At 49.9% G+C, this 115,343-nt stretch carries 104 protein-coding genes (2 of these 104 cut by a window edge); 43 read left to right on the top strand and 61 right to left on the bottom strand.

Features of this window, described 5'->3' with window-relative positions; translation table 11 throughout:
* The 5 genes from acnD to CWI70_RS01575 form a co-directional block, all read right to left on the bottom strand.
* A protein-coding gene (gene acnD, locus CWI70_RS01595) for a Fe/S-dependent 2-methylisocitrate dehydratase AcnD (RefSeq protein WP_126772631.1) crosses the window boundary here: on the bottom strand, positions 1 to 1,514 show its 5' portion. Its footprint begins 1,087 nt before the window's first position; only the first 1,514 of its 2,601 coding nucleotides appear in the window; it begins with the start codon at positions 1,512 to 1,514; its stop codon lies beyond the left edge, outside the window.
* Between the two features lie 23 nt (positions 1,515 to 1,537).
* Positions 1,538 to 2,662, bottom strand: coding sequence for a bifunctional 2-methylcitrate synthase/citrate synthase (prpC, locus tag CWI70_RS01590; protein ID WP_126769943.1), 1,125 nt, complete (start codon positions 2,660 to 2,662; stop codon positions 1,538 to 1,540).
* 140 nt (positions 2,663 to 2,802) lie between these two features.
* The gene (prpB, locus tag CWI70_RS01585) at positions 2,803 to 3,681 is read right to left on the bottom strand and encodes a methylisocitrate lyase (RefSeq protein ID WP_126769941.1); all 879 of its coding nucleotides are present in this window, start codon (positions 3,679 to 3,681) and stop codon (positions 2,803 to 2,805) included.
* Positions 3,678 to 4,379, bottom strand: a complete 702-nt coding sequence (locus tag CWI70_RS01580; RefSeq protein WP_126769940.1) for a GntR family transcriptional regulator — start codon at positions 4,377 to 4,379, stop codon at positions 3,678 to 3,680. The genes prpB and CWI70_RS01580 overlap by 4 nt, the downstream gene beginning before the upstream one ends.
* Positions 4,380 to 4,529: 150 nt before the next feature.
* Complete coding sequence (locus tag CWI70_RS01575; protein ID WP_126769938.1) at positions 4,530 to 5,042, bottom strand: fasciclin domain-containing protein; 513 nt, start codon at positions 5,040 to 5,042, stop codon at positions 4,530 to 4,532.
* Between the two features lie 224 nt (positions 5,043 to 5,266).
* Here CWI70_RS01575 and CWI70_RS01570 point away from each other — a divergent pair, with 224 nt between their 5' ends.
* The 3 genes from CWI70_RS01570 to CWI70_RS01560 all read left to right on the top strand — a co-directional run bounded on the left by CWI70_RS01570 (position 5,267) and on the right by CWI70_RS01560 (position 9,900).
* Positions 5,267 to 5,851 (top strand): YceI family protein, encoded by a 585-nt coding sequence (locus tag CWI70_RS01570; protein ID WP_157980844.1) that lies wholly within the window; start codon positions 5,267 to 5,269, stop codon positions 5,849 to 5,851.
* A complete protein-coding gene (locus CWI70_RS01565; protein WP_126769934.1) occupies positions 5,841 to 6,326 on the top strand; it encodes a GNAT family N-acetyltransferase in 486 nt (161 codons plus the stop codon). The genes CWI70_RS01570 and CWI70_RS01565 overlap by 11 nt, the downstream gene beginning before the upstream one ends.
* A gap of 70 nt (positions 6,327 to 6,396) precedes the next feature.
* Positions 6,397 to 9,900 (top strand): putative bifunctional diguanylate cyclase/phosphodiesterase, encoded by a 3,504-nt coding sequence (locus tag CWI70_RS01560; RefSeq protein ID WP_126769933.1) that lies wholly within the window; start codon positions 6,397 to 6,399, stop codon positions 9,898 to 9,900.
* A 9-nt stretch (positions 9,901 to 9,909) separates the two neighbouring features.
* On the opposite strand, the gene CWI70_RS01555 is transcribed toward CWI70_RS01560, so the two are convergent.
* Entirely contained in the window at positions 9,910 to 11,931 is a 2,022-nt protein-coding gene (locus CWI70_RS01555) for a BCCT family transporter (RefSeq protein ID WP_126769931.1), read from the bottom strand.
* A 71-nt stretch (positions 11,932 to 12,002) separates the two neighbouring features.
* Here CWI70_RS01555 and CWI70_RS01550 point away from each other — a divergent pair, with 71 nt between their 5' ends.
* Positions 12,003 to 13,373: an SLC13 family permease gene (locus CWI70_RS01550; RefSeq protein WP_126769929.1), complete on the top strand. Its 1,371-nt coding sequence runs from the start codon at positions 12,003 to 12,005 to the stop codon at positions 13,371 to 13,373.
* Here CWI70_RS01550 and CWI70_RS01545 read toward each other — a convergent pair.
* Genes CWI70_RS01545 through CWI70_RS01530 form a run of 4 tightly spaced genes read right to left on the bottom strand, consistent with a single transcriptional unit; the run spans position 13,370 to position 18,410 of the window.
* Positions 13,370 to 14,734, bottom strand: a complete 1,365-nt coding sequence (locus tag CWI70_RS01545) for an MBL fold metallo-hydrolase RNA specificity domain-containing protein (RefSeq protein ID WP_126769927.1) — start codon at positions 14,732 to 14,734, stop codon at positions 13,370 to 13,372. The two genes, CWI70_RS01550 and CWI70_RS01545, sit on opposite strands and share 4 nt — an antisense overlap.
* A gap of 11 nt (positions 14,735 to 14,745) precedes the next feature.
* On the bottom strand, positions 14,746 to 16,215 hold the full coding sequence (locus CWI70_RS01540) for a phospholipase D family protein (protein WP_198677633.1): 1,470 nt from the start codon (positions 16,213 to 16,215) through the stop codon (positions 14,746 to 14,748).
* 24 nt (positions 16,216 to 16,239) lie between these two features.
* Complete coding sequence (hemH, locus tag CWI70_RS01535; RefSeq protein ID WP_126769923.1) at positions 16,240 to 17,328, bottom strand: ferrochelatase; 1,089 nt, start codon at positions 17,326 to 17,328, stop codon at positions 16,240 to 16,242.
* A gap of 14 nt (positions 17,329 to 17,342) precedes the next feature.
* A complete protein-coding gene (locus CWI70_RS01530; RefSeq protein WP_126769921.1) occupies positions 17,343 to 18,410 on the bottom strand; it encodes an alpha/beta hydrolase in 1,068 nt (355 codons plus the stop codon).
* Between the two features lie 171 nt (positions 18,411 to 18,581).
* Here CWI70_RS01530 and xthA point away from each other — a divergent pair, with 171 nt between their 5' ends.
* Positions 18,582 to 19,391 (top strand): exodeoxyribonuclease III, encoded by an 810-nt coding sequence (xthA, locus tag CWI70_RS01525; RefSeq protein ID WP_126769919.1) that lies wholly within the window; start codon positions 18,582 to 18,584, stop codon positions 19,389 to 19,391.
* A gap of 9 nt (positions 19,392 to 19,400) precedes the next feature.
* Here xthA and yfbV read toward each other — a convergent pair whose 3' ends face one another.
* The gene (gene yfbV / locus CWI70_RS01520) at positions 19,401 to 19,814 is read right to left on the bottom strand and encodes a terminus macrodomain insulation protein YfbV (protein ID WP_126769917.1); all 414 of its coding nucleotides are present in this window, start codon (positions 19,812 to 19,814) and stop codon (positions 19,401 to 19,403) included.
* Positions 19,815 to 20,006: 192 nt separating this feature from the next.
* Here yfbV and CWI70_RS01515 point away from each other — a divergent pair, with 192 nt between their 5' ends.
* From CWI70_RS01515 to CWI70_RS01500, 4 genes are read left to right on the top strand one after another with little or no spacing between them, the layout of a single operon-like run.
* Positions 20,007 to 20,360 (top strand): arsenate reductase, encoded by a 354-nt coding sequence (locus CWI70_RS01515; RefSeq protein WP_126769915.1) that lies wholly within the window; start codon positions 20,007 to 20,009, stop codon positions 20,358 to 20,360.
* 2 nt (positions 20,361 to 20,362) lie between these two features.
* The gene (gene dapE / locus CWI70_RS01510) at positions 20,363 to 21,514 is read left to right on the top strand and encodes a succinyl-diaminopimelate desuccinylase (RefSeq protein WP_126772628.1); all 1,152 of its coding nucleotides are present in this window, start codon (positions 20,363 to 20,365) and stop codon (positions 21,512 to 21,514) included.
* Complete coding sequence (locus tag CWI70_RS01505; protein ID WP_126769913.1) at positions 21,508 to 22,230, top strand: M15 family metallopeptidase; 723 nt, start codon at positions 21,508 to 21,510, stop codon at positions 22,228 to 22,230. The genes dapE and CWI70_RS01505 overlap by 7 nt, the downstream gene beginning before the upstream one ends.
* Positions 22,215 to 22,373, top strand: a complete 159-nt coding sequence (locus CWI70_RS01500) for a DUF2897 family protein (RefSeq protein ID WP_126769911.1) — start codon at positions 22,215 to 22,217, stop codon at positions 22,371 to 22,373. Before CWI70_RS01505 ends, CWI70_RS01500 begins: the two co-directional genes overlap by 16 nt.
* Here the strand turns inward: CWI70_RS01500 and purC are convergent.
* The 3 genes from purC to dapA are packed head-to-tail and all read right to left on the bottom strand — an operon-like array spanning position 22,370 to position 25,062.
* Complete coding sequence (gene purC, locus CWI70_RS01495) at positions 22,370 to 23,083, bottom strand: phosphoribosylaminoimidazolesuccinocarboxamide synthase (protein WP_126769909.1); 714 nt, start codon at positions 23,081 to 23,083, stop codon at positions 22,370 to 22,372. The two genes, CWI70_RS01500 and purC, sit on opposite strands and share 4 nt — an antisense overlap.
* 30 nt (positions 23,084 to 23,113) lie before the next feature.
* Entirely contained in the window at positions 23,114 to 24,175 is a 1,062-nt protein-coding gene (bamC, locus tag CWI70_RS01490) for an outer membrane protein assembly factor BamC (protein WP_126769907.1), read from the bottom strand.
* A complete protein-coding gene (dapA, locus tag CWI70_RS01485; protein WP_126769905.1) occupies positions 24,175 to 25,062 on the bottom strand; it encodes a 4-hydroxy-tetrahydrodipicolinate synthase in 888 nt (295 codons plus the stop codon). The genes bamC and dapA overlap by 1 nt, the downstream gene beginning before the upstream one ends.
* 159 nt (positions 25,063 to 25,221) lie before the next feature.
* Between dapA and bcp the strand changes: the two genes are divergently transcribed.
* Positions 25,222 to 25,689, top strand: coding sequence for a thioredoxin-dependent thiol peroxidase (gene bcp / locus CWI70_RS01480; RefSeq protein ID WP_126769903.1), 468 nt, complete (start codon positions 25,222 to 25,224; stop codon positions 25,687 to 25,689).
* 12 nt (positions 25,690 to 25,701) lie between these two features.
* Here the strand turns inward: bcp and CWI70_RS01475 are convergent, their stop codons facing one another.
* Entirely contained in the window at positions 25,702 to 26,784 is a 1,083-nt protein-coding gene (locus CWI70_RS01475) for an AI-2E family transporter (protein WP_126769902.1), read from the bottom strand.
* A 149-nt stretch (positions 26,785 to 26,933) separates the two neighbouring features.
* Between CWI70_RS01475 and bepA the strand changes: the two genes are divergently transcribed.
* Positions 26,934 to 28,388 carry a beta-barrel assembly-enhancing protease gene (gene bepA, locus CWI70_RS01470; protein ID WP_126769900.1) on the top strand — a complete coding sequence of 485 codons (1,455 nt, stop codon included), beginning with the start codon at positions 26,934 to 26,936 and terminating at the stop codon, positions 28,386 to 28,388.
* On the opposite strand, the gene CWI70_RS01465 is transcribed toward bepA, so the two are convergent.
* A complete protein-coding gene (locus CWI70_RS01465) occupies positions 28,385 to 28,846 on the bottom strand; it encodes a TlpA family protein disulfide reductase (protein WP_126769898.1) in 462 nt (153 codons plus the stop codon). The genes bepA and CWI70_RS01465 overlap by 4 nt on opposite strands.
* A gap of 135 nt (positions 28,847 to 28,981) precedes the next feature.
* Between CWI70_RS01465 and arsC the strand changes: the two genes are divergently transcribed.
* Genes arsC through CWI70_RS01450 form a run of 3 tightly spaced genes read left to right on the top strand, consistent with a single transcriptional unit; the run spans position 28,982 to position 30,331 of the window.
* The gene (arsC, locus tag CWI70_RS01460) at positions 28,982 to 29,332 is read left to right on the top strand and encodes an arsenate reductase (glutaredoxin) (protein ID WP_126769896.1); all 351 of its coding nucleotides are present in this window, start codon (positions 28,982 to 28,984) and stop codon (positions 29,330 to 29,332) included.
* Positions 29,333 to 29,905: an NAD(P)H:quinone oxidoreductase gene (gene wrbA / locus CWI70_RS01455; RefSeq protein WP_126769894.1), complete on the top strand. Its 573-nt coding sequence runs from the start codon at positions 29,333 to 29,335 to the stop codon at positions 29,903 to 29,905.
* A 36-nt stretch (positions 29,906 to 29,941) separates the two neighbouring features.
* A complete protein-coding gene (locus CWI70_RS01450; RefSeq protein WP_126769892.1) occupies positions 29,942 to 30,331 on the top strand; it encodes a DUF2069 domain-containing protein in 390 nt (129 codons plus the stop codon).
* A gap of 7 nt (positions 30,332 to 30,338) precedes the next feature.
* On the opposite strand, the gene hda is transcribed toward CWI70_RS01450, so the two are convergent.
* Positions 30,339 to 31,019 (bottom strand): DnaA regulatory inactivator Hda, encoded by a 681-nt coding sequence (gene hda / locus CWI70_RS01445; protein ID WP_126769890.1) that lies wholly within the window; start codon positions 31,017 to 31,019, stop codon positions 30,339 to 30,341.
* A complete protein-coding gene (locus tag CWI70_RS01440; RefSeq protein ID WP_157980843.1) occupies positions 31,016 to 32,104 on the bottom strand; it encodes a DUF2066 domain-containing protein in 1,089 nt (362 codons plus the stop codon). The genes hda and CWI70_RS01440 overlap by 4 nt, the downstream gene beginning before the upstream one ends.
* 164 nt (positions 32,105 to 32,268) lie before the next feature.
* On the opposite strand from CWI70_RS01440, the gene CWI70_RS01435 reads away from it, so the two are divergent.
* Positions 32,269 to 33,591 carry an MFS transporter gene (locus CWI70_RS01435; protein WP_126769887.1) on the top strand — a complete coding sequence of 441 codons (1,323 nt, stop codon included), beginning with the start codon at positions 32,269 to 32,271 and terminating at the stop codon, positions 33,589 to 33,591.
* Between the two features lie 20 nt (positions 33,592 to 33,611).
* Here the strand turns inward: CWI70_RS01435 and pgm are convergent, their stop codons facing one another.
* Both pgm and CWI70_RS01425 read right to left on the bottom strand, forming a co-directional pair.
* Entirely contained in the window at positions 33,612 to 35,255 is a 1,644-nt protein-coding gene (pgm, locus tag CWI70_RS01430; protein ID WP_126769885.1) for a phosphoglucomutase (alpha-D-glucose-1,6-bisphosphate-dependent), read from the bottom strand.
* Entirely contained in the window at positions 35,255 to 35,755 is a 501-nt protein-coding gene (locus CWI70_RS01425) for a replication initiation regulator SeqA (protein ID WP_126769883.1), read from the bottom strand. The genes pgm and CWI70_RS01425 overlap by 1 nt, the downstream gene beginning before the upstream one ends.
* Positions 35,756 to 35,838: 83 nt before the next feature.
* On the opposite strand from CWI70_RS01425, the gene CWI70_RS01420 reads away from it, so the two are divergent.
* The 4 genes from CWI70_RS01420 (at position 35,839) to fur (ending at position 37,982) form a co-directional block, all read left to right on the top strand.
* Complete coding sequence (locus tag CWI70_RS01420; protein WP_126769881.1) at positions 35,839 to 36,630, top strand: alpha/beta fold hydrolase; 792 nt, start codon at positions 35,839 to 35,841, stop codon at positions 36,628 to 36,630.
* 54 nt (positions 36,631 to 36,684) lie between these two features.
* Positions 36,685 to 36,900 (top strand): DUF2788 domain-containing protein, encoded by a 216-nt coding sequence (locus tag CWI70_RS01415; RefSeq protein ID WP_126769879.1) that lies wholly within the window; start codon positions 36,685 to 36,687, stop codon positions 36,898 to 36,900.
* Positions 36,901 to 36,941: 41 nt separating this feature from the next.
* Positions 36,942 to 37,466, top strand: a complete 525-nt coding sequence (gene fldA / locus CWI70_RS01410) for a flavodoxin FldA (RefSeq protein ID WP_126769877.1) — start codon at positions 36,942 to 36,944, stop codon at positions 37,464 to 37,466.
* 69 nt (positions 37,467 to 37,535) lie between these two features.
* Positions 37,536 to 37,982, top strand: coding sequence for a ferric iron uptake transcriptional regulator (gene fur / locus CWI70_RS01405; RefSeq protein WP_126769875.1), 447 nt, complete (start codon positions 37,536 to 37,538; stop codon positions 37,980 to 37,982).
* Here the strand turns inward: fur and CWI70_RS01400 are convergent.
* Together CWI70_RS01400 and CWI70_RS01395 are read right to left on the bottom strand one after the other, a co-directional pair.
* Positions 37,979 to 38,233, bottom strand: coding sequence for a putative signal transducing protein (locus tag CWI70_RS01400; protein WP_126769874.1), 255 nt, complete (start codon positions 38,231 to 38,233; stop codon positions 37,979 to 37,981). The two genes, fur and CWI70_RS01400, sit on opposite strands and share 4 nt — an antisense overlap.
* Before the next feature lie 8 nt (positions 38,234 to 38,241).
* Complete coding sequence (locus CWI70_RS01395) at positions 38,242 to 38,892, bottom strand: Fe2+-dependent dioxygenase (RefSeq protein ID WP_126769873.1); 651 nt, start codon at positions 38,890 to 38,892, stop codon at positions 38,242 to 38,244.
* Positions 38,893 to 38,981: 89 nt separating this feature from the next.
* Between CWI70_RS01395 and CWI70_RS01390 the strand changes: the two genes are divergently transcribed.
* Positions 38,982 to 39,785, top strand: a complete 804-nt coding sequence (locus CWI70_RS01390; protein WP_126769872.1) for a hypothetical protein — start codon at positions 38,982 to 38,984, stop codon at positions 39,783 to 39,785.
* A gap of 40 nt (positions 39,786 to 39,825) precedes the next feature.
* Here CWI70_RS01390 and glnS read toward each other — a convergent pair whose 3' ends face one another.
* The 7 genes from glnS to CWI70_RS01355 all read right to left on the bottom strand — a co-directional run bounded on the left by glnS (position 39,826) and on the right by CWI70_RS01355 (position 44,762).
* The gene (glnS, locus tag CWI70_RS01385) at positions 39,826 to 41,487 is read right to left on the bottom strand and encodes a glutamine--tRNA ligase (RefSeq protein ID WP_126769871.1); all 1,662 of its coding nucleotides are present in this window, start codon (positions 41,485 to 41,487) and stop codon (positions 39,826 to 39,828) included.
* Between the two features lie 71 nt (positions 41,488 to 41,558).
* Positions 41,559 to 42,503 carry a 5-oxoprolinase subunit C family protein gene (locus CWI70_RS01380; protein WP_126769869.1) on the bottom strand — a complete coding sequence of 315 codons (945 nt, stop codon included), beginning with the start codon at positions 42,501 to 42,503 and terminating at the stop codon, positions 41,559 to 41,561.
* Positions 42,496 to 43,170 (bottom strand): 5-oxoprolinase subunit PxpB, encoded by a 675-nt coding sequence (gene pxpB, locus CWI70_RS01375; RefSeq protein WP_126769867.1) that lies wholly within the window; start codon positions 43,168 to 43,170, stop codon positions 42,496 to 42,498. The genes CWI70_RS01380 and pxpB overlap by 8 nt, the downstream gene beginning before the upstream one ends.
* A complete protein-coding gene (locus CWI70_RS01370; RefSeq protein WP_126769866.1) occupies positions 43,167 to 43,907 on the bottom strand; it encodes a 5-oxoprolinase subunit PxpA in 741 nt (246 codons plus the stop codon). Before CWI70_RS01370 ends, pxpB begins: the two co-directional genes overlap by 4 nt.
* A 1-nt stretch (position 43,908) precedes the next feature.
* Positions 43,909 to 44,316, bottom strand: coding sequence for a hypothetical protein (locus tag CWI70_RS01365; RefSeq protein ID WP_126769864.1), 408 nt, complete (start codon positions 44,314 to 44,316; stop codon positions 43,909 to 43,911).
* Positions 44,303 to 44,593, bottom strand: coding sequence for a hypothetical protein (locus tag CWI70_RS01360; protein WP_126769862.1), 291 nt, complete (start codon positions 44,591 to 44,593; stop codon positions 44,303 to 44,305). The genes CWI70_RS01365 and CWI70_RS01360 overlap by 14 nt, the downstream gene beginning before the upstream one ends.
* Positions 44,583 to 44,762: a hypothetical protein gene (locus CWI70_RS01355; RefSeq protein ID WP_126769860.1), complete on the bottom strand. Its 180-nt coding sequence runs from the start codon at positions 44,760 to 44,762 to the stop codon at positions 44,583 to 44,585. The genes CWI70_RS01360 and CWI70_RS01355 overlap by 11 nt, the downstream gene beginning before the upstream one ends.
* Positions 44,763 to 44,895: 133 nt before the next feature.
* On the opposite strand from CWI70_RS01355, the gene CWI70_RS01350 reads away from it, so the two are divergent.
* Positions 44,896 to 45,864, top strand: coding sequence for a pirin family protein (locus CWI70_RS01350; protein ID WP_126769859.1), 969 nt, complete (start codon positions 44,896 to 44,898; stop codon positions 45,862 to 45,864).
* Between the two features lie 11 nt (positions 45,865 to 45,875).
* Positions 45,876 to 46,334: a hypothetical protein gene (locus CWI70_RS01345; protein ID WP_126769857.1), complete on the top strand. Its 459-nt coding sequence runs from the start codon at positions 45,876 to 45,878 to the stop codon at positions 46,332 to 46,334.
* On the opposite strand, the gene CWI70_RS01340 is transcribed toward CWI70_RS01345, so the two are convergent.
* Genes CWI70_RS01340 through CWI70_RS01325 form a run of 4 tightly spaced genes read right to left on the bottom strand, consistent with a single transcriptional unit; the run spans position 46,331 to position 50,388 of the window.
* Positions 46,331 to 47,095 carry an SDR family oxidoreductase gene (locus CWI70_RS01340; protein WP_126769855.1) on the bottom strand — a complete coding sequence of 255 codons (765 nt, stop codon included), beginning with the start codon at positions 47,093 to 47,095 and terminating at the stop codon, positions 46,331 to 46,333. The two genes, CWI70_RS01345 and CWI70_RS01340, sit on opposite strands and share 4 nt — an antisense overlap.
* Positions 47,092 to 48,183, bottom strand: a complete 1,092-nt coding sequence (locus tag CWI70_RS01335; protein ID WP_126769854.1) for a phosphotransferase family protein — start codon at positions 48,181 to 48,183, stop codon at positions 47,092 to 47,094. The genes CWI70_RS01340 and CWI70_RS01335 overlap by 4 nt, the downstream gene beginning before the upstream one ends.
* Before the next feature lies 1 nt (position 48,184).
* Positions 48,185 to 49,411, bottom strand: a complete 1,227-nt coding sequence (locus tag CWI70_RS01330; protein ID WP_126769852.1) for an acyl-CoA dehydrogenase family protein — start codon at positions 49,409 to 49,411, stop codon at positions 48,185 to 48,187.
* Positions 49,412 to 49,464: 53 nt separating this feature from the next.
* Positions 49,465 to 50,388: a LysR family transcriptional regulator gene (locus CWI70_RS01325; RefSeq protein WP_126769850.1), complete on the bottom strand. Its 924-nt coding sequence runs from the start codon at positions 50,386 to 50,388 to the stop codon at positions 49,465 to 49,467.
* A 154-nt stretch (positions 50,389 to 50,542) separates the two neighbouring features.
* On the opposite strand from CWI70_RS01325, the gene CWI70_RS01320 reads away from it, so the two are divergent.
* On the top strand, positions 50,543 to 51,103 hold the full coding sequence (locus CWI70_RS01320; RefSeq protein ID WP_126772626.1) for an FMN-dependent NADH-azoreductase: 561 nt from the start codon (positions 50,543 to 50,545) through the stop codon (positions 51,101 to 51,103).
* 3 nt (positions 51,104 to 51,106) lie between these two features.
* On the opposite strand, the gene CWI70_RS01315 is transcribed toward CWI70_RS01320, so the two are convergent.
* The 12 genes from CWI70_RS01315 to sdhC all read right to left on the bottom strand — a co-directional run bounded on the left by CWI70_RS01315 (position 51,107) and on the right by sdhC (position 64,802).
* Positions 51,107 to 52,018 (bottom strand): MBL fold metallo-hydrolase, encoded by a 912-nt coding sequence (locus tag CWI70_RS01315; protein WP_126769848.1) that lies wholly within the window; start codon positions 52,016 to 52,018, stop codon positions 51,107 to 51,109.
* A 72-nt stretch (positions 52,019 to 52,090) separates the two neighbouring features.
* Complete coding sequence (locus CWI70_RS01310; protein WP_126769846.1) at positions 52,091 to 53,392, bottom strand: hypothetical protein; 1,302 nt, start codon at positions 53,390 to 53,392, stop codon at positions 52,091 to 52,093.
* 73 nt (positions 53,393 to 53,465) lie between these two features.
* Positions 53,466 to 53,777 carry an excalibur calcium-binding domain-containing protein gene (locus CWI70_RS01305; protein WP_126769844.1) on the bottom strand — a complete coding sequence of 104 codons (312 nt, stop codon included), beginning with the start codon at positions 53,775 to 53,777 and terminating at the stop codon, positions 53,466 to 53,468.
* Between the two features lie 120 nt (positions 53,778 to 53,897).
* Positions 53,898 to 54,767, bottom strand: coding sequence for a DMT family transporter (locus CWI70_RS01300; RefSeq protein ID WP_126769843.1), 870 nt, complete (start codon positions 54,765 to 54,767; stop codon positions 53,898 to 53,900).
* A gap of 128 nt (positions 54,768 to 54,895) precedes the next feature.
* On the bottom strand, positions 54,896 to 55,768 hold the full coding sequence (sucD, locus tag CWI70_RS01295; RefSeq protein ID WP_126769841.1) for a succinate--CoA ligase subunit alpha: 873 nt from the start codon (positions 55,766 to 55,768) through the stop codon (positions 54,896 to 54,898).
* Positions 55,768 to 56,934: an ADP-forming succinate--CoA ligase subunit beta gene (gene sucC, locus CWI70_RS01290; protein WP_126769839.1), complete on the bottom strand. Its 1,167-nt coding sequence runs from the start codon at positions 56,932 to 56,934 to the stop codon at positions 55,768 to 55,770. Before sucC ends, sucD begins: the two co-directional genes overlap by 1 nt.
* Positions 56,935 to 57,072: 138 nt before the next feature.
* On the bottom strand, positions 57,073 to 58,659 hold the full coding sequence (odhB, locus tag CWI70_RS01285) for a 2-oxoglutarate dehydrogenase complex dihydrolipoyllysine-residue succinyltransferase (protein WP_126769837.1): 1,587 nt from the start codon (positions 58,657 to 58,659) through the stop codon (positions 57,073 to 57,075).
* Between the two features lie 13 nt (positions 58,660 to 58,672).
* Positions 58,673 to 61,480 (bottom strand): 2-oxoglutarate dehydrogenase E1 component, encoded by a 2,808-nt coding sequence (locus CWI70_RS01280; RefSeq protein WP_126769835.1) that lies wholly within the window; start codon positions 61,478 to 61,480, stop codon positions 58,673 to 58,675.
* 101 nt (positions 61,481 to 61,581) lie between these two features.
* Positions 61,582 to 62,295, bottom strand: coding sequence for a succinate dehydrogenase iron-sulfur subunit (locus CWI70_RS01275; protein WP_126769833.1), 714 nt, complete (start codon positions 62,293 to 62,295; stop codon positions 61,582 to 61,584).
* A 15-nt stretch (positions 62,296 to 62,310) separates the two neighbouring features.
* Positions 62,311 to 64,077 (bottom strand): succinate dehydrogenase flavoprotein subunit, encoded by a 1,767-nt coding sequence (sdhA, locus tag CWI70_RS01270; RefSeq protein WP_126769831.1) that lies wholly within the window; start codon positions 64,075 to 64,077, stop codon positions 62,311 to 62,313.
* Complete coding sequence (sdhD, locus tag CWI70_RS01265; RefSeq protein WP_126769829.1) at positions 64,078 to 64,434, bottom strand: succinate dehydrogenase, hydrophobic membrane anchor protein; 357 nt, start codon at positions 64,432 to 64,434, stop codon at positions 64,078 to 64,080.
* The gene (gene sdhC, locus CWI70_RS01260; protein ID WP_126769827.1) at positions 64,428 to 64,802 is read right to left on the bottom strand and encodes a succinate dehydrogenase, cytochrome b556 subunit; all 375 of its coding nucleotides are present in this window, start codon (positions 64,800 to 64,802) and stop codon (positions 64,428 to 64,430) included. The genes sdhD and sdhC overlap by 7 nt, the downstream gene beginning before the upstream one ends.
* A 478-nt stretch (positions 64,803 to 65,280) precedes the next feature.
* Between sdhC and CWI70_RS01255 the strand changes: the two genes are divergently transcribed.
* The 4 genes from CWI70_RS01255 to CWI70_RS01240 all read left to right on the top strand — a co-directional run bounded on the left by CWI70_RS01255 (position 65,281) and on the right by CWI70_RS01240 (position 74,318).
* The gene (locus CWI70_RS01255; protein WP_126769825.1) at positions 65,281 to 66,561 is read left to right on the top strand and encodes a citrate synthase; all 1,281 of its coding nucleotides are present in this window, start codon (positions 65,281 to 65,283) and stop codon (positions 66,559 to 66,561) included.
* A 328-nt stretch (positions 66,562 to 66,889) separates the two neighbouring features.
* Positions 66,890 to 68,005, top strand: a complete 1,116-nt coding sequence (locus CWI70_RS01250) for an efflux RND transporter periplasmic adaptor subunit (protein ID WP_126769823.1) — start codon at positions 66,890 to 66,892, stop codon at positions 68,003 to 68,005.
* Complete coding sequence (locus tag CWI70_RS01245) at positions 68,002 to 71,259, top strand: efflux RND transporter permease subunit (RefSeq protein WP_126769821.1); 3,258 nt, start codon at positions 68,002 to 68,004, stop codon at positions 71,257 to 71,259. The genes CWI70_RS01250 and CWI70_RS01245 overlap by 4 nt, the downstream gene beginning before the upstream one ends.
* Positions 71,256 to 74,318: an efflux RND transporter permease subunit gene (locus CWI70_RS01240; RefSeq protein WP_126769819.1), complete on the top strand. Its 3,063-nt coding sequence runs from the start codon at positions 71,256 to 71,258 to the stop codon at positions 74,316 to 74,318. The genes CWI70_RS01245 and CWI70_RS01240 overlap by 4 nt, the downstream gene beginning before the upstream one ends.
* Here the strand turns inward: CWI70_RS01240 and kdsB are convergent.
* The 5 genes from kdsB to CWI70_RS01215 are packed head-to-tail and all read right to left on the bottom strand — an operon-like array spanning position 74,307 to position 80,350.
* Positions 74,307 to 75,059, bottom strand: coding sequence for a 3-deoxy-manno-octulosonate cytidylyltransferase (gene kdsB, locus CWI70_RS01235; protein ID WP_126769817.1), 753 nt, complete (start codon positions 75,057 to 75,059; stop codon positions 74,307 to 74,309). The two genes, CWI70_RS01240 and kdsB, sit on opposite strands and share 12 nt — an antisense overlap.
* Positions 75,056 to 75,253 carry a Trm112 family protein gene (locus tag CWI70_RS01230; protein ID WP_126769815.1) on the bottom strand — a complete coding sequence of 66 codons (198 nt, stop codon included), beginning with the start codon at positions 75,251 to 75,253 and terminating at the stop codon, positions 75,056 to 75,058. Before CWI70_RS01230 ends, kdsB begins: the two co-directional genes overlap by 4 nt.
* Positions 75,243 to 76,253 (bottom strand): tetraacyldisaccharide 4'-kinase, encoded by a 1,011-nt coding sequence (gene lpxK / locus CWI70_RS01225; RefSeq protein WP_126769813.1) that lies wholly within the window; start codon positions 76,251 to 76,253, stop codon positions 75,243 to 75,245. Before lpxK ends, CWI70_RS01230 begins: the two co-directional genes overlap by 11 nt.
* Positions 76,253 to 78,004 carry a lipid A export permease/ATP-binding protein MsbA gene (gene msbA / locus CWI70_RS01220; RefSeq protein ID WP_126769811.1) on the bottom strand — a complete coding sequence of 584 codons (1,752 nt, stop codon included), beginning with the start codon at positions 78,002 to 78,004 and terminating at the stop codon, positions 76,253 to 76,255. Before msbA ends, lpxK begins: the two co-directional genes overlap by 1 nt.
* A gap of 51 nt (positions 78,005 to 78,055) precedes the next feature.
* Positions 78,056 to 80,350, bottom strand: a complete 2,295-nt coding sequence (locus tag CWI70_RS01215; RefSeq protein WP_126769810.1) for a DNA internalization-related competence protein ComEC/Rec2 — start codon at positions 80,348 to 80,350, stop codon at positions 78,056 to 78,058.
* A 70-nt stretch (positions 80,351 to 80,420) separates the two neighbouring features.
* Between CWI70_RS01215 and CWI70_RS01210 the strand changes: the two genes are divergently transcribed.
* A complete protein-coding gene (locus tag CWI70_RS01210) occupies positions 80,421 to 80,942 on the top strand; it encodes a DUF2062 domain-containing protein (RefSeq protein ID WP_126769808.1) in 522 nt (173 codons plus the stop codon).
* On the opposite strand, the gene CWI70_RS01205 is transcribed toward CWI70_RS01210, so the two are convergent.
* From CWI70_RS01205 to CWI70_RS01195, 3 genes are read right to left on the bottom strand one after another with little or no spacing between them, the layout of a single operon-like run.
* Positions 80,929 to 82,155 carry a lipoprotein-releasing ABC transporter permease subunit gene (locus tag CWI70_RS01205; RefSeq protein WP_126769806.1) on the bottom strand — a complete coding sequence of 409 codons (1,227 nt, stop codon included), beginning with the start codon at positions 82,153 to 82,155 and terminating at the stop codon, positions 80,929 to 80,931. The two genes, CWI70_RS01210 and CWI70_RS01205, sit on opposite strands and share 14 nt — an antisense overlap.
* On the bottom strand, positions 82,155 to 82,847 hold the full coding sequence (lolD, locus tag CWI70_RS01200) for a lipoprotein-releasing ABC transporter ATP-binding protein LolD (protein ID WP_126769804.1): 693 nt from the start codon (positions 82,845 to 82,847) through the stop codon (positions 82,155 to 82,157). The genes CWI70_RS01205 and lolD overlap by 1 nt, the downstream gene beginning before the upstream one ends.
* Positions 82,848 to 82,853: 6 nt before the next feature.
* On the bottom strand, positions 82,854 to 84,086 hold the full coding sequence (locus CWI70_RS01195; RefSeq protein WP_157980842.1) for a lipoprotein-releasing ABC transporter permease subunit: 1,233 nt from the start codon (positions 84,084 to 84,086) through the stop codon (positions 82,854 to 82,856).
* 117 nt (positions 84,087 to 84,203) lie between these two features.
* On the opposite strand from CWI70_RS01195, the gene mfd reads away from it, so the two are divergent.
* The 7 genes from mfd to CWI70_RS01160 all read left to right on the top strand — a co-directional run bounded on the left by mfd (position 84,204) and on the right by CWI70_RS01160 (position 92,887).
* On the top strand, positions 84,204 to 87,683 hold the full coding sequence (mfd, locus tag CWI70_RS01190; protein ID WP_126769800.1) for a transcription-repair coupling factor: 3,480 nt from the start codon (positions 84,204 to 84,206) through the stop codon (positions 87,681 to 87,683).
* Positions 87,676 to 88,782 carry a CsiV family protein gene (locus CWI70_RS01185; protein ID WP_126769798.1) on the top strand — a complete coding sequence of 369 codons (1,107 nt, stop codon included), beginning with the start codon at positions 87,676 to 87,678 and terminating at the stop codon, positions 88,780 to 88,782. The genes mfd and CWI70_RS01185 overlap by 8 nt, the downstream gene beginning before the upstream one ends.
* A 2-nt stretch (positions 88,783 to 88,784) precedes the next feature.
* Positions 88,785 to 89,279: a MarR family winged helix-turn-helix transcriptional regulator gene (locus CWI70_RS01180; protein ID WP_126769796.1), complete on the top strand. Its 495-nt coding sequence runs from the start codon at positions 88,785 to 88,787 to the stop codon at positions 89,277 to 89,279.
* Positions 89,248 to 91,029: an ExeM/NucH family extracellular endonuclease gene (locus tag CWI70_RS01175; RefSeq protein WP_126769794.1), complete on the top strand. Its 1,782-nt coding sequence runs from the start codon at positions 89,248 to 89,250 to the stop codon at positions 91,027 to 91,029. Before CWI70_RS01180 ends, CWI70_RS01175 begins: the two co-directional genes overlap by 32 nt.
* Positions 91,030 to 91,110: 81 nt before the next feature.
* The gene (locus tag CWI70_RS01170) at positions 91,111 to 91,656 is read left to right on the top strand and encodes an RNA polymerase sigma factor (protein WP_126769792.1); all 546 of its coding nucleotides are present in this window, start codon (positions 91,111 to 91,113) and stop codon (positions 91,654 to 91,656) included.
* Positions 91,653 to 92,063 (top strand): hypothetical protein, encoded by a 411-nt coding sequence (locus CWI70_RS01165; protein WP_126769790.1) that lies wholly within the window; start codon positions 91,653 to 91,655, stop codon positions 92,061 to 92,063. The genes CWI70_RS01170 and CWI70_RS01165 overlap by 4 nt, the downstream gene beginning before the upstream one ends.
* On the top strand, positions 92,060 to 92,887 hold the full coding sequence (locus tag CWI70_RS01160; protein ID WP_126769788.1) for a PDZ domain-containing protein: 828 nt from the start codon (positions 92,060 to 92,062) through the stop codon (positions 92,885 to 92,887). Before CWI70_RS01165 ends, CWI70_RS01160 begins: the two co-directional genes overlap by 4 nt.
* A 23-nt stretch (positions 92,888 to 92,910) precedes the next feature.
* Here the strand turns inward: CWI70_RS01160 and CWI70_RS01155 are convergent, their stop codons facing one another.
* Positions 92,911 to 93,363 (bottom strand): Hsp20 family protein, encoded by a 453-nt coding sequence (locus CWI70_RS01155; RefSeq protein ID WP_126769786.1) that lies wholly within the window; start codon positions 93,361 to 93,363, stop codon positions 92,911 to 92,913.
* Between the two features lie 196 nt (positions 93,364 to 93,559).
* Here CWI70_RS01155 and CWI70_RS01150 point away from each other — a divergent pair, with 196 nt between their 5' ends.
* A complete protein-coding gene (locus CWI70_RS01150) occupies positions 93,560 to 94,945 on the top strand; it encodes an alkaline phosphatase (protein ID WP_241967800.1) in 1,386 nt (461 codons plus the stop codon).
* Positions 94,946 to 94,998: 53 nt separating this feature from the next.
* On the opposite strand, the gene asnB is transcribed toward CWI70_RS01150, so the two are convergent.
* The 4 genes from asnB to CWI70_RS01130 form a co-directional block, all read right to left on the bottom strand.
* On the bottom strand, positions 94,999 to 97,014 hold the full coding sequence (asnB, locus tag CWI70_RS01145) for an asparagine synthase (glutamine-hydrolyzing) (protein WP_126769784.1): 2,016 nt from the start codon (positions 97,012 to 97,014) through the stop codon (positions 94,999 to 95,001).
* Positions 97,015 to 97,038: 24 nt separating this feature from the next.
* Entirely contained in the window at positions 97,039 to 98,103 is a 1,065-nt protein-coding gene (locus tag CWI70_RS01140) for an aspartate/ornithine carbamoyltransferase family protein (protein ID WP_126769782.1), read from the bottom strand.
* A 125-nt stretch (positions 98,104 to 98,228) separates the two neighbouring features.
* On the bottom strand, positions 98,229 to 99,668 hold the full coding sequence (locus tag CWI70_RS01135) for a sodium:solute symporter family protein (RefSeq protein ID WP_126769780.1): 1,440 nt from the start codon (positions 99,666 to 99,668) through the stop codon (positions 98,229 to 98,231).
* A complete protein-coding gene (locus tag CWI70_RS01130; protein WP_126769779.1) occupies positions 99,665 to 100,150 on the bottom strand; it encodes a hypothetical protein in 486 nt (161 codons plus the stop codon). The genes CWI70_RS01135 and CWI70_RS01130 overlap by 4 nt, the downstream gene beginning before the upstream one ends.
* A gap of 129 nt (positions 100,151 to 100,279) precedes the next feature.
* On the opposite strand from CWI70_RS01130, the gene CWI70_RS01125 reads away from it, so the two are divergent.
* From CWI70_RS01125 to CWI70_RS01115, 3 genes are all read left to right on the top strand, one after another.
* Positions 100,280 to 100,702: a 2-amino-4-hydroxy-6-hydroxymethyldihydropteridine diphosphokinase gene (locus CWI70_RS01125; RefSeq protein WP_126769777.1), complete on the top strand. Its 423-nt coding sequence runs from the start codon at positions 100,280 to 100,282 to the stop codon at positions 100,700 to 100,702.
* Entirely contained in the window at positions 100,699 to 101,412 is a 714-nt protein-coding gene (locus CWI70_RS01120; protein ID WP_126769775.1) for an SDR family NAD(P)-dependent oxidoreductase, read from the top strand. Before CWI70_RS01125 ends, CWI70_RS01120 begins: the two co-directional genes overlap by 4 nt.
* An 82-nt stretch (positions 101,413 to 101,494) precedes the next feature.
* Positions 101,495 to 104,734, top strand: coding sequence for a S41 family peptidase (locus CWI70_RS01115; RefSeq protein ID WP_126769773.1), 3,240 nt, complete (start codon positions 101,495 to 101,497; stop codon positions 104,732 to 104,734).
* Positions 104,735 to 104,813: 79 nt separating this feature from the next.
* On the opposite strand, the gene acnA is transcribed toward CWI70_RS01115, so the two are convergent.
* The gene (gene acnA / locus CWI70_RS01110; RefSeq protein ID WP_126769771.1) at positions 104,814 to 107,495 is read right to left on the bottom strand and encodes an aconitate hydratase AcnA; all 2,682 of its coding nucleotides are present in this window, start codon (positions 107,493 to 107,495) and stop codon (positions 104,814 to 104,816) included.
* Between the two features lie 231 nt (positions 107,496 to 107,726).
* Between acnA and CWI70_RS01105 the strand changes: the two genes are divergently transcribed.
* Together CWI70_RS01105 and tesB are read left to right on the top strand one after the other, a co-directional pair.
* Positions 107,727 to 108,620, top strand: a complete 894-nt coding sequence (locus CWI70_RS01105; protein WP_241967799.1) for a sensor domain-containing diguanylate cyclase — start codon at positions 107,727 to 107,729, stop codon at positions 108,618 to 108,620.
* A 70-nt stretch (positions 108,621 to 108,690) separates the two neighbouring features.
* Positions 108,691 to 109,554 (top strand): acyl-CoA thioesterase II, encoded by an 864-nt coding sequence (gene tesB, locus CWI70_RS01100; RefSeq protein ID WP_126769769.1) that lies wholly within the window; start codon positions 108,691 to 108,693, stop codon positions 109,552 to 109,554.
* A 148-nt stretch (positions 109,555 to 109,702) separates the two neighbouring features.
* Here tesB and CWI70_RS01095 read toward each other — a convergent pair whose 3' ends face one another.
* Both CWI70_RS01095 and udk read right to left on the bottom strand, forming a co-directional pair.
* On the bottom strand, positions 109,703 to 110,947 hold the full coding sequence (locus CWI70_RS01095) for a NupC/NupG family nucleoside CNT transporter (RefSeq protein WP_126769767.1): 1,245 nt from the start codon (positions 110,945 to 110,947) through the stop codon (positions 109,703 to 109,705).
* 28 nt (positions 110,948 to 110,975) lie between these two features.
* Complete coding sequence (gene udk / locus CWI70_RS01090) at positions 110,976 to 111,608, bottom strand: uridine kinase (protein ID WP_126769765.1); 633 nt, start codon at positions 111,606 to 111,608, stop codon at positions 110,976 to 110,978.
* Positions 111,609 to 111,785: 177 nt separating this feature from the next.
* On the opposite strand from udk, the gene CWI70_RS01085 reads away from it, so the two are divergent.
* Positions 111,786 to 114,569 (top strand): M16 family metallopeptidase, encoded by a 2,784-nt coding sequence (locus CWI70_RS01085; RefSeq protein WP_126769763.1) that lies wholly within the window; start codon positions 111,786 to 111,788, stop codon positions 114,567 to 114,569.
* A 141-nt stretch (positions 114,570 to 114,710) separates the two neighbouring features.
* Positions 114,711 to 115,343, top strand: the 5' portion of a protein-coding gene (locus tag CWI70_RS01080) for an S-(hydroxymethyl)glutathione dehydrogenase/class III alcohol dehydrogenase (RefSeq protein ID WP_126769761.1). Its footprint extends 492 nt past the window's final position; the window shows 633 of its 1,125 coding nt (coding positions 1–633); its start codon is at positions 114,711 to 114,713; its stop codon lies off the right edge, out of view.

Raw genomic sequence — 115,343 nt, 5'->3', positions numbered from 1 at the left:
CCAGAGAGTACTGCAGTTGAGTACAAATCGCGGTCAATAATTTCTTGCTGGATCTTCGGATCCAAGGCTCCGCTCATCCCGTTACAAGTTGTACACGCGAAGGCCACTACGCCGAAACCAAGTTCTTCCAGCTCCGGCAATAAGTCAGCTTCTTCAAGGTACATTTTGACCGTTTTCGAACCTGGTGCCAGCGAGCTCTTCACCCATGGTTTACGGGTCAAGCCTAATTTATTTGCATTGCGTGCAATCAAACCTGCGGCAATCATATTGCGCGGGTTACTGGTATTGGTACAACTCGTGATCGCCGCAATGATACAAGCACCGTCTGGCATTAAACCGTCTTCCGGTGCATCGATATGCTTAGCGATACCGCGCTGCGCAAGCTCATTGGCTGGCAACAAAGCATGCGGATTGGACGGCCCAGCTAAGTTACGCTCAACTTTGCTCAAGTCAAAGGTCAGCACACGTTCGTATTCAGCAGTTTTAAGACTGTCGCTCCACAAACCGGTTTCTTTGGCGAACTTCTCGACCAACTTCACCTGCTCGTCGTCACGGCCCGTCAGCTTCAAGTAATCGATGGTTTGGTCATCGATGTAGAACATCGCGGCCGTTGCACCATATTCTGGCGTCATGTTCGAAATGGTGGCACGGTCACCCAGGGTCAAGGCATCAGCGCCTTCACCATAAAACTCAAGGTAGGCGCCAACCACACGTTCTTTACGTAAGAACTCGGTCAATGCCAAAACCAAATCGGTGCCGGTAATACCCGGACGCAATTTTCCTTTCAGCTCAACGCCGACAATATCAGGCAAACGCATATACGACGCACGACCTAGCATCACGCTTTCAGCTTCGAGACCACCTACGCCAACCGAGATAACGCCTAACGCATCAACCATTGGGGTATGGCTATCAGTCCCTACGCAGGTATCGGCAAACGCCACGCCGTCACGCACTTGCACCACTGGCGACATTTTCTCCAAATTAATTTGGTGCATAATGCCGTTGCCTGGAGGGATCACATCCACGTTTTTAAAGGCAGTTTTGGTCCAGTTAATAAAGTGGAAACGGTCATCGTTGCGACGGTCTTCAATGGCGCGGTTCTTTTCAAACGCGTCCTTTTCAAAACCCGCATGCTCCACTGCCAAAGAATGGTCAACGATCAACTGTGTTGGCACCACAGGATTTACTTTCGCTGGGTCTCCGCCCTTCTCCGCAATCGCGTCACGCAAACCGGCAAGGTCGACTAACGCTGTCTGTCCAAGAATGTCATGGCACACGACCCGCGCTGGGAACCAAGGAAAGTCGATGTCGCGTTTGCGATAAATCAGCTGACTGAGCGCGTCAGTGAGCTCAGCTGGCTCACAACGACGCACCAAGTTTTCAGCAAAGATCCGCGAACTGTATGGCAGTTTGTCGTAGGCACCTGGCTCGATGTCGTTGACCGCTTTACGCGTGTCATAGTACATCAGCGAGGTACCGGGCAACTGCGCCCGATAGCTCTCATTAAACATGTCATTAAACATCCAACAGCTCCTTAGCGTTCGTTCAGTGTTGGTACTGGACGTGGCTCTGGACCAATATAGTCAGCACTTGGACGAATAATACGGTTATTGGCACGTTGCTCTTTCACGTGTGCAGTCCAACCGGTAACGCGTGACATCACGAAAATTGGCGTGAACAGCTTGGTTGGAATGCCCATAAAGTGATAAGCAGAAGCGTGGAAAAAGTCCGCATTTGGGAACAATTTCTTCTCGCGCCACATGACGTCTTCGCAACGTACAGAGACGTCGTACAAACGGGTATCGCCGTTTTCTTTCGCCAGCTTTTCTGACCACGCTTTGATAATGTCGTTACGTGGATCGAATTCACGATAGACCGCATGACCGAAGCCCATGATTTTCTCTTTACGCTCCAGCATGCCCATCAAGGTTTGCTCAGCGTCATCCGCGTCTTTCATGTCTTCAATCAGTTCCATCGCAGCTTCGTTCGCACCGCCGTGCAATGGACCACGCAGTGAACCGATAGCGCCTGTTACACAAGAGAAAATGTCAGACAACGTCGACGCACAAACACGCGCTGTGAACGTCGAAGCATTAAATTCGTGCTCTGCATACAGAATCAGTGAAGTATTCATCACGTCAGCGTGCAGCTGAGTAGGCTTCTCACCGTGCAATAACTCCAAGAAGTGCGCACCAATAGAGTCAGCATCAGTCACAGTTTCAATACGTTTACCGTTGTGGCTGAAGTGATACCAATACAATAAGATGCTTGGGAACGCTGCTAACAAACGCTCAATTTTGTCGTCCGCTTGGCTAAAGTCTTCTTCCGGCTCAATGTTACCCAAGAAAGAACAACCGGTACGCATCACATCCATTGGGTGCGCATCAGCAGGAATACGCTCAAGCACGTCTTTCAATTCTTGTGGTAAACCACGTAACTTCGCCAAACGACCTTTGTAGGCTGCCAAGTCATCAGCTTTTGGTAACTCGCCATGCGCTAGCAAATACGCCACTTCTTCAAAGCTAACTTTTTCGGCCAGCTCTTTGATGTCGTAACCGTAGTAAGTTAAACCCGAGCCGCTTTTACCAACGGTACATAGTTTGGTTTCACCAGCTACTTGTCCGCGCAAACCTGCGCCACTTAATTTTTTATCAACCATAATTAACTCCTTAAAATCGTTGTTCGATGCTCGCTGTTCGTGAAAGGCGCTGTTTGCTATTTGCTGTTCGCTGTTTGTTTAGATCTTAAACAAAGAGCGAACGCAGTGAGCGTGCAAACAGCGAACAGCTAACAGCGGTTTTATTTTTTAAATAACTGATCGAGTTTTTGCTCGAATGCGTGATAATTCAAGAAATCGTACAACTCCGCACGCGTTTGCATGTCATCAACGACCGCTTTTTGGTCGCCATTCGCGAGAATGCTTTCATAGACATTTAATGCTGCTTTGTTCATGGCGCGGAAGGCACTTAGTGGATACAGCACCATTTCAACACCGACTTCGGCAAGTTCTTGTTTATTGAATAAGGGCGTGGCGCCAAATTCCGTAATGTTAGCAAGAACCGGCACGTTCAGCGCGTTGGTGAACGCTTGATACTGTTCAAGGGTGTGTACAGCTTCGGCAAAAATAGCATCGGCACCAGCGTCTACGCAGGCCTGAGCACGCTCAATTGCGGCTTCTAAGCCTTCTTGTTGTAAAGCGTCGGTACGCGCCATAATTAAGAACTGGTCGTCAATACGTGCGTCAACCGCGGCTTTTACCCGATCAACCATTTCTGCTTGGGTAACAATTTCTTTGTTTGGCCGATGGCCACAGCGCTTTTGCGCAACTTGGTCTTCAATATGGAAGCCGGCAGCGCCCGCACGCGTCATTTCTTTCACGGTACGCGCAATATTGAAGGCTCCGCCCCACCCCGTATCGGCATCAACCAACAAAGGTAAGTCACTCGCCCCAGTAATACGACGAATATCTTCACACACATCGTTTAACGACGTCATGCCAAGATCGGGTAAGCCGAATGAAGCATTGGCAACGCCAGCGCCTGACAAGTAAAGCGCTTTATGCCCTACTTTTTCGGCCATCATCGCCGTATAGGCGTTAATGGTGCCGACGATTTGCAGTGGATGTTCGTCTTTGATTGCTTGACGCAGTTTAGCGCCTGCACTTGGTATCTGGCTCATGCGGGTTCCTTTTTGGCTGGTTGCAATTCGTTTAACTGTTTTTCAATATTGCGGCGCGAAGCCGCGATGTGCCGACGCATCAATAAATCGGCAAGTTCGCCATCGCGGTTAGCGATGGCGTTTAGAATAGCTTTGTGCTCATCGAACGCACGCGATACACGTGGCCCGTTCATGCCCATTTGCACGCGATACATGCGCACTAAGTAATACAGCTCGTCACAAAGCATATTAATCAGGTAGGGATTTTTACTGCCTAAAATGACACGGTAATGAAAGTCGAGATCGCCCGCTTCTTGATAGTAACTCTCACCCTCGCGTACCCGCTGAGTACTTAGGTGCTGATCGAGTAACCCTGCGAGCTCGTCAATTTCAGTCTCAGGCATTTGCTCAGCCGCTAAGCGGCAGGCCAAACCTTCAAGTTCTTCGCGAATTTGGTAGAGCGAAATGAGACCTTGGGGAGTTAACGTTACCACTCGCGCGCCGGCATTCGGAATACGCTCAATAAGATGACACCTTTCCAGTCGTGCTAACGCCTCGCGCAGTGGCGCGCGACTAACGTCAAAACGGCGAGCAAGCTCAGGCTCACTAATTTTACTGCCTGCTGGAATCGTACCCTCGACAATGGCACGTTGGATTTCATACAGCACGCGGTCTGATGCTGTGATCGCTTGGCGTAGTAAACTAGGATGCTCAGTCATACAGATATGTCGACAGTTTCCAAAAGAGAAGCGCATTTTAATGGGTTTATGAGCTAATTTCAATCACCAAGAGCAATGGATTGTCGACAAACCATAAAAAAGCCCCGCAAAGCGGGGCCTACAACTTACCTACTTAGGGAGAACAACAGGTTAACGCATTGACGGCGGCAAGATCACCGCATCAATGACATGAATGACGCCGTTGCTTGTCATGATGTCAGCTTTGACAACATTAGCGCCGCCAACTTGAACACCATCAGTTGCGTCAATGGCAACTTCTTCACCTTGCACGGTCGCGGTTGATAACTCTTTACCCGCGATGGCTGAGCTAGGAACTTTGTCACCCAACACATGGTAAGTGAGTACAGCAACCAACTGGTCTTTATTTTCCGGCTTCAGCAAGCTATCCAAAGTACCCTCTGGTAGCGCTGCAAAAGCGTCATTGGTCGGTGCGAACACAGTGAAAGGACCGTCACCTTTCAAAGTATCAACTAAGCCGGCCGCTTTCACGGCTGTCACTAAGGTTGAGAACTGGCCATCGCTAGCAGCGATGTCGACGATGTCCTTTTTCTTGCCATGATTATGAGCAACCGCAGTGGTTGATACTGCTGCTACTAATAAAGCACCGGCAAGCCATTTAATTGATGAAGCTACGTTTAACATTATGGAACTCCTTGCTGTGAAAAAAACGAAAAGCGTTGTTTGCTATCCGCTGTTTGCTATTTGAAAATTCTTGGCGTCGTGGAGTTGTACGGAGGTGGACTCGGAAAAGGATTAATTTTTATACAATAATTTTTTGTAAAGGTCGTGACGCCCCATAAATACAAGTGATCAATCAATGGGATATGCTAGTATTACCTACTACATTGATTGCTAACGGAGGTTTTATGTTGAAGTCACTCCTAACAACTACTGCGGCAGCCGCGCTGCTGAGCACGTCGGTTTTTGCTGCTGACTGGACACTTGATAGCGAACGCTCAACCCTACATTTCGTTTCTGTCAAAAATGACACTATTGCCGAAATACACCGCTTTACTGAGCTGTCCGGCGAAATGAATGACGGTGAGTTGAAAGTGACAGTACCGGTGGCAAGCATCGACACTGCGATACCGATTCGCAATGAGCGTATGCTTGAGCATTTATTCAATGCCGATGAATACGCCTCGGTCACAGCAACAGCGACGATTCCAACCGAGATCTATGACATTGAAACAGCTACCGGTACCTTACCCGTGGTTGTTCCGATGACGGTTTTTATTGCCGGTGAAGCTGTTGAAGTAGATGCCGCGTTACAGGTAACAAAATTAGATGCTGACCATGTTGTCGCCACGACATCACAGCCGGTGTTGATTAATGCCAGCGAGTTTAAGTTAGTTGCAGGCATTAACAAGCTGCAAGAAATTGCTGGTTTACAGGCCATTGACCACGTTATTCCAGTAACGTTCACGGTGCAGTTCAGCCGTGAGAACTAAGGCCTCAGCGTCATCTTTGAGCGCGGCGACAGCAGATGATGTTGCCGCGCTTTGCCGTTTAGAAGCCAGTTATTACCCCCACGATGGCTACCCTGCCCCGCTTTTTTATCAAGCCATTCATCAGTGGCCCGATTTACTGCAAGTGGTCAAGGTCAAATCAGCCAACCAAACGTCCCTTGCCGGCTATTGCCTAGGCGCACCGGGACAAAATTCCCAACAGCTGTGGTTAATGTCATTACTTGTGGATCAAAGCTACCGCGGCATGGGATTAGGTAAACAACTTCTCCAGCATTGGTTAAACCGTGTCGAGCAGCTCGGTTTTTCACAGTTATGGTTAAGTGTCTCTCCTGCCAATACAGCAGCAGTAAAGCTCTATGAACAATATGGCTTTGCCTTGCAAACGACGGAAACAGATTATTTAGGTGCCGGTGAGGATCGCTACCTGATGCTACGTAATGTAAAGAGTAAGCATTGACCTCAGCTATGAATTAGCTCATATTGCAGTAAGGTTTATCATGCATTTCTCAAAAAAATAACAAAAAAACATGATCTATCGTCGTAGTCTTGCGTTATCTCTAGTGAACGTCACATTATTTGTCACGATCAGTGCCACTTTTATGTTTGGCTTGTTAGGCCTGTTGCTTAACAGTTATGCCGATCCAGCGAGTGCCTTCGAACGCGTGATCTCGAATACCTCTGGCGTGGTTGCCATTGCGGTAGCGTTTGCGCTATTTGGCCTCGCTGCCAAAAAACGCAAGATTCAAGTCGCTTTTGCCATCGTCATCATTCTTGCCGCATTGCATAGCTTATTGGTGAACCTCTCACTGACCTCCATTTTCTATCTTGAGTTTTTGCACGCCATCGATGCCTATTTCTATCCCCCGGTAGCACTCACGTTTTTACTGCTTGGCGTCACCTTATTACTGAACCCAAGACAAAAAATCCAGCGGCGCTGGATGCGAGCCTTCGCTGTTTTCTTGATCTTGTTAGCCAGCGCTGCAATCGGCCTGCACTTTTTTGAAGACGGCTTTGCTTTTCTCGGACCACACCCGCCGGTGACCAGCTTAGCTGCGCTGAGCATGTTCTTAATTGGCGTGTCACTACTACTGGCGAGTAATCACCGTATATTGTTATTCGATCTCAACCGCAACCCAGCAGCGTGGGTGACGTTTGTCTTCGTAATGACGATTTGCTCCATTTGGTTTTATCTCAGTTATACGCAGATTAAAGAAATTCGCGCCGAAGCCATCGACACCGTGCAAAAAGTCGCAAAAGTGCGGCAACAGACCATCCAAGTTAATCTGCAGGTACTCAACCGATTGCGTGAACGCTGGGCTGAGTTACAAGTTTCTCCTACCTCTGATTTTGCCCGTTTTGATGCATCGACCTATTTGCGTGACATCCCACATTATTTGGGCATTCACATTATTGATCAGCGGGGCGTACCGCAATGGCAACAACACCGCAACGGCAATCGTGATTATCTTGAGCATGTCAATCATCCGGGCGTGCAAGCTTGGCTTGGCTCCGACCCTGACGCGACAACCATGTATATTCCCGAAGATGAATTTAAGCTAAATAAAGAACCTTTAGGCTTACTTTTGGTGCCCGCTGGTCAACAGGCCGAACAGCGTTATTACATGCTAGTGGTGTTCGACCTAATGAAACTCATTAGCCCAGAAACACGTCTATTACCTGATTATCTAAAGATTTACGCCGCACTTAATGACGAACGAGTTTTAAGTTTTGACGATGACAAACCTTTTAGTCGCATCGAGCTATCGATCGCGCAAGCGCAACTAACGATCCCAAATGGTGCCCCACTCGCACTTTCGGTGAGCTTGTATGCGTTCGACGATCTCGTCACCGCATCCAACCTGCGCATGACGCTTGCACTACTGGGTTTCATGTTCTCCATCGCCTTTTTGGCGCTGGCGCAGCAAAACCGTATTTTACGCAAGCATAGCGATCGTTTGCGCACTACCCAAGAACGCTTACACGAGCAACAAGTGCAAATGCAGCTTAATGAGCAACAGTATCGGTCGTTATTTGCCTACCACCCAGACGCGGTCTTTTCGCTCGACACAGATGGCATTATGACCAGCGTCAACGATTCGGTGCTACGCATTTTAAATGCCGAGATGAACACCGTGTTAGGCAACCACTTTAGTGCCTTTGTCCATCCCGCCGAGCGCAGCAAAGCTGAAGAAAACTTTCAGCGCACCCTGCAAGGTGAACCACGCCAGTACCCGCTTACGGTTTTCAATAACCAGGCGGAAATGATGTACCTGCAGATAACCAACTTGCCAATTAAAATTAACGGTCACATCACTGGCGTATTTGGCATTGCGAAAGATGTCTCCACATCTCGTGCGAAGGACGAACAGCTCCATATTCTTGAACGTAGTATCAACGTAAGTACCAATGGCATTGTTATCTCTGACGCGAGTGAAGATAACAGCCCTATTATTTATACCAATGACGCCTTTCAAAAAATGTCGGGTTACAGCGCGAACGAAATTGTGGGCAAGTCATGTGACTTCTTAGTTGGACCGAAAACTGACCCTGAGATCATTCGCAAAGTGCGTTACGCACTCAAAGAACGCCGCGAATGTGCTGTTGAGGTTATGCATTATCGTAAAGATGGCACCGCATTTTGGGATGAACTACAGCTCGCCCCGGTTGCCGATACTGAGGGTAAAATCACCCATTTTATCGGCATTCACCAAGACATCACTGAACGCATGGAGCACAAACAACAATTGGCGTTCCAAGCCGAGCACGATGCGCTCACCAACCTCTATAACCGGCATGCTTTCGAAGCACGTTTTGCCAAGGTGTTGCAAGCCGCTGAGGCGAGTAAAGACAGTTGCCAATGGGCCGTATTATTTATTGACCTTGATGGCTTTAAGCCGATTAATGAAGCGATGGGGCTGGCCGCGGGTGACGAGGTTCTGAAACAAGTTGCCAAGCGCTTAGAACAAACCATCAAGACGCCTAACTTTGTCGCCCGTTTTGGTGGCGACGAATTCGTAGTGGCCCTTTCGGACGTATCGCTTCAGTCCATTGAAGCCATGGGCGAAGAGCTTTTGGCACAGCTCGCTGAACCCTATAAAATTAGGCAGCAAAAGCTTTACCTCACCGCAAGCATCGGCGTGGCTTGTAAGAGTGCCGAAGGGCAATCGGCGGTCGACTTGATTCAGCAAGCCGACACGGCAATGACGTTTGCGAAGCGGCAAGGTCGCAATCACTTGCACTTTTTTAAGCGTTCTGAAGAAAACAGCCAGCGTGTTGATGTGCATTTACGGAACCACTTTCAGCAAGCCATAGATAATGAAAAATTAGCACTGTATTACCAACCGATCATTGACCTGCAAAGCGGCGCAATTGTCGGTGCCGAAGCATTAATGCGCTGGCAGTTGGATGATGGCAGCTTCATCCCCCCGGATGAATTTATTCCAATGGCAGAAGCAACTGGTCAGATTATTCCGGCTAGTGAATGGGCTATCGAACAAGCCTGTCAGGATCTGAAACTGTTACTGGAGAAGCGTGAACACATGAGTGTTTCGGTGAATTTGTCAGCGCTACAATTTAGTCGTGCTAACTTTTTCGAGCAAATCATCGAGACCATCAAAACTCACAAGCTAAGCAATGAAAACCTTGAGCTGGAATTAACGGAAAGTATCTTAATGGACGACAGTAACCACGCCATTAAACTGATTGAGCGTTTCCGTAACGCTGGTGTGGCAATGTCGATTGATGACTTTGGTACTGGTTTTTCAAGTTTGAGTTATCTGAAAAAGCTTCCTGTGAACAAGCTCAAAATCGACCGTGCGTTTATTCAAGACATTGTCAGCAAGTCTAGCGACGAAGCGATCGTTCGCGGTATTTTGGCTATGGCGCGGCAATTGAATATGGATGTCGTTGCTGAGGGTATCGAAACCGCTGAGCAAGCGATTCGTTTAACAGAGTTGGGATGTGGTTATGGGCAAGGCTATTATTTTGCCAAGCCCAAACCACTGACTGAGTTGCTCAAAGACTTAGATTAGCGACCTCAACTAATTGAGGTCGTCATCATGTTTCTCGAGATCCCACGGCAGGCTTCCTGGTGAGATGTGCATGAACTGCAGGTAGTTCTCAAACTGATTAATCACATCGTTAATGATATCGCCAGGTTCATAGCCATAAAGGTCATAAGCTTGACCACCTTGGCGCAAGAACACCTCTGCACGGTAATACTTTTTATCCGAGTTTTTGGCGTTCACGACCGCAAAATCAGGTCGCTGATAAGCACGCAGACGGACCTCATAGTCAAACTCTACTTCGCCTTCTTTGCGTACCGTAAACACTGAGCGGACATGTTCGCTATCGAACGTTGCTTCGGTTTCCCAACCATGCTCTTTAAGCTCTTTAGCGACGTCGTTCAAACATTCGATGACGGTATGCTCGATAAACTCTCTGACTTCTTGTTGCTGTGGAAAGTCGACGACCCCAGCTAGGCGTTTCTTCCAATAACTTGGACCTGCATGAACCCCTCGCCGATGGGTACGCATCGCGCTTTTTAGACTTGCGTATTGATGCCCTTCAATGACTAACGCCCGCCACATGCCAAATGCGGAAATCAAAATAATGACTGCAAAGGGTAACGCGCTGGTAATCGATGCGGTTTGTAGCGCACCCAAGCCACCGGCCAGCAACAACACTCCTGCCACGATGCCTTCAGAACTGGCCCAAAAAATACGCTGCCAGACTGGCGTATCAGTACGACCACCAGAAGCCAGCGAATCAATAACAAGCGAGCCAGAATCCGACGACGTTACAAAAAAGGTAACAATCAAAACAACCGTAGCGAAACTCAAAATACTGGTGAGCGGTAACCGCTCATAGAGCTTGAACAAGGCAATTGCCTCGTCGTTTTGCACATCACTAATCAGCGTCGTGTAGCCCTCGTTCATGATCAGATTTAATGCGGTATCACCAAACACACTAAACCAAAAGAAAGTGAACAAGGTCGGCACAAACATAACGCCAAAGACGAATTGGCGAATCGTCCGGCCACGGCTGATTTTTGCAATAAACAAGCCAACGAATGGCGCCCACGCAATGGTCCAGCCAAAAATAAACAAGGTCCAGTTGCCAATCCAGTCACTGCGTGAATAAGCCTGTAAGTTAAAGGTCCGCTCGACGATGTTATTCAGGTAGGCGCCAGTATTCTGCAGGTAGGTCTCCAAAATATGTACCGTTGGCCCTGCAAAGAACACAAACAATAGGATGAACAACACCAACACCATGTTCACATACGACAGACGTTTAATACCTTTATCCAGGCCAGCCACCACCGACATAATTGCAAACACCGTAATCACAGCAATAGCGATAATTTGCACGGTGGTCCCGACTGGAATTTCTGGCCAAAGGTAATTTAAGCCCGCATTGATCTGAATGACGGATAACCCAAGGGTCGTGGCAATACCAAACATCGTGCCTAGAATGGCAAAAGTATCAACCGCATGCCCTGCTGGGCCGTGGATCTTTTCACCAATGATTGGATAAAGCGTCGAGCGCATTGACAGGGGTAGACCGTGGCGGAACGAGAAATAGGCGAGTACAAGTCCAACTAAGCCGTAAATTGCCCAAATATGGAAGCCCCAATGAAAGTACGCAATTTGCATCGCTTGCTTCGCGGAATCCACCGTTTCCGCCGCACCTACAGGCGGGCTAGAGTAGTGAAGCACCGGTTCCGCAACGCCGAAGAAAAGTAAAGCAATCCCGTAACCAGCCGAGAACAGCATCGCAAACCACGCTGGAAAGCTGTACTCCGGTTCAGCGTGATCCGGACCGAGTTTGATACGTCCCCATTTAGAAAGTGCAACACCAACGATAAAAACCAGAAAAATCGCTACTGCGAGCATGTAAAACCAACCAAAATCGGCAGTTATCCAAGCGAGTACATCACTGAATACTTCGCCGGCCAATTCAGGGTTTGCTAGGGTTCCTATCACTAGCAAGGAAATCACGGCAACAGCGGGAAAAAACACCGGTACCAGAATGGCTGAATTCCACTTCCTGCGTTCGGTCATAACCTACTCCTTTTGTTTATGGTTCTTTTACCCTATGTTGTATAGAACTAATTTTCAAATAAGACAATAACATGCAGAAATGGCACTTATTCTTAGCACCAGTGGCCGCGATTGCGGTCTACTTTCTCAGTTTATCGCTGTTCGCTTTTGCCCACCCTGCGGCTTGGACGCTGGCAGCTACCCTCTGGATCGCTTGGTGGTGGATCAGCGAAGCATTGCCATTACCTGTAACGTCGCTCCTTCCTTTCGTACTCCTACCGGTAGGCGGGATAACGCCTTTAAACGAAGTCTCAACGGCACTCGGTAACCCAATCATTTGGTTGTTCATGGCCGCTTTTATGTTAGCCAAAGCGGTCGAATTAAGCGGCGTGCATCGTCGTTTGGCGTTAGGCTTGGTGCACACTATTGGCAATGGCCACGGTAAACGCATGTTGTTTGCTTTTATGTTGGCTACGGCACTACTGTCGATGTGGATCTCGAATACCGCAGCAGTACTCGCCTTGTTGCCTGTGGCGTTGGCCCTAGCTGACGCGTGCGACGATGCGCCCTTTCAACGTGCGCTGTTGCTCGGGTTAGCCTATTCTGCCTCGGTTGGTGGTATTGCCACGCTGGTGGGGACGCCACCCAACCTGATCTTTGCCTCGGTCTATGAAACCACCACTGGGGAAGCATTCAGTTTTACCGATTGGATGCTTATTGGCGTGCCATTTGTGATCATTGCGGTACCCATCATGGCATGGTGGCTGGCTCGTAACGTCAATGACGCCATTACGCTTCGTATTGAGGCTCCCGGACCGATGCGTTCAGCGGAACGCCGAGTGCTTGTGGTGTTTGGATTGGTGGTGCTGTTGTGGATTACTCGAACGACGCCATTTGGCGGCTGGACCGCACTCACGGGTCTGAGTTATGTCGGTGATGCAACCATTGCTATAGCTGGCGTTCTAACCATGTTTGTGGTTCGCGATCGGGATGGCAAACCGTTATTAACCTGGAACGCGGCGGTCTCTATTCCATGGGGCATTCTCCTGCTCTTCGCTGGCGGTATTGCATTGGCACAAGGTTTTATCAGCAGTGGTCTGAGTGTTCGTATTGGTGATGCACTAACCGGACTCGGTGTACTGCCCGTTTGGTTGTTGGTGTTTTGCTTAACCTTGAGTGTGTCGTTTTTGACCGAAGTCACCTCGAACACCGCCACAGCGACTTTGCTCATGCCGATCATGGCCGCCGCAGCAGTTGCGCTCGAATTACCACCAGCGTTATTGATGATCCCGGCAACCATCGCCTGCAGCACGGCATTTTGTATGCCGGTGGCGACGCCACCAAACTCCATTGTGTTCTCTTCCGAACGCTTAACGGTGCGCGATATGGCGCGCGAAGGAGTGGTTCTTAACGTGATACTGGCGGTGGTTACCACCGCCGTTGTAATGCTTGTTGTGGCCTAGCTAGGAGTAAAATGGATCACCTGACGGTAAGCGGCCACGTGAACATCATAGGAGGTCGTTTGCTTCAGGTAGTCCGACATTGCTTCCAATGCATCCGGTTCGCCATGCACCAGAAAAATTTTGGTCTTTTCGGCGAGTGCTGACTGTTGCAACCAATCCCCTATTTCAGAGTAATCAGCATGCCCAGATAATCCCTCAAGCTGTCGAATTTTAGCTTTAACCGGCAACCATTCGCCATGCAGTTTAATGCGCTCATTGCCCTGCACCATTTTCGCGCCACGCGTACCGCCGGCCTGATGGCCACTGAAAAGTACAGTACTACGATGATCACTTAACCAATGCTTAAAGTGGTGCAAAATGCGGCCGCCGGTAGCCATGCCACTGCCCGCTATAATGATGTGCGGCGCGCCTTGATGCGCAATCGCCTTCGATTCCTCGACACTGTGGGTGTAAATCACTGCCTGTTCAGCCGCAGTGCATTGTTGTTGGCTTAAGCGATGATATTCATGCTGTTCACTGTAAACATCAGAAACGCTGATCGCCATTGGACTATCGAGAAATATCGGTAAGCGCGGAATGCGGCCGTCCGCCATCATACTCACCAACATATGCTGCAGGAGTTGCGCTCGACCGACGGCGAAACTCGGAATCATCAGTACACCACCGGCGGCTGCGGTTTCATTAACCACCTCGGCGAGCTCACCCCATGGATCGGACTCAGGATGGCGGCGATCACCGTACGTCGACTCAAGCAATAAATAATCCACCGCAGGAAGCGGTCGCGGTGGCTTCATTAAAATATCATTAGGTCGCCCGACATCTCCGCTAAAACCAATGCGCACGCCTTGATGCTCTGCAATCACGCTAGCGGCACCTAATATGTGGCCAACCGGTTGTAGCGTAAAATCAATATCACCAATACGAAATGGCTTATCAAAATCAATACCATGCAATAACTTCAACGCAGCTTCGGCAGTTGCTTCGTCATAGAGTGGACGCGGATCTTGATGCTTACTTAATTTGTGTTTTTTTAAAAACTTAGCATCTTCTTCCTGAATGCGCCCACTGTCTGGCCATAAGATCTGGCATAAACCGACCGTGCCATAATGGGTATACACAGGGCCTCTAAAGCCATGTTCATACAACACAGGTAAGAAACCAGAATGATCCAAGTGGGCATGGGTAAGCACCACCGCATCGACCTCATTAATACCTAACGGCAATGGCTGCCAATTGCGTTCTCGCAGCCATTTATAACCCTGAAATAAGCCACAATCGATAAGCACACGAGTTGTTTCGGTTTCCAACAAGTATTTAGAGCCGGTTACCGTTTCACTCGCGCCAAGAAAGGTCAAACGCATCACTGCACTCCTCAAAGAAAGCGTTCAATCGGTAAACGCTCTAAAATACGTACGGCTAGACGCCGCCAAATAGAAGCATTAGGTTCTGAATAGTAGTGAGTTTTATGCTTGCCTAAACGCTCTACCCAAACCACCTTGTGCTTAATTAAGCGTAGTTGATATGCGTAGTTCGGCAACGTTGTGATGATCGCCTGTTCGATCCGCCGCGCGAGCGCTTTGCTATGCATCACAAAACCGAGTTCGGTGTTGATCGCCGCTGAACGTGGGTCAAAGTTTAACGAACCAATAAACACACGGGCCATATCCACCATAAACGTCTTCGCATGCAAGCTCGAAGCCGAGGTACCAAAACGCTCTTTACCTTTCAGCCGTTGACGACGTTCTTTACGCTGCTCACGCCGCGCTAAGGGCCTTAACCGCTGCATCTCGAAGAGCTGAATACCGTGACGCAATAACTTCCGGCGCCACTTCGCATAGCCGGCATGGACAATTGCAACATCGGTAGCCTCGAGCGAATTGGTAAGCACAATGATTTGCACCCCGCGTTTCGCCATCGCAATGAGCTCATTAACGCCGGTCCGGGTCGGCACAAAATAAGGCGAAACTAGCGTGATATGCGATTGCGGCTCGCCAATGGTCTCTTGCAGTTGATGAGGAAGCATTTGTTGCGGCTTTGCTTGACCAAGCGCTTTCGCCGGTGAGTCACTGACCAACTGGGTCTTCGCCCAGTAAATTTCGACGTCCTGTTGTCGCAGTTTTTCGATAAAGGGCAACTTTTCGATGGCTTTAACGTAAGCCTGCGCACGCGGATCTTGCTCGTAACGTTTGGCGATTTTATGCAGTATGGCGAGGCTTTGAGGTTTGGTAAAGCTGTACAGCTTGTCTAATGCAATCGCCGATTCGCTCTGCCAATAGCGTTCGAAATCGTTTTGCACTGCGGTAACCACTTCACCAATTAACAGCACATCAAGATCGGCGAAAAGAACATCACTGGTGGCGCCAAAATATTCATCACCAATATTACGGCCACCGCTAATGACCACTTGCCCATCAACGACAAAGCTTTTGTTGTGCATACGCCGATTCAGACGACGAAATTCAACAAGGTAATTGAGGAAGCGTGGTCGGCGTAGTTTTAACGGATTAAAAAGCCGCACTTCAATGTTGGGGTGTTGATGCAGCCCTTTCAGCGTAGCATCCAGGCCGACGGTATTATGATCATCTAACAGTAATCGGACTTTGACACCGCGCTCGGCAGCTTCATGTAGCGCCTCAAACATCAATGTGCCGGTGATGTCATGGCGCCAAATGTAGTACTGAACGTCGAGCGTATGTTGTGCTTGGCGCGCTAGCAAAACCCGAGCGGCAAAGGCCTCACGCGCATCCACTAAAGGAATCACGCCGCTTTCATCAACATGCTCCTGCAGCAATGGTGAAATCGCAGCGCTAAGACTACCGACTTGTCCTGATTGCGGTACCACCCTTGTCAGCACTCCTTATGCAAGTTAAAACGTACCGTAGTTCTCCTCACGGTGTTTAGCAAGTTCAGCGGTTTGTTCTGGGTTGCGTTGTAACTCCCATCCCTGTATCTCACGTTGCACAATGGCATGCAAGGCGTCAATATGCGACGCACTTGCATTAAGTGCCGGAATATAGGCATAACCTTCACCACCAGCGCCAAGAAAGTAGTCGCGGTTCTCTTCACCGATTTCTTCGATCGTTTCCAAACAGTCCGCGCTAAAGCCCGGGCAAAAAACTTGCACGTTTTTAATGCCAAGCCCTGGTAACGCTTTTAAGGTTTCATCAGTGTAAGGCTTTAACCATTCTTCGCGGCCAAACCGCGACTGAAACGTCGTCAAGTACTGTTCTTTACTGAGACCTAATGCTTCCGCTATTAAGCGCGAAGTCTTATGACATTCGCAATGATACGGATCACCTTTTTGTAAGTACTTCAAAGGCACCCCGTGATACGAAAAAATCAATTTTTCCGCTTGCCCATGTTCAGCCCAAAATGCGCTAATTTGCTCAGCACACGCCCGAATATAGCCAGCATCATCATGATAATGGCTAATAAAACGAAAATCGGGAAGCCAACGGCGGGCGGTGAAATCTTTTGCTAAAGCGTCGAAGGTTGAACCATTCGTTGCCGCCGAATACTGGGGATAAAGCGGAAACAACACCAGTTTACGTACCCCGCTCGCCAACATCTCATCAGTGACTTGCGCCATACTTGGCGAGCCGTAACGCATGGCATAGCGCACGACAACATTGTCACCGTAGTGCTCGGCAAATCGCGCTTGTAACTCTCGCGCTTGATCTTCGGTGTGAAATAGCAGTGGCGACCCGCGATCAGTCCAAACCGTGCGATACGCCGCCGCTGAACGCTTAGGGCGAATGCGCAGAATGACACCGTTTAAAATAATCCACCACAGCGCACGTGGCACCTCGACCACCCGTGGGTCAGACAAGAACTCCTTGAGATAACGGCGTAGTGACGGCGTATCTGGGGCATCCGGTGTGCCAAGATTAGTGATGAGTACGCCAATTTTATCAGGTTGGTTATGTGCAAACGTCGGGTAACCACGGTAGTCCATCTTCTTACCTCGTATTAGGTCCAAAGCTCAACATGGTCGCGAATGCTATCTGTGGCAATCCATTCATGCAGTTGATCTGCCATACGGCGACCTTGATCAACAGCTTGCTGCCAGTATTTGATGCGTTCGTCCGCTGCCATGTTGGCAAAATCATTTCGATCAGGGATTTTTTGATACGGTAATGCGTCAATGAATTCTTGCGTTGGCGTTAAAAGGATCACATTCGGCCATAACGCTCCAGTGGTACGCCGCTTTTTTAAGCCTTTGTCAAACCAGCCAGGGATCACCTCTTGATGAAAATGCGGATACAGTACTAAACCCTTAACCCCACTAAAATCGAGATCAAAATGATAGTCGGTCACACCACCATCGCGATAAATGCCCGCAGGAGCCCCAGGAATATCACGCACACCCTCGAGTACCAACGGAATCGAGCCGGTAGCAAGCAGTGCTTGTTTAAAGTTTTCCTGGCTTAAGGTCGCATAGCGCGTTGGTAAGTCACGCCAATGCTCGGTAAAACTCGCTGCAGACGCTGGATGATGAAAAATAACACGTTCGTAAAACTTACCTAGCCATTGACGCTTTACTGAGTTGGCCGCTGCTGAAGCCAATAAACCAAACATTTGTCGCTTGCCTTCCGCGGCAGTAAGTCCGCGACAACGCACCACAATCCAATGATGGCGAAAGCGCTCTTGCCGCAAAATATCTTCAACCGCCTGATCGGGAATATACTCCGCCAATAATTTGCGTGCCTCGTCGGTAATTTCACGCACATCCGGCTTTTCGCTGTAGGTTTGCGTGCTGTACAAACGCGCAAACAACTCACTGGCGGCAACTGGGTCACGTTGCCCAAGCGCGGCAAAACGCCACGCACCTGCTGAAGTCCCAAGCAAATCTAATGGCGTTTTTCGTTGGCCGAAGAACTCACCAAATAAATAGCGATCGAGCCCCTGTAGGACGAACCATTTGGGGCCACCAGACGCGCCCACCAGTAGTTGAATATCTTGCTCTGAAAGTCCTTGTTCCTTAATCTGCAACCACGCACTCTTGCCCGCACGTAACTGCAACCACTGGGTTGCCATGTTGCTTTCTCCGCTGTTCTTTTCTGGTTTCTTATAATCTCGCCAGTATACCCAAATTTTGTCCTAGCGACAGCCTCGAGGTCGCACCCATGCAGACCTTCTGGTATCCTGAAAACCATTCACGATGCAGCCGCATTCTCCTTAACACTTGTGCAACGGAATAAAACTTCTATGAAAGTGATTTCTTTTAATATCAACGGAATTCGAGCACGCTTGCATCAATTGCAAGCGCTGATTGAAAAGCACCAGCCCGATGTGATTGGTTTGCAAGAAACCAAGGTTCATGATGACCAATTTCCACTGGCCGACGTTGAGGCATTGGGTTACCACGTGCTCTTTCACGGCCAAAAGGGGCACTACGGCGTCGCCTTGTTGAGTAAACAGCCACTGGAAAATCCACAGTTAGGCTTCCCCACTGATCCCGAAGATGCACAACGGCGGATGATTATGGGTGACTACGTGAACGCCGACGGTACTCGTGTACGCATTCTCAACGGTTACTTCCCGCAAGGCGAAAGTCGCGACCACCCGCTGAAATTTCCCGCTAAAGAAAAATTCTACGCCGATTTGATGAGCTACTTGAACACTGAGCTTGATGCCTCGCAGCCAGTAGTGGTCATGGGCGACATGAACATATCGCATCAAGATTGCGACATTGGTATTGGCGAAGATAACGCGAAACGATGGCTCCGCACCGGTAAATGCAGTTTCTTACCCGAGGAACGCGAATGGCTAAACACTCTCCTCGACTGGGGCTTGCTCGACACTTACCGTCTGCAGCACCAAGAAGTCACTGACCAATTTAGCTGGTTTGACTACCGCTCGCGCGGCTTTGACGATAATCGCGGCCTGCGCATCGACTTAATTTTAGCCACGCCTGGCTTAGCCGAAAAACTCGTGGATAGCGGCATTGACTACCAGCTGCGCGGTATTGAAAAGCCATCGGATCATGCGCCGATTTGGAGTGAGTTTAAGCTGTAACTTAAAGGCTTAATGCTCGTCAGGCGGTAATTCACGCAGCGCCTTATTCAGTAGCCGTGCCAAATCCATTCGTATGGGTTTGCTGCGCGGCTCAACTTGCAACTTTTGTGCGAGTTCTAAGTACCAATGGCGCAAACGCGGGTCTAATTCACTCAAGGCACGCCGCCCAAGCCAATACCACCCCTGTACCGGTACCGACAACAAAAACAACGAGCTCACCATCGCCTGCGGTAACAAGGTACTGCCTAACCATTGATACTGCACCCATAGGTTAATCACCGCCGCCGCCGGCATCCATTTCGCAGCAAACTTCACGCCAGGGACAACCCGCGTTTCGGTCATCGCAGCCACTACGGCGTGGTGCGGCCAAATCGCAGCGTACTCTTGCCCACTTTTAAAGACTTGCCATATCGAATGCTTCATTTTTGTCCGAAACCCACGCTTTTTGATCGATATGGTTAAGCATTAACCACATCACTAAAACTTTATAATTCAATACGTTAGTTAGTTCACAGCAGCTAACTCACAGACTTATCCACACAAACTGTGGAGAATCCACATGGCTTTTGTCACAATGCATAGCATGTGTTTCATGCCTGTCACAAAGAGTAAAAAATGACCGCAACAATTTATGGAATTCCAAACTGCGACACCGTTCGCAAAGCCCGCCGTTTTCTTGACCAACACCAAGTTGATTATGACTTTCATGATGTCCGTGAGCAACCATTGCCTGCCGAAACCCTCAATCAGTGGCTACAGCAGTTTGATCGTGACACCTTGGTCAACAAGCGCAGCACCAGCTGGCGTCAACTCAGTGACAAGGAACGTGCGCTCGCCGATGATGGCGTCGCCATTGAACTGCTGCAACGTTATCCCACGCTGATGAAGCGCCCAGTACTCACTGTGGACGAGCACATTGCCGTAGGTTTTAACGAGGCACAATGGCGTCAGGTAGTGGGACTCTCATAACGATGCACACCCCCAGTAACCCGACTGAGCACGAAGTCATCCAGCTTGCTCAAGCTCTCATCGCACGCATGTCGGTAACCCCAGAGGATGCGGGATGCCAGCAATTGATCGGTGAGCGCCTTGCTGCAGTCGGCTTTGATCTCGAGAGTATGGTCTTCGCTGATACCACCAATTTATGGGCGCGGCGCGGTCGCCAAGGCCCCGTGTTTTGTTTTGCGGGACACACCGATGTAGTCCCCGCTGGGGTTGAGCACGCGTGGCGTTTTCCGCCCTTCGAGCCGACCATCCACGAGGGAATGCTGTACGGCCGTGGCGCAGCTGACATGAAAGGTAGCCTTGCGGCCATGCTGGTCGCAACTGAGCGTTTTGTGCAACGCTTTCCCAACCACCGCGGAAGTATTGCTTTTTTAATTACCAGCGACGAAGAAGGACCTTTCATCAACGGCACACCGAAAGTTATTGAAACCCTTGAGGCTCGCGACGAAAAAATCACCTGGTGCGTGGTCGGCGAACCCTCCAGCACGAACCATATTGGCGATGTTGTGAAAAACGGTCGCCGCGGTTCACTGTCCGGTGAATTACGCGTATTCGGCATCCAGGGCCATGTCGCCTACCCCCACTTGGCTGACAATCCGGTGCACAAAGCCGCCCCCGCACTGGCGGTATTAGCAGCAACCGAATGGGATCACGGCAATAACTTCTTTCCGCCAACCAGCTTTCAAATTTCCAACGTGCACGCCGGTACTGGTGCGGGTAATGTTATTCCTGGTGAGTTTCACGTCAGTTTTAACTTCCGTTACAGCACTGAAAGCACCGCAGATGAGCTCAAACAACGTGTTTATGCCATACTTGACGCACATGAACTTGATTACGCTATCGACTGGAAGCTCAACGGCGAGCCTTTTTTAACTGCTGAAGGCGACTTGGTCCAGGCTACGGTTGCTGCAGTCCGACATCATACCGGTCGTGCACCGCAACTTTCCACGGCTGGCGGAACCTCGGATGGACGGTTTATTGCGCCAACGGGCGCTGAAGTTATTGAACTAGGCCCCGTCAACGCAACCATTCACAAAGTTGATGAATGTGTAAGCATCGAGGACTTGATCAAGCTTACTGACATGTACGAAGGCTTATTGGAGCAACTCTTATGCTGAGTTCAGAAGAGCTTACTGGACAAGTCGACAGCCATGTCGTTAATGACCCCTGTTGTCGCCCCACAGTGCGTCTACAGAACAGCGTATTTGGCGCCTTTAAAGCGATGCAGGCGGCTGCTCAGGAAGCCGGTTTAGCCCTCGATATTGCCTCAGGTTTTCGTGATTTTTCCCGGCAACAAGCTATTTGGAATCGCAAGTTTAGTGGCAACGCACCACTCTACGATAGTCACGGCGCCCTGCTCGACGCAAGTCAATTGTCCATTGGCGAGAAAGTTGAAGCCATTATGACGTGGTCTGCCTTGCCGGGAGCGAGCCGACACCATTGGGGCACCGACTTAGATGTCTTTGACCCACGCCCATTCGCCCATGGTGACTTAGATTTGCAGTTATTACCCGAAGAATATGAGGAAGGTGGTCCCTGCCATGAGCTGGCATTGTGGCTGTACCAACATGCGGCCGATTTCGGCTTCTTCTTTCCTTATCGTCAGTACCGTGGTGGTGTCGCTGCCGAACCTTGGCATTTAAGTCATTACACGCACGCTCAACAAGCGCAGCAACAATTGACCACCGATGTGCTCGTTGAAGCATTTGAGCTGCACGAGGTAGCGGGTAAGGACTACGTTCTTAGCCGCATTGCCGAGCTGAAAGAACGCTACATCGATAACATCTGCCCACCGTCGGCCAACACGGGAGATAATGAATGGCTTTTTGGTTGATTTTGCTGGTCGTCTTTGCCGTGGTTATTGGCAACATCATGTTGCTAAAGCATACCGCACATATGAAAATGCCGTCGCTTAAGCAACGGCATTCAGAAGATAAAAAGCATCACGATGCATGGGATGACGAAGACGATAGTTAAAGCGGAACACCCAAGCGTTGTGCAACCTCTTCGTAGGCTTCAACCACACCACCTAAGCCTTGACGGAAACGGTCTTTATCAAGTTTCTTGCGCGTCGCAGCATCCCACAGACGGCAGCCATCTGGGCTGAATTCATCGCCCAACACGATGGTGCCATGAGCATCCACACCGAACTCCAACTTGAAGTCCACGAGTAGCATACCCGCATCGGCAAATAACTTAAGCAACACGTCATTGACTTGGAAGGTAAGTTCTTTCATTTTCGCTAGCTGCTCGGCAGTCGCCCAGCCAAATGCCACGACATGACTTTCATTAATCATTGGGTCATGCAAAGCGTCGTTCTTCAAAAACAACTCAAAAGTTGCGGGCGAGAGAGCTTGGCCCTCTTCAACACCTAACCGACGCACCAAACTACCCGCGGCGTAATTACGCACAACACATTCGACCGGAATCATGTCGAGGCGTTTTACCAGCGTATCGGTATCACTCAAGACTTTATCGATCTGCGTTGGAATACCTGCTGCTTCAAGCTTCGCCATAATAAAGTTATTAAACTTATTATTGATCATGCCTTTGCGTTCGAGTTGTTCGACTTTCTCACCATCGAAAGCCGACGTATCGTTGCGAAAGTGCAAGACCAAACGCTCCGGATCATCAGTTGTAAAAACCGTTTTGGCTTTACCACGATAAAGTTCAGTACGTTTTTCCATGAGCAGCAGGTTCTCCAGCTAAATCACAAGTTACAGCGCGCTGCGCTGACGAATTTCCGCCGCAATTGGCCCGTACAGGCGATCAATATCGGCAGCAGTTAATGGGGTCTCACCACGATAAATCGTAATTGTTGTGCTGTCGTCATCACCCTTAACGTTTACTTGGTAGGAACCATCGGCAAGATCTAGCTTACCTTCTTGGTTATCGTTCCAGAACGCTAGGCTAAAGCCAGGGTCGCGCATGTACTCTAGATAGTACATTCCAGCGGATTGATTCAAGTCGTCAATTTCGAAACCAACGCCTTCGAGCACATCGGCCAGCAGCGGCCATGCAACATCGAAGCCGATATCAAGTTCATAGGCTGGATAACCCGCCTCATTAAAGCTTGGCTGTACGTTCACTGTTGCCGCAGCTTCAGCCGCAGCAAATACGCCTTGCTGTCGCACTGCAATTTCATTAATCATCGTGTTCAGAAGGTTAGCTTCTGCATTGGCATCGCTTACCCCACCTGGCACCATGTCGGCACCCGGACCACTAACTTTCTTGTCGGTCATAGCGACCGTAACTGTTGCCGTACGACGGTGATCAGGAACTTGCATCGTCACTCTGAACTGTCGCTCAACAGTAGCGGCGACTTCATCATCGCCCACTTCAAGTTGTTGCTGTTGCCATCCCGTAGTTAACGATTGTTCGGCGGTTTCCGCAACAATCGTCAAATTCTCCCGAGCAAGAGCTGCTTTGATGCCTTCCCATGTAAAACTCGGTAAGTCATCCATACCGTCGAGCTCAGAAAAGTCGACCGCGGTCACATCTGTATTTTCACTCGCTCGGCTGCCTGCCGCAGTCCCTCGAACAAGTACAGGAGGTAACACGTTGATTCCTTTGCCAGTAGCACCGGTTGCATTTACTTCAGGGATGTCATATTGCCCTGAGGCTTCTGGAAGTTGCTTACCAGGCGCAGGTTTTAACGGTTCAACTTGCTTGGCTTCTGTGTACTTAAAATCGCCTTCGGCCTGCTCGCGAGGTGTAAAGCTACAAGCTGTAACAGCAAGGCTTGAAAGGCAAATAATTGCTAGTGAGGAAACTTTCATTAGGACTCCGCGCTTATAATTCCGGCTTGTTTTAATGTTTGTTCGATATGTTGTTGTTGCGGAAGTTCCGGCTCCGTCATCGGTAACCGGTAATTCGGTGCTAATTTGCCCATACACGCCATTGCCCATTTTACTGGAATGGGATTCGCTTGCACGAACATTGCTTCATGAATAGCTTGCATTTGATCGTTAAACTGCCCTGCTTCATCCGCATTACCACGCAGTGCTGCATCGACCATCGCCTTCATCGTTTGCGGTACAACGTTGGCAGTGACGCTGATCACACCATCACCACCTTGCAAAATAAAATCACAACCGGTGGGGTCATCACCGCTCAGCAAAATGAAATTGCTGCCGCACAGTTTTCGTAACTCAGCCACTCGCGATACATCACCTGTCGCTTCTTTAATGCCAACAATATTTTGGATATCAGCCAGTTCAGCCACCTGCTCAGGGAGGATGTCGGCTCCGGTGCGGCCCGGAACGTTGTAAAGTAATTGCGGCAGATCACTGGCTGCGCAACAAGCTTGATAGTGCGCCAGCAAGCCACGCTGCGAAGGCTTATTGTAATAAGGATTAACGTTTAAAAAACCAGCAAGTGGTAAGTGAGCCATACGTTCAGTAAGGTGCACCGCTTCAGAAGTAGCATTCGAACCATTACCAGCAATGATGTTGATGCGCCCGTCGGCAAGTTCACAGGCTGCACTGACAACGAGTACGTGTTCGTCGTGGCTCATGGTGGCGGATTCGCCCGTGGTACCCATGATGACCAAACCGTCGCTGCCTTGCTCTACATGCCAATTGATCAAGTCTTCCAACGCCGCATAATCGACGTTACCTTGCTCGGTAAATGGCGTTACCAAGGCGACGATACTACCTGTTAACATTGCTACTCCTGATCTTTTTTAAGGCGACAATGGTACTTTCGAATACGGGTAAACACAAGGGCTGTCGCTTTGCGTTATGGCTTGCGTTTGCCTATCATTGACAACGGTTTTGGCAATTTTACTCAACCCAACTTTATCAGTAAAAGTTTAAGGATGATTATGAAGACTTTACAAGCGGGTGATAAAGCACCTGAGTTTACCCTACTTGACGCCAATGAACAGCAGGTAGCTCTCAACGATTTGCTAAAAGAAGGCAAAGTCTTGGTGTATTTTTACCCGAAAGCCATGACGCCGGGCTGTACTGTGCAAGCGCAACAGTTACGCGATCACCAAGAGGAACTGGCAAAGCGTAACGTGATCACCGTCGGAATTAGTCCAGATGCACCGAAACGTTTAGCGAAGTTCACCGAGCGTGATGAGCTTAATTTCACCTTATTAAGCGATGAAGACCACGCAATCGCCGAAGGTTTTGGCGTGTGGGGCCCGAAAAAGTTCATGGGCAAAGAGTATGATGGCATTCATCGCATCAGCTTTTTGATTGGCCAAGACGGCAAAGTAGAACAGGTCTTTGATAAATTCAAAACCAAAGACCATCATCAGGTTGTTCTTGATGCGCTTGATGCCTAATGCGGCATGACGTTACGAGCGTGCCGATTCCTCGCTCGCAGGGATCGGTACGTCACTCGATAAAGCAGTAATCACAGCTTTCACCAGACTCGCCAGCGGAATCGCGAAGAACACTCCCCAGAAGCCCCACAAGCCACCAAACACCAGTACCGCCGCTATAATATACACGGGGTTCAAATTGACCGCTTCAGAGAATAATAGCGGCACCAATAGATTGCCATCTAGGGCTTGAATAATCAGGTAGGCCAACATCACATAAGCAAACATGGCCGACCATCCAAACTGGAATAAAGCAACTAAGGCCACCGGTAAGGTAACTACTGCAGCTCCGATGTACGGAATCAACACCGACAAGCCAACTAATACACCTAAGAGTGCGGCGTAGCGAAGATCAAACAAGGCAAAGCAGATATAACTTACGCCACCGACAATCACTACTTCAATGGCTTTACCACGAATATAGTTCATGATCTGTAGATTCATCTCGTCGCTTACTTGCGAGATCAAACGGCGATTCGCCGGCAATGTACGGTTGATATGCCCAAGCAACTCACGCTTATCTTTCAGCATGAAAAACACTAGTAACGGCACCACAATCAAATAAATCAGCAATGCCATAAAGCCGACGATGCGACTTAGTGATTGACTGATGATAAGTTCACCAAGTGACAAGACCCGTTGGTTAATGTTCTCGATGAAATTGTGGATATAGGCTTCACTTACGTAGCCTGGGAACATTTCAGGCAAGCGATTTAACAGACTTTTCAACTCGGTGAACATTTGTGGAAGTTCACTGATCAGCGTAATGCTCTGCTGCCAAATCACCGGTACAAAGAACAATATCAGCAACACATTGAGAGCAATAAAGAGTGAGAACACCACTAAAACCGCTGCGAGACGGCTTAGTCCGACCGTTTGTAGGCGCTGAATCGGCCAGTCCAATAAATAAGCTAACGCAATAGCAACCAAGATTGGTGCCAACAAGTTACCGAAAAAGATAATCAGTAGAAACAGCACCGCCAACAGCAGGAATAGTGTGATAGCGTCTGGATCAGAGAATTTCCGTTGATACCAAGCCTTTAAGTAGTCCCACATAGCGCATGCTTCTCCTGATTTGGGCAGTGCTGCCGCCCATAATAGCCCCGTTTGCGGATTTTATACAGTTTAAACTATTCAAAACTGGGAACCTTTTCCCTATAGTGGACTCTATAACAACGCCGTACTCAGTGGGTTTCACAAACGTTATGTCGTACACCATCAAGGCGCGTATTGCGCCCCTCAGTTTTGCCTTTCTGCTCGCCTTTGGCGCATCGGGCGCAAGTGCTCAGCAAACGCGTTTGCCTGAGATCGGCACCGCTGGTGGTAGCGTTATGTCCATCGAGCGCGAGCAAGCTGTTGGCGACATGTACATACGTCAAATTCGTGCGTCCGCGCCGATTGTCGGCGACCCGGTACTAGAAGCCTATTTACACGATGTTGGCAGCCGCCTGGTGCGGAACGCCAATGACGTGCGCTTTCCGTTCACATTCTTTTGGGTTAACCAAGATCAAATCAATGCCTTTGCTTTTTTTGGTGGGCACATCGGAATTAATACCGGACTCATTGCCGAAACACGGAACGAGTCTGAACTGGCTTCGGTTATCGCCCACGAAATAGCGCACGTCTCACAGCGTCACATTGTCCGAAATATGGAGGCGATGGAAAGAAGTAGTTCACTATCTCTCGTCAGCTTACTTGGCGCTATTTTAGTAGGGATCGCCAATCCAGAAGCTGGTATAGCCGCCGCGCAAGCAAGTATGGCTGGAATGAAACAGCGTAGCATTAACTACACTCGGCTCTTCGAACAAGAAGCGGATCGCATCGGTTTAACTATTCTCACCGAAACCGGCTTTGATCCGATGGGGGCGCCGGACTTTTTTGGTCGCTTAGCCGAAAAATACCGTTATGTCAGCAAACCACCCGAAATGTTACTGACGCACCCGTTGAGTGAGTCGCGCATCGCTGATACCCGCGTCCGCGCCGAGCAACTTCGACAAAACCGTGACTTTAATCGGGACGAGAGTTCGTTTTGGCTCGCCAAGTATCGTGTACTTGTGCGTCATCTGCGTAATTACAATGCCGAAGCCGCACGGCGCGATATAAATAGCGACAACCCGGCCATCGCCAATGCAGCGCGTTACGGGCTAGCAATTGCGTTACTTGATAGTGACCAAGCGGAGGCTGCCGAACGCACACTTGCACCACTTTACCAACAAGAACCGTTGAATACCTTTTACTTGGATGTACAAACCGATATTTTACTCGCGCAAAAACGCTACGACGAAGTGCTGAGTATGTTGGCATTTGCCTACCAACGCATGCCCAATGAACAAACCGTCACCCTTAATTATGCCAACGCTGCGGTAAAAGCTGGAGAGCCCAAGTTGGCGATTCAATTATTACGCGAGTATTTAACCCGCGACAACGACAGCACGCTCGCTTACTCTCTACTCATTGACGCTCATCGTGAATTAGGTGACACCAGTGGTATGCACGAGGCAAATGCCGAACTGATGGCACTTTATGGTCAATTCGACCGCGCTATTGATCATCTCCACAATGCCCACAGTCGCAGTAGCAACCGCCTTGAGCAACGCCGCATTCAAGCCCGCATTGAACAACTCATGGCGCAGAAACAAGCAACCGAGACGATGCGTTAAGGTCGCGCATTAATTGCTCGTAACAACGAAGCTTCGGTCTGTTCCCCTAGTAACGGTCCTTTGACTTCCCCTTCTGGCGTCACAACGTAAGTTGCCGGTAGCATCTGCGGTGATGGAAACGGTAGCTGTGCCATTGGTTCATTGAGGATAAGCGGAAACTCAATGCCGTGTGCTTCCTGTAATGCCGAAAGTTCTTGATTATTTAAGCCATCAAAGCTCACACCAAATAGCTGCGCCTTGTCACTGTGCGCATGATAGAACTCGTTCAACTCTGGCAGCTCACGTAAGCAAGGTGCGCACCATTCGGCAAAATAATTAACGATGATGTACTGGCCTTCTAACTCGCTCCAGCGTAGCTGTTCGCCTTGATTGGTGTGAAAATCAGCAGCCGGTGCACAAGCACTGAGCAGACTGACGATGAGGGTGAGTTGTAACAGGCGTAGTAATCGACAATACATAGCAATTCCCGTAAGCTTCAACTAAATAACTGCGCTGTTTGCTATTCGCTGTTCGCTGTTTGTTTAAACCAAAAGCGAACGCAGTGAGCGTGCGAACAGCAAATAGCAAAAAACGTTTTTTCTTTAGGGGGTAGCATGTCTCAAGTTTCGATTTATCACAACCCACGGTGCTCTAAAAGTCGCCAAACCCTTGCACTTTTGCAAGAGCAAGGCATTGAACCTCAGGTTATTGAATACCTTAAAGATACGCCTGATGTCGCACAGCTAAAAGATTTGCTGAGTAAACTTGGTTTTGTTTCAGCGCGGGAATTAATGCGTTCTAAAGAGGACGTTTTCAAAGAGCTTGAACTCAAAAACGAAGATGACGAAGAAAAGTTGCTGGCGGCCATGGCGGAACATCCGAAGTTAATTGAGCGTCCGATTGTAGTGAAGGGTCAACAAGCTCGTTTAGGCCGTCCACCAGAAGCCGTATTGGAGATCCTCTAAATGAGCAGCGCGGTACGCATTATTATTCTTTACTACAGCCGTAACGGTGCCACTCAACAGTTAGCCGACGCCATCGCTAATGGTGTGAGTAAAACCGGTGCTGAACCGCTGCTGCGTACAGTCGCGTGTGAAGGTGATGCCGCGTGCCAACGTGATTTGGTCATTGATGCCGATGACTTAGCCGATTGTGCCGGTTTGATCATGGGCAGCCCGACTCGATTTGGTCACATGTACAGTGGCCTCCAGAAGTTTTGGGAACAGACATCGCGCGACTGGCTCAAAGGGGCTTTGGTCGACAAACCGGCCGCAGTTTTCACCTCAAGTAGTTCCATGCATGGTGGCCAAGAAAGTACCCTCCTCGCCATGGGGGTTCCCTTATTACATCATGGTATGGTCCTTATGGGGATTCCCTACACCGCTCCTGAATTACAACAAACTGACGCAGGTGGCTCCCCTTATGGCGCATCGCACGTTGAGCATGCTGCGGGTGCTAACCTAAACCACTACGAAAGCAAGCTAGCGGAACAACTTGGTGAACGTGTTGCGCGAGCGGCATTAAAGTTACAAGCTTAATTTCGAGAACCCTTATTTCGCAAAGGAAAGAAACCTATGAGTCCAAACATCTCCGGTTATCGTTGGCTGGCCTTGGTGAGCTATATTGGCTTGCTGAGCTGGGTACTGATTTGGCAGTTTGCAACCGACTTCAGTCAACAATCGGTACTTTTTAAATCTCTGGTTTACGTACTGCCATTACTATTCCCTTTACTGGGGATAATTCGAGGTAAACCTTACACGCACGCATGGGCCAACTTTATTCTGATGTGGTACTTCTTGCACAGCCTCACCATGCTCTACATTGCGCCTGAGCAACGTTGGTGGGCGGCTGTTGAATTACTACTCACTACCTTAGCTTTTGCAGGTTGCACATTGTTTGCCCGTAACCAAGGGCGAGCTTTAGGGCTTGGCTTGAAAAAATTAAAAGACGAGCAGGATGGTTGAGTCTGGGTTAGACACCTAAGACCGCTTTGACGAAGGGAATCGTCAATTTTCGTTGCGCGGCGATCGAAGCTTTATCGAGGCGCTCTAGGCGTTGCATAAGATCTTCTAAATCACGGCCAAGCCGCTGCACCATGAACTGCGCTGTATCACTGCGCAACTCTAACCCCATCGCGTGAGCGCGTTGCTGCAACGCCTGAACTTTTTCTTCGTCGGATAGCTTTTGCAGTTGTAACACGACTCCCCAACTCAAGCGCGACTGCACATCTGGATAAGCTGACTGTAATTGTGCTGGCGAGGTATTGGCAGTAACCAACAACCGCGTTGCGCCTTGGTCGCGGACGCGATTGAGTAATGCGAAAACTTCAAAACACCAATTTTGATCGGTCAGCACCGCGTCAATATCATCTAAGCAAATTAATGCGTAACTTTCTAAGCCACGTAAAATGCCCGCATCCATACTGTCCTTAAGCTCACTCAAGGGCAAATAGATGACATTTTCGGCTTGCTCGTTACAGACGGCATGGAGTAAATGACTCTTCCCGACGCCGGCGCTCCCCCACAAATACACTAAGGTGTCTTCACCGGCTCTGACCAAGGTATATGCCTCAGCATTTGGACCAGCAACCAAAGTCGCAAACGTTTGGTTGCTGGGCAGCTGCACGTTAAGCGGCAGTTGTTGTAGCGTCATCGCTGCTCAATCCACCGAAAAACGGCGTCGCCACTGTCGGTTTCACCACTAACAGCTTGTAGCTGCTTACTCAGGTCCATTGCTTGCCGAATACGCGCAGGATCAGCCTGCAAACGCAGCCTAAACTGGGCTGCTTGACCGTTGTAACGCACCATTTGCACATCAGTGACTGCGGGCATTGCACTCAGTAATTGTTCTGCCGCTATTGCTGACTCGAGGCGCCGTAAGTGATCAATGGTGACCGTCCACTCTTGGAGTGTGTCACTTGTACTGCCAATCCGATAACGCGCAGCGAGTTGATCGGTGACATCCCGAACAACCATGGCTCCAAGCTCACTGCGGTCCATGGCGCGGACACTTCCGCTCCAACGCAGTTCACCGATATGCAAGGTCCAATCACCAGACCAACGTTCCGGCTGTTGCTCAGTCACCTGACTTGGATCGGTACGATAAAACCGCGCCACGACAATGCCATCCGTCGAGTAACGTGCACTCGCAAAAGTGATGGTATCCATAAAACGTGCCCAAACATCAATAACCGAAACCGTCATGCTGTCGTTCAAATCAAGTAACGGGAGCTGTATCGGCAAGCCTCTGCGGGCAGCAGCATTACGCAATTGCTGAACCATGATCGCTTCGCTATCGGCACCTAACATTTCACGCTCTAAGTCATCGTTTTCAACCACTAACCAAACCAAAAGTCGTGGGCGTAAACTACTCCAAATGCCCGAACCTGCGGCTTGTATCAACTGATCGACTTGGCTTTGATCAAATTGCACCCACAGCCACAATTGCTCGTCTTGCTGGTAACCATACTGTACGACGTAGTCACGTACATTGCGCAGCGCTTGGTTAACCAATGGATGATCTTCTAACTGACTATCGCCGGAAAGTTTCAGCAACGTTGCTTGCAACGCCTCTTGTAACGCTTGCTGTCGCTCACTGGGAGACTGGCTGTTAACTTGCACACGAAATTGGTAAAGCTCTTTCAGCTCTACCGCAGCATGACCAACGCTAGGCGTAAGCAGCGTCATTCCACTTAAACCGACGATCGCCAACCAGAATAGCACTATGATCTGTCGCATATGTTTCCTATTAACCTCTTCTCTGCACATCATAAACAGCCCCTCCGCCGTGAGCAAGTAACAAGCTGTGGATAACCTCTTGACGTTTCCGAAAAAAAGCTTCCGTGTTACACTTTCCCTAATTTTCCGCTCTGTCGCTCACGCTTTCGCAAGGATCTGTTGGCATGCTCAAACAACAACTACGCGCCATTAGTTCATTACTCACCAGTATCACTCTCATTGGCATTTGCGTAGGCATGACCAGTACTTTACTGAGCTTGCGAGCAACCATCGAAAACTTTGGCACCTTAACCACTGGTGTCATCATGTCGGCCTACTTCATCGGCTTCTTGTTTGGTACCACTCGAGCGCCCAAGGATATTCGCCGCGTTGGCTATATTCGTGCGTTTGGTGGCTTGGCCGCACTTGCCGCAGCATCTATTTTGATCCAAGCCATTTGGATCGACCCGACAGTTTGGTTTGTCATGCGCTTTCTAACCGGCTTCGCCATCTCGGCGATTTTTGTCATTGTCGAAAGTTGGTTGAATACCATGGCTGATAATAAAAACCGAGGTACTTTACTCTCTGTTTACCTGGTTCTGATCTACGGTGGCTTGGTCGCCGGGCAGTTAATACTGGGTGTGGCTGACCCAGCTGGCTTCATGGCCTTTGCCATTATTGCGCTGTTGATCAATTTAGCGTTAATCCCAATTTTGATTAGCGTAACTGTTGAACCAACAACGCATGAACCTAAAAAAGTCCCTATTCGAAGCTTGTTCAAACTCGTACCACTGGGAATTGTGAACGCCTTTATCATGCAGGCTTGCTATGCCATGTTTTACGGTATTGGCCCGATGTACGCCACCTATATCGGCCTAAGCGTGTTGCAGGTTTCTTTGTTCATGGCCTCGTTCATTTTGGGCGGAATGCTCGCGCAAGCGCCTATCGGCTTATTGTCTGATCGCTTTGATCGACGCATCATCATGGCCGTTTGTGCCGGGTTAGGCGCAATTATGGCCTTTGTACTGGCGCAACTTGGCGCGTCAGTGGCTTGGCTTATCTACCTCTGTGTTGGACTCTTCGGTGCCTGTGTACTCCCGCTCTACTCGCTGGGGATGGCTCACACTAACGACTACCTTGAGAAAGACCAGATGGTTGGGGCAACCGGAGCCATCATTAAAATCGGTGGCGTAGGCTCCATTATTGGAGCCCCTGCCGTTGCCGCTTTGATGCAATTCGGTGCTGTCGACTACTTCTTCTTACTCATTATGGCACTCACCGCTGTCGTGTGCTGTTATTCGCTCTACCGCGTTACTCGGCGAGCGAAAGCCGACGACCAATTCAGTAGTAGCTACGCCATGTTGGCGCCCTCACAAACTTCAGACGAATTGCTGACGACTTTGGTGGATGAACATGAGTATCAAGTGGAGCTTGCCGAGCGCGAGGCTGAAGAGGAAGGCGATGAAGATGACGAGAAAGATAATGAAAAAGAGCGCTCAATTTCTTAAATCAAGCGCTCTTGGATACTTTACTCTGCTTTCAGCCAGCTACTAACGAGCGTCTGGGCTTCGTCAACAAGCTGAGCTAAATGCGCTTCACTGACAAAACTTTCGCAGTAAATCTTGTAAATCGGTTCGGTGCCCGATGGCCGCGCGGCAAACCAACCGTTTGCTGTAGTAACTTTCACCCCACCAATCAACGCATCGTTGCCTGGCGCTTTGGTCATAATAGCGAGCACATCATCGCCAGCCAACTCTTTAAGCTTGAGCTTGTAGCCGCGAATCGCTCCGAATGCCTTATTTTGCTCTGGGCTCGACGGCGCATCAACTCGGCGGTAGTAGCTCGTTCCGTGCTGTCCGCACAAGTGTTCGTAATAGTCACCCAGATCTTGTCCGGTAACCGCAACGATTTCAGCAGCCAACAACGCCAAAATGATACCGTCTTTGTCGGTACTCCACGGCTGCCCCTGCTTATCAAGAAACGTCGCACCCGCACTCTCTTCACCAGCAAAGGCGATGCTACCGTCGTGTAACGCTTGCGCAAACCATTTAAAGCCAACCGGCATTTCTTTTAATTCACGGCCATGTGCAGCAACGACGCGATCAATCATGGCACTCGACACGAGGGTCTTGCCGATAGCCGCTGAGGCTGGCCAATGACGATGCTTGCATAGATAGTCGATGGCAATAGCGAGGTAGTGGTTGGGATTCAATAAGCCATGGGTCGGACTTACGATTCCATGACGGTCATAGTCAGGATCGTTACCGACGGCCACGTCATAATCACCTTTCATGTGCAGAAGCGCCGCCATCGCGTAGGGTGACGAACAATCCATGCGAATTTTTCCGTCCTTATCGAGCGGCATAAAACGAAAGCTGGCGTCGACCTCATCGTGATAAATATCTATTTCAAGATCATAGTGTTCAGCAATCATCTGCCAATAACTGGCTCCCGCACCGCCCATGGCATCAACGCCAATGCGCAGATTTGCCTTACGAATTGCAGTGATGTCGATGACCTGCTCAAGATCGTTAATATAATCAGTGCGCCAATCCACTTGCTTCAGCAAATGACTCGCGCGCGTCTCGGCATAGCTCACCGCATTCACGCCCATTAAGTCTGACGACAATAACGCATTTGCATACTTTTCAATGATCTTGGTCACGGTACTGTCTGCTGGACCACCGTGTGGCGGATTGTATTTAAAACCACCATCGGTCGGCGGGTTATGCGATGGCGTGATCACGACGCCGTCAGCAAGCCCAGTCGAGCGCCCTTTGTTATAGCGCAAAATTGCGTGGCTGATCACCGGCGTCGGCGTGTAGCCATCATCACTTTGCACATGAACTTCAATACCATTGCCAATAAACACTTCCAAAGCAGTCATGTAGGCCGCCTCTGAGAGCGCATGGGTGTCGCGCCCCAGCATTAGTGGGCCAGTGATGCCCTGCTCTTCACGGTAGGCCACCAACGCCTGACTTACGGCTAAAATATGAGCCTCGTTGAACGAGCTATCGAATGCACAGCCGCGATGACCTGAAGTGCCAAACTGCACTTGCTGCGCACGTTGGCGTGGGTCCACTTCATTGACAAAATACGCACTTACTAACTTTGCGATATTGGTAAGATCTTCGGGGAGCGCTGGCTGTCCAGCGCGTTCATGCAAGGCCATTAGAGAAAATCCCTTATCCGTTCTGCTTGTGCTTGATCATACCCCAACTCTAATGCCACTTGGGTCAGCATCGATTTTTTGCGGGTGGTATTGTTGTTCGTTACCACATAAAATTCGGCATCTGGGATCTGCTTAGGATTGGTACTTGTGCCACTGGCTTCCAGCTCTGCAGCGCTGCGCGAAAAGTACTGCCGATCACGACCGCTAATTTGCAGCACCTTCGGAAAAGTTTGTGGGTGACATTTATGCAGCATGCTCAAAATATAGAGAAACCGCGCCACAACGCTCCGCTGTCCCGCCAAATCAGCACTGGTCATGGTGTCAAAAATGGTGCGCCCATGCGCTTGCTCAGCGACCGGTGGCTCGACTTCTGCACTCGTCGCTGTACCTTCAAGCCCCAACAGCCGACGTAAGATCGCCGAGGCACTCTCGCCAATGTTTTCTGTGTGACTTACCAAATAACGGTAGATGTCATCATCAATTTCAATTCGTTTGCTCATGCGCCTTCACTTCTTTTTAGGTTTATAGCTAGCACTATGCACGCTATTATACTCAACCGACCTCGAGGGTACAGGAATTCACTATGACTGATCAGCAAGAAAATATCGTTAATTACGAAATTATGGGCGACAAGGGCCCTGCCGTGCTACTTATTCATGGTCTCTTTGGCGATCTTGATAATCTTAAACGGCTCGGTCGTGATCTCGAACAGGACCATCAAGTGATCGTGATGGATTGTCGTAACCATGGGGACTCATTTCACAGCGAAACGATGAGCTATGCGGCTATGGCCGGGGATATTGAAGCTTTACTCAATCATCTTAACCTGGACAAAGTAAGCATTGTTGGTCATTCCATGGGCGGCAAACTCGCCATGGAGTTTGCGCTTAGCCACCCTCAACGCGTGCAAGCTCTGATCATCGCCGATGTCGCCCCTGCCGCTTATGATGCGCGACATCGCCACATCCTCGATGCCCTCGAAAATATTGACCTGAGTCAAGTAAAGACCCGACAAGATGCTGATCAACAGCTTGCCAAGGCAGTCGACGAACGCGGCGTGCGGCAATTTTTACTCAAAAATCTTAAGCGCGAAAACGAACAGTACCAATGGCGTCTGAATCTGCCCATTATTGATGCTTGCTACGCTGAAATATCTGGCGGGGTGCGCGAAGGCAGCTATGACGGCCCTGTCCTGTTCATCAAAGGCGGTGATTCAACCTACCTCACCGAAGAACACCGTGACGCCGTTAATTCGCGCTTTAGCGACGTTGATATCAAAATTATCGAAGGGACAGGCCATTGGTTACATGCCGAAAAACCTCGCATTTTTAACCGGCTAGCCCGTAGCTTTCTGGAGCAACATTCTCGCACCTAGGGGCCTAGCGTGTTATAATCGCCGAACATTTTTGGTCGAACTGGTAGCGCTGTTATGTTGTCAGAGCATTTTGAAACCATTGAGATTCTAGGTACCAATTTTGCTATCGCAATTTTGTTTGTACTCATCGGTTTGGCGATACAAGACGTATTAAAAAAAGGCGACGTGCCTAAGTTTGGCCGCTGGTTCGTCTGGTTGGTGCTCTTTCTTGGCTGTGCAGGTTTTATCGCTAAGGGCATCATTCAAGTTATCTGGGAGTCTGGCTTATAAGCCAGCGCCATTCATCATTTCGTTAGGGTAGTAACACGACTATGGCAAGTGTTGGAATTTTCTTCGGCAGTGATACTGGAAATACTGAAGCTGTCGCACAAATGATCCAAAAAGAATTAGGCAAACAGCTGATCGATGTATTCGATATTGCAAAGTCGAGTAAGGAAGACATCGCCAGCTACGATCTGCTCATGTTCGGTATTCCGACTTGGTACTACGGCGAAGCCCAGTGCGACTGGGACGACTTCTTCCCAGAACTCGAAGAAATCGACTTCAACAACAAGTTGATTGCGATTTTCGGCTGTGGTGATCAAGAGGACTATGCCGAATACTTCCTCGATGCGATGGGAACCGTACGCGACATCGTTGAAGCACGAGGTGGTATTATCATCGGTCATTGGCCGACGGCGGGTTACCACTTCGAAGCATCACGCGCTTTGGTCGATGACGATCACTTTATCGGCCTGGGTATCGACGAAGATCGCCAACCCGAACTCACCAAAGAACGTATCAAACAATGGTGTGATCAATTGCGCGAAGAGATGGCTCTTGACCAATTAGGTTAGAGGGTCATTCCCTTTCTGGTAAAACTTTGCCTATAATGGCGAAACGATTGACTAACTAAGTGAAGATAGATGAGCAGCAACGGCGAACAACAACTTAAAAAAGCAGGGCTGAAAGTCACCTCTCCTCGCGTCAAAATCCTCGAGATTTTGAAGAATCCAGACAATCAGCACATTAGCGCTGAAGACGTCTACAAGATCCTGTTAGAGAAAAACGAAGAAATTGGCTTAGCAACGGTCTACCGAGTGTTGAACCAGTTCGATGACGCTGGCATTGTGACCCGTCATCACTTCGAGGGTGGCCGCTCAGTATTTGAGCTAAGTGCCAAAGACCATCACGACCATTTAGTTTGTCTTACGTGTGGGCATGTGTTTGAGTTCGAGGACGACGTCATCGAAGACCGTCAATTGCAAGTTGCCCAGGCAAATAATATCAAGCTAACCAACCATAGCTTGTATCTGTACGGCGAGTGCAAAACCCCTGACACGTGTGAAAACAATCAAGCCGACGCTGACTAATCAGCGTCGTCGCTTGCCATACCATCGTCGCTAATTTTAAATTCGCCACGCTCATAGTCTTCAATGAGTGCCAACGCTTTGCCCGCATCCTCATCTGCAACCCACAATTTGGCAAAGCCACTTGCTGCGAGGTCACCTACCGCCCCCTGTAGGTAAAATCCGCCACTATGGCAAGCAATGTCGTGTGCTTCCAGAAGCCCTTTCACGAGCTCTGATTCAACCACATTATCGGCTTGAAAAACACATTGCATAAGCGTCCTTAGCGTTTCGCCCAGCGGCGAAGCAAATTGTTGTAGGTTTTGCTCAGTAAATCAAATTGCGCCGTTTTGCCATGCTGTTCAAACTCTTGGCGCATGGCGGTATACAGATCCAAACACATTTCACGCTGCTGTGGTTCACGCAAAACGCTTTCAATCCACCCTACCATAGCTATACGCGAGCCTTTGCTGACTGGGTTAACCCGATGCAGGAACTGGGTCGGATAAAGTAGCACATCGCCTTGTTCGAGTCGCCACGAACGTTCACCCGAGCTATCTTCGATAACCAATTCTCCGCCTTCATAGTCACTCAACGGTGTAATACCTAAGGTGAACGATAAATCCGTTCGCGTATCGCCCATCAACGCATCGTCCATATGGGTACCGTACGCTTGGCCTTGGTCATAGCGATTTATCATCACATTCACGAAGTTAGCCGGCCGAGCTGCAACTTTGACCAACTCGTGCTGTTCTAAGCGTTTATGTAATAAATCGATAAGCGGATGCGGCGCGCGGATCTGTTGATTATTTTTCACCTGTTTGGCCGCCCAGCCGGCACTTTCAAGGCCAGAAGTGAACTGCGCTTTGGCTAATTTGTCACGAATCACTGACAAGGTGCCACGGTCAATGACGTTTTCGATATGTAGGATCATAGGATGCGCTATTGAGAATGACTCTCATTTGTGGAATTATGTGCAGTATAACGAATCCCGTTAGAGACACGCAACCAAAGGGGTAAAGAATGTACGAGAAACGCAAAGTGTGGCTCGCCGTTGGCGCCGCAGTGCTAGGCAGCAGCGCCGCGCAAGCAAACAGCACTGACCTTGAGCCAATGCAACACCACAACATGACCATCGTCGCGCCGTTCGCTGGCGAGGGTGAAGGTGAAGGCGAAGGCGAAGGTTCGGGTATCGTCGATCTACGCGTAAACGATAGCGCCTACTTAGCACGTTTGGGCTTAATTCGCGGGCATTTGTACGTTGGTAAGAAGCTTTACGACCAAGGCCATTTAGAAATGGCGAAGACGCACATGAAACATCCCGAAGATGAGCTTTATGCAGCGCTAGTGCCGGCCTTTACCGCCCGCCGCGTTACGGGCTTTGGCGAGGAACTAAGCGCACTCGCTGACGCCGTCATTAAGGAACAAGGCGACGATGCGGTCAACACTGCCTATACCCACCTCGTCAATGCCATCACTGCAGCTGAGCAAGTTGAAAAGAAAGCCGTCAAAGACGTGTTGATGAGCCTCAGTACAATGTTACTGACAGCGGCCGAAGAATATGACATTGGGGTGAAGTCTGGAAACGTCGTCAACGTACACGAATTCCAAGATGCTTATGGTTTTACCACTATTGCCAAAGCTCGCATTGGTGAGTTAACTGAAGCGCAGCAAGATGCCCATGCGGCAGCGCTTGAAGAAGTCGAAGGTATTTTGGCAAACTTGCCAGAGCTGTGGCCGACCATTACGCCGGCAGGCACCGTCGAAGGGGACTCAAGTGAGTTGTATGGCGCCGCCGCTCGGATCGAGCTAGCGACGCTCAACTAATCGCTTACTTTCGACCATGAAAAACGGGGCTTAAGCGTGCTTAAGCCTCGTCATTCCATGTATCACGTAAACCTACCGTTTGATTGAACACTAAGTGCTCAGCTGAACTGTCTTTGCTGTCAGCACAGAAATAACCAATGCGCTCAAACTGGAACGGTTTTTCCGCTTCTGCTGCAGCCATGCTTGGCTCCACATAGCCCTGTTTAACTACCAAGGAATCCGGATTCAAGGTGCTAAAGAAGTCTTCCTCGGCGGCCGGATTTGGCACTTGGAACAGACGATCGTACAAACGGAATTCAGCCGGTTTCGCATGCTCTGCTGCAACCCAATGAATCACGCCTTTTACCTTACGGCCATCGGCTGGGTCTTTACCCAAGGTTTCTGGGTCGTAGCTACAGAAAATAGTAGTGATGTTACCATCAGCGTCTTTCTCGACCCGTTCGGCTTTAATCACATAAGCGTTACGCAGGCGCACTTCTTTATCGAGCACCAAGCGCTTGTATTTTTTGTTGGCAGACTCACGAAAATCTTCACGTTCAATAAAAATTTCGCGGGCGAATGGTACTTCACGGCTACCCATACTCTCATCATTTGGATGATTAGGCGCTTGTAACTGCTCTACTTCACCTGCTGGATAGTTCTCGATCACCAAGCGAACGGGGTCGATGACCGCCATGGCACGCGGTGCACCGTGATTTAATTCATCACGGATACAGGCTTCAAGCATGCTCATTTCAACTTGGTTATCCATCTTGGTAACACCAATGCGGTGACAGAATTCGCGTACTGAACTTGGTGTATAACCACGACGACGCATACCTGCAATGGTTGGCATACGCGGATCATCCCAACCACTCACCTTACCCTCTTCCACCAGCAAGTTCAGCTTACGCTTACTCATGACAGTGTACTGCAGGTTCAAGCGCGAGAATTCGATCTGCTGTGGATGGCAGTCAATGCTGATGTTATCCAACACCCAGTCGTACAAACGACGGTTATCTTGGAACTCTAGGGTACACAAAGAATGGGTGATGCCTTCCAATGCATCCGATATACAATGCGTAAAGTCGTACATTGGGTAAACGCACCACTTGTCACCGGTTTGGTGATGATGGGCAAAACGCACACGATAAATCACCGGATCACGTAACACCATAAAAGGTGAGCTCATGTCGATCTTCGCACGTAGGGCCGCCTTACCTTCTTCATATTTACCGGCAGTCATGTCGGCAAAATGCTGCAAGTTTTCTTCGACTGAGGTATCACGATAAGGACTATTTTTGCCTGGCTCTTTCAAAGTGCCACGCATTTCGCGCATTTCGTCTTGGCTGGAGAAGTCGACATAGGCCAGACCTTTCTCGATGAGCTCCACCGCATAGGCGTGCAACTGATCAAAATAGTTCGACGAATAACGTGGTTGACCTTCCCACGTGTAACCCAGCCACTTTACGTCTTCTTGAATCGAGTTAACGTAGTCGACTTTCTCTTTCAGTGGGTTGGTGTCGTCAAAGCGCAGGTTGCATTGGCCCTGGTAATCTTCAGCAATACCAAAGTTCAGCACGATCGACTTAGCGTGGCCAATGTGCAAAAAGCCATTCGGCTCAGGTGGGAACCGGGTATGCACCGACGAATGCTTACCACTGGCAAGATCTTTGTCGATGATCTGACGAATAAAGTTACTGCGAGGCGCATCTGCTGCCATGGACGTTACTTCTCCACTCTCGTTCCAAAAAAGAGCGCTATGATCGCAGTTTATTGGCCTGCTGGCAAGGCTCAGCGGCGGATATTAAAAAACCGGTAGACTTGGCGTAGTTCGCGCTGAGCCTCATCAAGCTCTTGCCAACGAAACTGCACTTTGCGCCCCGCCGGCAACTGCGCGAGGAGGCAACGTGCAGTCCACGTTAGAACTCCAATTTTTGGGTAACCACCGAGGGTTTGGTGATCATTCATCATCGCGATAGGTTGGCCATCAGCTGGTAGTTGAATACTCCCCAAAGGCAACGGCTCAGAAATCATCGACTGCGGTACATCGGTAAGCTTATGCATGCCTTTCAAGCGTACGCCCATGCGATCCTGTTGCGCCGTCACTTCATAGCTTTGGCCAACCAGTAATTCACGCGCTTTACGGGCGAATTTTGACCATTGCGCTGCTGGCACGACGTTGAGTAGCGGCTGTTGTGGAATGCTCAGATTCAACCGACTGCTCGGCCGACGACTTTCTAGAGTCTTGTGCTTGGCTTGGTGCGTGCCTAGTTTATCCCCTTGTTGCAGTGGCGTGCCATCCTGCCGCAAACCGCCTAAACCGTCACGTACGACGGTAGCTACACTACCGTGCACCGATGGCGCAGCAAAGCCGCCACTGACCGCGAAATAGCAACGTAAACCAAGATCGTTAACGCCAATGCTAAGCGTATCACCCGCCCGTGCTTGCAGCACCCGCCACGTTTTCACTATTTGGTCGTTAAGCCGCAGGGGAAATTCAGCCCCAGTTACGGCAAATAGCGTGTCGCGCAGAAACGTTGCCTTAAACTGCCCCAAGGTGACTTCAATTTGCGCAGCATTAAAATCATTCCCCAATAAGCGGTTGGCCCATAAAAAGGCCCGCTCGTCCATTGGTCCCCCGTGCGTGATTCCCTGTGCAAGATGGCCATAACGGCCATAATCTTGCAGCGTCGCTAACAGACCTGGTTGTTGAATTTGCACTACCTGATTAGCCATTGCTCGACTCCTGGTCGTTCATGCGGCGAAATTCAGCTAATGAAATCGGTTCGAAACGCACGCGATCGCCAGCTTGCAGTTCAGGCCATTGCACCGCGCGGCCAATCAACTGCCAACCACCGGGCGATGTTCGTGGATAAATGGCCGTTTGCTGCCCGGCTATGGCAACACTCCCTTTAGGAACTTTTTGCCGCGGCGTGCTATGCCGGGGCAAACGCAGTTGTTCTGGCACATCACCTAGGTAGGCGAAACCCGGTGCAAAACCTAAAGCATAAACATGGTAGGTGGTGCCACTGTGTAGCTCGGCCACCGCCTCTACTGACAAATCAGTCGCCGCGGCAACAGCTTCAAGATCTGCGGCAACCTCTGGGTGGTAACAAACTGCAATCGTATGCACGGATGATTGTTGTGGCGTGACTTCGTCGGGGGCAGCGAGCAACGCTTTTACGACCGGTTCCAGCAAGTGCCGTAATTGTTTTTCATTCACTTCCAGTACGTCGTAATAGATGAGTAACGTGTGGTAGCTCGGCACCACTTCTTGCACCGCAGTATGGTCCGCCAGCTCCCTCGCCAGACGCTGAATTGCGCGGTTTACCTGGAGATCAATACGTTCTTCGAGCACCAGCATGAGCGCGTCGGGTGCTGCGGTTTGAAATTGCCAATTCATAAAATTTCAGCGCGGATCGCTTTCACCACCGCGAGTGCGTGAGGATTGTCACCATGCACGCACAACGTATCAGCCGCTAACAACAGCGAACTCCCATCATGAGCGGTTATCGCTTCGCCCCGTGAGAACGCTAAAGCCTGTGCGACAATGGCATCTTGATCATCGAGCACTGCACCTTCGAAGCTACGGGCGCGAAGGTGACCGTTACTCTCATAGCAGCGGTCGGCAAAGGCTTCGAATAACAGTTCAACGTCATATTTTGCGGCGATTTCAAGCTCGCGTTCTCGCTGCACTTTCGCCAAGGTCATCAGCTGCAGTGGTTGCGCCCGACCGCGATTCAGCTCACCAAGGGTTTGCACCACTTGGGTGAACAGCGTGAGGTCGGTTTGCATGTCGTTATAAAGTGCACCGTGCGGCTTTACGTACCGCAATGGCACTTGCTCGGCATGGCATATTGCTTGCAAAGCACCAATTTGATAAAGCAATTGCGCCCGCAATTCATCGGCAGTGACCGACATTGAACGGCGACCGAAGCCATGGCGGTCAGGATAGCTCGGGTGCGCCCCCACTTTTACGCCATGCTCTTTAGCAAGGCGCACCGTGGTCTGCATGATGGCAAAGTCACCGGCATGAAACCCACAAGCGATGTTGGCACGATCAATAAACGGCATTACTGCTGCGTCGTCGCCCATCCGCCATACGCCATAACCTTCACCTAAATCACAGTTTAAGTCCATGTTACGACTCACCGTCCTTACGCTCTGCTGGCGCTTGCTTGTGTGCTGAAAACCGCGCAAAGCTATAGACGAATAAATACAGCCCAATGCCAATGGCGCTAATCATTAATGCCGGTAGCAGTAACCCTGCTTGCTGGTGCGCAGCATAAATCGCGGCCGCACCGGTCAACCCTAAAGTGGTTAATGATGCACTAATGAAGGTGAGCGGCTCCAACCATTTTTGCAGGCTACTAAGCCCGATTAGATTAACCAACGCACCTAAAATCAGACCCCAAGCTAAGGGCACACCTAGTTTATACCAACTCAATTGATAATCGACGATAGTGGCCCAAAGTTGCTCCGCCGTAGCGTTATAAAACATTAGGCCTACTAAGCCGGCCAAAATGACTAAACGTTTAGTTAGCGACATAGAATGACACCAAAGCAATAATCAGTGCGGCTACCGGAACCCAGAGAATGGGCGATTGATACCATTTAATCGGTGGCGTGATGTCCCGTTGTTGAGCGGCTTGTTCACGCTGTTCAGGACTGGCTTTTTGACTGACCAAAAAGTAAATCCCTGAAACCAGCAAAAATAACCCCATCCAGCGCACACTACCAGCGTCTTTCGACGCCAATACTGCGGTAACAACACCTGCCACGATCAAGGCGATGGCGAGAATTCGTTTTACGATACTACTTTTCATTGTTATCGAGTTGCCCCTGTTTTTTAGCGGATCGCCATTTCATAATAAACCAGCCCCAACCAATCAATTCAAGCAGTGCACCAAGCATAATGGTGAATAGATTTTGTTCCCATACACCGCTTAACGCTACTGCTATACCAATGACAATCAAAATCAGTGCATAGATCATGGTGGCTCCTAGGTTGTTGATTCACCTTAACCAATCTTAGTCGAAGAAGAAAGTCAGCGTATAGTCGAATATCGATCTTTCGTGACAACGCTGGCATACTCTGGGCAAGGTTTTGAAACAGGATGCATGGGTTATGACACGTACGCCAGCAGATAGTGAAAGCCAACCGACAACGTGTGAATCAGCACATACCCGCCGTGAGGCAAAAGTTTTACCCGCGTTAGCACGTCAACTCACCCCGAAAATGCGGGTCTTTCGCAGTGTTCCGCAACGCGATGTACGGATGATTGGTCCATGGTGCTTTCTTGACCACTTCGGCCCTGTCGCGCCTAGCGATTATCAACAGTTCGATGTGCCACCGCATCCACATATTGGCCTGCAAACCATCACCTGGTTGTTGTCAGGCCAGTTGCTCCACCAGGACAGCCTCGGCTATGATCAAGCGCTGCGAGCGAACGAATTAAACCTGATGACTGCCGGTAACGGTATTTCACATGCGGAGGTCGCGGCGCAACAGGTGACGGATCCGCTACACGGACTGCAATTGTGGGCGGCCTTACCAGCAGCAGCCGAAACGACCGCCCCCTGTTTTGACCATTACAAAAATTTACCCTCGTTTGCCGTCGGCGAGAGCCAGGCGACATTGATTATGGGTGAGTACACTGCCGGTGAACGTAACTACACCTCGCCCGCACGTCAGTTTCACCCTATTTTCGCAATGCAATTAAAGACCCCGCGCGTTGCGGTCAGTGAATTACGCTTAAATGAACAGCATGAATATGGCTTGTATGTGGTCGAAGGACGTCTTGATGCGCTGAGTAAAACTGTCGAAAGGCATGAACTGCTATTTCTTGGCGCGGGTCGTTCCGCAGTGACCCTTGAACTAGCTGCTGATACCATTGTTTTAGTGCTTGGCGGCGAAGCGTTTGGACGTCCCGTGCACATGTGGTGGAACTTTGTTAGTAGTGATGCCGAGCGCATTCGTCTAGCGCAACGAGAGTGGAATGCTGGGCATGAGCGCTTTGGTCACGTTCAACGGTACAATGGCGAGCGGTTACTGGCGCCCGATTTACCAGCGAAGTCTAAAACAAGAGACGAATAGGATTTGCCAACATGAAACGCATTGCTTTATGGTTTTTAGCAGCAATCATCACCTTGGCCGTGCTTTTTGTTGCGGTCCTTATCTATCAGTGGACCGTTTACGAGCCTGAGCCACCGACAGTGGCGAATTGCCAGTCCATCGAAACCTCCGTCACCGCAGACAGTGCAGCACAGTTGTATGTGTATCAGTGCAAACGCGGCGCAAATCCGAGTTGGGAAGGCTATGAAGTATGGGCACAAAAAGTGGTAAATCAAGAGTGGCAACGCCTCGCTACTTCGCCCAAAGCGGCCGGCTGCGTGGGCATTAGATTAGAAGATCGTCGCGTCGTGATTTTACATAAAGCCTCTCGCGGAGACCTCAGCGTCGCAGCAAGCTCATTCGTTTATGAACTAGCCGAAGGCGGAGCAACCACGCTCAGCATTGCCACCGAGCGGGTCAATGATTGTCGCCGCGATAGCAGCAAAGATTAGCCTAGCTTCATCACCATTTTCAGCGGCAGGCGCTTCATTAGAAAACCGATGAGCGCCCACGGCCATGTTGGTACATAAGCCTTCACTGGCTCTTTCTCTATCGCCTTGACCAATAACCGACAACCGGTTTCGTTGTCGATCATAAATGGGGTATTCTTCACCTTCTCATTGATTTCAGAGCGAATATAGCCAGGCATAATGCAGCTGGTTTTAATCGGTGAGCGTGACTTTATCAAGTCAGCACGAATACCTTCTGTCAAGGCTGACAAGCCAGCCTTAGTTGCAGCATAAACCGTCATAGCTCGCGGCATGCCACGCAATGCGCTAATTGAACTCATGGTCACAAGGTGCCCGTGATTTTGTTCGCGGAAGATTTCAAGCGCAGCTTCACACTGAGCAACAGCGGCCACAAAGTTCGTTTGTGCGGTTTGCACATTGGCATAAAAATACCCAGTGCCTAAGGAAGCGCCCTTACCCATACCGGCGTTAACGATCACGCGGTCAATGGTGCCAAACTCAGTTTTAAAGGCTTTGAAGACCTCAAACACTTTATCGTGATCGTTCACATCCAACGCTTTGATGCTAATGGTACTCTCAGGATGCTTTGCTTCGAGCTCACTTTTCAATTGCTCCAAGCGCTCGGTGCGTCGCGCACAAAGCGCTAAGTTACGCCCCTTAGCAGCGAACTCCCGGGCCATACCCTCACCTAATCCCGAACTCGCGCCAGTGATAAGAATCGTTTTTCGTACCGAATGCGTCATGACTTCCCCTTAGTGTTTTTGTTTGCTTGGCGCATGATTTTGCGGCAACGCCAGTGCAGGTAGTGCACCAAGAACCAAAAATTCTTGAAGGCTTTGTTGCGCGTTTGCTTGTGATGGTAACGGTAATAGATTTGCTGGGCGATGACGCTTAAACGGAACAACCCGAACACTTCATAAAAACTAAAATCGGCGACGTCCACGTTCATGCGTTCGCAGTAATAACGAATTACTTCGTCACGTGTCAGCATGCCTTGTAAATGCGTCGGTTGCCGGCGTGTTGAGCGGGCAATAGCATCATCATCAGCTTGGATCCAATAAGCCAGGCTATTGCCAACATCCATCAGCGGATTACCGATGGTAGCGAGCTCCCAATCCAACACACCGATGATGTGGGTCGGATCGTCGCTGTCTAATACCAAGTTATCAAAACGAAAATCATTATGAGTCATGCACAACCGCTCGTTCTGCGGCATATTTTGCTCAAGCCACTGCATGATTTTTTCGCTTTTGGGCACGTTCCAGGTTTTCGCCAGCCGATAACGTTTGTTCCAGCCCAACACTTGGCGCTCAGTATAGCCCTCACCTTTGGCAAGCTGGTCTAAACCATGCTCTTTAATATCAATACTGTGCAGCTCGATTAAGCAATCGAGCGCGTTTTCACAGAGCTTACGGGTTTGTGCTTCGCTGAGCTCAAGGCCGCGTGGCATATTCTTGCGCGGGATAATCCCGGCAACACGTTCCATAACGTAGAATTCAGCCCCAATAATGCTCTCGTCGTCAGTGTAGTGCAGCATTTTCGGTACATAACGAAACACCGGTTCAAGAGCTTTCTGCAGCCGGTATTCACGGCCCATATCATGGGCGGATTTGGCTTTCGTACCAGCAGGAGGTCGGCGAAGTATCCAGTCAGCATTGGCGAACTGCAAACGATAGGTCCAGTTCGATGCCCCACCCGCGTATTGGGTAATGCGCAAATCACCTTCGAGCTGTGGAAACTGTTCCTTCAAGTACGTAGCTAAGCGCTCGCGATGGATCTCTTCACCTTCACGCACCTTACCCGCTCGATCTTCAAGATCACTGCGACTCATATTAGCGCCCCCGGTATTTTGCCAGTTCAACTTTGGCGATCGTCGCGCGATGCACCGCATCCGGACCATCGGCGATACGCAGCGCACGTGCGACTGCAAAGAGCTGCGTCAGCGGCACGTCATGGCTAACACCTGAACCACCATAAAGCTGAATGGCTTCATCAACTACTTGTTGCAACACGTTCGGTGCCACCACTTTAATCGCAGAGATTTCAGCCAATGCCTTCATGGCGCCTACTTGGTCGATTTTCCAAGCAGCAAAGAACGTCAATAAGCGCGCTTGATCGATGGCAATGCGCATGTCTGCGACCCGTTCGAGATTACCGCCCAACTGCAACAAAGGCTTGCCAAACGCGATGCGGTCTTGGCCGCGCTTCATAAACAATTGCAACGCTTTTTCGGCAGCGCCCAAGGCGCGCATGCAATGGTGAATACGACCCGGACCAAGGCGTCCTTGCGCAATTTTAAAGCCGTCGCCCAAGTCACCAATCACATTCGCTTTTGGTACCCGCACCTGATCAAACACGACCTCGCCGTGGCCATAGGGCGCATCGTATTCGCCAAACGCAGGCAACATCCGTTCAATAGTTACGCCCGGCGTAGTCAGCGGTACCAGTACCATCGAATGGCGCTGATGCTTCGCCGCATCAGGATCAGTTAACCCCATGACAATAGCAAACCGAGCGTCCGGATGGCCTAATCCCGTCGACCACCATTTACGTCCACTAATCACGACGTCATCACCATCGGCAATAATTGAAGTTTGCATGTTGGTGGCATCCGACGAGGCGACGTCCGGTTCGGTCATGCAAAACACCGAACGGATCTCACCGTTAAGGAGAGGCGTTAACCATTCTTGTTTTTGCGCAGCAGAGCCAAAATGATAAAGCACTTCCATGTTGCCGGTATCTGGTGCATTACAATTGAAGACTTCAGGGGCAAGCAAACTATGGCCCATAACTTCGGCCAGTGGTGCATATTCTAGCGTGGTAAGGCCTGCGCCTAATTCCGCATCAGGTAAAAACAGGTTCCATAAACCCGCTGCTCGCGCTTTCGCTTTTAGTTCCGCTACAATCGGCGGTACTTCCCAGTTGCGCCAATTGGCATCTGGGTTCAGCCGTCGGCATTCTTTATGGTAATTCGATTCAATCGGCTCAATATTTTCTTTTATAAATTGAATCAGTCGCTTGCGATATTCTAAAGTTTTGGCACTAGGCTGAAAATCCATTGTTATTCTGCTCTTTTTCAAACAATCGTTTAAATGATTGTAGAGAGCATCGGCTATCCGATCAATAACGAACGTTGCGCAATCACAGGAATATGTTCGACAAGATAATCGATCAGTACCCGCACTGCCGGCAGCAGTCCGCGTCGGTGGGGATAAACCAAGTGCATAATGCCCACCGGCAATTGCCAAGCTGGCAATACTTGTTGCAAGTCGCCAGCTGCGAGCGCATCCGCACAAAGATAGTTCGGTAACGCGACAATCCCCTCACCTTGTATCGCTGCTTCACGCAATACGATCATGTCATCGGTAATCAAACGTGGCTGAAAGGTAATCGACAACTGATCACCATCTTCGGCAGTCAATGGATACGCATAACGACCGCTGGTGTAGTGCAACGACAAATGCGGAAAGTCGATGAGATCAAGTGGGTGTTTCGGCACCCCGCGGGCATCCAGTAACTTCGGTGCACCATAGAGTGTCAGTGGCGAATCGACCAAGGGACGCGCAATCAGTGAAGAATCCTCGATACTCGAACGCACGCGCAGCGCGACATCGATGCCCTCGTCGACAAGGTTCACCGGACGGTTGGTCACCATAAGTTGTACATTAACCTCAGGATAGGCTTGCATAAATGCTGGCAACAGCTCGGTCAACAAACTTTGGCTTAAGGCATAGGGCGCACTCAGGTGCACGGTACCGCGCGGTGTTTCGCGCACCAACTGAGTGACTTGTTGTGCCGCCTCGGCAGCACTTACCAAGGCCTCACAATGAATAAGAAAGGCTTGACCTACGTCAGTTAACTTAAGCCCACGCCGCGTACGATGAACTAAGCGAATCCCCTGCTCTTCTTCAAGTTCGGTCAGACGTCGGCTAACCGTAGACTTCGGCATGCCCAAATCACGCGCACCAGCACTGATACTGCCAGCTTGTACCACACGGGCGAAGATCAGGTAATTGGTGAGATCCGGAAGTGCCATGGCCACGTTTTCCTCTATAACTCGACGTCAATCCTAAGTGTGTTCCATAAATGGAACGATTGTTTCCATTATAACCGTCTACAACCATTTTTGGAACTTGATAAACTATCTGCAACTTAAAACCACAGCGCACATGATTTTGGAGAACGCAATGATGAACATTTTACATTTGGATTCAGGCCTTTTTGTCGAACAGTCGGTTAGCCGTAAGCTCAGCAACCAAATCGTTGAGCGCGTCAAAGGCGACACCGATACTGTCGTCTATCGTGATTTAGTTACCAATGCGGTTCCGCACCTCGACGCTGAAACATTGCTGGCCGAAGAAAACCCATTAACTGAAGAGCTTCTCACTGAACTGTTTGCCGCAGATGTACTCGTGATTGGTGCACCAATGTACAACTTCACTATTCCGACGCAGCTAAAAGCATGGTTAGACCGTGTACTAAAAGCAGGTGTAACCTTCAAATACACCGAAAACGGCGCTGAAGGTTTACTGAAAGGCAAAAAGGTTTACATTGCTTCAGGTCGTGGCGGTATCTACAGCGAAGGCGCTGCAAGCGCGATGGATCATCAAGAAAGTTATCTGCGAAACGCGTTAGCGTTTATCGGTATCACCGACGTGACCGTGATTCGTGCGGAAGGTGTGAACTTGGGCGAAGAGCCTCGCCAGCAAGCATTACAAGCTGCTGACGAAGCCATCGCTGAACTGGCCTAAAGCTTACTTAGGCTGTTCAATTCGAGTCGTGTAATTGGCGGGTACCCAACGGTAGCCGTCATTTTCTTTTTTCAGGCGACCGATCCCCGGAAAAGCAATATGTGCACCGGCGACCCAATACTCATTGTCGGCAATCATCTTAAACAGCTTTAAGCGTTGCGCTCGCGCTTGCTCGGGGACACTGTCGTACTGAATCGTCACCTCAGGGTGAGCAAATTGAACCCCAGCCACATGCAAGGTATCGCCCCACACCACCATGGTTTGCCCACCGCTCTCGACATGGTAAACGCTATGACCTGGTGTATGGCCAGGCGTTGGGTTGATGGTTATGCCGTCATGTGGGCTTTCGCCATCGGCAAAAGTGACAAACGCGTTGGCCGCTTTATAGGGAGCGTATTTTGCTTGCGCACTTTCGGCGTCGGCGTCACGCTCATGCACATAAACTTTAGCATTGGGGAACACCCGTTCACCGTCATTTACCAAGCCACTCACGTGGTCACCGTGAAAGTGAGTGATGTAAACGGCATCGACATCGGCCACGCTATAGCCCGCCGCCGCAAGATGGTCGGTGAGCTTACCAAGACTCGGGCGAACACCCTTCCCCATACCGGTATCAATGAGAATTTGCTGCTTGCCGGTATCAACCAAAAAACCATTAATTGAACCTTCGACTGGAGATTCCATAAAGTGTTCGGCTAACGCAGCCCGAATCTTGTCTTCGTCCCAATGCAATAGCTTGTGCGCGGCCATGTCGCTGGTGCCGTCGTTGAGCGCAGTAACCACAAAGTCACCAACGTTCATTCGATAATAGCCTGGCGCTTGCCCAAGCTGGTGATCATCAGCAACGGCGGAAGCCGAGGCGACGATGCCAGTGGCGGTGAGCACCGCCAGCAAACTTTTCTGGGTAACATTCATAAGTTGCTCCTAACAAAGCACTAAAAGACCTTGTTAGGTATGGCAGTTTCAGCCAAAAAGTTCAATTTTGAATTAGGGCGCCACTTGCTGACTTTCTAGGCGGGCAAAACGTTGTGCAATTTGGCCTTGCAGTTGCTGCGTGAACTCTTGATTGGTGAGCTGCGCCATCAACTCAAAATAAAGGTCCACAGGATCACTGCGCGGCTGCTCATCAAGTGCCTGGACGTACATGTACCATAAGAAAAACAAACCGTGCGGGTACTCTCGTTTGATCTGTTGGTCAATTTCGGCAGCCCAAAGCAGACCGCAAGCATAATGTAATTCGAATTTGTCATTACTCGCCAAACACTGCTCGCTCGCCTTTTTCATACGGTGATTCAAATACACCGAATTCGCGCCAATTGACCGCAGGTATTCCAAGGCCATGTACTCCGCAGCACCCTCATGAATCCATGCCGAGTCATTGCTAAATTGCCCAGCTTGGTAGAGATGCGCGAACTCATGGGCAACAAACCAGATGGTGTCTTCAACAAAATAAGGTGCCGTAATTCGTTCGGCCATACTGTGCCCGTACCAGTGCAGGACCATCTGATTACCAATCACGCCACCTTGATAACCATAGCGACCGTTGTCGGTGGAGCTAAACGAAGCCAGCAACATAGGGCGCTCAGCGAGGTGGGGCATACGTTGATTAAAGTATTGAGTTAGCGGTGGTACATCGCTTAATAAGCGCCGCTTTAAGGACACTGGCAGAATAGGATCAATGATTGTTTCGAAGCCGTGCTCGACAGCGGGTCCTGGTTGTTGCGGACCAACATAGATCACCTGACCGTCGCTAGCTGACTCACGCCAAACGAGTTGCCCGCGTTCACTATGTTCGGGTAAACGCACAAAATCGCTTAACGGCGCTTCCATTGTAAAAGCGTAATCAAACCGCAACGCACTGCTACAACTCTGTGGACAAACTTTAAAACGCCCCGAGTACCACGAAACACCACCGTCACTAAACGGTGAAAATGGCGCATAGTCTTTGCGCAGCGTCACATAGGTAGGTTCGAGTTGAAACGCCACGCTGTTAAATGCTCGCCCATCTATGCGAGCGATAAATTCGTGACCGCTTTCGGCATCGACGCCGATGTAATAATCATTGTCGATTGGCTGCCAACGCTCAATGCGGCTATGGTCGGGGTTACGCACGAAAGTAGCTTGGGTAACGCTGTCAGCAAAAATGTAGGAAACAAACCACTCGTCCTGTGTGGTTTTGGTCATTCTAATTTGCACTTCAGTGCTGGCGTTTTCTTTTAGCCATGCGGCGGCAAACCATATGCCTATCGCGCACGCCAACAACCCTAACAACACCAACTTTTTGTGCATGACTTACACCTGAATCTACGACCGTTATCGCTTAAGCATACAACTGTTAGCAGCGATTGAGCAAACGCCAACGTTAGTTTTGTGTGTCAGAATTTGTCGATGAGGGAAAGTCTTCTTCGCAAGGAATACCATTGGCATTGTCATCAAGCTGAGTCTCAGGGCAATTGGTCAAAAAGAAACGTGCTTCTTCGGGGGAATGCATTTCATGGCAAAAGCGTCGGCCATCACAACGGAATTTGGGATCGCGTTTAAATACGGCACCCTGCACGCCCTGCACAATCTCCTTGATTAAACCGCGCTCCTCACCACGCTCTTCCGCCTGTTTGTTTAAATGATAATTCCACGCGGCAAGCGCCAGTATGCCCAGCAAAATCCACTTTTTCATTGATGTGTCCCCGTTGTGACAGCTTTAGTGTGGTGTGTCACTACTACGGATTTAGACTAGCCTATTATCAAAAATAGTAAAACCATGTAAGTTAGTTTATTAGTTTGTTTTATTCTTGTTCTATTTACTCTGGGTACGATGACTAATGACCAACGCAATACCCCCTAACGTGACGGCACTAGCGATAAAGAATCGAAGTGACAGCGTTTCGTCGACAAGAAAAAAGCCGCCGAGCGCGGCAATCAGCGGGACCGAGAGCTGGCCCACTGCGGCGCTGCTGACCCGCAAATGTGGTAAAACTTTGAACCAAAGTGCGTAGCCGATAGCCGATGTCACCACCCCCGACAGCACCGCGAGTAGAACGGGCGGCCACAGCAGATTGCTATAGACAAAACCCATGACCAACAACGGCGAACTTAACCAGCTCGCACGAACGAAATGCGTTTTTGTATCGCTGAGGGGCGCACGCGAACCACGACCTACAGTGCTATAAGCGCCCCATGCAGTGCCCGCTAAGCTCATTAGCACTACTGCAAAAGCGGTGAATGGCTCGGCAAACTGCGGCCACACCAGATACAAAAAACCCGCCAATGCCAGCACAATACCAACGATTTCGATGACGCCATAACGTGTCCCACGCCATGCACCGATCGCTAACATACTCAGTTGCACCGCGGTAAACAGAATCAACGCCCCAACACCTGTGGCAAGTCCTACATAAGCATAGGCAAAGCAATAAGCGTATGCCGTGAGCCACAACGCGCCCCACCAACTGGCTTTTCTTGTCCGCTCGAATTCCCCGCGCGGACTTCGTTGTTGCCCTACGAATACCATTACAGCAAGCGCTACCGCTCCCGAAACAAGACGCAGCAACGTAAATTGCGCCGGCTCCATCGCAAACTCGGCCAGCGCCCAGCGGCATAACACCGAATTACCGGCAAAAGCGCAGAGTGCCAATAACGTCAGCAGTACTTTCACACCTTGGTTCACTGGTTAACCTTTCGTAGTTCGGTTCATTGTGTGTTGATGATACAAGAATGGATACAAGAGCGGGTACAAAAAAGGCACCAACGTTGCCGAAGGTGCCTCTCTATTAGCTTGTTGCTAAAAAACGTGGCTTACCAGCCAGTTTTCTCGCGCAATGCTTTACCGATGTCAGCCAAGCTGCGTACGGTTTTAACGCCAGCGGCTTCAAGCGCTGCGAACTTCTCGTCTGCAGTACCTTTACCACCAGAGATGATCGCGCCTGCGTGACCCATACGTTTACCCGGAGGAGCAGTCACACCAGCGATGTAAGATACCACTGGTTTGGTCACGTTGTGCTTGATGTACTCAGCTGCTTCTTCTTCAGCAGTACCACCGATCTCACCGATCATGACGATAGCTTCGGTCGCTGGATCTTTTTCGAACATTTCGAGAATGTCGATGAAGTTAGAACCAGGGATAGGGTCACCACCGATACCAACACAGGTTGACTGGCCGAAGCCTTCGTCTGTGGTTTGCTTCACGGCTTCATAGGTCAACGTACCTGAACGTGAAACGATGCCCACTTTACCTGCTTTGTGGATGTGACCTGGCATGATACCAATCTTACACTCGTCAGGAGTGATAACGCCTGGGCAGTTTGGACCGATCATGCGCACACCTTTGTGCGTCAAGTATTCTTTCACATACAGCATATCCAACGTAGGGATACCTTCAGTGATACAGACGATCAACTCGATACCTGCGTCAGCAGCTTCGATGATAGAGTCTTTACAGAAAGGTGCTGGTACGTAGATAACAGATGCAGTTGCGCCTGTTTGCTCTACTGCTTCACGCACAGTGTTGAATACTGGCAAACCAAGGTGCGTTTGACCGCCTTTACCTGGGGTTACACCGCCAACCATTTGTGTGCCATAAGCAATTGCTTGCTCAGAGTGGAACGTACCCTGACCACCAGTGAAACCCTGGCAGATAACTTTGGTGTTTTTATCGATCAAGATAGACATTATTGACCTCCTGCCGCAGCAACCACTTTATCAGCAGCGTCAGACAAGCTTTCGGCTGCGATGATGTTCAGGCCACTTTCTGCTAATTTCTGACGACCTAGTTCTGCGTTGTTACCTTCAAGACGAACAACAACAGGAACTTTAACGCCAACTTCTTCAACTGCGCCCATGATACCTTCTGCGATCATGTCACAACGTACGATACCACCGAAGATGTTAACCAGTACGGCTTGTACTGCGTCGTCAGACAAGATGATCTTGAATGCTTCAGTTACGCGCTCTTTAGTTGCGCCGCCACCAACATCCAAAAAGTTTGCAGGCTGGCCGCCAGCAAGCTTAACGATGTCCATGGTACCCATCGCCAAACCAGCGCCGTTGACCATACAACCGATGTTGCCATCAAGCGCTACGTAGTTTAGTTCCCACTTCGCTGCTTGTGCTTCACGCTCGTCTTCTTGCGAAGGATCGTGCATTTCACGGATCTTCGGCTGACGATACAACGCGTTGCTGTCGATGTTGATCTTGCCGTCCAAGCAATGCAGGTTGCCTTGGTCAGTAATCACCAATGGGTTGATTTCTAGCAATGCGAAGTCGTACTGTTCGAACATTGCCGCAAGGCCCAAGAAGATTTTGGTGAACTGCTTCACTTGGTCTGGGTTAAGGCCCAGTTTGAAGCCCAGCTCACGACCTTGGTAAGGCTGTGCGCCGACAGTTGGGTCGATCACAGCTTTCAAGATTTTTTCAGGTGTTTCTTCTGCAACTTTCTCGATTTCAACACCACCTTCAGTTGACGCCATGAACACGATTTTACGTGTTGCGCGGTCAACTACTGCGCCTAAGTACAGTTCTGAAGCGATATCAGTAAGGCTCTCAACCAAGATTTTCGCAACCGGCTGACCGTTCGCGTCTGTTTGGTAGGTGACCAAGTTTTTGCCTAACCAGTTGTTAGCAAAGTCACGTACTTCGTCATGGCTAGAAACAAGCTTTACACCGCCCGCTTTACCACGGCCACCGGCGTGCACTTGTGCTTTAACTACCCAACGCTCACCGCCAATTTTCTTGGCAGCTTCAACGGCTTCTTCTGCAGTATCAACTGCGAAGCCTTCAGATACTGGCAAACCGAACTCTTTGAAGAGTTGTTTGGCCTGATACTCATGCAAATTCATGATGATCTTCCGATTCGTTTGAACAACAAAAGCAGCTTAGTGCTGCTTACCCGAAAATTTCGCGCGTATTTTACAGTTTTGCGCGCAAAAAAGACAGCCGCATGTGCAAATGGCATGCTACATGCGGCTTTACTTCTGTTAGATGTCCAACAACAGACGTTGTGGATCTTCCAGTAACTCTTTGATAGTGACCAAGAAGCCTACCGATTCTTTACCATCGATAATGCGGTGGTCATACGACAATGCTAAGTACATCATCGGCAAGATTTCGACTTTACCGTCGACCGCCATTGGGCGATCTTGGATTTTATGCATACCCAAGATAGCGCTTTGCGGTGGATTCAGGATTGGCGTCGACAACAGTGAACCGAACACACCACCGTTGGTGATAGTGAAGTTACCGCCTTGCATGTCGTCCATGGTCAACTTACCGTCACGACCTTTGATAGCGAGGTCACGGATGCCATTTTCGATTTCCGCAATGCTCATTTTGTCGGTATCACGCAGAACTGGGGTTACCAAGCCACGTGGTGTTGACACGGCAATGCTGATGTCAAAGTAGTTGTGATAAACAATGTCATCACCATCAATTGACGCATTCACTTCTGGGAAGCGCTTCAACGCTTCGGTCACGGCCTTCACGTAGAAGCCCATGAAGCCTAGACGCGTGTCATGACGCTTCTCGAATTCGTCTTTGTACTTCTTACGCAAGTCCATGATCGGCTTCATGTTGACTTCGTTAAAGGTGGTCAACATAGCCGTTGCGTTCTTCGCTTCAAGCAAGCGCTTGGCGATGGTTTTACGCAGACGGGTCATAGGAACACGCTTCTGATCACGGTCGCCAGCTGCTGCTGGTGCGCTGCTTTCGCTCTTCGCAGCTGCAGGCGCTGCTTTCTTACCGCCTTCTTTGACGTGCTTCTCAACGTCTTCTTTGGTGACGCGACCGCCTTTACCAGTGCCTTTTACGTCAGACGCTTTCAGGTCGTGCTCAGCCAGTAAGCGACGTACGGCTGGGCCAGCGACTTCGCTGTCGCTGTCGTCGTCGCTTGCCGAATCAGCTTTATCTGTAGATTCGTCATTCCCCGTAGTAGAACTACGGGCTACGTCGTCACCACCTGCGCCGGCTTCAACGATACCGATGACGTCATCAGCACCCACAGTCGCGCCTTCGTCTTGCTTGATTTCCGCAAGGACGCCGTCGGCCGGGGCCACAACTTCAAGCACAACTTTGTCGGTTTCGATATCAACAAGGTTTTGGTCACGGGTAACTTTTTCACCCGCTTTCACGTGCCATGCAGCGATGGTTGCGTCAGCTACTGACTCTGGCAACTGTGGTACTTTGACTTCGAGTTTTTCACCGCTGCCCGATTTGGCTGCTGGTTTCTCGTCTTTCTTGTCATCAGATTTTTTGTCTTCTGACTTTTTGTCGTCCGACTTATCTGCAGACTCTGACTTTTTCGAGTCGTCGGCATCCCCCGCAGTAGAACTGCCGGCTACGATTTTGCCGATCACTTCTTCAGCGCCAACGGTTGCGCCTTCTTCGGCGATGATTTCACCGATTTCGCCGTCTTCTGGCGCGACAACTTCAAGGACTACCTTGTCGGTTTCGATATCGACCAGATTTTGATCGCGCGACACTTTGTCACCTGGCTTAACGTGCCAAGTAGCAACTGTTGCATCAGCAACAGATTCAGGGAGTTGTGGAACTTTAATATCAATAGCCATGGTCAATTATCACCTATTTAATGGTTAGCGCGTCATCGACTAATTTTTGCTGCTGTTTGTTATGCTCAGACAAATAACCTACTGCCGGTGCAGCCGAGGCTTCACGTCCTGCGTACGTTAAGTCTGCGCCTTTCGGAATTGCCGCTCTAAAGTGATGCTGGCTGCTATACCAGGCACCTTGGTTTTGCGGTTCTTCTTGGCACCAAACAAAATCTTTCACATGCTTGTATTCTTTCAAGATCTCAGCCACTTCTTCGGCTGGGAACGGATACAATTGCTCAATTCGAATAATAGCAATGTCTGTTTGTTCGCGCTCACGGCGCTCTTTCAACAGATCGTAGTAAACTTTGCCCGAGCAGAATATCACGCGTTTGACTTTCTTCGCGTCCAATTTATCGATTTCACCAATCGCATTTTGGAACACGCCATCGGTCATTTCATCTATGTCAGATACGGCCAACGGATGGCGCAATAGCGACTTAGGTGTCATCACGATCAGCGGGCGACGTACTGGACGTAACTGCTGACGACGTAACATATGGAACACCTGCGCCGGCGTTGTCGGTACACAGACAGACCAGTTGTGATCAGCTGACAGTTGCAAGAAACGTTCAAGGCGTGCTGAGCTATGCTCTGGGCCCTGACCTTCATAGCCGTGCGGCAACAACATGGTCAAACCGCATAAACGGCCCCACTTTTGTTCGCCCGAGCTTAAGAACTGGTCAATCACCACTTGCGCGCCGTTCACGAAGTCACCGAACTGGGCTTCCCAAAGTACGAGCGCTTTAGGCTCTGCAGTTGCGTAACCATACTCAAAGGCAACGACTGCTGCTTCAGACAATACCGAGTCGTAAATTTCGATCGGGCCTTGGCCTTCACGGATGTTATTCAACGGCATGTAGGTAGATGCATCTTTTTGGTTATGCAGTACCGCATGACGGTGGAAGAACGTACCGCGGCCGCTGTCTTGGCCTGTTAGACGAATATGAATACCTTCGTCGACAAGTGTCGCGTAAGCTAAGGTTTCAGCGAAGCCCCAATCGGCTTTCTTCTCGCCTTTGGCCATTTTCAGACGCTCGTCGTAGACTTTTTTCACGCGCGAATGTAGCTTGTGGTCTTCTGGTACAGTGCTCATCGCAATACCAATTTCTTCAAGCTGAGCTTTACTAATCTTCGCGTCGTACTCGACATCCCATTCGTTACCAACGTATTGCGACCAATCACTCGAGTGCGCTTTCATTTCACGCCATTCATCGACAACGATTTCGCCCTTATCAAGCTGATCTCGATAATCGCTCACGAAGCTGTCTTCGGCATCAGCGTTAATCACGCCAGCTTCGGCTAAGCGTTTCGCGTAGATGCTACGGGCTACAGGATGCTTTTTAACTTTTGCATACATAACTGGCTGCGTAGCGCTTGGCTCATCAGCTTCGTTGTGGCCGTGGCGACGATAGCACACCAGGTCGATCATCACGTCGCGTTTGAATTCGTTGCGGAAATCAATCGCGAGTTGCGTCACGAAAACCACGGCTTCTGGATCGTCGGCATTCACGTGGAAGATCGGCGCCTGCACCATTTTAGCGATGTCGGTACAGTATTGCGTGGAACGCGTATCTTCGCGTTTCGACGTGGTAAAGCCGACTTGGTTATTCACCACAATACGAATCGAGCCGCCGCACTGGAAGCCACGCGTTTGTGACATATTAAAGGTTTCTTGCACGATACCTTGACCGGCGATAGCGGAGTCGCCGTGAATCGTAATAGGCAACACTTTCGAACCGTCTTTGTCACCCAAGCGGTCCATACGCGCTCGCACTGAGCCCATAACCACGGGGTTTACAATTTCGAGGTGCGACGGGTTGAATGCTAGCGCAAGGTGCACATCACCGCCTGGCGTAGCGAAGTCAGATGAGAAGCCCATGTGGTACTTCACGTCACCTGAGCCTTTACTGGCTGCATGCTTACCGGCGAACTCGTCGAACAGGTCTTGTGGCTTCTTACCAAGCACGTTGACCAAAACGTTCAAACGGCCACGGTGCGCCATACCAATCACGGCTTCTTTAGTGCCCTGCTCGCCCGCGCGGCTGATTAAGGCTTTCAACATTGGAATAAGGCTATCGCCACCTTCCAATGAGAAACGCTTAGCGCCTGGAAATTTCGAGCCTAAGTATTTTTCTAGGCCGTCGGCGGCAATCATTTCTTTCAGAATTTTCTTTTGCTGCTCAGATTTGAACTCAGGGCGTCCACGCACACCTTCAAGACGTTGTTGAATCCAACGTTTCTCTTCAGTCGAGACAATATGCATATATTCAGCGCCGATGGAGCCGCAATAAATCTGCTCGAGCAACTGGTGAATTTCACCAAGCTTCATGGTCTCTTGACCAACCGCCAGCGAACCCACATTGAATTCTTTATCGAAATCGTCTTTAGACAGGTCGTGATGCTCTAATGATAGGTCTGGAACCTGTTCCTGCTTCCATAAATCGAGCGGATCAAGGTTCGCATGTTGATGACCACGGAATCGATAAGCATTGATCAGTTGCAGTACTCGCACCTGCTTTTGATCTGGAGCACCAGCAACAACAGTACCTGCTTGCTTCAATTTATTTTTGGCAAGGGTACGGAATTGCTCACGAATTTCACTGTGCTTGGTGTCATGGCCGCTACCTTCACGCGGCAACTGGTCGAAGAAGCTTCGCCATTCATCACCAACAGCAGTAGGATCGTCAAGGTACAACTCAAAGAGTTCCTCAACGTATGCCATGTTACCACCAGCTAGGTGGGAGGATTCAAGCCAGGCTTGCATTACGCCATCTTGCATCGCTGTTCCTTCACACTCGTTTTATAAAAAAATAGCCATCCAAGCTGGATGGCTATTTCGATACAGCTCGGCCATTACTATAGCAAATCAACACGATAGTATTAAATCGCGCGACTTAATAGCATGGATTTGATGTGTCCAATAGCCTTTGTTGGGTTCAAACCTTTCGGGCAAACGTTCACGCAGTTCATGATGCCGTGACAACGGAAAACACTAAATGCGTCGTCTAAGTCATCAAGGCGCTCTTCGGTAGCCGTGTCGCGACTATCAATCAAGAAACGATAGGCATGCAACAAGCCAGCTGGGCCGATGAATTTGTCTGGGTTCCACCAGAATGATGGGCACGAAGTTGAACAGCACGCACAGAGAATACACTCGTACAAACCATCAAGCTTGGCACGCTCTTCTGGCGATTGCAGACGCTCACGCGCTGGTGGCGTTTTGTCGTCATTAATCAAATAAGGTTTGATCTTTTCGTACTGCTTGTAGAACTGCGTCATGTCTACAATTAAGTCACGAATAACCGGCAAACCTGGCAATGGACGAATCACAATCTTGCTGCCTTTAAGAGCAGACATTGGCGTGATACAAGCCAAGCCATTCTTACCGTTCATGTTCAAACCGTCAGAACCACACACACCTTCACGGCATGAGCGACGGAATGCTAACGTTGGATCTTGCTCTTTCAATTTCAACAGCAAGTCCAGCACCATCATGTCCTGATTATCCTCGATTTCGAGGGTGTAATCCTTCATATAAGGTGCGTTATCAACATCCGGGTTGTAACGATAAACTGAAATACTCAACTTCTTCATCGTTGTCACCTAACCTTAGTAAGTCCGCGCTTTTGGCGGGAATGCTTCACGTAGCTTCGGCTGCATGTTCACTTCGCGCTTCAGCATCTCTTCCGTTTCCGGACGATAAACACTGTGTACCAACCAGTTTTCGTCATCACGATCTGGGTAGTCAGCACGGCTGTGTGCGCCACGACTTTCCGTACGGAAGTTCGCTGAAACTGCGGTTGAATAAGCGGTTTCCATCAGGTTATCAAGTTCTAAGCACTCGATACGCTGGGTATTAAACTCAGCACTGGTGTCATCAAGACGAGCGTTCTTAAGGCGCTCACGGATCTCTTTAAGCTCCGCCAAGCCTTCTTTCATCGCTTCGCCTTCACGGAAGACCGAGAAGTTCAACTGCATACACTTCTGCAAGTCTTTCTTAATTTGTACTGGGTCTTCACCGTCTTTATTGCTTTCCCAACGGTTAACGCGCGCTAATGCTGCGTCGATGTCGCTTTGACTTGCTTCACGTGCTTCGGTATTGGCTGCCAAAGCATCGCCCAAGTGCAAGCCGGTCGCACGACCGAACACCACCAAGTCAAGCAGCGAGTTACCGCCCAAGCGGTTCGCACCGTGCACAGATACACAAGCAATTTCACCACAAGCGAACAAGCCTTGAATCGGCGACGTTTTACCGTCAGCATCGATTTGTAATGCTTGGCCGTTCACGTCAGTTGGGATACCGCCCATCATGTAGTGACAGGTTGGAATAACTGGAATTGGCTCTTCCGCTGGGTCAACGTGCGCGAAGGTCTTCGCCAAGTCACATACGCCTGGCAAGCGACTCTCGAGAACTTCACGACCCAAGTGATCAAGTTTCAGTTTCAAGTGTGGACCTAAAGGACCATCACAGCCGCGGCCTTCGCGGATTTCAGTCATCATTGAGCGCGCAACAACGTCACGCGACGCCAAGTCTTTAGCATTCGGCGCGTAACGCTCCATAAAGCGCTCACCATCTTTGTTCAAGAGGTAACCACCTTCACCACGGCAACCCTCGGTCACCAGGGTACCTGCACCGGCAATACCGGTTGGGTGGAACTGCCACATTTCCATATCTTGCACCGGAACGCCTGCACGCAACGCCATACCAACGCCGTCACCAGTGTTGATGTGAGCGTTGGTCGTTGAGGCGTAGATACGACCTGCACCACCCGTTGCAAGCACTACGGCTTTGGCTTTTACGTAGAAGATTTCACCGGTTTCGATGTTCAGGGTCGTTACACCAACCACTGCACCGTCTTGGTTCTTCACAAGGTCAAGCGCATACCACTCCGAGAATACAGTGGTCTTGTTCTTGACGTTTTGTTGGTACAACAAGTGCAATAATGCGTGGCCGGTACGGTCTGCAGCAGCCGCTGTACGTGCAGCTTGCTCGCCACCGAAGGCTTTCGACTGACCACCGAATGGACGCTGATAAACTTTACCGTTCTCAAAACGTGAGAATGGCAAGCCCATGTTTTCCAGTTCCAAAATCGCTTCTGGACCGGTTTTACACATGTACTCGATAGCGTCTTGGTCACCGATGTAGTCCGAACCTTTCACGGTATCGAACATGTGCCATTCCCAGTTATCTTCGTGCGCGTTACCCAATGCAACGGTGATACCACCTTGCGCAGATACGGTGTGCGAACGCGTTGGGAAGACTTTCGACATCAGTGCACAGGTCATGCCTGACTGAGAAATTTGTAGTGCTGCGCGCATACCTGCGCCGCCGGCACCAATGACTACTGCATCAAATTCAAGAGTTTGTACGCTCACTTACACACCCTCCACAGGCCACACTACGAGTAGGCCAGCTAGCCAGTACACGATAAGTGCAACACTTACTACGAATTGAATGAAAGCTCGTAAGCCAGAATTTTTGACGTAATCAGTCAATACCTGCCAGATACCAATCCAGCCATGGATAAGAACTGAGGTTAACGCCAACATAGTGAAGATCTTCATACCTAAGTTTGCGAACAAGTTTGTCCACACGGCATAGTTCACAGTTTCTGCTGAAACCAAGAAGCTCACCATGAAGATGGCGTACAAAGCCATGATGATGGCTGATGCGCGTAGCAGGATAAAGTCATGGGTTCCGCTACGGCCAAATGTTGAAGCTACTTTTACCATAACCACACCCCTGCTAAAGCTGAAAGTACGATAGCGAGTACAAATACGATGTACGCACTGATACGGCCAGAGTTGAGCTCTTCAAAGTAGCCCATATCCATAAACATATGGCGTACGCCAGCCAGCAAGTGATAACCAAGTGCGGTTAAAATACCCCAGGCGATAAACTTAGCAATGAAGCTGGTGAACAGGTCGTGCACCATTGCAAAGCCCTCGGCTGATTGCAGTGAAGTTGCCAATGCCCACACCAGTAAACCAATCGAGATCAGCATGATCACGCCAGAAACACGGTGCAAGATGGAACTAAGTCCCGCAGCGGGGAGACTAATAGTTGTAAGGTCTAAATTTACAGGTCTTTGTTTTTTCACGATTGTTGTGCCTTTCAGAAAAGCATTGTTAACATGCTCGGAACTTCAAACATCCTCGCCCTGTTACTTGTTATGATTACTGTAAAGTATACGGTAAGAGGACCCTGTGAGATCGCCGCCAAAGTATATAAGCCATAGCAATGAATTACAATTCTCTAGCGCCGACTTTCCAAGAAAAACGTGATTTTTTTCGCTTTAGATCAACAGACAAGAAACCAGCTCTTGCCGCAACCCTACCTTAGTCGTATACACAGAAGTTACGATTCAACGTATAACCGTTTCGATTGAATTGACGAAAGCGCGCAACATTGTCATCCAAATGCCATACTGATGCGTAACAATGACACTTTTACTTGACGCTGTTCGGGGTTTTGCCCAGAACTAAACAGCCGTTTGAATTGACAATGGCGGTTAAGATCAAGTAAATTCTAGCGCTCTTTTTTAGTGATGAAGCAGATTAAAACAAGGAGATTTCCTTATGGCTGATCGTAAAGCCACCCTGCAGATTGACGGCCAATCCATTGAATTACCAGTGTTATCTGGTACAGCCGGCTATGATGTAGTTGACGTGCGTACTCTCGGAAAACACGGGTTCTTCACTTTCGACCCAGGCTTTCTAGCAACGGGTTCATGTGAATCAAAGATCACCTACATTGATGGTGAAAACGGCATCCTTCTGCACCGCGGATATCCGATTGATCAGCTCGCTACGCAAGCGGATTATCTCGAAGTATGTTACATGCTGCTCCACGGTGAAGCTCCTACAGCTGAGCAATATGATAATTTTAAAGCCACGATCACCAAGCACACTATGGTGCATCAAGGTTTACACAATTTCTTTAATGGTTTCCGTCGCGACGCGCATCCAATGGCGATGCTCTGTGCGGTTACCGGTGCCCTTTCTTCTTTTTATCATGATGACCTTGATATCCATGATGAAAAACAACGTTTACGTAGTGCGTACCGCTTAATTGCGAAAATGCCTACCATTGCTGCCATGGCTTATAAATTTAGCATTGGTCAGCCGTTTGTTTATCCACAAAACGATCTGTCGTACTCAGAAAACTTCTTAAATATGATGTTCTCTGTTCCGGCTGAAGATTACAAAGTGAATCCTATCATCGCCAAAGCGATGGACCGTATTTTCACGTTGCACGCTGATCATGAGCAGAATGCTTCAACGTCTACTGTTCGTTTGGCAGGTTCATCCGGCGCAAACCCTTATGCGTGTATTGCAGCGGGTGTTGCATCACTTTGGGGCCCTGCCCATGGCGGCGCGAACGAAGCTTGTTTGCGCATGTTGAAAGAAATCGGCTCGGTCGACAATATTCCTAAGTACATCGAAAAAGCGAAAGACAAGAACGACCCGTTCCGTCTGATGGGCTTTGGTCACCGTGTTTACAAAAACTTTGACCCGCGTGCGACTGTTATGCGTGAAAGTGCACACGAAGTACTCAAAGAGTTGAACATTGACGATCCGTTGCTTGACGTGGCTATGGAACTCGAACGCATTGCGTTAGAAGACCCGTACTTCGTTGAGAAGAAACTGTACCCGAACGTCGACTTCTACTCAGGTATCATTCTGAAAGCCATTGGCATTCCGACCAACATGTTTACCGTGATCTTTGCTTTATCACGTACTGTTGGCTGGATTTCACACTGGCACGAAATGATGGGTGAAGCGAACCAGAAAATCGGTCGTCCACGTCAGCTTTACACTGGTGAAGCGAAACGTGACTTCACACCGATCAAGCGTTAAGATTTCCACCACTTTGGTGAGTTTCGCTAAAGATTCGTAAAAAGCACGCTACGGCGTGCTTTTTTTATGTCTATTTCTTAGCCAACCGAAAATTAATAGTAAACAAGAACCTCCTCTACAGACCATTAAAAACAATGGCTTTCGATAAAAATTAAACTCCAATTAGAAATTTGGCACGCAACCTGCATAAACCTTACCAAAGAAACAAACGTCTTAACTTGCATTCGTTGTATCGGCAGGTTTGACCCGTACTAGAAGTACGGGCTACCACCAACGAACAGCGAACAGCAAATAGCGAACAACGAAGTAAAAAACGGGGGTAATTCACATGAGTTCCAATTCACGCAGTAAATCAATGAATACAGCAAGCTTTGCCGGCTTGACTGCTTTAATTCTGACTTCAAGTCTGTTGCTAAACGGTTGCGGTCAGGCCGGCGCCTCAAATCAAACAAAAGCAGAAGAAGAGGTTGTGGTGCGCATCCCTGTTGCGACCGAAGTGGTCGAACGCCAAGCCATCACTTCGAGTTTCCGCACCACTGCAACCCTTGAGGCTCGTGAAGAGACCGACATCATCAGCAAGGCTAATGGTATTGTTGAAGAAATTCTTGTTGAAGAAGGCGATTGGGTTGAAAAAGGTCAGCTGCTCGCCAACCTACGCGATGATGAATACCGTATTCAGGTGGCACAAGCCAAGGCTGAGCTGAACAGCATCCAGCAAGAACTGAAGCGCGTAAAAGACATGGCAGAGCGTGACATGATCAGTGCCGATGCTTATGACAAACTCCGCTTTCAAGCAGATACTCTGCAAGCACGCTACGATATGGCAGCACTCAATTTGGCGGAAACTGAAATTCGTGCGCCTATTTCGGGTTTCATCGCCGCGCGTTATGCCAAGACCGGCAACATGATCAGCCAATATCAGCCGCAAAAGTTGTTTCATATCGTCGCACTAGATGAGCTGCAAGGTAATGTATACCTGCCAGAACGCGAACTGCAATTCATCGAAGTTGGCCAAACTGCTGAACTACAAGTCAGTGCGATGCCAGGTAAAACCTTAATGGCTAAGGTTGACCGCATCAGTCCTGTGGTCGACACCCAGTCTGGAACATTCAAAGTTGTTTTGAGTGTCGCCAACCCTGACAGTGCGCTAAAAGCGGGTATGTTTGCCCATGTAAAATTACATTATGCGACACACAACGATGCTGTAACTGTCCCCCGCTATGCTGTGCAAAGCCTTGATGGCAAACACAGTGTCTTTACCGTTGATGCAGAAGGCGTTGCGCACAAAGTTGACGTAGTGCTTGGTTTTGAAGACGAAACCCATGTTGAGATTCTCGACGGTATAGAAGCTGGCGAACAATTGGTCGTTAGCGGTCAAGCCAATCTTAAAGATGCCGCCTTGGTAGAAGTTATCGATAATATCAAGAGCGAGCAACAATCATGAGTCTAGCCAAATTAGCAGTACGGCGACCGGTCACGGTCGCCATGTTTACCCTCGCAGTATTGCTGTTTGGCATGGTCTCGTTAGGCCGCATCCCGGTCACTTTACTGCCTGATCTTTCTTACCCAACGCTTACCGTGCGCACCGACTACCCCGGCGGTGCTCCTGGTGAAGTAGAACAGTTAGTAAGTAAGCCCATTGAAGAAGCCCTCGGCACTGTAAAAGGCGTGCGCCGCATCGAGTCAATCTCGCGTGCAGGACAAAGTGATGTGCTGCTTGAGTTTGCCTGGGGCAGTGACATGGACATGGCCAGTCTCGATGTTCGCGAGAAAATGGACCTTGTGCCCTTGCCTTTAGATCTCGAAAAACCAACGCTACTGCGCTTTAATCCCGCGGAAGAGCCTATTTTCCGTTTAGCATTAGGTTATGCGGATATCAGCGACCCTAACGTTGATGAACTCAAGCGCTTACGTACCTTTGCCGAGGAAGAACTAAAACGCCATCTTGAAGCCGTTGAAGGTGTTGCTTCTGTTCGCCTTGGTGGCGGTCTCGAAGACGAAATTCAAGTGCTCGTCAATGAACAGCAGGCCACACAACTGCAAATTCCAATGAGCTTGATTATGCAACGGCTCAAGGAAGAAAATATTAATTTGTCAGGTGGTCGCTTAGAAGCGCAGCGCGCAGAATACTTGGTGCGCACGCTAAACCAATTTGAAGATTTAGATGACATCCGTAGCATTTACATTGCAACCCGCAACGACCGCCCTATTCTCTTGCGCGACATTGCAGATGTCAGCAACAGCTATAAAGAGCGAGACTCGATTAGCCGCATTGCAGGTCGCGAAGCTGTCGAAGTTTCACTGTATAAAGAAGGCGATGCCAATACCGTTCAAGTTTCGAAAGCCATTCAAAGCCACTTAGCCTATTTACAAGAACGCGACGTTGTTCCGAACCAGTACCAAGTTACGCCTATTTCTGACCAAGCTGTATTCATCCAAGCGGCCATTGCAGAAGTGCGTGACGCGGCGATTTTTGGTGGTTTGTTGGCCATGGTGATTATCTATTTGTTCTTGCAGCGCCTATGGCCGACGGTCATTATTTCGATGGCAATACCGGTGTCGATTATTGCCACCTTCAACCTCATGCATGGCTATCAAATTTCGCTAAATATGATGTCGCTGGGCGGTATCGCTTTAGCTGTGGGGATGCTCGTTGATAACGCCATTGTGGTGCTCGAAAATATCGCCCGCCATAATGAAGAAACCGACGTTGCCACCGCCGCCGAAAAAGGCACCAGCGAAGTAACTGGCGCCATCATTGCCTCGACGCTAACAACCATGGCCGTATTCTTCCCATTGGTGTTTGTCGAAGGCCTTGCCGGCCAACTCTTTGCTGACCAAGCATTGACCGTCACATTCTCGTTGTTAGCCTCATTACTGGTGGCACTTACCCTGATTCCAATGTTATCGGCCAAGCAAAAGAGTGCTGATGCAGCAATTACCGCACAACAGCACTTTGCCCCCGCGCAGCAGCGCCAAGGCTGGCGTTTTTGGGTTATGACGCCATTATTTTTGGTGTTCCGCTGGCTGCCATTAGCTATTGCAACAGTGCTAGTCGCACTATGGCGTGGCCTTGCTAAGTTGCTGGGTGTGGCCGTACGGCCCTTGCTGCGCAGCTTCGATTGGAGCTACCAACATCTAGCTGCCGCTTACCAAAAGCTACTTGCAAAAGCACTTGCCAATGCCAAAGCCACGCTGGCTGTGATTGTGTTAATGGCTGCCGGCTGTTATGCACTACTTCCGCAGTTGCCGGTAAGCCTCTTACCTAGCATGGCGCAAGGCGAATTCTACGTTGAAATCGAGTTACAACCCGGTGCGACCATCGACGAAACCGACGCTGTTCTAACCGGACTCGCTCAGCATCTTGAGGGCAACGCGGAGCTTGCGCAAAGTGTTGAGAAAGCCTACAGCATTGCTGGTACAGGTAGCTTGCTCAACGCCTCGCCAGGACAAAACGGTAACCAGTGGGGACGTTTTAACGTTGTCATGAAGGACGCGAGCGATGTTTTCGCCGAAGAACGCGTGCAGAACTACCTACGTGACTACGTACAACGTATCCCTGGCGTCAGTGTCAAACTCGGTCGTCCAGAGCTGTTTAGTTTTAGTAGCCCAATGGCCATTGAGATTACTGGCTATGATATTGAACTATTACAGCAAGCTGCTGACACCGTTGCCGCTGCTTTGGCTGAAGATAATCGCTTCACGGATATCCGCACCAATATGTCGGACGGTCAACCGGAAATCGCGATCTTCTTCGACCATGCGCGTTTGGCTCAATACGGCCTAACGAGTGCCACGGTTTCTGAGTTGCTAGCGACAAAAATCGGTGGTCGTGTGGCGACTCAATTCAGCCTCGAAGATCGCAAAATTGATATCTTGGTGCGCAGCCAAGAGCAAGACCGTGACTCGTTACGCGACTTGCAACTGATGGTGATTAATCCAGGTGCAGCACGCGAAATTCCATTACAGGCAGTAGCTGACATTCAGCAAATCATGGGACCCAGCGAGATCACCCGCTTGGATCAAGAGCGTACTGCGATTGTGAACGCGAATCTTGCCTTTGGCGACTTGGGAACAGCCGTGCAAGCTGCCGAAAAGGTCCTCGCCGAAACGCAACTTCCGCTCACTGTTGAAGCTCGCATCGCTGGTCAAAACGAAGAAATGCAACAGTCATTTAAGTCACTGCAAATGGCTTTAATGCTGGCTGTGTTCTTGGTTTATTTGATTATGGCGTCGCAGTTTGAGTCATTACTGCATCCGTTTTTCATACTCTTCAGTGTGCCTCTAGCCGGCGCAGGTTCAGTATTAGGCTTGTATTTGCTGAATACCGAGCTGAGTGTGATTGTTTTCATTGGTCTCATCATGCTTGCCGGGATTGTGGTCAACAACGCGATTGTTTTGGTGGATCGTATCAACCAACTACGTGAACAAGGCGCCAGTCGTTACGATGCCGTGTATCAAGCGGCGCAGCAGCGCTTACGGCCAATTCTCATGACCATGTTTACCACCGTGCTCGGTCTCCTGCCATTAGCGCTAGGGCTTGGTGAAGGTGCCGAGATCCGCGCGCCAATGGCGATTAGTGTTATTGCCGGATTGCTCTTTTCTACGCTACTGACCTTACTGTTTATTCCATGCTTGTATTTGTTGGTGGACCGCAAGAACGTCAAGGTCGTGCCAGCAGAGGAGGCGCAATCATGACCGCAGCAGAGATCGGTGCTAGCTTGGCACGGCTTGCATTGCGCCGCCCAGTCACGATTTGTATGTTGTTCTTGTCGATGTTGCTGCTAGGTGCGATTAGTTCACGCTTGTTGCCGCTGGAAAAGTTTCCGGGTATCGAAATCCCAGAAATGGTGGTTACCGTGCCCTACCCGAACTCGACACCTGCAGAGGTTGAGCGGCTGATAACTCGGCCGCTCGAAGAAGCATTGGCAACCATTACCAACATCAAGCGCATGCGATCGTTCTCAACAGGCGACAATGCCCAGGTGGTGTTGCAGTTTGAATGGGGCGAGGACGTTAATGCGAAGAGCATTGAAGCGCGGGAAAAAGTTGATGGTATAAAACACTTACTTCCGGATGACGTTGAGCGCATTCAAGTCATGCAATTTAACACCGAAGATATGCCGGTATTTCAGTTGCGGATTTCGAGTCAGCGTGATCTCAACAATGCTTATGACCTGTTAGACCGCAGCCTGCGACGTCCGATTGAGCGCGTTGAAGGCGTGTCGCAAGTGACCCTCTATGGCGTCGAAAAGCAGCAAATTGTGATTCGTTTAGACCAAGAGCGATTACTCCAACATCGCCTATCGGCAGCTGATATTGCCTCACGCTTGCGAGCGGCTAACTTTTCGCTTACCGCGGGTTACATCGAGAATGACGACGAGCGTATTTTAGTCAATCCAGTGGGTGAGTTTCAGTCGGAATACGAAATTCGCCAGTTTCCCATCACAGCCCAGTTGAAGCTGGGGGACGTTGCGACAGTGCAGCGCGAAATGCCACGCAAAACTGACGGTCGCCACCTCGACCAGGTTTATGCAATTGGCATGGACGTTTTTAAAGAGTCGTCACAGAACTTGGTGGATGTATCGGACCGCGTCCGCGCGGTGGTCGAAGAAATTCGTAACGATCCGCAATTCAACGGCATTAACTTGTTCGTGATGGATGATACGGCAAAAAGCGTCAAAACTTCGCTACATGACTTGTTAATTGCAGGCCTCATCGGTGCTGGTTTATCGTTTATTGTCTTATTCTTATTTTTGCGCAACATTGTCACCACGTTGGTTGTCGTTCTCTCGGTGCCCATTGCCATCTGTATCGCTTTAGGCGGTATGTACTTTCTCGGTTACTCGCTCAACGTGCTGTCACTCATGGGCTTGATGCTGGCCATTGGTATGCTGGTTGATAACGCCGTCGTTATCACCGAAAGCATTCAATACGAGGTCGAGCAAGGCCTGAAAGCTGAGCAAGCAACACTACAAGGTGTTGGCAATGTATCGCTGGCGGTACTGGCGGGCACATTGACCACAGCAATAGTCTTCTTGCCCAATATTTTTGGTAAGAAAATCGACATTACGATTTTCTTAGAACACACAGCAATCGCGATTTGTTTATCACTGTTAGCTTCGTTGCTCATCGCACAAACCCTGATCCCATTATTGGCGAGCAAACTGACCAAAGTGATGGGCAGTAAAAAGCCACAGCAGCGGCCTTCACGTTATCGCAAGGCGTTGCAATGGAGCTGGCGTCATCCACGTTGGACCGGCTTGTTTGCGCTGCTGATTCTCGCCAGTATTGTGATTCCACTCGGCGCGGTTTCTGGTGACCAACAAGATGAGGGCTTTAACGATCGTTTATTCCTCAACTATAACCTGCACCAACAATACAGCTTGGCCGAAGTTGAAGCTGAAGTCGCGCGCATGGAGGAATTTCTCTACGCCAACCAAGACGACTTCTACATTGATGCGGTCTATAGCTATTACACGCCAAACTACGCCATTTCTACCTTATTGATGAAACCTGATCGACCGGTAAAAATGAGCGAATTGATGGCAAAAATGCGCGAGCAATTTCCCAAAATGCTGCGCAGCGAACCGCAGTTTGGCAGGGGGGGCGGCGGTGAAGGTGTTCGCATTACCTTGAACGGCCAGTCTACCGAGGTACTGCAAGACTTAAGCGCGCGCTTTATTCCGTTATTAGCCTCGATCGAGGGGCTTAACGATTTACGCAGTGAAACGGACGCAGGTCAATTCGAATACCTCGTCACTATCGATCGTGAACGTGCCCACAATCTGGGACTAAGTTCGGGGGCCGTCGCCCAACAGATCGCTACCGCCTTACGCGGTAACCGTCTCCGCTCATTCCGAGGCGACCCTAATGGTGAAGTACCCTTGCGTATCGCTTTTGACAAAGATCTTGAAACCTCGCTTGAAGCTTTGCAAAACTTACCCATTAGCCAGGTCGATGGGCGTACGGTTCCGTTAGCTGCCGTCGCCGATTTTCGCATTGAACCGCGGTTAGGCGCTATCCGTCGTCTCGATCGCCGCACTTCACTCGCGATTCAAGCCAACCTTAACAGTGACGAGTTAACCCTTGACCAAGCGCGTGAGCAAATTACCACACTGCTCAATAAAGTCAGTCTTCCCGACGGCTATACATGGTCGCTTGACGGTAGTTTTCAGCGTCAACAAGAAGCTGAGAACGTCATGCTCACCAATACCTTATTAGCGGTAGTCATGATTTATATCGTTATGGCTGCACTATTTGAGTCGGTATTGTTACCAACCTCGGTGATCACGTCATTGCTATTTTCAATTGTCGGCGTATTTTGGGCGCTGATGTTGACCGGTCAGAGCATGGACATCATGGCCATGATTGGCATCCTGATCTTGATGGGGATTGTGGTGAATAACGGTATTGTCCTCGTCGACCGGATCAATCAGTTGCTGGCAGCCGGACATACGTTGGAAGAAGCGGTTATTGAGGGAAGTGTCAGTCGCCTAAGACCGATTTTGATGACTGTCGCCACCACCGTATTGGGTTTGGTACCTCTCGCTTTTGGTACCACGCAAATCGGTGGTGATGGTCCGCCGTATGCGCCGATGGCAATTGCCATTATCGGCGGTCTGCTGCTATCGACCATCACCAGTCTATTTCTGGTACCTTACGTGTACGCACGATTGCTGTGGTGGCGCGAGCGCTGGCACGCACTCAAGGCGCGTGCCGTAAACACCGTCGATGGAGTCAAATTACTCAAGTAATTGCTGATTTGCCCGATCTAAGTCGGCTGGCGTATCAATGCCAGCCGGCGGATTGGCAATCGCCTCGGCAACATGAATACGTTCGCCGTACCATAACACGCGTAATTGCTCCAACGACTCAATGGTTTCCAATGGACTCGGATCCCATTCCACGTATCGCCAAACAAATCCTGCGCGATACGCATAAATGCCAATATGCCGCATATATGCGGCCTGGTCACCCAACTTGTCATGGTTTAACGCATCGCGTTCATAAGGAATGGGGGCACGTGAAAAGTACAACGCATAACCATTCGCATCGGTGACCACTTTCACTGCGTTTGGATTTTTTACTTCTTCCAAATTAGTGATTGGCACGGCCAATGTCGCCATCTGCGCAGCACGCTGGTTCATTAGGTTATCGGCCACTTGGCGAATAATCTCGGGCGGTATAAACGGCTCATCACCTTGCACATTAACAACCACTTGATCATCGGCAATGGCCAAATAATCAATCACCTCGGCAATGCGTTCAGTCCCAGACTGATGATGGCTAGCTGTGAGCATTGCTCGTCCGCCAAAGGCTTCTACGGCATCTACAATACGTTGATCGTCGGTGGCCACAATCACTTCGGCGGCGCCGGCTGCAGCTGCCCGTTCATAGACCCTTTGGATCATGGATTTATTGCCAATCATCGCCAACGGCTTACCTGGCAAGCGGGTTGAGGCATAACGTGCTGGAATAATTACAGTAAAACTCATTTGGGAAGTTGCTCCAAGTCAGCAGCGCTTAACTCGCGCGCTTCGCTACGCAGTAAATAAGGAATGTCATCACGGACTGGGTAAGCAAGACGTTCGCCACGGCAGATGAGCTCTGACGTCGTGGCGTTCCACACCAAACGACCCTTGCATAAAGGGCATGCCAAGAGCGCTAACGTGCGTTCATCAAGAGCCATGCTTAAACCTCTTTAGTTCCGTATCGAGTCGCTGCCAAAAGACCTCGTCGAGCTGTGCAGCTACCGGTAAATAATAGCAATTTTCGGTGGCCAACGAGCGCCATTTCATCGCGTCTTTTTCCGTCATCAAAATGACGTCGTAACTTTGCAATTGCTCAGCATCCTGACGCTGAAAAGCATAATGGTCTGGGTACGCCTTACAGTCAAATTCGCGCGGCTCCAGAGCTTTGACTGTTGCAAAAAAACGTTGTGGATGACCGATGCCGGCAAGCGCAACGGTGCGCCCTACCGGTAATTCGTCACAAGGGCTATCGTCACGCACGTGGCGCCACCCCCGGCTTTGCAACTGCATGGTAAAACAACGCTTTGCTGAGGGCATTTGGTGCGCTGCACGCGCGTTGAGCTGGCCATTGACGACCACCGCATCGACGCTTGCTAAGCGTTTAGCGTTTTCGCGCAAAGGTCCAATCGGCAAACACCAACCGTTACCAAGTCCGCGTTCACCATCCACCACAGCGATTTCGAATTGCCGTGGCAAACGGTAATGTTGCAAGCCATCGTCGCTAATAATCACCGTAGTTGTTGGGGCATGGGCCAAGACGTGCTCGGCTGCAGCCATTCGATTCGGCGCGACAACCACAGGCACCTGCGCCCGGCGCGCTAATAATAGGGGTTCGTCGCCGCAGGCCTGAGCTGAGGTCGTGGCGGTAACCACTAGCGGAAACGGACCTTTCCCCCCATAACCGCGTGACACGATAGCAGGATGTTCGCCTTGCGCTTGTAAGTGCTTAACCAGTGCTAACGTCATTGGCGTCTTACCCGTACCACCGACACTAATATTGCCAACGACAATCACCGGTACCGGCAGCGGCTTTGGTGGATTTGCCAGCGCTACGCGACGCCGCCAGCGACTCACTAGCACAAACAACGCATGCAGCGGCAGCAATAGCCATAGCCACCAACGAACCTGCGGGCGATACCAAGCGTCACTCAGCGACATCAGCCAAGCTCACCGCTAAATTGCAAGCTATAGAGCTGATAGTAAGCCCCCTCCTGCTCCAGCAGTTCTTGATGGCTTCCGCGCTCGACTACGCCACCGTCTTCAAGCACTAAAATTTCGTCGGCTTTTTCAATCGTCGACAGGCGATGAGCAATAACTATCGAGGTGCGGTCTTTCTGTAAATTTTGCAGCGCGGTTTGGATGTGACGTTCAGATTCAGTGTCCAGCGCTGACGTTGCTTCATCAAGAATTAAAATCGGCGCGTCGCGCAATAAAGCACGCGCAATCGCAATACGTTGCCGCTGTCCACCAGAAAGCATAACGCCATTTTCACCGACCATCGTATCTAAGCCGTTTGGCAGGTTATCAGTAAATTCAGTTACATAAGCCAGCTCAGCAACCTCGCGTAAACGCTCTGCTGACACTTCACCACGCGCACCATAGGCAATGTTGTTAGCGATACTGTCATTGAACAAGGTTACATGTTGCGAGACCAATGCGAACTGCCGCCGCAATGACTTAAGCTTGTAGTCGTAAATGTCCACGCCATCGAGCTTAATCACCCCATCTTGCGGTGTATAAAAGCGCGCCAGCAAATTCGAAATGGTCGATTTACCGCTTCCGGAACGGCCCACCAATGCCAACGTTTTACCAGGTGCGACATGAAAACTAACATCGTTCAAAGCTGGTGAGTCGGTATCATCGTAACTGAAGGTCACATGTTCAAAGCGAATGTCGCCCTGCGCCCGATCAAGCTGCTTTTTACCCGAATCATTCTCGGCTTTTTCATCCAGAATACTAAAGATACTTTGCGCCGCCGCAATCCCGCGCTGAAAGTCACTATTCACCGTCGTCAGTTGCTTTAATGGTCGCAACAGCATAATCATTGCTGTCAACATGGTGGTAAACGCACCGGCGGTGAGCTGTTCAAGCATTTCTGGATAACTTGCTAACACCAAAACCATCGACAAACTGAACGAGGCAATCAGCTGAATCACCGAGGTACTCAAGGTTTGCGCGTTGATCAGCTTCATGTGTTGATTACGAGTGAAATCGGTCACTTTTTCAAAGCGTTTTGATTCGCGCTTCTGCCCCTCATACATCACCACGACTTTATGGCCATTCAACATCTGTTCAGCGGTAGTCGTCACGTCACCCATCGCATTTTGGATTCGATTCGAAACCTTGCGGAAACGTTTGGAGACAACCGAGACAATTTTTGCAATCAACGGTCCAATCAGCAGGAATACCAGTGACAAAAGCCAACTGTGGTAGAACATCAACGCCAGCAAACCGATAACATATGCGCCTTCACGAATAAGTACGATAACCGCGCGGCTGCTTGCTTCTGCTACCTGTTGTGTGGTGTAGGTTAATTTGGAAAGTAAATCCCCCGTCGAATGCCGGTCATGAAAAGCTACGGGCAGCTTTACTAAGTGATCAAACAACTGCTGACGCAACGACGTAACAACGCGGAAGCCCACCCAATTAAGAAAATAGGTCGAAATAAAATTAAACAACCCGCGCAGAATAAAAATGACGGGCACAAAAATCGCACCGTAGAGCAGTATTTTAGGATCGCTTTCAGTCAAGCCGTCATCGATCAACGTCTGAATTTGCGAGAGAAAAAACGTGTCGACCGCAGCGTAGCCGATCATGCCAAAAATAGAAAAGAAGAACGCCGCTCGATAGGGTTTGATGTAGCCCAGCAGGCGTCGAAATGTTTTTTGTTTTACTGTCTCTGCACTCATGCAATTGCTTCTAGTGACAAATCGTTCGGTCATTCTAACCGTTTTCTGCTGTTACTGGCTAGTTTCCACATCAAACCAATAACCTAAAGCAGCCGAGAGTGGTTGCTCGAGTGACCAGTGCACGCCATCACTGTGCACCGTTATCTGCCCACCACGAGCGGTATCAATAATCGGAACTCTCAGTGCTTGATAAGTGGCCATTACCTCGCGGTGTGGATGTCCGTAGGCTGAGTTACGGCCCCGACTTAACAGCGCTGCAGCGGGCTTTACGTGGCGCACAAAATAAGTTTCTGACGAGCTTTTACTGCCATGGTGCGGTATCACCAATAGATCAGCTTGCACCGGCGCAAGTTCGGCCAGCAGCTTTCGTTCACTTTGCTTTTCAATGTCGCCGGTCACCAATACTTTAACTTGCCCCAGCCGTAACACGATGACGCACGAGTCATTATTACTATGATTACCTCGTTGCGCCGCGTGGCGCGGATGCAACACCCGCCACGTGACCCCTCGCCAAGTACCACTTTGTCCAGCTAAACAGGGCGCGCCGTGCCGCCCTCCGTACCATCGAACGGCGGCATACTGTTCGGACAGTACCTTGTAGCCGCCTTCGTGATCACGGTCAGTGTGGGTAATAAAACCAAGTTCAGGTCGTAACCGGCGTTCTTGTAAAAACGGCACAATGACGCGTTCCGCCATCGAACCAAAGCCGTCCCAGCTTGCCCCAGTGTCAATAAGCATGGCATGTCCCTGACGTTCAACAACCAATGCGCTCCCCTGTTCGACATCCAATACATGAAGCTGGAATGCCGAATTCGGTGGTACTGCTTGGACAACGAAATAAGTAAACGTCAGCACAGCAACGCCAAGCAGGCGCCAGCGCCAGACCACCGGAACGATAATCACAGTGACGCCAACCACCAACCACGGCCACGGCGGCAACTGCGCGGCGACAAGCCACTGCCAAGGCTGCTCTGCCAGTCGATCTAAATAGGGCCATAGTTTATTCAATGGCCAGATCGCCAGTTGCAGCCACCACTGTCCCCATGCCAGTTGGTTTGCAGTAGCACAAACGAGTCCGATCAGGCCGACAGGCAATACCCACAAGCTTACCAATGGCACCACGACTAAGTTAGTGAGCGCTGCGGCACTGGCCACCCCACCGAAAGCGGCAGCCATTACCGGCACAAACAGCAAGGTGATGAGCCACTCAAACCGCCACAATGATTTTAACTTCGCCGCTCGCCCACGGTAAGGAAGCCAGCGCCAATTCATAAGAAAGATACTGGCGACTGCACCTACCGATAACCAAAAACCCATACTTAAGGGGGCAAGCGGTTGCAGCAAAATAACGACGATAACGGCACGCAATACCACACGAAACGAACTGACACGACAGGCATAAGCCTTGTGCCACCAGATCACCAACAGCATTAACAAAGCTCTTAATGTGGCAATGGCAAAGCCTGCGAGCCATGCGTATAGTAACGCCACTGGTAAAGCGCACCACGGGGTGAGTTGCCATAAATTCATCTGCTCACGTTGCCTACGTGTTCGCGGCCAGCGCATTAAAATGTGCCACGCTAGGGCAAAAACAAAACCGGTAACCAGTGATAGGTGCATACCGGAAATTGCTAATAGATGTGCCAATCCAGTACGTTGCACGACTTGCCATTCATCGGCACTTAATGCGAAACGCTCACCAACCAATAGCGCGAGTAGCACCCCTGCCTGCGGTACATCGGTAAGCGCACGCTGGAGCCGCGCCACTACTCGTTGCCTTGTACTGCTGGTTGGAGCTAGTCGCACACCACTGCGGATTGTGCCCAGCGCTTGAATGCCTTGTGCCAATAAATGGCGGTGGTAGCGCATACCTCCTTCATTACGGGTGCCCTGCGGTGGCTTCAACCGCACCACCATGCGCCAACGCTCCCCAGCTCTTGGTATACGTTGTGCGCCATTGGCGTGAGGATCATACCAGTGCAGACGGACTCGCTGTGGTAACGGTAGCGAGAGGTCTTTAGCGGCTTCGGCAACTATGGCGGTAATCCGCCACGCGTTCTCTTGCCGCGCAGTGATGGTATCGATAGCGAGTGTTAAAGCGATGTCGCCTTGAAACCAATCGTTAGCAACATGCTGTTGGGTAACGAAATAAGCATTGCCAGCGCCCCATAGAATACCGCACAATACGCACCCTAAAAAAATGCTCTGAAGGCGTGTACAATAACCGAGCACGAAACAAATGCTGGCCAGCACTGCAATCAGTGTCAGCAGAGCCAGACTAGCCGTCTGGTGAAAGCAGAAGCTTAAGGCGTAACCGCCAAGAAATGCGCACAACCACCGATCCATGGATGTTGTACCTTATTTTTTTGAGTGAAACCGTGTTAGGTAAAACAGTAAAGTAACGAGCCAGCGAATTATGCCGAGAAAGTTTTTTCAGCGCATCATGCCCAATCATGACGCCATTAAAAGCAGTCGTAGCTTAAAAATCTTCGGCAGATTACTGCACGATGCCAACCTTTGGCATTTGAACCGCCGGTCTGCCTCAGGTGCTTTTGCTATTGGTTTATTCTGTGCGTTTATTCCAGTGCCCTTTCAAATGGTGCTGGCTGCGGCATTAGCTATCCCGTTTCGCGTAAACCTACCGTTGTCCGTAGCCTTAGTGTGGGTATCCAACCCCATCACTATGCCGCCGTTATTCTATTTCTGTTATGTGGTAGGCACATGGATTATTGGCGCGCCATCACAACCGTTTCACTTTGAGTTGTCGTGGCAATGGCTTGGTGACAGCATTAGTACTCTAGGCCCAGCGTTTCTGCTTGGTTGTCTCGTGCTGGGCACCCTCGCAAGCATTATCGGCTACTTTGTGATTCGTCTACTCTGGCGTCAATCCGTAGTCAGTGCTTGGCGCGCTCGCGCTCACCGCTTTAAGCGGAAATAGCGGCAACCACCTCAACACGTGAAGCTCGCCAAGCGGGATAAAGCGTTGCGACGAGACTCATCAAAAACGCTACTGCCGCCACCAACATTACGTCCGACAGCTGAATCAGCACAGGAATACTATCCACAAAATAGACATCGCTGGCGAGGATGGAGCTGCCACTCATAGATTCCAGCAACTGCAAAAAGCTCGGTAGCCCCAAACTAAGCGCAACACCAGCGATCCCACCCAAGACAACCCCAACAGCGCCGTTTTGTAGTCCTTGCAACATAAAAACCTTTACCAAACCGCCTCGGCGCAGCCCCATCGTGCGCAGGATGCCAATATGCCGACGCTTTTCTTGCACTGTCATGACTAAGGTTGAGACGATATTGAAGCAAGCTACGGCCAAGACCAGTACCAACACTAAGAACATCACCACCCTCACCATTTGAATGTCACGGTACAAGTGGCCTTGCGCTCGCATCCAGTGATCCAGGTAAACATAGTCACGCAGTTGGTAACCGATGTCGTTGGCAATGCGTTCTGCAGCAAAGAGATCGGTTACCTCCAGCTCGACGCCCGTATAGCCTTCGTCTAAGCCAATTAAATTACGCGCTGTTGCGAGGTTAACGTACGCCATTTGGTGGTCGACTTGGCCGCCAAAACGGAATATGCCGACCACCTTTAGGCTCACCCGTTTAGGCGCTTGAAAGCCACGTTCCGCAGCGACCACCAAACGCACCGAATCGCCCTTATCCACGCCAAGCTGCGTTGCTAAACCTCTGCCAAGCACCACCGTGTTGTCACCTGCCAACTGTTGCCATGCCGTAGTTGACATATAGTCGGCAATCGCTTGTGACTGGCGTGGATCTATGCCATTCACTTGCACGCCAATAAACTCTCGACCTTGTTGTACCAATGCTTGCGTTTTAATGCTGGCACGTGCCGCTTTAACTTCGGGGTGCTGGTGCGCCAGATCGAGGATCATTTCTGGATACTGAAGCGCGCCTTCAACGGCACGAAACTCCACATGTGGCACGAGCTTCAAAAAACGCTCCTCAAGCACTTGCCCGAAGCCGTTCATCACACTCAAGCCGACAATGAACACCATACAACCCAAAGCAATACCAAAAGTTGACGAGGCGGAGATAAACGAAAGAAACCGACTGCGCTCGCGCCCACGTCGAAAACGACGTGCCAACAACCAAGCCAGTCGCCATTGCGCTAGCATTACTTCGTTACCTTATTCGGTTGTAACTGTCCTTGCTGAAGGCTGACTTGTCGTGGCAGGCTCGCCGCCAACGCTTGGTCGTGAGTTACGATGACAAAGCAGGTTTGCATTTCAGCATTAAGGTCCAGCATTAATTGCATCACTTGTTGTGCACTTTCATCGTCGAGATTACCGGTGGGTTCATCAGCCAAAATCAGCGCTGGCTTATTCGCTAAAGCTCGAGCGATCGCGACACGCTGTCGTTCACCGCCGGACAGTTCCGCAGGTCGGTGAGAGCCGCGCTCGGCCAGTCCAACCCGTTCTAACAAATCCGCCGCCCGTGCACGCGCTTGTTGCGCCGACGTGCCTTGTATCAACATGGGCATGGCGACGTTCTCAAGGGCAGTAAATTCAGGCAACAAATGATGAAATTGATAAATAAAACCAAGCTGTTGATTGCGCCAATCCGCCAACGCCCGTGGCGACCATTTGGCGATGTTTTGACCGCGAAAGAAAATCTGGCCACTCGTCGGCTGATCAAGCCCCCCCATACAGTGTAGTAAGGTACTTTTTCCTGAACCTGAGCTGCCGACAATCGCCAACAATTCGCCGTCTTGCAGCGCTAGATTCACGTCTTGTAATACCTGCAAGTCATGGTTGCCGTCCCAGTAACTCTTGCTTACATGCTCACAGCGGAGTAGTTCCTGTGTCATTATTCCTCACTCATATCGCAATGCTTGTGCGGGCAATAAACGGCTTGCTTGCCAAGCTGGAAACAAGGTTGCCAAAAAAGTTAAGGTGAGCGCTGCCAAGACGGTTGCGGTAACTTGCATCGCGTCCACAATCACCGGTAAACCAGCTGGTCCAGCAAAACTTAAATCGACACCTAAGGCCTGCAGTAACGGGTTCATATTTAACGCCAACACCAGTCCCAATAGTAAGCCGATAAAGCTTCCCACACCGCCAGTCACGAGGCCTTGCAACACCACCATCCGCCGCACACGATAAGGGGCAAGTCCCATTGTTTGTAATACTGCAATATCGGCACGCTTATCCTGTACCACCATCATCAGCGACGAGATGATATTAAACGCCGCAACAGCAATGATGAGACCAAGCATCAGATTAACCATGCGCTTTTCCATACTGACAGCGTCGAACAAATGTCCGTAACTTTCACGCCAGCTTTTTAACGTAAGTCCATCAGCTAATTTCGGTTCAAGTTGCGCGACGGCGTCAAGTGCCTGAAAGGGATCTGCAAAGTAATAGCGTAACCCAGAAACTTGTTCAGGCGCCATCCGCAAAATGCGTGCGAGATCGGCACCATGCATGACTAAAAGGTGCTTATCTGCTTCGGACTGCATACGTACAATCGCAGCAACCGTCACTAAGCGTTGCGCCGGCAACAAACCTAGCGGCGTATAAATACCGCCTCCGGCAGCGATTAAACGAAGCTGTTGGCCCGGCCAAGCATTGAGTTGTTGCGCTAGGGCATACCCCAATACCACATTAAACTCACCTTCGTTGAGTGCAAGCTGACCGGCACTCAGATGGGTTTGCAACGGTTCTAATTGTACTTCGGCGCCCTTCGCTGCAGGAAAAATGCCCTGCACTTGTACCGCTTGTAACTGTTGCTGACCTTGCAATACTCCGGCCGTCGTCACTTCGGGCACCAAGGCTCGCTGCCCATTAGCTGGAGGGAGCGAATCAGCAAGCTCGCGCCAATTATCGAGGCCGTCATCGGCCTGAATTTCTAATTGCGGCACCACCGTCAGTATGCGCTGTTTAAGCTCGCCCTCGAAACCGTTCATGACCGAACCGACAATGATCAAGGCGGCGACACCCACCACAATCCCAATTAAAGAGACGCGTTGAATAAAGCGTGTAAAGCCCTGCCCATGTTGAGCACGGCTATAGCGCAGGCCTAAAAATAGCGTTAACGGCTGGTACATGTGTTCTCTAATTGATAATGGAGGTCGCGCTGCAAGCATAAAGAAATCTGCGCACTGATCCAAGTCAGAGTTTCAGGTATACTTTCAGCCACTTGAGATGTAACCAAAGCAGGACCTATGAGCAAGGCATCGATCCTAACGCCACCTAAACCACCATCGGCACGAACAGACATTACTTGGCAAGGACTTGCGGGCAGTAGCGTGGCCTATGCCCTTGCCGAGCTCATCGATCAACACGACAAGCCGGTGTTGATTGTCACACCTGATGCGCCGCAGGCTCATCGCCTAGAGCATGAGATTCAATACCTCAGCACTAAAGGCGAGCAGGTGATGGTTTTTCCGGATTGGGAAACGCTACCCTACGATAGCTTTTCGCCGCATCAAGATATTATCTCGGAGCGCTTAAGCGTGTTGGCACAGTTGCCTACCATGCAAACCGGCGCACTTATTGTCTCGTTAAATACCTTGATCCAGCGTATTGCGCCGGTCGATTATGTCAGCGGTCAAGCACTTCAGCTTAGTAAAGGTCAGCAACTCGACGGCTATCGGCTGCGCCAACGACTTGAACGCGCTGGCTACCGCCACGTGAATCAAGTTATGGAGCACGGTGAGTTTTGTGCGCGCGGATCGTTACTCGACTTATTCCCGATGGGCAGCACTACCCCGTTTCGGATTGATTTCTTCGACGACGAAGTCGATTCCATCCGCACCTTTGACCCTGATACCCAGCTGTCAGCCGATGAAGTCGCCGCGATTGACTTGCTCCCTGCGCACGAGTTTCCAACCACGCCAACCGCAATCGAAGGGTTTCGCGCTCGCTATCGAGAGCTGTTTGATGCATCGAACGAGCGGGATTCAGTTTACTATCAAGTTTCACAGGGACAGTTACCCGGCGGGGTAGAGTATTATTTGCCACTCTTTTTTGACGCAACCGCAACCCTTTTTGACTATTTGCCCGAAGACGTACTCCTCGTTACTTTTGGTGACCTGCAAGGCAGCCTTGATCAACTTTGGCATGACATTGAACAGCGTTATGAACAGCGGCGTTACGATCGCTTACGCCCGCTGTTACCGCCACAGCACGTATTTATGGCAGTGGACCAGCTGCACGGCCAATTTAAACAGTTGCCGCGCATTCGAGCCTTCGTCCCCGATGATAAACCACAACCGGGCTTACAAAAATTTGTCACGCAAAGCATTGGCGAGGTCGCGCTAAACCACCAGCTGAAAGACCCGTTACAGGCTTTACGTAAGAAACTCGACGAGCTCTTCAAAGCCGACTATCGCGTCGTGTTTGCCGCTGAATCTGCTGGTCGGCGCGAGTCCTTGCGTGATTTGCTGGCACCGTTGCAACTTGAGCTTGCTGAGTTACCACATCTACGTGACATGCAAAGCCATGTTGGCCGCACAGCGATTACCGTTGCCCCGCTGGTGAACTCCTTTGTTCTAAATGACGCAAAGCTGGCGGTGATTACCGAAACTGAGCTACTTGGTAACCGTATTGCACAACGCCGACGTCGTGACCAAAAGGCAACCGTCACCAGCGAACAAATGGTTCGCAACTTAGCCGAGTTACGTGTCGGGCAACCGTTGGTGCATATTGATCATGGCGTCGGCCGTTACCACGGCTTACAAACGATTGAAGCCGGCGGCATGACCACCGAGTTTGTTACCATCACGTATGCCAACGACAGCAAATTGTACGTCCCAGTCGCTTCGCTGCATGTGTTGCAACGCTACAGTGGTGGCGAAGAAGCCCATGCCCCGCTACATAAACTCGGCAACGACACGTGGGAGCGCGCGAAACGTAAAGCCGCCGAAAAAATTCGTGACGTTGCGGCAGAACTGCTCGATGTTTACGCACAACGCGAAGCTAAACCGGGCTATCAATACCAACTGGAGCAAAGCGAGTATCAGCGTTTCGCCAACAGCTTCCCGTTCGAAGAAACCGATGATCAGCAGCAGGCTATTGCCGCAGTTCTTGATGATATGCAGTCCACACGAGCGATGGACCGCTTGGTCTGTGGCGATGTCGGTTTTGGTAAAACGGAAGTCGCCATGCGCGCTGCTTTTGTTGCGGTAAATGACAATAAACAAGTGGCTGTGTTGGTGCCAACCACTCTGCTCGCACAGCAACATTATGAAAACTTCAAAGACCGCTTTGCGGATTGGCCGGTACGTATTGAAGTGCTGTCACGATTCAAAACAGCGAAACAAACACAAACTATTCTTGAAGACATCGCAGCAGGTAAGGTTGATATCGTTATTGGCACCCATAAGCTGTTGCAAGGCAGCATTAAGTTTAACGATCTTGGCTTGTTGATTGTCGATGAAGAACATCGATTTGGCGTTCGCCAAAAAGAGGCGATTAAACGCCTCCGCGCCGATGTTGATATCTTAACCCTCACCGCTACGCCTATTCCGCGCACACTAAACATGGCGATGAATGGCGTGCGTGACTTGTCCATTATTGCAACCCCGCCAGCGAAGCGTTTAGCGGTAAAAACCTTTGTGCGTGAATACGACGCACCAACGATTCGGGAAGCAATTCTGCGTGAAATTTTGCGGGGCGGACAAGTCTACTTTTTACACAACAACGTCGAAACGATTGAGAAAACAGCGCGCGATTTAACTGAATTGGTACCTGAAGCTCGCATCACCATCGCTCACGGACAAATGCGTGAACGTGAACTTGAGCGCATCATGTCGGACTTTTATCATCAGCGCTTTAATGTCTTGGTATGTACCACCATCGTCGAGACCGGCATTGATGTACCAACCGCCAACACCATCATTATGGATCGTGCCGACCATCTTGGCTTGGCGCAAATGCACCAGTTACGTGGTCGCGTTGGACGCTCACATCATCAAGCCTATGCCTATTTGCTGACACCGCACCCGAAACGCATGACCAAAGATGCCTTAAAACGTCTTGAGGCCATCGCCCAACTCGAGGATCTTGGTGCCGGCTTTATGTTGGCAACCCATGATCTCGAGATTCGTGGCGCCGGTGAACTCCTTGGCGATGAGCAAAGTGGGCAAATTGAAACCATTGGTTTCACGTTGTACATGGACATGCTGGAACAAGCAGTTACGGCACTTCAACAAGGCAAGGAACCCGCACTCGATACCCTGTTAAAAACCCAAAGCGAAGTCGACTTGCGCGTGCCGGCACTGCTACCAGAAAGTTACATAGCTGACGTCACCCTGCGCTTAAGCATGTACAAGCGCATCGCCAGTGCCACAACCGCAGACGAACTGCGCGCGCTGCAAGTAGAAATGATCGACCGCTTCGGGTTGCTGCCAGATGCAGCAAAGAATCTTGTGCGCATCACCGAGTTGCGGAATCGCGCTGGCCAACTGGGCATCCGCAAAATTGATGGCGGACCGCAAGGGATCAGTCTCGAATTTGCCGAAGACACCAAGGTTAATCCCAGCTATTTGATTGAACTTATTCAAACTTATCCGCAGGATTATAAATTGGAAGGGCCAACCCGTTTACGCATTCTTGCCAAAATCAGCGATACTCAAGAGCGCATGAAACTGGTAGAGTCTGTGGTTAATGAGTTAGCCGAAAAAAGTGACAAAAATGCATAAAGTAGGTACATCTCAACTATTACAACGGTGCATTGCGGCTTTAGTGTTGGCCGTGACGGTGCCAAGTGTTGCCGCATCGGTAACCTTGCCAAATCAATCTCAAGATAAATGGCGATGGTTCGAGATAGAAGTACTGGTATTTAAACACAGCCCGACCGAGACAGTTGCCGAGCAATTTCCATGGCAAGCGCCGAGCTCGTTCACTGATGCCGCTTATAACCCACTGGTGGATTATTACGTCCCAGAAATCACCGGTGCCTTAGCTGGCTTACCGCCTTGTGCACCACCGTCGCTCGATGAATCATTTTCTCCCGCTACGCTTTGGTGTGTGCAGCCTGCTGAACTCGATCCTTTATTACCGCAGAACTGGCAACGCCGTGAGCGTATGCTGGCATCGCTAGCGCAAGCGCCTGCGCAGATCATCGATGGTCTCGGTGGCGACGTAACCAAGGCAAAGCAGCCTTATATTGCGCCCGCCGAACAATTTGAACTCGCCGAAATGCGCCAACAAATCACCCGCCGTGGTGTTGGTACCCCGCTACTACATATGAGCTGGTATCAACCCGTTTTTGGCTTAGAGGACGGATTTAAGGTGCGTTTGTTTGGCGGGCAAAACTATGGTGAGCGATTCGCTCCATCGGGCTACTTGTATAGCAACGACGACCACGAGTTGACTCCTAATGAATTGGCGCAGCGTCTGGAACTTCTGCTAGCACAACAACAAGATACGCAATTACAGTTCAGTGCACGCAGCGAAGACCAACCGTTGGCACCACCGCCATTTTTAATACGCGAAGCTGATGCCCCTGCGGTCTGGGAGCTTGACGGTACCTTGCACGTGTACCTTGTAGGAAACTACCTGCACATTGCGAGCGATTTAGAGCTACGCGAACCTCATGCCGTCAATTGGCAGCCAGCCGCCCTCGCCGCGCAGGCTGAGCGAGCGCTACAACCACGTAGCGACGGCGAGTTTTTACGCAGCTTTAAACTTGAGCAGTTACGCCGCGTGATCAGTCACGAAACCCATTATTTTGATCATCCGAAACTAGGCATTGCTGTACAAATACGCCGCACGGATCTGTCCGCTAGACGCTATTAGTTATGGAAAAATACGAAGAACTTTTATTGGCATTGCGCAAGGTTATCCGCGCCACCGACCTTTATTCAAAACAGTTGAATAAGCTCACTGGATTAACTGCGCCGCAGTTGCTGATCTTACGTGAAGTCGCCGCAGCCCCTAATGGCATTACTGCCAGTGCTGTCGCGCAGAACATTACGCTTAGCCCAGCCACGGTGAGTAATGTCATTGATCGCTTGGAGCATCGTGAACTTATTCATCGCGAGCGCAGTACGCAAGATCGCCGGCGCGTCGTATTATCGTTGACGCCTCGGGGTGCAGAACGACTTAACGCTGCTCCCAAACCCTTACAAGAAGACTTTATCCGTAAGTTCCAGGCGCTGGCCGACTGGGAACAATCACAACTGCTCTCGTCGATGCAGCGCATTGCCGCAATGATGGACGCTGAACGGCTTGATGCCGCCGATGTACTCGAAGTAGGAACCTATGCACAACAACACTTTAAGCAAAACAATTAAACTGCTTGTCGCTACTGCTCTTGGTCTTAGCCTTGCCGCCTGTGCGAGCTCACCAAATGCCGGTTGGCAAACAGCTGCCAGCGACTGCGCTACGGCTGAGCACACTATCGCCGCCGTCCAAGGCGAGCAAATGCAGTCGCCAATGGTCGGCCAATTAGTGAGTGTCAGTGGTGTTGTGACCGCAAGTTGGCAAGCGGAGGACGAGCTGGGCGGGTTCTTCCTGCAAGATGACTCTGCTGGTATCTATGTCAATTCAGTGACACCGGTGGCTATTGGTGATCGCATTGCCGTAGAGGGTGTCGTCGCCGAGAAACAGCAACTCACCCAATTAACCGATGTGCTAAAAATCACGACCTGTGGTACTGGTGAACTTCCTGCAGCCAAAGAATTGCGTTTGCCGGTCGCCAAGCTCGCTGACTTTGAGGCCCTCGAAGGTCAGTTGGTACACCTGCCACAAGAACTTGTCGTTAATGGTACCTACCTGCTTGGTCGGCATGGCAGTTTTGATGTCGCGCCAGAGCGCCTCTATACCCCAACCCAGATTGCGACACCAGGTACTGCGGCACAGCAATTAGCCGCAAGCTACCAACTCAAACGCTTAGTTATCGATGACAATAAGGCGCCACAACCAGCACAAGTTGACTACCCTGCCCCAGCATTAAGTGCAGAGAACACGCTACGGACAGGCGATACCGTGCAGCCGATGCGCGGTATTTTAAGCGAATACAACGGTCGCTATCGGCTGCAACCAACATCTGCGGTCACCTTTCAAAAAAGTAATCCTCGACCAGAAGCGCCGGCGCGAGTGGACGATGACCGCGTGATTCGGATCGCCACGTTTAATGTGCTGAATTACTTCAATGGTAATGGCCCAAGTCAACAGTTCCCGACTGATCGTGGGGCCAAGACACGCGCAGATTTTCTTCGCCAAGAAGCCAAAATAATTGCCGCTCTGATTGCCATTGACGCCGATATCATCGGCTTAATGGAACTTGAAAACGACGGTTACCAAAATCACAGCGCTGTAGTTCGTTTAGTTAATCGCATGCGGACGACGACGAACCACGACTGGCGTTTTATTCAAGCAGCCGACGATACTTTTGGTGGCGCCTCGATTACCAACGGTTTGATTTACCGCGGTGACCGCGTAACCGCCGTCGGCGAGCCGCTAACGGTAACAACGGGGCCGTTCAGTAACCGCAGTCGCTACCCCTTGATTCAGCGTTTTCAACCGTCATACAGCGCCGAAAGCTTCGCTGTCGCGGTAAACCATTTCAAATCAAAAGGTTCGTGTCCGCGCGATGACGCTGACCCCAACGCGAATCAAGGCGACGGACAAGCCTGTTGGAACGCGGCGCGCACGGAGTCGGCGCGTTTGTTAGTTGAGTTTATGTCCACGGAGTCGACGCTCGCACAAACGCCAGCGCAAGTACTACTTGGTGACTTCAACGCCTATGCCCAAGAAGACCCGTTGCAGCTTTTTGCCCAAGCGGGTTATCACAACCGTATCGAGCATTTCGAACCACAAGGTTATTCCTATGTTTATGATGCGCAAGCCGGCAGTTTAGATCACATTTTGGTTTCCGATGCGCTGCATGGTCGCGTCCTGCAACAGCAACATTGGTTGGTCAATGCCGATGAACCCACCGCGTTAGGCTACGACAACTTTGCTCAGCAGCCCAATTGGTATGCGCCGTCGCCCTATCGTTCTTCTGATCACGACCCAGTGATTATCGACCTACAGTTCTAAGCCGCGCAAAAACAACAAAAACTTGTCACATCTATACGTCCTGTTGCATCTTATGAATGAACAAGTTGCAACAGGAACGTTATGACAGGACAAGGGTTCGGACAACAAGTCGCAAAGGACGTCATTGACGGGGCTCAACGTGGCCGTCGTGATAGCCAACGGCTGCTTTTTGAGACCTTTCAACCGGCAGTACAGCGACTCCTTATTGGGATGTGTCGCGATCAAGAATTAGCCCGCGATCTTACCCAAGATGTCTTTTTAACTGCGTTCCAGAAAATGACTCAATTACGTGACCCAAAAGCTCTCGGCGGTTGGCTAAAACAACTTACTGTGAACACGGCGCTATCGCACTTTCGCAAACCCCAGTATGCCGTTAGCGAAGCCGCTGAGCATCAAGAACTTGATGCGCAAGACTGGCTGAGTCAAAGCGATTGGTTAACCCAACTCGACAACATTGAACAGCTTCTGGCACAGCTTGAGGATCATGAGTACCAACTCATTTGGTTGTACCTCGTTGAAGGCTATCAACATGAAGAATTGGCAGATATGTTTGCGACCACCGCGGTGGTCATTCGCCAACGCTACCATCGAGCATTAAAGAAGTTAAAAGAGAGGAGTCAGGTATGAAGCAGCACCCGACCAAACGTAAGCTCAGCGCAACCGAGCAACTACTCGAACAACGGCTACAAGCAATGGCAAAACCAGAGCATGCCGTGGAGTGGCGTGAATTGAGCGTGAAGTTAGGTCCCGCTCAGCAGACAGCGCACAAGCCACGTCGACTATTTTGGCTGACTCCTGCAGTTGCGGTTGCTGCCGCAGTAGCATGGCTGGTGGTGATTCAACCGCAAACGACTCAGCAGCCACAACCCAACACCAGTCCGATGTTGTTAGCGGGTAATTACAGCCTCGATACCTTGGATCAGCAATTACAGCGCGCCTATTTAGAGGGTGCTGATGCCAGCGAGATAGATGCACTATGGCAACGCCGTGCGGTTTTGACAGCCACTTCAACGGCAAAGGAGACTTCGTCATGAAATTGGCTCTAAGCGTACTAAGTTTAAGTCTTGTTTTCGCCAACGTCGGTGTTGCCGTTGCACAAGATCACGAAGCCCGCGAACATGCTAGAGCTGCAGCCGTGGCAGCAGCAAAAGCACACGGTAAAGACGCCGTGGTGAGTATGGAGGAACCCGCTCGTAGCTACTTCGACTGGGGCGCAGTCATTCATCCGAACGGCGAAATTATGTCTGTTCGAGACGGCTCGGTAGCCGCGACCATGGGCGTTCGCACTGGTGATCGATTATTGCAAATTGATCAGCAGAAGTTCTCCGCTCAAGCCCTTGGCGACATCATCGCCTATCTCGAAGGGCTCGAACACGGTAGCGAACTTCTTGTCGTCGTCGCTCGCGACGAACAAACAAAAACGCTCGCAGGAAAAGTGGCTGCAACGGTTATTCCAGGGTGGCGACTTGAGGTTGATGTTGCTAATGAACAAGTTGATATTGCCGACAGTAATGCTTGTGGCCGCATTAGTGTATTTGCAACGCCCCCACAAACTCGCGACCTTTACCCCGCCTACTTTTCTCAGATAGATGGGGAAAATGCCCCGCCACGTCGCTCGATCGTTAAATTGTCACCCGGCAAGCACGTCATTGAATTGCATGAACTGATTTCTGATCAATGGGTACGACGTAAAAAAGGGATACAACAAGCGAAGGCCATCGAAATTGATATTAAAGCAGATACCACCTACTACTTAGCGGCCAAGTTTGTGCGCGAAAAACGTCTCAGCACCTTTAAAGAAGAATATTGGCAACCGGTGGTTTGGCGAGAAATTGAACAAGCATGTGAGGGCGACTGAGTCGCCCTCCGTTGCAATCAAGCTTATTTGCCGTTTTCGAGTAAGTTGAGTGACTTACCAATTTCGATTTTCTTCGGTTTCATGGCTTCTGGAATGATTTTTTCCAAACCAATCGTCAATAAACCGTTTTCCATCTTGGCACCTTTCACTTCAACGTGATCAGCAAGGTTAAATTTGCGCTCAAAACTGCGGAAGCCAATGCCTTTGTGCAAGTATTGACGTTCCTCGCTATCCTCGTCCTTACGACCTTGGATTTTTAAGATACCATTTTCAACTTCAATGCTGAGTTCGTCATCGGTAAAGCCAGCAACTGCAAGTGTAATTGCGTAGCGGTTGTCGCCGATAACTTCAATATTGTACGGAGGATAACCGCCAGCTGCGTTACCGTCAGCGCGCATCGCTGAGTCCAATAAACGTGCCATACGGTCAAAACCAATACTGCTGCGATAAAGTGGTGATAAATCAATAGTAGCCATAATCATTCTCCTAAGAAGCAATGTTTAGTTAGTGTCGCGACTCTCTCAGAGACATCGCGTACAACTTATAAATAGGAGCAAATCAACGAGATTCAAGAGTTCACCTGAAAATTTTTTTGCTTCGCCGCAGCGTCATACGCATGTCATTTGCGCTGTGCTACTATGCTTGGGTTTAAATTTGTCCATGGAGTTTTACATGTTGCGTCGTACACTTTTGGTGAGCGCTATGGCAGTCGCCATTACCGCTTGCTCACAAACCCCAGCGCCGTCCACTAATGCGACCTTGGCAACTGCTGAGAGCAAAGTTGCTGGGGTTAATTCCGCACCTAATATTATTTTCCTGATTGGCGACGGTACCGGCTTTGAGTTCATTTCAGCCTACCGTTACGCCCACAGCGAAATCGGCCAGCCACTCATCGAAACACCTTTCGATGACATGCTGGTAGGCGCAGCAACGACCTACCCTGACGATGATACGTGGGTCACTGACTCCGCCGCTAGCGCTACCGCCTTAGCGACCGGTGTTAAGAGCTACAACGGGGCGATTGGTGTCGATAGCGCGCAGCATCCGCAACAAACGCTAATGGAAAAAGCTCGTCAGCATGGTTGGCTCACTGGTGCAGTTTCGACCTCACAAGTGACCCATGCCACCCCGGCATCGTTTTTTACGCACCATCCTTCACGCAGCATGTACAACGCCATTGCCGACTCCTTTGCCAGTACTAAATTTGGCGCGCAAGACGAATTATGGAGCTTCGATGTACTGCTTGGCGGCGGTATGAGCTACTTCAAACGTGACGATAAAGACTGGCTACCTGAGCTTCGTAACCAAGGCATGACCATTGTCGATGATTATCAAGCGTTAGAAGCTACTGAACAGTTACCAGTACTAGGTCTATTCGCGCCAGTGGCATTGCCTTATGCGGTTGATGATCAGCCGCGCCTGGCCCAGTTGACACGCAATGCGTTGCGCTTACTCACAGCAAAGCAGGACGAGTCTGGTCAACCTTTTGCGCTGATGATCGAAGGTTCAAAAATTGATTGGTGTGGGCACGCCAACGATATCGCCTGTGCCGTGCATGAAGTTGGTGATTTTGCCGCAGCCTTGCAAGTCGCTAAGGATTATCAAGCGCAGCATCCAAACACACTTATTGTGGTCACTGCTGACCACTCTACCGGTGGTTTGACCCTTGGCCAAGGCGGCGAATACGCATGGTACTCTGAGCGCGTGATGGCCATCGAGAATTCATTGGAAGTACTGGTCGGCGGCCTGCTCGAACGTTCACGGGATGAGTGGCGTGATTATCTTGCACCACGGCTCAATTTAGCGCTCAGCGAGCAACAGTGGCAACAACTCTTAGCGACAGAAATGAGTGGCAGCGAAGACCGCAAAGATCATGAGAAACGCATCCATCAAGCTTTGGTGGCACTTATTAGCGAAGTTACGCGCACCGGCTGGACCACCAGTGGCCACACCGCGGTGGATGTGCCAATTATGGCGTCAGGTCCCTACGCGGAACAATTACGCGGCTACAAAGACAATACAGATATCGCGAAAGTATTGCTGCAAATCGTGCGCTAAGCACGATCTGCAGCTTGCTTGCTTGCTTGCTTGCTAAGACATGATGACGCCGATTATGCGTGCCAACCGAGTTCTTTGGCACGCTGTGCGGCCATTTCAGGCACGTCCGTTTTAACAAAGTGATGATGTAGAATTTGCACACCGAGCATGTGATTAATCACAGCGTCGAGTTGCACTTTCTCATCAATGCTAACTTCGTCGGATTCATGCTTGGCAAAGGTACGCTCTACCTCAGCAAAATCTAACAACCCTGCCTCTTCCACCGCTTCTTTCGACAAGAATTGTTCAGCTAACTTCAGCACCGCTTGCCACTTCTTCGGATCGGTATGCGCTGGTGGCGCCATAAAGGCGAATTTCTCACGCTTATAAAGCGTTTCGGGCAGTAAGCCTTTCATCGCCTCACGCAACACATACTTTTCTTTGTTGCCCTTAATGCGCAAGTGCGGCGGCACAGTGAAAGCATATTCGGCCAAGTGATGATCAAGAAAAGCTGGACGCGCTTCCATTGAGTTCGCCATGTCGACCCGGTCACCACCCCACGTTAAGATCTGACCTTCTAACATGGTCTTAATCCACACATACTGTGCTCGATCGAGTGGATGACGCCCTTTCAACATGCTGGCATCAAGCGTGTCAGCAATAGCTTTACCCGGATCATAGTCTTCGACTTCACCACGACGTTGCTCAGCAATCAAAGGTAACGCTACGTTGGCACAAGACAACCACGGTTGTACGCAGCTCGGCGTGAAACCCATTTTCGCGTTAAACGCTGGGCTGACAAATTCTTCGCGAGCGAGCATTGCGCCCTTAAATAATTTGTTGTTTTTCTCGAGTAATTCTTGCCACGCCGCGCGCTCACTATCCGGTAAGTGATCAAGCCCATGTAAGAACATGTCCTTACGAAAAGCTGGATAGCCGGCAAATAATTCGTCCGAACCCTCACCGGTTAGCACCACCTTGTAGTTAACTTGGTTTACCTGCTGGCTCATCAAGTACTTGGCCACACCCAAGGTGTTGTAAATGGTTCGCTCGGTGTGCCAAATGGTCTTCACGAAGTGATCATACAAATCATCAGCGTTAAGACGCATAATGTGGTGATCGGCTCCCGTAGCTTCAGCCATTTCTTGGGCGATGGGTGTTTCATCATAAGCGTCCGAATCAAAACCAATAGTGAAGGCTTTCACCGACGTCTGGGTTGCCGCTGCAGAAAGGCCTAGAATCGCACATGAGTCGATCCCGCCAGAGAGATAGCAACCCACTGGTACATCGGCTGTTAGACGGTGTTGTACAGCTTCTAACAGGTGTTTACGTACACCGTCAATGTACGGCTGTTCGTCCACATCATCACCCGGATACTCACTTTCTTGCGGAAAGTTTACATCCCAATATTTATGTTCTGATAATTCCAGTTTGCCGTTGCGACGTTGAACCTTGACGACGTGACCAGGTGGCACTTGGCGAATACCTTCGAAGGCCGTTGAGCCTGGCACCATCACTTGAATCAATTGGTGATACAAACCCTCAGAAGAAAACTCTCGCTTCACTGACGGATGCGCAAACAGCACTTTTAGCTCTGAACCAAACACCACGCCTTCATCGGTTTCCGTGTAATACAAGGGTTTAATACCGAAACGATCGCGCACCAAGTACATGCTGTCGTCCTGTTTGTCGTACAAGCCGAAAGCAAACTCGCCACGTAGATGCTTTAACGTTTCATCCAACCCTTCACGTTGAAAGAGATGCATCACGATCTCGGAGTCGCTTTTCGTACGAAAACGCGCGCCCTGCGCGGTCAAGTCCGCGCGAATACGTTTAAAATCGTAGAATTCACCGTTATGTGCCAACAGCAAATTGCCATCGGTAGAAACGAACGGCTGCCGCGCACGTTCCTCATTCAAGTCAATAATCGACAACCGCGCGTGACTAAAGCCAACCCCCGTATCGTCCATAATCTGATAGCCAAAACCATCGGGACCGCGGTGGTGCATAATTGCGGCCATATTCACAAGCGTTTGCGCGACGGGCGTTTGCTCCGCACGCAGATTAAAAATTCCTGCAATACCACACATGTTTGCTTAATCCTCGCTTTGTTATTACACCACATCAATCACGCGTTCAGCGCGCTCGACCATACAGGTTAAAAGGGCCATCCGCAGAAACACCGCTCCACGCGCTTGGCTGAAATACCAGTTGTGAGAAGTGTGATCGAGATCCGTTGAAAGTTCATCGCCGCGCGCCAACGGATGCAGAATAATCGCATCTTGTTTTAGCGGTGACTTGGCGGTTAAATGAAACGCACTGCCATAAGTATTAAACGTGTCACCCTCCCAAGAAATAGCGTTGATATACACCACATCAAGCTCAGGCAAGACACTATCGAGATCGGTCACGGTGCGAATAGTAATGCCACGGCTTTCTAACTCTTCGCGCTGACCTTGGCCAAACAATTCCCCAGTACTTGCTTCGTCATGAATAATAACCAGTTCATCCACAGCATGTGGAAATACCGACAAGCACTTGAGAAAGCTACGAACTGTGCGCATTTTGTTGGGTACACCGATAACGCCAATTTTAATCTTGTCGTTCTCTTCTGGGTTAATCAGTGTGGGGCGCCATTTGAAAATAGCGTACATGTCGGACAGCGCCTGCGTTGGATGCTCATCGACACCATTACCGGCATTGATAATTGGAATGCGCAGTGCATCCATCATCTCGAACAACGAGCTTTCATGGTTATCTCGAAGTACGACACAGTCACCATAATTGTTAAACATTTCAGCGACATCGGCCAAGCACTCGCCCTTAGCAATACCGGTGGTCGAGCGATCCGTAATCGACATGATGTCACCACCAAGTCGGTGCCACGCACTTTCAAAACTTAGCCGAGTGCGCGTACTTGGTTCGTAAAACGCACTAATTAATATTTTATTTTGTAACGGCGAACTAAAACGCTTGGGATTACTTTCAATCTTAGCGGCCAAGCGAAATAGCTGCTTCATGGTGTCTTGGTCAAACTGATCACCCGACACAATATGTTGATTGGCCAGTTTTACCAGAAAATCACCGTCTTCTTGAATCGTCCTTAACAATGCCTTGGGATGAGCATCCCCATAGACATCCGGACGTTCACGCTCAAACGAGACGTCATTCACGTTCATAGTGGATTACCATAATTGTTTAGAAAGGAAATCTTTTAACCACAGCCCCAATAAAATGAGCGGTGCGCAGGCAGTCAGCGCAAGGCAAACCCATACCAAGGTACTAAATGCAGTAAGACCCATGATCATGAGGTTGGCTCCTCTTTTTCATTCAACTGCTGCCAATCAAAGCGCGCTTGACTGGTAAGTAAGCCAAACCCGCATAGTGCCGCCGATACAATGCACGAAAGTAGTGCTGCGACGTAAAAACCGATGGTAAAGTAGCCTACAAGGCCACTTAAGGTGCCCAGCGCCATGGCTGCAGCAGCATAAGTCCCAGTCAATTTACGTTGGTACAGACCAAGGACAACAGGGAAAATCGTACTCGCCACAAAAGCCCCAGCGAAGTTCAGCAAAGCCCCTAAGGTGGCAATTTGAGGCAAACAGAACAGCCACGTGACGATGCCTAAGCCTAAAATACTGTAACGATTAAACCGTAATAAATGTTGGTCACTCGCTTGCGGTTTAAGGTACTTGTGATAAATATCCCGGGTAACCAGGTCAGACGTCGCGGCAAGTAATGAATCAAGACTAGACGCTAATGCCGAAAATACCACTATGAATACCACTACAGCGCCAATTTTACCCAGCACTTCAGCAGCAACCATTGGCCCCACCATGTCTGCACTTGGTGGGAAAATACCAAGTTGTGGTGCCGCCAACGCAATAAAGCCAGTCACAATTGGAATGGGCAGCCACAATAAACCACCTAACAAATAGGCTTTAAAGGCAACCTTGCCCTTGAAAGCCAGTGCCCTTGACCACCAGACATTGGAGTGGAAAATCTCTCCCAAACCAAAAAATATATTATTGAATAAAAACATAATTGCCGCTGGGAACAGGAGATCGAGTAATTGCGGGTGATTGCTTTTCACCTCTTGGTGAATCGACTCCAAACTCACCGTGTCAATCAAGAACCAAGCAATCAACACCACCCCAACGATAATAATTAATGCTTGAATAAAGTCCGTTGCAATAACCGCGCGTAAGCCACCAAAAAGTGTGTAACCGACACAAATCAGCAAAATAGCACTCATGCCGATGTGATAGTCCAGACCACTGAGCGCTTCGAGTAAGATACCGCCGGCCATACCAAGTGAGACTAACCAACCAAACGCATAAACGACCGAAATAATAATAAATACCCACCACGCGGCACGGCCGTAACGTAAGCGGATAAAGTCTCCCGAAGTGTAGCCATTGGGCATTAAGCGTTTAATCCGCGCGGCCAATGGTGCAAACAGAATCAGCCCGAGTGCGGCAAAGGAATAGCCGACCATGCCCCATACGCCAAACTGGTACGTTAACTGTGGCGCGACCAAGGTGGTGTTGCTGGTGACCCACGTCGCCATTGCCGTCGCTGCAGCCAGAGCGAAACCAACATTACGTCCAGCCAAAGCAAAATCTTCGTGGGTTTTATTGGCACGGCCCAAATACCAACCAAATGCGATCCAGACGATACCAAACAACACCACCAGTGTTAGCCCCAAGGAGCTCGACAGCGCAAAACCACTTACTTCGTTCATGCCACCTCCTGTCGACGCGTGCGCAAGTGCAAGGTGATAAGCGTTATCACCAATACGCTAAACAGAAAGAGACCGATAAAAAACAGGCTGTATGCTTGCCACTGCGAATAGTGCTCCACTCGTAATTGCACTACATTGCTACTCACCCCTGCAACGGGTTTGAGGCGAAAATAGTATTCACCATCGCTGAAGCCAGTAAGCGTTATTTCAGTAAAATCACCGAACCAATCAAACTCGGCTGCTATAGCTGAAAAGTCGGCGCTGGCACTTTGTTGCAACACCATTTTGGTCTGCGGAGCTTGATCGATTGCTACCACGAAATAGCCTTCGCGGCTGCGTTCAGTCGATAACGTCAATTGATAGTCGGTGTTTGGCTGCGTCTCGGCAGCGGTAGATGCTTGTTGCGCAGCAGCAGGTCGCGCCAACAGCGTGATGAGTAACAACAGAGCGATGTGAATACTTAAGCCGTCGAGTTTCGGCACGTTTCCTTCCTGTAGCTCTTTGTTTCTAGGCTAGCAAGCTGTGAAAAGCATTGCAACTGAAGGGATCTCTCTTTCGAGTTGCTGCGTATCAGGTTATGCTAGAGCAGACAACGACAAGGCAGTTTGGTTATGACGCAACGTTATTTATGCAGTATGGGCGCAAACATTGCCCCTGAGAAAAATTTCAGCCTCGCAAAAGAACAGCTTAAAGACTTAGGCCGCACGTACTTTTCTGCGGCTCGTTATACACAGCCCGTTGCCATCGAAACCGAGCATGAGTTTTTAAATGCTTTGTTTATTATCGAAAGTTCGCTCCCAGCGCAGCAATTAAAAGCCAAATTTAATGCCATCGAGGAAGCCCTTGGCCGCGATCGCTCTGACCCACGCAGTAGCGAAAAAGACCGCCCAATGGATATCGACATTCTTGCCGAGATCACTGCCGAGCTCACGTCGGCGACGCTCGATAAGGCTTGGCTGCAAGTGCCGAGTTATTTAGCCAATCTGGCTGAAGAGTTAAAAGTTACTTTACACAACGAGGAGCTCATTGCATGAGCCAGCAACCTGTCGCCTTGATTACCGGTGCTGGCCGCCGGTTTGGTTTTGCGCTCGCCAAGTCACTGCTTGCGGAAGGCTATCGCGTTTTCGCTCATTACAACTCCTCGCGCGACGGCGTTGCCGAATTAGAAGAGCTAGGCGCCGTTGGTGTGCAAGCCGACCTCACCTCCCATGACGCCATTACGGCGCTCATTGCCGCCGTCCAAGCACAAACTCAGCGTATTGACTTGTTGGTAAACAACGCTTCCTGTTTCTTCAATAACCAAACGGTTGATAGCGACCCTACTGCGTTAGCTGCAGTTTTCGAAGTGCACGTGCAGGCGCCCTACTTGCTTATTAACGGCTTCCGACCACAGTTAAAGCAGGCGGATAACGCAGTCGTGATTAATATTACCGACATCTACACCGATAGCCCGTCGACCGACTACATTGCTTATTGCGCCGCCAAAGCCGGACTGGCCAACCTCACGCTCAGCTTTGCCAAAGCACTGGCGCCAGAAGTCCGCGTAAACGGTATTCAACCTGGACCGATTCTGTTTCTGCCAGAACATGATAGTGAACATCGTCAAAAAGTATTGGCCGAAACGCCGCTCAACCTAGAAGGCGGACTTGAGCCCATGCTGCAAGCGGTGCGTTTTCTTCGTGATAATCCTTTTGTTACCGGTGAATTTATAAAGGTCGATGGTGGTCGAGCACTGATGATCTAAGTCACGATGCTAATTCTTGTGCTAAATTGTTGGATGACTTGCAGTTAAACTCACCCAATTCTTTTGCAAGAAGGGCATACGAATGAAAACCAATAAGCTCGTCTGGGTTGCAGTAGCCGCATTGAGCGTCAGCGTCAATGCGAGCGAGTCCGAAGAAACACGACTCCTTGAACAACCGGATATTTCCGCCAACCACATCGCCTTCGTATATGGTGGTGACATTTGGCTAGCGAATCACGATGGCAGCCAGCCGCGGCAATTGACCAGTCACCCGGCGAGCGAAACTAAACCGCTTTTCTCGCCAGACGGCCAATGGCTTGCGTTCTCAGCCGACTATCATGGCAATAACGATGTCTATGTAATGTCAATTCATGGCGGTGCAGCGCAGCGCCTTACGTACCACCCTAGTCACGATGTAGTAACAGACTGGGCTGCCGCAGGCGATCGTGTCTATTTCACCTCGAATCGTGCGGTACTCAATACTCGCAGTAGCCAACTGTTTAGTGTCGCAGTAGCGGGTGGTTACCCAGAGAAATACATGGAAGCTGTGGTCGCCGAAGGCAAGTTTGCCAACGATGGTGAAACCCTCGCCTACCGGCCAAACCGCTTACCCAACAACCAAACGGCAGGTTGGCGCTTGCATCGCGGCGGTTCCACGCCGCCCGTATGGCTGCTCAATAAAGATGACGATGAATTTAGCCAGCTACCACGTGCCAATGCCAGCCACCATCATCCATTTTGGTTGGCCGACGACCTTTATCTGATTTCCGATCGTGATGATGTTGCCGCCAACTTGTACCGCTACACTGCAGGCGAATTGCAACAACTGACCCAGTTTACCGAATGGGACATCACCAGTGCCAATGGCCACGGGGACAACGTTGTCTTCTCCGCTGGCGGCTACCTGTACCGTTGGCAAGTCGCTAATAACGAACCGCAACGCCTACAAATAAAACTTGCTGCACCTGCCCCTCAACTCGAACCTGATTGGCAAGATGCAAGCAAAATGATTACTGACTTTGACTTATCTAAGACCGGCAAACGCGTCGCCTTGACTGCTCGCGGTGACATCTTCTCGGTCGCTGTTGAACATGGGCCTACGCGCAACCTGAGTAGTACCGATGGGCAACGTGAATATACCGGGTTATGGCACCCAGATGGCGATCGTATTGCCTTCGTCCAAGACGACGGTGAACAAGCTGTCGTCATCGCGCCGCAAGATGGTATTGGTGAACAACAGCGTTTTGCGCTGCCCGGCTCGAGCTACTACAGCCTTTTGGCTTGGTCACCCGATGGCCAACGTATTGCCTTGAGCGACAATCATATCAACCTTTATCTACTCGATACCGCGTCGGGTGAACTCAGCCAAGTCCACTCTGGCGAACGCCGCTGGGACCAACAGGTTTCCTTTGCTCCGGACGGCAGCTACCTTGCGTTTAATGCCTTAAACGCTCAGGGCTTCAGTAAAATCTATTTGTACAATACTGAAACCGAAGCAAAACAAGCGCTAACAGAGGGTATGAGCTTTGCCAGTAACCCAGTCTTTAGCAACGACTATCTGTTCTTCACAGCGTCAGTCAACGCTGGTCCGGCGATTAGTTGGCTGGATTTGTCTGCGCAAGAACGCCCGGTGCGTATGGGCATCTATGCCTTGAGTTTACGCACTGATGTGCCATCGCCAGTGGCCCCGCGTTTAAGCGATGAGAGCGATGAAAGTGCGGCCAGTGATGACAGCAATGACGACGAAGCAAAAGATAAGCCTGTATTTAGCATAGCTATCGAGGGCCTAACCTCGCGTATCAGCGCCCTGCCGGTGGGGGAGCAGTTTTATCAGCGACTCGCTGTAGCCGAAGACGGTAGCTTGTTCTACTTGCTGCAACCCCAAGACGGTGTCAAAACGCCAAGTAACGGCCCGAATCAAATGAGCCTTATGCGTTATGACTTTGCCTCGCGCGAGGCTGCGCAAGTGAGCGACAAAATTGCCAGCTACGATCTTAGTGCCGATGGCAAACAGCTCTTAACTTTCAGTGCACCGAGCACTTTGGCAGTCGGCCCCGCTGCAGCCAAGTTTGAAGGTAAGCCCATCGCCTTGAACCAAGTGAAAAGCTTTATCGACCCACAACGCGAATGGCAGCAAATATTTGACGATGTATGGCGTATGCAAAAAGAGTACTTCTACGCGGAAAATATGCATGGCATCGATTGGCAAGCAATCTATGACAAATATGCAGCGCTACTCCCACATGTGAAACGCCGCGCTGACCTCAACACGGTTTTGGTTGGCATGATTAGCGAGCTACAAGTCGGCCACAATAATGTCGGCGGCGGCGATGTGTTCCGAGGCGAAAACGATAATGTTGGTTTGCTTGGCGCAGACTTCAACATTGTTGATGGCCGCTACCAAATTGCCACGCTGTACCAAGGCGATCGCTGGAGTCCTGATTTACAGGCTCCGCTTGCTGTGCCTGGAATCGACGTTGCCGAAGGTGATTTCATCTTGGCCATCAACGGTCAACAAATAAATGCTGATAAGTCGCTTTTCGCTCATTTTGTTGGCACCGCCGGACAAGCAGTTACCTTAACCGTAGCAGATTCAGCCGCTGGTGCTAACGCACGTGAAGTGACCGTTACGCCAACCGCAAATGAGGGCGAGCTAAGACTATGGCATTGGATCCAGCAAAACCAACGTTATGTTGATGAGCAAAGCGACGGCCAAATTGCCTACGTATACTTACCTAACACAACGGATGCCGGTTACTACTTCTTTAACCGTATGTTCTTCCCGCAAGCCAATAAACCCGCGCTGCTCATTGACGAGCGCCGTAACGGTGGCGGGCAAGCGGCCAATTACATTACCGAACTGTTAGCACGGCCGCATTTGTCAGGTTGGTATGAACGTGACGCAGCAGTGTGGACCACACCCGGAGCAGCGATTCACGGCCCTAAAACGATGCTCATCGACCAGGATGCAGGCTCGGGCGGTGACTTTTTACCGTGGTCTTTCTCGTATTTGAACCTCGGTACCACCGTCGGTACACGCACTTGGGGCGGCTTAATTGGTATTAGTGCCAATCCAAGCCTCATTGATGGCGGGTTTCACACCGTGCCTTACTTCCGTTTCTTTACGCCGGAGGGCGAATGGGCAGTTGAGAATGAGGGTGTAACGCCAGATATCGAAGTTATCCTCAACCCGTTGGCGGTGAACGAAGGCCGTGATCCACAGCTCGAACGTGGCGTTGCTGAGACCTTAGAGAAACTGCGTAAAAACCCTCCGCGGGACTACCGCGAGCCGCCTGCTCTCCCCACTGAGTTAGGGGGTTAATCAGCCGCAGCTGATATGTTAAAGCACAAACAAAAACGCCAGGCAATGCCTGGCGTTTTTTATCAAGTGCGTAAAGCGTTTACGCGGCCAACATTTGGCGTAACACGTAATGCAAAATACCACCGTTTTTGTAGTACTGCAGTTCGTTGTTCGTATCGATACGGCACTTCACCTTAAAGGTAACCTCGGAACCATCGTCCTTCTTAGCGGTAACCTTCAGCATTTGACCAGGCTTGAGGTCTTCGTTAATTCCTTCAATCGAAATTTGCTCATTGCCGGTTAAGCCGTGGGCTTTGACACCCTGGTCATCTTCGAACTGCAACGGTAAAACGCCCATACCAACGAGATTTGAACGGTGAATACGTTCAAAGCTCTCAGCAATCACCGCTTTCACGCCAAGCAAGATAGTACCTTTAGCCGCCCAGTCGCGGCTTGAGCCAGTACCATACTCTTTACCAGCCAACACCACCAAAGGAGTGTTGTCTTTTTGGTACTTCATGGCGGCATCGTAAATAGGCATTTGCTCGCCCGACGGTACGTGTACAGTGAAGCCACCTTCCACATCATCCAGCATCTGGTTTTTGATGCGAATGTTGGCAAAGGTACCGCGCATCATCACTTCATGGTTACCACGACGCGAACCGTAAGAGTTAAAGTCTTTCACCTCTACGCCATTCGCTTGCAAATATTTCCCTGCTGGCGAGTCGTGCTTAATTGATCCGGCAGGTGAAATATGGTCCGTGGTAATTGAATCAGCAAACACTGCCAATACCCGAGCATCTTTGATGTCGCTCATTGGTGGCAACGGCTGATCAATTTCAGTAAAGTACGGCGGATTCTTCACGTAGGTTGAGTCATCGCTCCAGTTGTACGTGTTGCCTTCGCCAATTGGAATACTGCGCCATTCTTCGTCGCCATCGAACACTTCAGCGTACTCGTTGCGGAACATTTGCCCATCAACGAAGCTCACCGCATCGGCGATTTCCTTGCTGCTCGGCCAAATATCTTTCAAGTAGACGGGGTTGCCGTCTTGATCTTCACCAAGCGGTTCCTTACTCAAGTCAATGCGTGTCGTACCCGCCAGCGCATAAGCCACCACCAACGGTGGTGACGCTAACCAGTTGGCCTGTACTTCAGGGTGTACACGACCTTCAAAGTTACGGTTACCTGACAACACCGATGATACGGTTAGGTCGCCTTCTTTAATTGCGGCACTGATTTCATCAGGTAAAGGCCCTGAGTTACCAATACAGGTCGTACAACCGTAACCCACCAAGTTGAAACCAAGCTTATCAAGGTATTGCGTGAAACCCGCTTTCGCAAGGTAGTCGGTGACCACTTTGGAGCCTGGCGCCAGTGAAGACTTGACCCAAGGCTTACGGTCTAAACCTTTTTCAACGGCCTTTTTGGCAACCAAGCCCGCTGCCATGAGCACACTAGGGTTCGAAGTATTGGTACACGAGGTAATTGCGGCAATCACCACGTCGCCGTGGGCCAATTTATAATCCTTGCCCGGCACCTGGACTTTCTTGTCTTTTTCGTTGGCTTTGCCATCTTGCTCAAGAATCAGGTCAAAGTTCGAACCGAGCTGCGGCATTGCTACACGATCTTGTGGGCGTTTAGGTCCCGCAAGAGAAGCTTCTACCGTGCTCAAATCAAGCTCTAGTGAATCGGTGAAGACCGGCTCTTTGCCAGTTTCACGCCACATACCTTGGGCTTTGCTATAGGCTTCTACCAGATCGATGGTGTCTTGATCACGGCCAGAGAGCTCAAGATAACGAAGAGTCTCTTGGTCTACCGGGAAGAAACCACAAGTTGCACCATACTCCGGCGCCATATTGGCAATGGTTGCACGGTCAGCTAACGGCAAGTTATCTAAGCCAGGGCCGTAGAATTCAACGAATTTACCTACAACACCTTGTTTGCGCAGCATTTGCGTAACGGTCAATACCAAGTCAGTGGCGGTAACGCCCTCAGGCAGTTTACCGGTCACTCGGAAGCCTACAACCTCCGGAATCAGCATTGAAATCGGTTGTCCAAGCATCGCCGCTTCAGCTTCAATACCACCAACACCCCAACCGAGAACGCCGAGACCGTTAATCATGGTGGTGTGCGAATCGGTACCGACGAGGGTATCTGGCATCACAAAGGTTTTGCCGTCTTGATCTTTCGTCCATGCAACTTTGGCTAGGTATTCTAAGTTTACCTGATGGCATATGCCGGTTCCCGGCGGTACTACGCGGAAATTTTCAAATGCACTTTGGCCCCAACGCAAGAATTGATAACGCTCAAAGTTACGTTCCATTTCAATGCGCACGTTTTCTTTAAACGCTTCAGGTGAGGCGAACTTATCCACCATGACGGAATGGTCAATGACCAAGTCGACGGCAGATAATGGATTAATTTGCTCTGGGTCCTGTCCAGCTTTACCTACTGCGTCACGCATTGCGGCTAAGTCCACAATCGCTGGCACACCCGTAAAGTCTTGCATTAACACTCGTGCCGGACGGTATTGAATTTCTTTATCTGACTTTCGTTCACTCAACCACTGCGCAATAGCTTCGATATCGCTTTCTTTGACGGTATCGCCATCTTCGTTGCGCAACATGTTTTCGAGCAAAACTTTCATGGATGTCGGTAGTTTGTCGACATCACCTATTGCCGCTAGTTTCTCCGCGGCTTTTGGCAAACTATGATAGTGATAAGTTTTACCATTCACTTCTAACGTACTTAGGGTCTTCAGGCTGTCGTGGCTCGACATAGCTCTCTCCTTCTCCACGAACGATAGATTCCTTAAGCTTAGCCATAAATTGCCAGCTAAGCCATAAATGATAGCTATGTTCACTATGGGATCTTCACTAACAAAGATCAACTCACTAAGCTGCTGAAACACTTCCTAAATCATTTGTTGCTCAGCTTTTCAACAGATTGATTTTATGTTGACCGTGATAGTGCTATAAAACTAGGTAATGAATTCACATAGGTAAACAGCGTGCCGCATCCCAAACTTCCAATGTTCGAAGCCCTTGGGCATTACATGGACCTACTCATGGACGCCATTTGCGTGGTCAACACCGACAATGAGTTCGTCTATATTAGTGCCGGTGGCGAGCGCGTATTTGGCTATCCCCCACACGAGATGATTGGCCGCTGTATGTTTGACTTTGTCCATCCGGACGACCAAGCAAAAACCCTAAAGGTTGTGAACGAGATCGTCGCCGGTGAAGCGAAGATTCATTTTGAGAACCGCTATATCCGTAAGAACGGCGACGTCGCTCACATCGTTTGGTCGGCACGCTATTCACCCGATGATGGTATTCGTATTGCCGTTGCGCGTGACGTGACAGCGCATCGACAAGCCGAAAATCAGCGCGAAGAGCTGCTAGAACAATTGCAGCATAGTGCTCATCACGATTCCCTGACCGGCTTGCCCAATCGTAGCTATTTTTATCGCCAAGCTGAATTACTGTTAGCCAGTAATAATCCATTGGCCGTAGCGTACATCGATCTTAATCACTTTAAAGACGTCAACGACCGCTACGGTCATGCGATTGGCGACGAAATACTGCGTTCCGCGGCGCGGCGATTAAAAAGTCAGATTCGCAATAACGATACGATTGCGCGGATCGGTGGTGACGAGTTCGTCGCCTTGTTCGCCGACGTGGGTGATGAAGAAACTGCAAAAGCTATTGTGCAAAAGCTACATGAAGCACTAAAAAGCCCCATTCAAATGGATCATTTATCGTTTGGCATTACCGCCAGTGTTGGGTGTGTGATCTCACGCGCCCCTCACCCGTCACTGGAAACCCTGCTGCAGCAAGCGGACACTGTAATGTACAAGGCAAAACATCACCCGACGACCACCTCATTGATTACCCTGCTTTAAACATTACGCTATTGTCGCTACCACTCGGCAGTTTATAATGGCCTTACTAAGCCACTCTTAAGGAAGAAAAATGAGTCAGGTATTGCAGGATTTATTAGACTTATTACGATTAGAAACCATCGAACAGGGTATCTACCGTGGTCAAAGCCAAGATTTAGGTTTCGGCGCAGTCTTTGGCGGTCAAGTGATTGGCCAAGCACTTTCCGCAGCCAAAGAAACCTTACCAGAAGATCGCAAGGTACATTCCCTACATTCCTATTTTTTACGCCCGGGCGATGCGCAGAAACCTATCGTTTATGACGTTGAAAACGTGCGCGATGGCAAAAGTTTTTCGACGCGACGCGTCAAAGCTGTTCAATATGGTAAACCCATTTTCTATATGACGGCATCATTTCAAATCGATGAGCCGGGCTTTGAACATCAGGACACCATGCCAGAAGTTCCAGGACCTGAAGGCTTGGTGTCCGATATCGATATTTATCGCGAACATGCAGAACTCATTCCAGAACGTATACGCAATAAGTTTATCTCAGAGAAACCGATCGAAATGCGGTTTGTGACGGCGAACAACCCGTTCAAACCTAAAATTGATGCGCCAAAGCGCTACGTTTGGATTAAAGCCAACGGCGATATGCCTGACGATCCACGCATTCACAAGTATTTACTTGCCTATGCATCCGACTTTAACTTCTTGCCAACCGCATTACAGCCGCACGGTGCAAGCTTTGCCCAGCCAGATATGCAGATGGCGACGATTGATCACTCCATGTGGTTCCACAAGGATTTTCGTATGGATGACTGGATATTGTATGCGATTGACAGTCCGGTAGCTTGTGGCGCTCGCGGTTTAGTTAGAGGGCAGTTCTTTACGCGTGATGGGGTCTTAGTAGCATCAACCGCCCAAGAAGGCGTCATGCGAAAACACAACAAGTAAAAAGCGATGTTTGCTGTTCGCTGTTTGCTGTTGGTTTAAATCAAGTAGCCCGTGGTTCTACCACGGGCCTAGCTAAACGTTTTGTCCATTTTTGTTGAATTCGACAGTCCCCGTGGTAGAACCACGGGCTACCCAAACAAACCACGAATTACGAGATGGTAAAGAAGAAGCCGGCGATGGCTGCGCTCATCATGTTTGCCAAAGTAGCGGCCAATAACGCCCGCAAACCTAAACGCGCAATATCATGACGTCGACTCGGTGCCATACCACCAAGTCCACCGAGCAGAATTGCAATCGACGAAAAGTTCGCGAAGCCGCACAGTACAAAGGTGATAATAACTTCACTGTGCTCGCTTAGCTGCTCGCGGTAATTGACGAAATCGAGGTAAGCGACGAACTCGTTAATAACCAGCTTCTGACCAATAAAACTGCCGGCAAGTTGGGCTTCATCCCAGCTTACGCCAAGTACATAAGCAATCGGCTGGAAGACATAACCAAAGAGTTCTTGTAACGACAGGTCTGGGTGCCCAAACCAGTCCCCTACCCAACCGAAAATGCCGTTGATAAGTGCGATTAAGGCTACGAAAGCAATCAGCATAGCACCAACATTAATGGCCAGTTGCACACCACTTGAAGCACCTGCTGCGGCGGCGTCGATCACGTTAACTGCACGGTCTTCCACCTGGACGTCGCCGGCTTTTTGCGTGTTATTACTCTCAATGATGTTTTCGATATCTTCGCGCGGTTTATCTAGCTCTGGCATGAGGATCTTCGCCATCATCAAGCCCGCTGGTGCTGCCATGAAGCTGGCGGCGATAAGGTATTTCAGTTCGACACCTACACCTGCATATCCGGCAAGCACTGAACCAGATACCGAGCACATACCGCCGACCATAACCGCAAAGAGCTCAGAGCGAGTCATGCTGGCAATAAACGGACGTACCATCATCGGAGCTTCGGTCTGCCCAACGAAGATATTTGCTGCTGCGGACATAGATTCGGGGCGGCTGCTACCGATGATCTTCTGTAAGCCACCGCCCAGAATACGAATGATCCATTTCATAATGCCGAGGTAATACAACACTGAAATAAGCGAGGAGAAAAAGACGATAACACTCAGAACTTGAATCGCGAATACAAAGCCAAAATCAGCCGAGGCCAAACCACCGAACATGAAATCAATGCCAGCACTGGTGAACGAGATGATTTTTGATACACCTGAAGCGACCGCATACAAGACGTCTTGACCAAATGGCACGTACAAAACAAAAGCGGCAAGTAAGACTTGGATAGCGAAAGCGCCACCCACAGTGCGCCAACGAATGTTTTTACGATTGGTCGAAAACAATATGGCAATGGCAAACAAAATGGCGATGCCGAGGAAACTATTCATATAATAGACCGTTTATTTTAGTTAGTTCTTACTCCGCCAATAATTGACGAATTTTCGATTTTATAAGGTCGATGGCAATCTCATTTTGACCGCCGCGGGTCACCACCAAATCAGCAAACTGTTTCGATGGCAAAATAAACTCGAAGAACGCAGGACGCACGGTCTCCTCGTACTGCTCGGCGACCGACTGGATCGTACGACCTCGTTCCTCTACATCTCGAATCATACGGCGTAACAAACAGACATCTAGCGGCGTATCCATAAACACCGAGATGTCGAATAACTTACGCAAATGTGGGTCATGGAGCAACAAAATCCCTTCAACCATGATGACTTTGCCGGGCTGTACTTTGATCGTTTCATCAGTACGAGTGTGGGTTTTGTAATTATACTGCGGCATTGCTATGGCGTTACCAGCACTTAATTGCTCAAGGTGCTGCACCAACAGTTCATGTTCAAACGCCGACGGATGGTCATAGTTGGTTAACTGCCGCTGTTCAAAGGTCAAATGACTTTGATCACGATAATAAGCATCTTCATTCAAAATGGCGATACCATTACCGCCTAACTCAGCAACCAGCTCTTGGTACACCGTCGAAGCGAATAAACTTTTACCTGACGCCGAAGCACCAGCAATGGCTATGATCGTTGTTTTTCCCACACTTAAAATCTTCGTTTGCCCGACAACAACGCGCAATTATCCTTGATCCATTAACTAATTGGAAGCGTTGTCGATGTTTGACTGATCTTGTTACATTTTTTCACAGCTCACAAGATTACAACAAAGTCGCCCTCCTTTATGATGGCAAAGTTAATTAAAACAAAACGGAAGAAAACCATGCGATTATCGAAAACCCTAACAGCTATGGCTGTTGCCTCTGTTTTGCTTGGTGGTTGCCAAGCAACGGCACAGCAATCAGCCGCAAATGATCCTGTCGTGGTACAGCAGAATTTACCTGAAGTCGACATTAGCTATGAGAGCTTCACGCTGGACAATGGCTTGCGTGTTGTTGTGCATGAAGACCGTAAAGCGCCTATCGTTGCAGTCAACGTTTGGTATGGCGTGGGCTCAAAAGATGAACCTGAAGGTAAATCAGGCTTCGCACACTTGTTTGAGCACTTGATGTTCAACGGTACCGAAAACTACGATGATGAGTATTTTGGCCCGTTTGAACGCGCTGGTGCGACCGACATGAACGGTACCACCAACAGTGACCGCACGAACTACTTCCAAAACGTTCCGACCCCTGCCCTTGATATGGCACTGTGGATGGAATCTGACCGTATGGGCCACCTACTTGGTGCCATCACCCAAGAGAAACTCGACGAACAACGCGGTGTTGTTCAGAACGAAAAACGTCAAGGCGAAGCTCAACCCTACGGCCGCGTATTCGGTTATTTAGCAGAGCAAACGTTCCCTGAAGGCCACCCGTACTCATGGTCAGTCATTGGTTCGATGGAAGACTTAAATGCAGCATCATTAGATGACGTACATCAGTGGTTTAATGATTACTACGGTACCGCGAACGCCGTCGTTGTGCTCGCAGGCGACATCGATGTCGAAACTGCCAAAGCCAAAATGAACAAGTACTTTGGCCACATCGACGCAGGTAAGCCATTGAAGAAGATGAAAAGCTGGGTAGCTAAACGCGAAGGAACTAAGCGGGCTACAATGGAAGATAACGTTCCTGCAGCGCGTTTATACAAGCTTTGGAACACAGCTGAAATGGGCACCGCGGACTCAGAATACTTGAGCATGTTGGTCGATATTCTCGCGAGCGGTAAGAACTCACGTTTGTATCAGCGTTTAGTTTACGATGAGCAAATTGCGAGCATGGTTTCAGGGTTCCAGTATGAACGTCAATTGGCAGGTCAATTCTTCGTAATTGCCGATGCTAAGCCAGGCGTTGACATGGATCGTATTGAAGCCATCATCGATGAAGAACTTGCGAAAATCATCGCTGAAGGTCCAACTGCCGAAGAACTTGCGCGTACCAAGTTCAGCAACGCTGCTGGCTTTGTTCGCGGCGCCGAGCGTATTGGCGGCTTCGGAGGTAAATCAGACATTCTTGCGGCAGGGACCGTTTATCACGACGACCCTGGCTTCTACAAAACCTCGTGGGATGTCATCGAAAAAGCCAGCCCTGCCGATGTGCAAGCTGCTGCGGAGCGTTGGTTAAGCGATGGTGCTTTTGTATTGAATGTTGTACCACAACCTAAATACACCACGGCTGAGCCGCAAGCAGACCGCTCGCAATTGCCTGAAGTCGGTGAATTACCACAGCTTGACCTGCCGGAGCTCACGACTTTCACCTTGTCTAATGGCCTTGAAGTTGCCTTAGCCGAGCGTCACGACGTACCTACGGTGCAAATGCGCCTCATCATTGACAGCGGTTACGCTTCGGACTTTGGTGCTAAAGTTGGTACTGCGAGTTACACCATGAGCATGTTGCGTGAAGGCACTACCTCGCGTGACAGTCTTGAGCTAAGCAAAGAACTCGAGTCACTTGGTACGAATTTGTATGCTAGTGCGAGCCTTGATAACTCTACCGTCAGTATGGATAGCTTGGTAACTAACCTTGAATCAAGCCTTGAAATCATGGCTGACGTATTGATGAATCCAGCTTTCTCAGAAGAGGAAATTGAGCGCAAACGCGGCTTGTGGTTAGAAAACATCAAGAAAGAAAAAGCCCAACCTACCGCTATGGCTTATCGTGTCTTACCAAAACTCGTGTTTGGTGACAATCACGCCTACAGCGTACCGCTTACGGGTTCAGGTACCGAAGCATCGATTGAGTCACTCAACCGTGATGACTTGGTTGCCCACGCTAACACGTGGTTACGCCCAGACATTTCGCGTCTCGTGATTGTTGGTGCAACCACTGAAGCCGAGATCAAGCCACTGCTCGAAGCGTATTTGGGAGAATGGCAAGCGCCTGCAGCGAATGCGCCGTCGAAGCAGTTTACTGACGTCCAGCCGCAACAAGAAGCTCGTGTATTCTTGATTGACCAACCAGGCACTCCGCAGTCAACAATTATTGCTGGCCACTTAGCCCCGCAAGATGGCGTGGACAACGAGATTGCCATTGATGTCATGAACACGATCTTAGGTGGTAGCTTCACCAGCCGTTTAAATATGAACCTGCGTGAAGACAAAGGTTGGTCTTATGGCGCACGTTCAAGCTGGTTTGCTGCTGATGAAGCCGGCATGATCTTAGCGTCTGCACCAGTGCAAACCGATAAAACCAAAGAGTCGATTCAAGAAATCTTGAAGGAATTTAATGGTTACATGGGTGATGAACCTGCAACTACAGACGAGTTAGAGAAAGTCATCGCTAATAAGACTGCCAAATTGCCGGGTGCTTATGAAACCAAGTCTTCATTGCTCAGCTCGATTGTCGATACCTTGGAAAAAGGTAAAGGCATGGAGTGGCTCGAAAGCTACGGTTCACGAGTGCGTTCATTGGAGCTTGATACGGTGCAGCAAACCGCTGACGACGTATTGCGCCCAGATGCGCTGACGTGGGTCATCATTGGCGATTTAAGTCAAATTGAAGATGACGTACGCGCCCTGAACCTTGGTACTGTTACTAAATTAGATAGCAACGGTAACGAAATCTAAGGTTCTCACTTTATCTTCGGATAGTTTTTAAGCCGCTCTCGTAGAGCGGCTTTTTTTTGTCTACGACTATGGTCGTTTTGGCCTTTGTCGCCGTAGCATGTACCATGTTAGGTATTCGCATCTCTAGTAAAGGACGTAACCATGGAAATGATTAAAACACGCGCGGCTGTTGCTTGGGCACCGGGCGAACCATTGTCAATTGAAGAAGTCGATTTGATGCCACCGCAAAAAGGCGAGGTGTTGGTGCGCATCGTCGCTACTGGCGTGTGTCATACCGATGCTTACACTTTGTCTGGCGCTGACCCAGAAGGTATTTTCCCGGCTATTTTAGGGCATGAAGGTGGCGGTATTGTCGAAGCCGTTGGCGAAGGTGTCACCTCCGTCGAGGTTGGTGATCATGTGATTCCGCTCTACACGCCTGAGTGCGGCGAGTGTAAGTTTTGTAAGTCTGGTAAAACCAACTTATGCCAGGCTATTCGTAGTACCCAAGGCCAAGGCTTAATGCCTGATGGCACAACGCGATTCTCAAAAGATGGCAAGCCCATCTATCACTACATGGGCACCTCAACTTTTGCTGAGCACACTGTAGTACCCGAAATAGCCCTCGCAAAAATTAGCAAAGATGCGCCGCTTGAAGAAGTCTGTCTATTAGGCTGCGGTGTCACAACAGGCATGGGTGCGGTCAAGAACACCGCAAAAGTACAAGAAGGGGACACTGTTGCTGTGTTTGGCCTTGGTGGTATTGGCTTATCGGTAATTATTGGTGCCGTAATG

The organism is Pseudidiomarina homiensis (genome assembly GCF_003987225.1).
Lineage (GTDB): Bacteria > Pseudomonadota > Gammaproteobacteria > Enterobacterales > Alteromonadaceae > Pseudidiomarina > Pseudidiomarina homiensis.
Note: the sequence above shows the minus strand (reverse complement) of the source record. Positions and strands in the feature narration are given on the sequence as shown.

What these genes read in the sequence shown, in the direction of transcription:
- prpC (WP_126769943.1), bottom strand. Translation starts at nt 2,662, where the DNA reads ATGGTTGATAAAAAATTAAGTGGCGCAGGTTTGCGCGGACAAGTAGCT.
- prpB (WP_126769941.1), bottom strand. Translation starts at nt 3,681, where the DNA reads ATGAGCCAGATACCAAGTGCAGGCGCTAAACTGCGTCAAGCAATCAAA.
- CWI70_RS01580 (WP_126769940.1), bottom strand. Translation starts at nt 4,379, where the DNA reads ATGACTGAGCATCCTAGTTTACTACGCCAAGCGATCACAGCATCAGAC.
- CWI70_RS01575 (WP_126769938.1), bottom strand. Translation starts at nt 5,042, where the DNA reads ATGTTAAACGTAGCTTCATCAATTAAATGGCTTGCCGGTGCTTTATTA.
- CWI70_RS01570 (WP_157980844.1), top strand. Translation starts at nt 5,267, where the DNA reads ATGTTGAAGTCACTCCTAACAACTACTGCGGCAGCCGCGCTGCTGAGC.
- CWI70_RS01560 (WP_126769933.1), top strand. Translation starts at nt 6,397, where the DNA reads ATGATCTATCGTCGTAGTCTTGCGTTATCTCTAGTGAACGTCACATTA.
- CWI70_RS01555 (WP_126769931.1), bottom strand. Translation starts at nt 11,931, where the DNA reads ATGACCGAACGCAGGAAGTGGAATTCAGCCATTCTGGTACCGGTGTTT.
- CWI70_RS01550 (WP_126769929.1), top strand. Translation starts at nt 12,003, where the DNA reads ATGCAGAAATGGCACTTATTCTTAGCACCAGTGGCCGCGATTGCGGTC.
- CWI70_RS01545 (WP_126769927.1), bottom strand. Translation starts at nt 14,734, where the DNA reads ATGCGTTTGACCTTTCTTGGCGCGAGTGAAACGGTAACCGGCTCTAAA.
- hemH (WP_126769923.1), bottom strand. Translation starts at nt 17,328, where the DNA reads ATGGACTACCGTGGTTACCCGACGTTTGCACATAACCAACCTGATAAA.
- CWI70_RS01530 (WP_126769921.1), bottom strand. Translation starts at nt 18,410, where the DNA reads ATGGCAACCCAGTGGTTGCAGTTACGTGCGGGCAAGAGTGCGTGGTTG.
- xthA (WP_126769919.1), top strand. Translation starts at nt 18,582, where the DNA reads ATGAAAGTGATTTCTTTTAATATCAACGGAATTCGAGCACGCTTGCAT.
- yfbV (WP_126769917.1), bottom strand. Translation starts at nt 19,814, where the DNA reads ATGAAGCATTCGATATGGCAAGTCTTTAAAAGTGGGCAAGAGTACGCT.
- CWI70_RS01515 (WP_126769915.1), top strand. Translation starts at nt 20,007, where the DNA reads ATGACCGCAACAATTTATGGAATTCCAAACTGCGACACCGTTCGCAAA.
- dapE (WP_126772628.1), top strand. Translation starts at nt 20,363, where the DNA reads ATGCACACCCCCAGTAACCCGACTGAGCACGAAGTCATCCAGCTTGCT.
- CWI70_RS01505 (WP_126769913.1), top strand. Translation starts at nt 21,508, where the DNA reads ATGCTGAGTTCAGAAGAGCTTACTGGACAAGTCGACAGCCATGTCGTT.
- CWI70_RS01500 (WP_126769911.1), top strand. Translation starts at nt 22,215, where the DNA reads ATGGCTTTTTGGTTGATTTTGCTGGTCGTCTTTGCCGTGGTTATTGGC.
- purC (WP_126769909.1), bottom strand. Translation starts at nt 23,083, where the DNA reads ATGGAAAAACGTACTGAACTTTATCGTGGTAAAGCCAAAACGGTTTTT.
- bamC (WP_126769907.1), bottom strand. Translation starts at nt 24,175, where the DNA reads ATGAAAGTTTCCTCACTAGCAATTATTTGCCTTTCAAGCCTTGCTGTT.
- dapA (WP_126769905.1), bottom strand. Translation starts at nt 25,062, where the DNA reads ATGTTAACAGGTAGTATCGTCGCCTTGGTAACGCCATTTACCGAGCAA.
- bcp (WP_126769903.1), top strand. Translation starts at nt 25,222, where the DNA reads ATGAAGACTTTACAAGCGGGTGATAAAGCACCTGAGTTTACCCTACTT.
- CWI70_RS01475 (WP_126769902.1), bottom strand. Translation starts at nt 26,784, where the DNA reads ATGTGGGACTACTTAAAGGCTTGGTATCAACGGAAATTCTCTGATCCA.
- bepA (WP_126769900.1), top strand. Translation starts at nt 26,934, where the DNA reads ATGTCGTACACCATCAAGGCGCGTATTGCGCCCCTCAGTTTTGCCTTT.
- CWI70_RS01465 (WP_126769898.1), bottom strand. Translation starts at nt 28,846, where the DNA reads ATGTATTGTCGATTACTACGCCTGTTACAACTCACCCTCATCGTCAGT.
- arsC (WP_126769896.1), top strand. Translation starts at nt 28,982, where the DNA reads ATGTCTCAAGTTTCGATTTATCACAACCCACGGTGCTCTAAAAGTCGC.
- wrbA (WP_126769894.1), top strand. Translation starts at nt 29,333, where the DNA reads ATGAGCAGCGCGGTACGCATTATTATTCTTTACTACAGCCGTAACGGT.
- CWI70_RS01450 (WP_126769892.1), top strand. Translation starts at nt 29,942, where the DNA reads ATGAGTCCAAACATCTCCGGTTATCGTTGGCTGGCCTTGGTGAGCTAT.
- hda (WP_126769890.1), bottom strand. Translation starts at nt 31,019, where the DNA reads ATGACGCTACAACAACTGCCGCTTAACGTGCAGCTGCCCAGCAACCAA.
- CWI70_RS01440 (WP_157980843.1), bottom strand. Translation starts at nt 32,104, where the DNA reads ATGCGACAGATCATAGTGCTATTCTGGTTGGCGATCGTCGGTTTAAGT.
- CWI70_RS01435 (WP_126769887.1), top strand. Translation starts at nt 32,269, where the DNA reads ATGCTCAAACAACAACTACGCGCCATTAGTTCATTACTCACCAGTATC.
- pgm (WP_126769885.1), bottom strand. Translation starts at nt 35,255, where the DNA reads ATGGCCTTGCATGAACGCGCTGGACAGCCAGCGCTCCCCGAAGATCTT.
- CWI70_RS01425 (WP_126769883.1), bottom strand. Translation starts at nt 35,755, where the DNA reads ATGAGCAAACGAATTGAAATTGATGATGACATCTACCGTTATTTGGTA.
- CWI70_RS01420 (WP_126769881.1), top strand. Translation starts at nt 35,839, where the DNA reads ATGACTGATCAGCAAGAAAATATCGTTAATTACGAAATTATGGGCGAC.
- CWI70_RS01415 (WP_126769879.1), top strand. Translation starts at nt 36,685, where the DNA reads ATGTTGTCAGAGCATTTTGAAACCATTGAGATTCTAGGTACCAATTTT.
- fldA (WP_126769877.1), top strand. Translation starts at nt 36,942, where the DNA reads ATGGCAAGTGTTGGAATTTTCTTCGGCAGTGATACTGGAAATACTGAA.
- fur (WP_126769875.1), top strand. Translation starts at nt 37,536, where the DNA reads ATGAGCAGCAACGGCGAACAACAACTTAAAAAAGCAGGGCTGAAAGTC.
- CWI70_RS01400 (WP_126769874.1), bottom strand. Translation starts at nt 38,233, where the DNA reads ATGCAATGTGTTTTTCAAGCCGATAATGTGGTTGAATCAGAGCTCGTG.
- CWI70_RS01395 (WP_126769873.1), bottom strand. Translation starts at nt 38,892, where the DNA reads ATGATCCTACATATCGAAAACGTCATTGACCGTGGCACCTTGTCAGTG.
- CWI70_RS01390 (WP_126769872.1), top strand. Translation starts at nt 38,982, where the DNA reads ATGTACGAGAAACGCAAAGTGTGGCTCGCCGTTGGCGCCGCAGTGCTA.
- glnS (WP_126769871.1), bottom strand. Translation starts at nt 41,487, where the DNA reads ATGGCAGCAGATGCGCCTCGCAGTAACTTTATTCGTCAGATCATCGAC.
- CWI70_RS01380 (WP_126769869.1), bottom strand. Translation starts at nt 42,503, where the DNA reads ATGGCTAATCAGGTAGTGCAAATTCAACAACCAGGTCTGTTAGCGACG.
- pxpB (WP_126769867.1), bottom strand. Translation starts at nt 43,170, where the DNA reads ATGAATTGGCAATTTCAAACCGCAGCACCCGACGCGCTCATGCTGGTG.
- CWI70_RS01370 (WP_126769866.1), bottom strand. Translation starts at nt 43,907, where the DNA reads ATGGACTTAAACTGTGATTTAGGTGAAGGTTATGGCGTATGGCGGATG.
- CWI70_RS01365 (WP_126769864.1), bottom strand. Translation starts at nt 44,316, where the DNA reads ATGTCGCTAACTAAACGTTTAGTCATTTTGGCCGGCTTAGTAGGCCTA.
- CWI70_RS01360 (WP_126769862.1), bottom strand. Translation starts at nt 44,593, where the DNA reads ATGAAAAGTAGTATCGTAAAACGAATTCTCGCCATCGCCTTGATCGTG.
- CWI70_RS01355 (WP_126769860.1), bottom strand. Translation starts at nt 44,762, where the DNA reads ATGATCTATGCACTGATTTTGATTGTCATTGGTATAGCAGTAGCGTTA.
- CWI70_RS01350 (WP_126769859.1), top strand. Translation starts at nt 44,896, where the DNA reads ATGACACGTACGCCAGCAGATAGTGAAAGCCAACCGACAACGTGTGAA.
- CWI70_RS01345 (WP_126769857.1), top strand. Translation starts at nt 45,876, where the DNA reads ATGAAACGCATTGCTTTATGGTTTTTAGCAGCAATCATCACCTTGGCC.
- CWI70_RS01340 (WP_126769855.1), bottom strand. Translation starts at nt 47,095, where the DNA reads ATGACGCATTCGGTACGAAAAACGATTCTTATCACTGGCGCGAGTTCG.
- CWI70_RS01335 (WP_126769854.1), bottom strand. Translation starts at nt 48,183, where the DNA reads ATGAGTCGCAGTGATCTTGAAGATCGAGCGGGTAAGGTGCGTGAAGGT.
- CWI70_RS01330 (WP_126769852.1), bottom strand. Translation starts at nt 49,411, where the DNA reads ATGGATTTTCAGCCTAGTGCCAAAACTTTAGAATATCGCAAGCGACTG.
- CWI70_RS01325 (WP_126769850.1), bottom strand. Translation starts at nt 50,388, where the DNA reads ATGGCACTTCCGGATCTCACCAATTACCTGATCTTCGCCCGTGTGGTA.
- CWI70_RS01320 (WP_126772626.1), top strand. Translation starts at nt 50,543, where the DNA reads ATGAACATTTTACATTTGGATTCAGGCCTTTTTGTCGAACAGTCGGTT.
- CWI70_RS01315 (WP_126769848.1), bottom strand. Translation starts at nt 52,018, where the DNA reads ATGAATGTTACCCAGAAAAGTTTGCTGGCGGTGCTCACCGCCACTGGC.
- CWI70_RS01310 (WP_126769846.1), bottom strand. Translation starts at nt 53,392, where the DNA reads ATGCACAAAAAGTTGGTGTTGTTAGGGTTGTTGGCGTGCGCGATAGGC.
- CWI70_RS01305 (WP_126769844.1), bottom strand. Translation starts at nt 53,777, where the DNA reads ATGAAAAAGTGGATTTTGCTGGGCATACTGGCGCTTGCCGCGTGGAAT.
- sucD (WP_126769841.1), bottom strand. Translation starts at nt 55,768, where the DNA reads ATGTCTATCTTGATCGATAAAAACACCAAAGTTATCTGCCAGGGTTTC.
- sucC (WP_126769839.1), bottom strand. Translation starts at nt 56,934, where the DNA reads ATGAATTTGCATGAGTATCAGGCCAAACAACTCTTCAAAGAGTTCGGT.
- odhB (WP_126769837.1), bottom strand. Translation starts at nt 58,659, where the DNA reads ATGGCTATTGATATTAAAGTTCCACAACTCCCTGAATCTGTTGCTGAT.
- CWI70_RS01280 (WP_126769835.1), bottom strand. Translation starts at nt 61,480, where the DNA reads ATGCAAGATGGCGTAATGCAAGCCTGGCTTGAATCCTCCCACCTAGCT.
- CWI70_RS01275 (WP_126769833.1), bottom strand. Translation starts at nt 62,295, where the DNA reads ATGAAGAAGTTGAGTATTTCAGTTTATCGTTACAACCCGGATGTTGAT.
- sdhD (WP_126769829.1), bottom strand. Translation starts at nt 64,434, where the DNA reads ATGGTAAAAGTAGCTTCAACATTTGGCCGTAGCGGAACCCATGACTTT.
- CWI70_RS01255 (WP_126769825.1), top strand. Translation starts at nt 65,281, where the DNA reads ATGGCTGATCGTAAAGCCACCCTGCAGATTGACGGCCAATCCATTGAA.
- CWI70_RS01250 (WP_126769823.1), top strand. Translation starts at nt 66,890, where the DNA reads ATGAGTTCCAATTCACGCAGTAAATCAATGAATACAGCAAGCTTTGCC.
- CWI70_RS01245 (WP_126769821.1), top strand. Translation starts at nt 68,002, where the DNA reads ATGAGTCTAGCCAAATTAGCAGTACGGCGACCGGTCACGGTCGCCATG.
- CWI70_RS01240 (WP_126769819.1), top strand. Translation starts at nt 71,256, where the DNA reads ATGACCGCAGCAGAGATCGGTGCTAGCTTGGCACGGCTTGCATTGCGC.
- kdsB (WP_126769817.1), bottom strand. Translation starts at nt 75,059, where the DNA reads ATGAGTTTTACTGTAATTATTCCAGCACGTTATGCCTCAACCCGCTTG.
- CWI70_RS01230 (WP_126769815.1), bottom strand. Translation starts at nt 75,253, where the DNA reads ATGGCTCTTGATGAACGCACGTTAGCGCTCTTGGCATGCCCTTTATGC.
- lpxK (WP_126769813.1), bottom strand. Translation starts at nt 76,253, where the DNA reads ATGTCGCTGAGTGACGCTTGGTATCGCCCGCAGGTTCGTTGGTGGCTA.
- msbA (WP_126769811.1), bottom strand. Translation starts at nt 78,004, where the DNA reads ATGAGTGCAGAGACAGTAAAACAAAAAACATTTCGACGCCTGCTGGGC.
- CWI70_RS01215 (WP_126769810.1), bottom strand. Translation starts at nt 80,350, where the DNA reads ATGGATCGGTGGTTGTGCGCATTTCTTGGCGGTTACGCCTTAAGCTTC.
- CWI70_RS01210 (WP_126769808.1), top strand. Translation starts at nt 80,421, where the DNA reads ATGCCGAGAAAGTTTTTTCAGCGCATCATGCCCAATCATGACGCCATT.
- CWI70_RS01205 (WP_126769806.1), bottom strand. Translation starts at nt 82,155, where the DNA reads ATGCTAGCGCAATGGCGACTGGCTTGGTTGTTGGCACGTCGTTTTCGA.
- lolD (WP_126769804.1), bottom strand. Translation starts at nt 82,847, where the DNA reads ATGACACAGGAACTACTCCGCTGTGAGCATGTAAGCAAGAGTTACTGG.
- CWI70_RS01195 (WP_157980842.1), bottom strand. Translation starts at nt 84,086, where the DNA reads ATGTACCAGCCGTTAACGCTATTTTTAGGCCTGCGCTATAGCCGTGCT.
- mfd (WP_126769800.1), top strand. Translation starts at nt 84,204, where the DNA reads ATGAGCAAGGCATCGATCCTAACGCCACCTAAACCACCATCGGCACGA.
- CWI70_RS01185 (WP_126769798.1), top strand. Translation starts at nt 87,676, where the DNA reads ATGCATAAAGTAGGTACATCTCAACTATTACAACGGTGCATTGCGGCT.
- CWI70_RS01180 (WP_126769796.1), top strand. Translation starts at nt 88,785, where the DNA reads ATGGAAAAATACGAAGAACTTTTATTGGCATTGCGCAAGGTTATCCGC.
- CWI70_RS01175 (WP_126769794.1), top strand. Translation starts at nt 89,248, where the DNA reads ATGCACAACAACACTTTAAGCAAAACAATTAAACTGCTTGTCGCTACT.
- CWI70_RS01170 (WP_126769792.1), top strand. Translation starts at nt 91,111, where the DNA reads ATGACAGGACAAGGGTTCGGACAACAAGTCGCAAAGGACGTCATTGAC.
- CWI70_RS01165 (WP_126769790.1), top strand. Translation starts at nt 91,653, where the DNA reads ATGAAGCAGCACCCGACCAAACGTAAGCTCAGCGCAACCGAGCAACTA.
- CWI70_RS01160 (WP_126769788.1), top strand. Translation starts at nt 92,060, where the DNA reads ATGAAATTGGCTCTAAGCGTACTAAGTTTAAGTCTTGTTTTCGCCAAC.
- CWI70_RS01155 (WP_126769786.1), bottom strand. Translation starts at nt 93,363, where the DNA reads ATGGCTACTATTGATTTATCACCACTTTATCGCAGCAGTATTGGTTTT.
- CWI70_RS01150 (WP_241967800.1), top strand. Translation starts at nt 93,560, where the DNA reads ATGTTGCGTCGTACACTTTTGGTGAGCGCTATGGCAGTCGCCATTACC.
- asnB (WP_126769784.1), bottom strand. Translation starts at nt 97,014, where the DNA reads ATGTGTGGTATTGCAGGAATTTTTAATCTGCGTGCGGAGCAAACGCCC.
- CWI70_RS01140 (WP_126769782.1), bottom strand. Translation starts at nt 98,103, where the DNA reads ATGAACGTGAATGACGTCTCGTTTGAGCGTGAACGTCCGGATGTCTAT.
- CWI70_RS01135 (WP_126769780.1), bottom strand. Translation starts at nt 99,668, where the DNA reads ATGAACGAAGTAAGTGGTTTTGCGCTGTCGAGCTCCTTGGGGCTAACA.
- CWI70_RS01125 (WP_126769777.1), top strand. Translation starts at nt 100,280, where the DNA reads ATGACGCAACGTTATTTATGCAGTATGGGCGCAAACATTGCCCCTGAG.
- CWI70_RS01120 (WP_126769775.1), top strand. Translation starts at nt 100,699, where the DNA reads ATGAGCCAGCAACCTGTCGCCTTGATTACCGGTGCTGGCCGCCGGTTT.
- CWI70_RS01115 (WP_126769773.1), top strand. Translation starts at nt 101,495, where the DNA reads ATGAAAACCAATAAGCTCGTCTGGGTTGCAGTAGCCGCATTGAGCGTC.
- acnA (WP_126769771.1), bottom strand. Translation starts at nt 107,495, where the DNA reads ATGTCGAGCCACGACAGCCTGAAGACCCTAAGTACGTTAGAAGTGAAT.
- tesB (WP_126769769.1), top strand. Translation starts at nt 108,691, where the DNA reads ATGAGTCAGGTATTGCAGGATTTATTAGACTTATTACGATTAGAAACC.
- CWI70_RS01095 (WP_126769767.1), bottom strand. Translation starts at nt 110,947, where the DNA reads ATGAATAGTTTCCTCGGCATCGCCATTTTGTTTGCCATTGCCATATTG.
- CWI70_RS01085 (WP_126769763.1), top strand. Translation starts at nt 111,786, where the DNA reads ATGCGATTATCGAAAACCCTAACAGCTATGGCTGTTGCCTCTGTTTTG.